At 44.1% G+C, this 115,343-nt stretch carries 98 protein-coding genes and 1 pseudogene (1 of these 99 running past the window's edge); 32 read left to right on the top strand and 67 right to left on the bottom strand.

All coding sequences use genetic code 11. The features are described from left to right. The 8 genes from GVN20_RS00495 to GVN20_RS00460 form a co-directional block, all read left to right on the top strand. A protein-coding gene (locus tag GVN20_RS00495; RefSeq protein WP_166556461.1) for a polysaccharide biosynthesis/export family protein crosses the window boundary here: on the top strand, positions 1–209 show its 3' end. The gene continues 580 nt to the left of window position 1, outside the view; only the last 209 of its 789 coding nucleotides appear in the window; its start codon lies beyond the left edge, outside the window; it ends in the stop codon at positions 207–209. A gap of 11 nt (positions 210–220) precedes the next feature. Further along, on the top strand, positions 221–961 hold the full coding sequence (locus GVN20_RS00490) for a tyrosine-protein phosphatase (protein ID WP_166556460.1): 741 nt from the start codon (positions 221–223) through the stop codon (positions 959–961). A gap of 20 nt (positions 962–981) precedes the next feature. Beyond that, a complete protein-coding gene (locus tag GVN20_RS00485; protein ID WP_166556459.1) occupies positions 982–3,432 on the top strand; it encodes a tyrosine-protein kinase family protein in 2,451 nt (816 codons plus the stop codon). 308 nt (positions 3,433–3,740) lie between these two features. Then, positions 3,741–4,436 carry a tetratricopeptide repeat protein gene (locus GVN20_RS00480; RefSeq protein ID WP_166556458.1) on the top strand — a complete coding sequence of 232 codons (696 nt, stop codon included), beginning with the start codon at positions 3,741–3,743 and terminating at the stop codon, positions 4,434–4,436. Positions 4,437–4,540: 104 nt separating this feature from the next. Next, positions 4,541–5,455, top strand: coding sequence for a PfkB family carbohydrate kinase (locus GVN20_RS00475; protein WP_166556457.1), 915 nt, complete (start codon positions 4,541–4,543; stop codon positions 5,453–5,455). A 67-nt stretch (positions 5,456–5,522) separates the two neighbouring features. Continuing rightward, on the top strand, positions 5,523–6,503 hold the full coding sequence (gene hemB / locus GVN20_RS00470) for a porphobilinogen synthase (RefSeq protein ID WP_166556456.1): 981 nt from the start codon (positions 5,523–5,525) through the stop codon (positions 6,501–6,503). Positions 6,504–6,623: 120 nt separating this feature from the next. Next, the gene (locus tag GVN20_RS00465) at positions 6,624–7,577 is read left to right on the top strand and encodes a fasciclin domain-containing protein (protein ID WP_166556455.1); all 954 of its coding nucleotides are present in this window, start codon (positions 6,624–6,626) and stop codon (positions 7,575–7,577) included. Between the two features lie 61 nt (positions 7,578–7,638). Further along, complete coding sequence (locus GVN20_RS00460; protein ID WP_166556454.1) at positions 7,639–8,139, top strand: DUF3299 domain-containing protein; 501 nt, start codon at positions 7,639–7,641, stop codon at positions 8,137–8,139. A gap of 5 nt (positions 8,140–8,144) precedes the next feature. On the opposite strand, the gene pbpC is transcribed toward GVN20_RS00460, so the two are convergent. Further along, the gene (gene pbpC / locus GVN20_RS00455) at positions 8,145–10,487 is read right to left on the bottom strand and encodes a penicillin-binding protein 1C (RefSeq protein WP_229598933.1); all 2,343 of its coding nucleotides are present in this window, start codon (positions 10,485–10,487) and stop codon (positions 8,145–8,147) included. 20 nt (positions 10,488–10,507) lie between these two features. Further along, positions 10,508–10,810 carry a DUF4286 family protein gene (locus tag GVN20_RS00450; RefSeq protein ID WP_166556453.1) on the bottom strand — a complete coding sequence of 101 codons (303 nt, stop codon included), beginning with the start codon at positions 10,808–10,810 and terminating at the stop codon, positions 10,508–10,510. A gap of 167 nt (positions 10,811–10,977) precedes the next feature. Between GVN20_RS00450 and GVN20_RS00445 the strand changes: the two genes are divergently transcribed. Next, positions 10,978–11,682 (top strand): helix-turn-helix domain-containing protein, encoded by a 705-nt coding sequence (locus GVN20_RS00445; protein ID WP_166557253.1) that lies wholly within the window; start codon positions 10,978–10,980, stop codon positions 11,680–11,682. Positions 11,683–11,908: 226 nt separating this feature from the next. On the opposite strand, the gene GVN20_RS00440 is transcribed toward GVN20_RS00445, so the two are convergent. Further along, complete coding sequence (locus tag GVN20_RS00440) at positions 11,909–13,561, bottom strand: amino acid permease (RefSeq protein ID WP_166556452.1); 1,653 nt, start codon at positions 13,559–13,561, stop codon at positions 11,909–11,911. A gap of 186 nt (positions 13,562–13,747) precedes the next feature. Next, entirely contained in the window at positions 13,748–14,380 is a 633-nt protein-coding gene (locus tag GVN20_RS00435) for a TIGR04282 family arsenosugar biosynthesis glycosyltransferase (RefSeq protein WP_166556451.1), read from the bottom strand. Between the two features lie 78 nt (positions 14,381–14,458). On the opposite strand from GVN20_RS00435, the gene GVN20_RS00430 reads away from it, so the two are divergent. The 3 genes from GVN20_RS00430 to gmd all read left to right on the top strand — a co-directional run bounded on the left by GVN20_RS00430 (position 14,459) and on the right by gmd (position 18,189). Then, positions 14,459–16,411: a DUF3857 domain-containing protein gene (locus GVN20_RS00430; RefSeq protein WP_166556450.1), complete on the top strand. Its 1,953-nt coding sequence runs from the start codon at positions 14,459–14,461 to the stop codon at positions 16,409–16,411. 94 nt (positions 16,412–16,505) lie between these two features. Continuing rightward, a complete protein-coding gene (locus GVN20_RS00425) occupies positions 16,506–17,039 on the top strand; it encodes an SPOR domain-containing protein (RefSeq protein WP_114462394.1) in 534 nt (177 codons plus the stop codon). A 34-nt stretch (positions 17,040–17,073) separates the two neighbouring features. Beyond that, positions 17,074–18,189, top strand: a complete 1,116-nt coding sequence (gene gmd / locus GVN20_RS00420; protein ID WP_166556449.1) for a GDP-mannose 4,6-dehydratase — start codon at positions 17,074–17,076, stop codon at positions 18,187–18,189. Between the two features lie 65 nt (positions 18,190–18,254). Here the strand turns inward: gmd and rlmB are convergent, their stop codons facing one another. From rlmB to gatC, 7 genes are all read right to left on the bottom strand, one after another. After that, positions 18,255–19,058 (bottom strand): 23S rRNA (guanosine(2251)-2'-O)-methyltransferase RlmB, encoded by an 804-nt coding sequence (rlmB, locus tag GVN20_RS00415; RefSeq protein ID WP_206023169.1) that lies wholly within the window; start codon positions 19,056–19,058, stop codon positions 18,255–18,257. A 4-nt stretch (positions 19,059–19,062) separates the two neighbouring features. After that, positions 19,063–20,100, bottom strand: coding sequence for a methyltransferase (locus GVN20_RS00410; RefSeq protein WP_166556448.1), 1,038 nt, complete (start codon positions 20,098–20,100; stop codon positions 19,063–19,065). A gap of 115 nt (positions 20,101–20,215) precedes the next feature. Next, entirely contained in the window at positions 20,216–20,485 is a 270-nt protein-coding gene (gene rpmA, locus GVN20_RS00405; RefSeq protein ID WP_114068013.1) for a 50S ribosomal protein L27, read from the bottom strand. Positions 20,486–20,529: 44 nt separating this feature from the next. Then, entirely contained in the window at positions 20,530–20,841 is a 312-nt protein-coding gene (gene rplU, locus GVN20_RS00400; protein WP_114070322.1) for a 50S ribosomal protein L21, read from the bottom strand. A gap of 116 nt (positions 20,842–20,957) precedes the next feature. Next, positions 20,958–21,773, bottom strand: coding sequence for an Fpg/Nei family DNA glycosylase (locus tag GVN20_RS00395; RefSeq protein WP_166556447.1), 816 nt, complete (start codon positions 21,771–21,773; stop codon positions 20,958–20,960). Positions 21,774–21,897: 124 nt separating this feature from the next. Then, entirely contained in the window at positions 21,898–22,113 is a 216-nt protein-coding gene (locus GVN20_RS00390) for a hypothetical protein (protein WP_166556446.1), read from the bottom strand. 70 nt (positions 22,114–22,183) lie between these two features. Then, a complete protein-coding gene (gene gatC, locus GVN20_RS00385; protein WP_166556445.1) occupies positions 22,184–22,471 on the bottom strand; it encodes an Asp-tRNA(Asn)/Glu-tRNA(Gln) amidotransferase subunit GatC in 288 nt (95 codons plus the stop codon). Positions 22,472–22,591: 120 nt separating this feature from the next. Between gatC and GVN20_RS00380 the strand changes: the two genes are divergently transcribed. From GVN20_RS00380 to GVN20_RS00360, 5 genes are all read left to right on the top strand, one after another. Next, positions 22,592–23,155, top strand: a complete 564-nt coding sequence (locus GVN20_RS00380) for an RNA polymerase sigma factor (protein WP_166556444.1) — start codon at positions 22,592–22,594, stop codon at positions 23,153–23,155. A 32-nt stretch (positions 23,156–23,187) separates the two neighbouring features. After that, a complete protein-coding gene (locus GVN20_RS00375) occupies positions 23,188–23,694 on the top strand; it encodes a hypothetical protein (protein ID WP_166556443.1) in 507 nt (168 codons plus the stop codon). Between the two features lie 11 nt (positions 23,695–23,705). Next, the gene (locus tag GVN20_RS00370; RefSeq protein WP_147277111.1) at positions 23,706–23,924 is read left to right on the top strand and encodes a hypothetical protein; all 219 of its coding nucleotides are present in this window, start codon (positions 23,706–23,708) and stop codon (positions 23,922–23,924) included. Between the two features lie 139 nt (positions 23,925–24,063). Further along, the gene (locus GVN20_RS00365) at positions 24,064–25,530 is read left to right on the top strand and encodes a TonB-dependent receptor (protein WP_166556442.1); all 1,467 of its coding nucleotides are present in this window, start codon (positions 24,064–24,066) and stop codon (positions 25,528–25,530) included. A 37-nt stretch (positions 25,531–25,567) separates the two neighbouring features. Further along, positions 25,568–27,424, top strand: a complete 1,857-nt coding sequence (locus GVN20_RS00360; RefSeq protein WP_166556441.1) for a hypothetical protein — start codon at positions 25,568–25,570, stop codon at positions 27,422–27,424. Positions 27,425–27,432: 8 nt separating this feature from the next. Here the strand turns inward: GVN20_RS00360 and GVN20_RS00355 are convergent, their stop codons facing one another. The 10 genes from GVN20_RS00355 to GVN20_RS00310 form a co-directional block, all read right to left on the bottom strand. Next, on the bottom strand, positions 27,433–28,176 hold the full coding sequence (locus GVN20_RS00355; protein WP_166556440.1) for a glycosyltransferase family 2 protein: 744 nt from the start codon (positions 28,174–28,176) through the stop codon (positions 27,433–27,435). An 84-nt stretch (positions 28,177–28,260) separates the two neighbouring features. Then, complete coding sequence (locus tag GVN20_RS00350; protein ID WP_166556439.1) at positions 28,261–29,076, bottom strand: glycosyltransferase; 816 nt, start codon at positions 29,074–29,076, stop codon at positions 28,261–28,263. Continuing rightward, positions 29,073–30,044, bottom strand: a complete 972-nt coding sequence (locus GVN20_RS00345; protein WP_166556438.1) for a glycosyltransferase family 2 protein — start codon at positions 30,042–30,044, stop codon at positions 29,073–29,075. Before GVN20_RS00345 ends, GVN20_RS00350 begins: the two co-directional genes overlap by 4 nt. Further along, positions 30,041–30,883, bottom strand: coding sequence for a phytanoyl-CoA dioxygenase family protein (locus tag GVN20_RS00340; protein ID WP_166556437.1), 843 nt, complete (start codon positions 30,881–30,883; stop codon positions 30,041–30,043). Before GVN20_RS00340 ends, GVN20_RS00345 begins: the two co-directional genes overlap by 4 nt. Before the next feature lie 108 nt (positions 30,884–30,991). Next, positions 30,992–31,927: a hypothetical protein gene (locus tag GVN20_RS00335; RefSeq protein ID WP_166556436.1), complete on the bottom strand. Its 936-nt coding sequence runs from the start codon at positions 31,925–31,927 to the stop codon at positions 30,992–30,994. Between the two features lie 85 nt (positions 31,928–32,012). After that, a complete protein-coding gene (locus tag GVN20_RS00330) occupies positions 32,013–32,894 on the bottom strand; it encodes a class I SAM-dependent methyltransferase (RefSeq protein ID WP_166556435.1) in 882 nt (293 codons plus the stop codon). 80 nt (positions 32,895–32,974) lie between these two features. Further along, on the bottom strand, positions 32,975–34,579 hold the full coding sequence (locus GVN20_RS00325) for a glycosyltransferase family 39 protein (RefSeq protein ID WP_166556434.1): 1,605 nt from the start codon (positions 34,577–34,579) through the stop codon (positions 32,975–32,977). A 39-nt stretch (positions 34,580–34,618) separates the two neighbouring features. Next, a complete protein-coding gene (locus tag GVN20_RS00320; RefSeq protein WP_166556433.1) occupies positions 34,619–35,560 on the bottom strand; it encodes a glycosyltransferase in 942 nt (313 codons plus the stop codon). 53 nt (positions 35,561–35,613) lie between these two features. Beyond that, entirely contained in the window at positions 35,614–36,687 is a 1,074-nt protein-coding gene (locus GVN20_RS00315; protein WP_166556432.1) for an NAD-dependent epimerase/dehydratase family protein, read from the bottom strand. Positions 36,688–36,848: 161 nt separating this feature from the next. Beyond that, on the bottom strand, positions 36,849–37,883 hold the full coding sequence (locus tag GVN20_RS00310) for a cell wall metabolism sensor histidine kinase WalK (RefSeq protein ID WP_166556431.1): 1,035 nt from the start codon (positions 37,881–37,883) through the stop codon (positions 36,849–36,851). Between the two features lie 120 nt (positions 37,884–38,003). Between GVN20_RS00310 and rpmG the strand changes: the two genes are divergently transcribed. The 3 genes from rpmG to ftsY all read left to right on the top strand — a co-directional run bounded on the left by rpmG (position 38,004) and on the right by ftsY (position 39,555). Beyond that, the gene (gene rpmG / locus GVN20_RS00305) at positions 38,004–38,186 is read left to right on the top strand and encodes a 50S ribosomal protein L33 (protein WP_114068027.1); all 183 of its coding nucleotides are present in this window, start codon (positions 38,004–38,006) and stop codon (positions 38,184–38,186) included. A gap of 84 nt (positions 38,187–38,270) precedes the next feature. Next, positions 38,271–38,423, top strand: coding sequence for a DUF4295 domain-containing protein (locus GVN20_RS00300; RefSeq protein ID WP_013927273.1), 153 nt, complete (start codon positions 38,271–38,273; stop codon positions 38,421–38,423). 175 nt (positions 38,424–38,598) lie between these two features. After that, entirely contained in the window at positions 38,599–39,555 is a 957-nt protein-coding gene (gene ftsY / locus GVN20_RS00295; protein ID WP_166557251.1) for a signal recognition particle-docking protein FtsY, read from the top strand. A gap of 66 nt (positions 39,556–39,621) precedes the next feature. Here ftsY and GVN20_RS00290 read toward each other — a convergent pair whose 3' ends face one another. The 13 genes from GVN20_RS00290 to GVN20_RS00230 all read right to left on the bottom strand — a co-directional run bounded on the left by GVN20_RS00290 (position 39,622) and on the right by GVN20_RS00230 (position 56,631). After that, positions 39,622–40,785, bottom strand: a complete 1,164-nt coding sequence (locus tag GVN20_RS00290; protein WP_166556430.1) for a hypothetical protein — start codon at positions 40,783–40,785, stop codon at positions 39,622–39,624. Between the two features lie 137 nt (positions 40,786–40,922). Further along, positions 40,923–42,383, bottom strand: a complete 1,461-nt coding sequence (locus GVN20_RS00285) for a DUF1501 domain-containing protein (protein ID WP_166556429.1) — start codon at positions 42,381–42,383, stop codon at positions 40,923–40,925. Next, positions 42,380–45,745 carry a DUF1553 domain-containing protein gene (locus GVN20_RS00280; RefSeq protein WP_229598932.1) on the bottom strand — a complete coding sequence of 1,122 codons (3,366 nt, stop codon included), beginning with the start codon at positions 45,743–45,745 and terminating at the stop codon, positions 42,380–42,382. Before GVN20_RS00280 ends, GVN20_RS00285 begins: the two co-directional genes overlap by 4 nt. Positions 45,746–45,855: 110 nt before the next feature. Continuing rightward, the gene (locus GVN20_RS00275; RefSeq protein WP_229598931.1) at positions 45,856–47,028 is read right to left on the bottom strand and encodes a HupE/UreJ family protein; all 1,173 of its coding nucleotides are present in this window, start codon (positions 47,026–47,028) and stop codon (positions 45,856–45,858) included. A 25-nt stretch (positions 47,029–47,053) separates the two neighbouring features. After that, the gene (locus GVN20_RS00270) at positions 47,054–48,451 is read right to left on the bottom strand and encodes a DUF3500 domain-containing protein (RefSeq protein ID WP_166556427.1); all 1,398 of its coding nucleotides are present in this window, start codon (positions 48,449–48,451) and stop codon (positions 47,054–47,056) included. A 117-nt stretch (positions 48,452–48,568) separates the two neighbouring features. After that, on the bottom strand, positions 48,569–49,327 hold the full coding sequence (locus GVN20_RS00265; RefSeq protein ID WP_166556426.1) for a LytTR family DNA-binding domain-containing protein: 759 nt from the start codon (positions 49,325–49,327) through the stop codon (positions 48,569–48,571). A gap of 28 nt (positions 49,328–49,355) precedes the next feature. Further along, positions 49,356–50,345 carry a sensor histidine kinase gene (locus tag GVN20_RS00260; protein WP_206023168.1) on the bottom strand — a complete coding sequence of 330 codons (990 nt, stop codon included), beginning with the start codon at positions 50,343–50,345 and terminating at the stop codon, positions 49,356–49,358. 142 nt (positions 50,346–50,487) lie between these two features. Next, positions 50,488–51,600, bottom strand: coding sequence for a 4-oxalomesaconate tautomerase (locus GVN20_RS00255; protein WP_166556425.1), 1,113 nt, complete (start codon positions 51,598–51,600; stop codon positions 50,488–50,490). Beyond that, positions 51,601–52,365 (bottom strand): NAD(P)-binding domain-containing protein, encoded by a 765-nt coding sequence (locus tag GVN20_RS00250; protein WP_166556424.1) that lies wholly within the window; start codon positions 52,363–52,365, stop codon positions 51,601–51,603. It lies immediately after the preceding gene. 62 nt (positions 52,366–52,427) lie between these two features. After that, the gene (locus GVN20_RS00245; RefSeq protein ID WP_166556423.1) at positions 52,428–53,045 is read right to left on the bottom strand and encodes a 4-carboxy-4-hydroxy-2-oxoadipate aldolase/oxaloacetate decarboxylase; all 618 of its coding nucleotides are present in this window, start codon (positions 53,043–53,045) and stop codon (positions 52,428–52,430) included. A 71-nt stretch (positions 53,046–53,116) separates the two neighbouring features. Next, positions 53,117–54,775, bottom strand: coding sequence for a carboxylesterase/lipase family protein (locus tag GVN20_RS00240; RefSeq protein WP_166556422.1), 1,659 nt, complete (start codon positions 54,773–54,775; stop codon positions 53,117–53,119). A gap of 147 nt (positions 54,776–54,922) precedes the next feature. Beyond that, entirely contained in the window at positions 54,923–55,642 is a 720-nt protein-coding gene (locus tag GVN20_RS00235; protein ID WP_166556421.1) for a PIG-L deacetylase family protein, read from the bottom strand. 23 nt (positions 55,643–55,665) lie between these two features. Beyond that, positions 55,666–56,631, bottom strand: coding sequence for a VOC family protein (locus GVN20_RS00230; protein ID WP_166556420.1), 966 nt, complete (start codon positions 56,629–56,631; stop codon positions 55,666–55,668). Positions 56,632–56,741: 110 nt separating this feature from the next. On the opposite strand from GVN20_RS00230, the gene GVN20_RS00225 reads away from it, so the two are divergent. Beyond that, on the top strand, positions 56,742–57,620 hold the full coding sequence (locus GVN20_RS00225) for an AraC family transcriptional regulator (RefSeq protein WP_166556419.1): 879 nt from the start codon (positions 56,742–56,744) through the stop codon (positions 57,618–57,620). Between the two features lie 312 nt (positions 57,621–57,932). On the opposite strand, the gene GVN20_RS00220 is transcribed toward GVN20_RS00225, so the two are convergent. Together GVN20_RS00220 and GVN20_RS00215 are read right to left on the bottom strand one after the other, a co-directional pair. After that, positions 57,933–58,724 (bottom strand): hypothetical protein, encoded by a 792-nt coding sequence (locus GVN20_RS00220; RefSeq protein ID WP_166556418.1) that lies wholly within the window; start codon positions 58,722–58,724, stop codon positions 57,933–57,935. An 82-nt stretch (positions 58,725–58,806) separates the two neighbouring features. Beyond that, entirely contained in the window at positions 58,807–59,958 is a 1,152-nt protein-coding gene (locus tag GVN20_RS00215; protein WP_166556417.1) for a ribonuclease D, read from the bottom strand. 158 nt (positions 59,959–60,116) lie between these two features. Between GVN20_RS00215 and clpB the strand changes: the two genes are divergently transcribed. Next, the gene (gene clpB, locus GVN20_RS00210) at positions 60,117–62,747 is read left to right on the top strand and encodes an ATP-dependent chaperone ClpB (RefSeq protein WP_166556416.1); all 2,631 of its coding nucleotides are present in this window, start codon (positions 60,117–60,119) and stop codon (positions 62,745–62,747) included. A gap of 57 nt (positions 62,748–62,804) precedes the next feature. Here the strand turns inward: clpB and GVN20_RS00205 are convergent, their stop codons facing one another. Together GVN20_RS00205 and GVN20_RS00200 are read right to left on the bottom strand one after the other, a co-directional pair. Next, positions 62,805–63,455 (bottom strand): Uma2 family endonuclease, encoded by a 651-nt coding sequence (locus GVN20_RS00205; RefSeq protein ID WP_166556415.1) that lies wholly within the window; start codon positions 63,453–63,455, stop codon positions 62,805–62,807. A 99-nt stretch (positions 63,456–63,554) separates the two neighbouring features. Then, the gene (locus GVN20_RS00200) at positions 63,555–64,127 is read right to left on the bottom strand and encodes a hypothetical protein (protein ID WP_166556414.1); all 573 of its coding nucleotides are present in this window, start codon (positions 64,125–64,127) and stop codon (positions 63,555–63,557) included. A 147-nt stretch (positions 64,128–64,274) separates the two neighbouring features. Here GVN20_RS00200 and GVN20_RS00195 point away from each other — a divergent pair, with 147 nt between their 5' ends. Then, entirely contained in the window at positions 64,275–65,459 is a 1,185-nt protein-coding gene (locus GVN20_RS00195) for a VCBS repeat-containing protein (RefSeq protein ID WP_166556413.1), read from the top strand. Between the two features lie 2 nt (positions 65,460–65,461). Here the strand turns inward: GVN20_RS00195 and GVN20_RS00190 are convergent, their stop codons facing one another. The 23 genes from GVN20_RS00190 to GVN20_RS00080 form a co-directional block, all read right to left on the bottom strand. Further along, positions 65,462–66,601, bottom strand: coding sequence for a glycosyltransferase family 4 protein (locus GVN20_RS00190; RefSeq protein ID WP_166556412.1), 1,140 nt, complete (start codon positions 66,599–66,601; stop codon positions 65,462–65,464). Then, positions 66,579–67,583, bottom strand: coding sequence for a hypothetical protein (locus GVN20_RS00185; RefSeq protein WP_166556411.1), 1,005 nt, complete (start codon positions 67,581–67,583; stop codon positions 66,579–66,581). Before GVN20_RS00185 ends, GVN20_RS00190 begins: the two co-directional genes overlap by 23 nt. A gap of 149 nt (positions 67,584–67,732) precedes the next feature. Continuing rightward, on the bottom strand, positions 67,733–69,670 hold the full coding sequence (locus tag GVN20_RS00180; RefSeq protein ID WP_166556410.1) for an immunoglobulin domain-containing protein: 1,938 nt from the start codon (positions 69,668–69,670) through the stop codon (positions 67,733–67,735). A 290-nt stretch (positions 69,671–69,960) separates the two neighbouring features. Then, on the bottom strand, positions 69,961–71,523 hold the full coding sequence (locus GVN20_RS00175) for a hypothetical protein (RefSeq protein ID WP_166556409.1): 1,563 nt from the start codon (positions 71,521–71,523) through the stop codon (positions 69,961–69,963). A 20-nt stretch (positions 71,524–71,543) separates the two neighbouring features. Further along, entirely contained in the window at positions 71,544–72,842 is a 1,299-nt protein-coding gene (locus GVN20_RS00170) for a hypothetical protein (protein WP_166556408.1), read from the bottom strand. Between the two features lie 11 nt (positions 72,843–72,853). Beyond that, a complete protein-coding gene (locus GVN20_RS00165; RefSeq protein WP_166556407.1) occupies positions 72,854–73,570 on the bottom strand; it encodes a glycosyltransferase family 2 protein in 717 nt (238 codons plus the stop codon). A 77-nt stretch (positions 73,571–73,647) separates the two neighbouring features. After that, a complete protein-coding gene (locus GVN20_RS00160; RefSeq protein WP_166556406.1) occupies positions 73,648–74,667 on the bottom strand; it encodes an acyltransferase in 1,020 nt (339 codons plus the stop codon). An 87-nt stretch (positions 74,668–74,754) separates the two neighbouring features. Next, positions 74,755–75,960 carry a glycosyltransferase gene (locus GVN20_RS00155; protein WP_166556405.1) on the bottom strand — a complete coding sequence of 402 codons (1,206 nt, stop codon included), beginning with the start codon at positions 75,958–75,960 and terminating at the stop codon, positions 74,755–74,757. After that, positions 75,957–77,072 carry a glycosyltransferase family 1 protein gene (locus GVN20_RS00150; protein ID WP_166556404.1) on the bottom strand — a complete coding sequence of 372 codons (1,116 nt, stop codon included), beginning with the start codon at positions 77,070–77,072 and terminating at the stop codon, positions 75,957–75,959. The genes GVN20_RS00155 and GVN20_RS00150 overlap by 4 nt, the downstream gene beginning before the upstream one ends. 81 nt (positions 77,073–77,153) lie before the next feature. Continuing rightward, positions 77,154–78,104 carry a hypothetical protein gene (locus GVN20_RS00145; RefSeq protein ID WP_166556403.1) on the bottom strand — a complete coding sequence of 317 codons (951 nt, stop codon included), beginning with the start codon at positions 78,102–78,104 and terminating at the stop codon, positions 77,154–77,156. Then, complete coding sequence (locus GVN20_RS00140; protein ID WP_166556402.1) at positions 78,086–79,057, bottom strand: glycosyl transferase; 972 nt, start codon at positions 79,055–79,057, stop codon at positions 78,086–78,088. Before GVN20_RS00140 ends, GVN20_RS00145 begins: the two co-directional genes overlap by 19 nt. Positions 79,058–79,130: 73 nt before the next feature. Beyond that, a complete protein-coding gene (locus GVN20_RS00135) occupies positions 79,131–81,191 on the bottom strand; it encodes a glycosyltransferase family 39 protein (RefSeq protein ID WP_166556401.1) in 2,061 nt (686 codons plus the stop codon). Next, complete coding sequence (locus GVN20_RS00130; protein ID WP_166556400.1) at positions 81,182–82,366, bottom strand: glycosyltransferase family 4 protein; 1,185 nt, start codon at positions 82,364–82,366, stop codon at positions 81,182–81,184. The genes GVN20_RS00135 and GVN20_RS00130 overlap by 10 nt, the downstream gene beginning before the upstream one ends. Next, complete coding sequence (locus GVN20_RS00125) at positions 82,366–83,469, bottom strand: glycosyltransferase family 4 protein (RefSeq protein WP_166556399.1); 1,104 nt, start codon at positions 83,467–83,469, stop codon at positions 82,366–82,368. Before GVN20_RS00125 ends, GVN20_RS00130 begins: the two co-directional genes overlap by 1 nt. A gap of 3 nt (positions 83,470–83,472) precedes the next feature. Beyond that, complete coding sequence (locus GVN20_RS00120) at positions 83,473–84,465, bottom strand: glycosyltransferase family 2 protein (protein ID WP_166556398.1); 993 nt, start codon at positions 84,463–84,465, stop codon at positions 83,473–83,475. A gap of 109 nt (positions 84,466–84,574) precedes the next feature. Next, on the bottom strand, positions 84,575–85,228 hold the full coding sequence (locus GVN20_RS00115; RefSeq protein WP_166556397.1) for an acetyltransferase: 654 nt from the start codon (positions 85,226–85,228) through the stop codon (positions 84,575–84,577). Between the two features lie 83 nt (positions 85,229–85,311). Beyond that, positions 85,312–86,010, bottom strand: a complete 699-nt coding sequence (locus GVN20_RS00110) for a WbqC family protein (RefSeq protein WP_166556396.1) — start codon at positions 86,008–86,010, stop codon at positions 85,312–85,314. 95 nt (positions 86,011–86,105) lie between these two features. Beyond that, the gene (locus GVN20_RS00105; RefSeq protein WP_166556395.1) at positions 86,106–88,187 is read right to left on the bottom strand and encodes a glycosyltransferase family 39 protein; all 2,082 of its coding nucleotides are present in this window, start codon (positions 88,185–88,187) and stop codon (positions 86,106–86,108) included. A 2-nt stretch (positions 88,188–88,189) separates the two neighbouring features. Then, entirely contained in the window at positions 88,190–89,263 is a 1,074-nt protein-coding gene (locus tag GVN20_RS00100; protein WP_166556394.1) for a DegT/DnrJ/EryC1/StrS aminotransferase family protein, read from the bottom strand. A gap of 21 nt (positions 89,264–89,284) precedes the next feature. Continuing rightward, entirely contained in the window at positions 89,285–90,535 is a 1,251-nt protein-coding gene (locus GVN20_RS00095; RefSeq protein ID WP_166556393.1) for an ABC transporter ATP-binding protein, read from the bottom strand. A 35-nt stretch (positions 90,536–90,570) separates the two neighbouring features. Then, complete coding sequence (locus GVN20_RS00090) at positions 90,571–91,413, bottom strand: ABC transporter permease (RefSeq protein ID WP_166556392.1); 843 nt, start codon at positions 91,411–91,413, stop codon at positions 90,571–90,573. 55 nt (positions 91,414–91,468) lie between these two features. Next, the gene (locus GVN20_RS00085) at positions 91,469–92,548 is read right to left on the bottom strand and encodes a hypothetical protein (RefSeq protein WP_166556391.1); all 1,080 of its coding nucleotides are present in this window, start codon (positions 92,546–92,548) and stop codon (positions 91,469–91,471) included. 43 nt (positions 92,549–92,591) lie between these two features. Continuing rightward, on the bottom strand, positions 92,592–95,075 hold the full coding sequence (locus GVN20_RS00080; protein ID WP_166556390.1) for an SLBB domain-containing protein: 2,484 nt from the start codon (positions 95,073–95,075) through the stop codon (positions 92,592–92,594). A 434-nt stretch (positions 95,076–95,509) separates the two neighbouring features. On the opposite strand from GVN20_RS00080, the gene GVN20_RS00075 reads away from it, so the two are divergent. Next, a complete protein-coding gene (locus GVN20_RS00075) occupies positions 95,510–97,405 on the top strand; it encodes a DNA topoisomerase IV subunit B (protein WP_166556389.1) in 1,896 nt (631 codons plus the stop codon). Positions 97,406–97,471: 66 nt separating this feature from the next. On the opposite strand, the gene gldG is transcribed toward GVN20_RS00075, so the two are convergent. From gldG to GVN20_RS00055, 4 genes are all read right to left on the bottom strand, one after another. After that, positions 97,472–99,106 (bottom strand): gliding motility-associated ABC transporter substrate-binding protein GldG, encoded by a 1,635-nt coding sequence (gene gldG, locus GVN20_RS00070; RefSeq protein WP_166556388.1) that lies wholly within the window; start codon positions 99,104–99,106, stop codon positions 97,472–97,474. A 45-nt stretch (positions 99,107–99,151) separates the two neighbouring features. After that, a complete protein-coding gene (locus GVN20_RS00065) occupies positions 99,152–99,481 on the bottom strand; it encodes a DMT family protein (RefSeq protein WP_166556387.1) in 330 nt (109 codons plus the stop codon). 112 nt (positions 99,482–99,593) lie between these two features. Next, the gene (gene nagB / locus GVN20_RS00060) at positions 99,594–101,540 is read right to left on the bottom strand and encodes a glucosamine-6-phosphate deaminase (protein ID WP_166556386.1); all 1,947 of its coding nucleotides are present in this window, start codon (positions 101,538–101,540) and stop codon (positions 99,594–99,596) included. A gap of 78 nt (positions 101,541–101,618) precedes the next feature. Continuing rightward, positions 101,619–102,368: a copper homeostasis protein CutC gene (locus GVN20_RS00055; RefSeq protein ID WP_166556385.1), complete on the bottom strand. Its 750-nt coding sequence runs from the start codon at positions 102,366–102,368 to the stop codon at positions 101,619–101,621. A gap of 245 nt (positions 102,369–102,613) precedes the next feature. Between GVN20_RS00055 and GVN20_RS00050 the strand changes: the two genes are divergently transcribed. The 8 genes from GVN20_RS00050 to meaB all read left to right on the top strand — a co-directional run bounded on the left by GVN20_RS00050 (position 102,614) and on the right by meaB (position 112,720). Continuing rightward, complete coding sequence (locus tag GVN20_RS00050) at positions 102,614–103,996, top strand: DUF1800 family protein (protein WP_166556384.1); 1,383 nt, start codon at positions 102,614–102,616, stop codon at positions 103,994–103,996. A 24-nt stretch (positions 103,997–104,020) separates the two neighbouring features. Beyond that, the gene (locus GVN20_RS00045) at positions 104,021–105,571 is read left to right on the top strand and encodes a DUF1501 domain-containing protein (protein WP_166556383.1); all 1,551 of its coding nucleotides are present in this window, start codon (positions 104,021–104,023) and stop codon (positions 105,569–105,571) included. A 175-nt stretch (positions 105,572–105,746) separates the two neighbouring features. After that, the gene (locus GVN20_RS00040) at positions 105,747–106,733 is read left to right on the top strand and encodes a toxin-antitoxin system YwqK family antitoxin (RefSeq protein ID WP_206023167.1); all 987 of its coding nucleotides are present in this window, start codon (positions 105,747–105,749) and stop codon (positions 106,731–106,733) included. Between the two features lie 33 nt (positions 106,734–106,766). Then, complete coding sequence (locus GVN20_RS00035; RefSeq protein ID WP_310586798.1) at positions 106,767–109,091, top strand: TonB-dependent receptor; 2,325 nt, start codon at positions 106,767–106,769, stop codon at positions 109,089–109,091. Positions 109,092–109,113: 22 nt separating this feature from the next. Beyond that, positions 109,114–109,683 carry a hypothetical protein gene (locus tag GVN20_RS00030; RefSeq protein WP_166556382.1) on the top strand — a complete coding sequence of 190 codons (570 nt, stop codon included), beginning with the start codon at positions 109,114–109,116 and terminating at the stop codon, positions 109,681–109,683. A 147-nt stretch (positions 109,684–109,830) separates the two neighbouring features. Further along, positions 109,831–110,874, top strand: coding sequence for a tRNA preQ1(34) S-adenosylmethionine ribosyltransferase-isomerase QueA (gene queA, locus GVN20_RS00025; RefSeq protein WP_166556381.1), 1,044 nt, complete (start codon positions 109,831–109,833; stop codon positions 110,872–110,874). A gap of 92 nt (positions 110,875–110,966) precedes the next feature. Further along, complete coding sequence (locus tag GVN20_RS00020; RefSeq protein ID WP_166556380.1) at positions 110,967–111,647, top strand: 2-C-methyl-D-erythritol 4-phosphate cytidylyltransferase; 681 nt, start codon at positions 110,967–110,969, stop codon at positions 111,645–111,647. Positions 111,648–111,736: 89 nt separating this feature from the next. After that, positions 111,737–112,720: a methylmalonyl Co-A mutase-associated GTPase MeaB gene (gene meaB / locus GVN20_RS00015; protein ID WP_166556379.1), complete on the top strand. Its 984-nt coding sequence runs from the start codon at positions 111,737–111,739 to the stop codon at positions 112,718–112,720. 5 nt (positions 112,721–112,725) lie between these two features. Here meaB and GVN20_RS00010 read toward each other — a convergent pair whose 3' ends face one another. Both GVN20_RS00010 and GVN20_RS00005 read right to left on the bottom strand, forming a co-directional pair. Beyond that, the gene (locus tag GVN20_RS00010; RefSeq protein ID WP_166556378.1) at positions 112,726–113,634 is read right to left on the bottom strand and encodes a hypothetical protein; all 909 of its coding nucleotides are present in this window, start codon (positions 113,632–113,634) and stop codon (positions 112,726–112,728) included. Between the two features lie 335 nt (positions 113,635–113,969). Next, a pseudogene (locus GVN20_RS00005) lies at positions 113,970–115,343 on the bottom strand (hypothetical protein); the annotation flags it as partial.

Here is a 115,343-nt window from a genome sequence, read left to right as displayed (position 1 = left end):
AAATCAGTTATGATGTTCGAAATCTGAGCGACCCAGCTGTGGCCAACATCCCGATTTTTGATGGCGACTATGTGTTTATACCCCCATCCAAAAGCAGTTTAAGGGTGATAAAAAACCAAAAATTCTCCAGCATTTTACAACCTATTGCCCTAACTTTAAATGCAATAGCTATATTACTTGGGCTTTACATAACCATCAGCCGAAACTGATTCCACCCTCTATGTTTTCGTTTTTAAAAGGTTCCAAAAGCAAATCTCCGCAGGCCGTATCGCTGGCAGCCATCGAAAGCGATTGGCATTGCCACATTCTGCCCGGAATTGATGATGGCAGTCAAAACGAAGAACAGAGTTTAGAAATGCTGCATTATTATGTACAAATGGGTATCAAAAAAATAGTGGCTACCCCTCATGTACGGGCCGATTTTTATAAAAATACCCACGAGACAATCACAGCCGCTTCTCAAAAAGTACAAAACCTGATTCAAACGCATAACTTGCCGTTGGTTTTAGAAGCGTCGGCGGAGTATTATGCCGATGAAAATTTTTTTGAACTCATCACACACGGTCAATTATTACCTATTGAAAATCAGTACATTTTGTTTGAATTACCCATGCAAAACGCCAGCCTTTGGGGCGTTAAGTTGGCCGAAATGCTTCAGAAAAAGGGTTATACCCCCCTTTTAGCCCATCCTGAACGCTATCGTTATTGGCACAACAAGCCGAAAGAATGGAGTCTTTGGAAAAACAGCGGGGTCTGTTTTCAACTCAATCTATTATCATTGACGGGGTTTTACGGAGCGTCCGAACGGCGGGCCGCCGAGCAATTGCTGGAAGCAGATTACATTGATGCCGTCGGAACGGACGCCCACGGACTACGGCATTTGCAAAAATTAAGTGAATTGACGCAAAATCCTCTCTTTGACAACATACAACAATTACCTTTGCTCAACCGTCTGGGCTAAAAAGTTTTGGTGACGCCTCTATGCAGAATGAGAATAAATCGCGGGATAGATATGTAGAAGTATCCGCAGACATTGACGTAAAACGCATCTTGCGGGTCCTTTGGAGTCGCTGGTACTGGATTTTGGGGGCTCTAACCGTCACCACCGTTAGCTGTATTATCTTTTTACAAGTAGCCAAGCCGCGCTATGTGGCCGAAGTACTTTTGAGATACAATGAAAAACAGACGGAAATAGATGAGCTAAATAAACTCATCCAACCTGACGCAAGTGTTCAGGAATACCTAACCGAAAAATACGTTATCAAATCAGAGGAGGTTATCAATGGCGCCGTAGAGCGCCTCAAATATCCTTTTACGTTTTATAGTGAGTCTACCTTCCTGACCGAAGATGTTTATCCGTTTAAGCCGTTTACGGCCGAAATCGTCTCGTATGAATCAAGTGAATATGAGTACGGCAAGTTTGAAATCCAGCCCAGTGGTATAATTACGTATAAGACAGAATTAAGCGAAGAAATCAGTCGTTTTGACTTAGCCAAAGACACCTTAATTGCGGTCAAAGGCCTGTCGTTTAAAGTCAATTCAGTAGCTACCTTCACCCAAGATTACGGGTTTACTTACAATGATATTTACGCCATGCGCGAACGCATGGACGACCTGATTTACGTAGAAGAAGCTGAGCAAAACATGCCAATTCTGACGATTTCATTTACGTACCACAATCGGAAATTCACGCAGGATTTTTTGCAAAATCTGATTGAATCCTACCAAAAATACAACCTCGAACAAAAGAAGCGCTCTTCCAATCTGACCATTGATTTTATTCGTGAACAAATCAAAATATACTTTGATGCGTTGCGAAAATCATCTTCTGAACTAGAAAAGTACAAACAGGGCCGGTCAGTGCCCAATTTACAGGCGTCGATGTCGGACGTGATGAATCAGATTACGGGTTTCAAAACCCAAAAGAATATGCTCGAAATCCAGAAGTCATACATCAATCTTCTCGAACAAAGCCTTTCTAACCGTTTTGAACCCATCAATATTGGCAACATTGGCCTTGACAACAACAGCGACGGCGTGCTGGTAAGGTTGGTGACTGAACTAAACAAACTGATTTTGGACCGCAAAGGCCTCACCATCGGCAAAAACCTGAGCGTAAACAATCCCGTTGTCAAAGCCACCGACGATGAAATTGAACACCTGCGCGAGCAAATTTTGAGTAACATCAAGCTCCAACGCCAAAAAAACGAAGGTACGCTTAAAATCATCAACGAGAATTTATCGCTGCTCGAAAGCCGCATGAATGCGCTGCCTTCTGTGGAGCGCGAGTTGAGCTACCTTCAAAACGACCGCGACGTCAACGAAAAGATTTACCTTCTTCTTATCAACAAAGAAATCGAAACCTCCATCGTGAAGGCAGGGATGTTACCTTCCTTTACGGTATTAACCAGAACCGACTCCTACAAAGTATACCCGCGATCCGCCCGATTGCTATTATCATCTATCCTGCTTGGCTTGCTTATAGGAATGGGGTCTATCTTTTTGGCGCGCTACCTCAACGGGAAGTTTACTGAGATTCCCAAAATCGGTCAAAACAGCAATGTCAATTTACTGGGTACTATTCACCGCTACGGAGAAAAGGTCCAAAATAACGAAAAAGACCTTTTACACTTCTTAGACAATCGCTCGCTCTTTGCCGAATCGGTCAATAGCGTACGAACCAATCTAAATTTTCTCATCAATAGTGAGGATACGAAAGGAAAAATGATTGTGATTACATCGGAAGTATCGGGCGAAGGAAAATCTTTTGTTACCATTAATCTGGCAACCTCACTGACCAAAGTAGGCAAAAAAGTATTAATTATTGTCTCGGATTTACGTCGCTCAAAACTGCATCGATTCTTCAACAACAACAATAAAGTTGGCCTCAGCACCTTTTTGACAAAAAAAGTGGAAGATTACGCAAAGGTGATTCAACACTCTGTGATTGAAGGCTTAGACTACATCCCTGCAGGGCCCGTGCCTTTTAATCCGACAGAACTCATTCAGAATGACCGCTTCGAAAATATGATTGAAGCCTGCCAAAAAGAATATGACTTTGTACTAATTGACACAGCCCCCATCGGTTTGGTTTCCGATAATATTCCGCTGCTAAGAAAAAGTGATTTGGTCATTTTTATTATTCGTTGGCTGTATTCAAATGAAGAATCGTATTTGCTCGCCGACCAAATTACGGAAGAATTTGACCTCAAATCAGTGGGCGTCATTGTCAACGATTTTTATAGAGATAATCTTTATGCTTCGCTAGCCTCTGCTTCTTATTATGCTTCTAAGGGCTATGGGTACAGTTATAAGTACACGTATGATTACTACGGAAAAACCAACGGCTATTACACCGATGAAGGCGAAAAAGGCAAATCGTTGCTCAAAAGAGCAGCTCAATGGATAAAAAAGCCATTCAGTCGTACCTAAATGTTTATCAAGCCCTATAACCTATAATTCGCATTTGATTCACCTATTTGCCGCCACACAAGTAGTGCTTTACGCACCAGATATTATGCTAGAAATAAGAAAAGGGCGTAATTAGTCCATTTTAGGCCCTTGCGTACGCCAAAATGGCAAGTCAACAATCAAGAGACGAAATAACTTAACATCAAGCGATTAAGAAAATAATTAAAAAAATTAGTGATAAATGGATAGAATTCACGAAAAAAATAAATAGTTCTTTTTGACTTCCAACAGTTTTCCTAATTTTGCAGTCCAATTTGAAATCAATGGTAATGAGCAACAAAGACACAGATTCTGGTTTAGAGTTCTTGGAGAGCCCGGAAGGCTTAGCGGGGGAGTTAACCAAGTTCGAGAAAAACCTCGAAAAAAACCGTAATATCTTTTTTATTGTAGGTGGCGTAATAGTAGCAGCTTTGGCAGGATGGTTGGGCTATCACTGGTATGTGAACAGCCAAGACGAGCAAGCACAGGCGGTGTTATTCAACCCTGTATTTGCCATCGAATCTGATTCTCTCAATAAAGCCCTCAAAGGCAGCGGCGGAAACCCTGGCTTGCTGGCTATCGCTGATGAGTACAGTGTTACGCCTGCGGGAAATCTGGCCAACTTTTATGCGGGAACTGCTCTTCTGAAGCAAGGTAAATTTGACGAAGCCATTGAGCGTCTAAAATCGTTTAGTTCTTCTGATTTGCTGGTACAGGCTCGCGCTTACTCGCTCATCGGCGATGCTTACATGGAAAAAAACAACGCCGAAGAAGCTATCAGCTATTATCAAAAAGCCGTTGATTATAAGCCGAATGCCTATTTTACACCTATGTACATGGTTAAATTAGGTATTGCGTACGAAAAAGCGAAGAAGAATAAGGAGGCCATCGAAGTATATGGCAACCTCATCGAAAAATATCCACAATCGTCCGAAGTTCTTAACGCGAAGAAGTTTAAGGGCTTGCTCGAAAGTGCAGCAGAATAATCATTTCATGATGAAATAAAATTGTAAGGGATAAGACTCACCAGTTTTATCCCTTTTGCTTTTTCAACACACTTTGTCCCACATTTAACACCCCAACATTTCCCATGAGTTTACTTACGGTTGGTTCCGTTGCTTTTGATGCGCTCGAAACTCCTTTTGGCAAAACGGATAAAATTATTGGCGGCGCCGCCACTTATATCACCCTTTCGGCTTCTTATTTTTCAACAAAAAACAATTTAGTCGCCGTTGTAGGAGACGATTTCCCCCAAGAAATGATTGGATTACTCCAAGAACATGGCATTGACACCGAGGGGTTGCAAATCAAACAGGGCGAGAAAACTTTCTTTTGGTCGGGCAAATACCACAACGACATGAACAGCCGCGACACTGTCGAGGTACAACTCAATGTCATGGAAAAATTTGACCCCATTATCCCTGATTCTTACCAAGACTGTCAATACCTCATGCTTGGCAATACCGCCCCCGCCATTCAACAAATGGTGCTGGAGCGTATCACAAAGCGCCCCAAATTGGTCATGCTTGATACCATGAATTTTTGGATGGATATTGCCATGGATGACCTTAAGTCTGTCTTGAAAATGGTAGACGTACTTACCATCAACGACGAAGAAGCCCGTATTCTTTCTGGCGACTACTCGCTGCGCCGCGCGGCCAAAACCGTCATGGCAATGGGGCCTAAAACATTGATTATCAAGAAGGGTGAACACGGTGCACTGTTATTTCAAGGCGACCAAGTGTTTTTTTGCCCTGCACTACCCTTAGAAGATGTATTTGACCCAACGGGCGCAGGCGACACATTTGCGGGTGGTTTTATCGGTTATCTTGCCAGCACTGACGACATCAGTTTTGAAAACATGAAACGTGCCATCGTGTACGGGTCGGCAATGGCCTCTTTTTGCGTTGAAAAATTTGGCTCCGAGCGAATCGTCGGACTGACTCAGGAGGAAATCACGGCTCGTGTGCAGGAATTTGTACAGTTAGCACATTTTCAGATATAAAAAAATCAGTGCTCTCAAGTCTGATGAAAATCGGGCTTGAGAAATTTCATCTTAATCGTTCGATGTTATGAATTATCCCATCATTCGCCGTCCGCGTCGCAATCGACAGTCGGAGGCCATTCGAGCCTTAGTACAGGAGACAGCCGTATCGGTCAATGACCTTATTTACCCTATGTTTATCATGGAGGGTCAGGGCATTAAGAGTGAAGTCAAATCAATGCCGGGTATTTATCGATACTCCCTCGACACGTTGTTGGAAGAACTCAAAGAAGTAACGGATTTGGGTATTAAGTGCATTGATTTGTTTCCTAATTACGCAGAAGACAAAAAAGATACTTTCGCTACTGAAAGTTACCGAGAAGGCACCTTTTATCTGGACGCACTGAAGGCAGTAAAGGATAATTTTCCAGAGTTGGCCTTGATGACCGACGTTGCGATGGACCCATACAGCAGCGACGGGCACGATGGCTTGGTTAAAAATGGAAAAATCCTTAACGACGAAACCCTCGATATTTTAGCAAAAATGGCCGTGGCACAAGCCCGCGCTGGCGCTGATATTCTCGGCCCGAGCGATATGATGGACGGGCGCGTTGGGTATATCCGTCAGGCATTGGATGCAGAAGGTTTTACCGATGTCAGCATTATGTCGTATTCGGTCAAATTTGCCAGTGCTTTTTACGGCCCTTTCCGCGATGCACTCGACTCTGCACCGCGTTTTGGCGACAAGAAAACCTATCAGATGAACCCCGCCAACGTACGCGAAGCCCTCATCGAAGCGGCACTTGATTACGAAGAAGGCGCTGATTTTCTGATGGTTAAACCCGCCTTGGCGTATTTGGATGTTATCAAAACCTTAAATCAAAATTTTGATTTGCCCATTGCTGCCTACAATGTATCTGGTGAGTATGCTATGATTAAAGCCGCGGCCCAAAACGGGTGGTTGGACGGCAATCGCGCCATGCTCGAAACCCTGCTCTCCATTCGTAGAGCGGGAGCCAAAATTATCCTGACGTATTTTGCCAAAGAATTTGCCCTTTTGCAAGCGTAAAGTGCAACAATTTTCGGCTTTTCTAAGCGTTTAGACATGTATTAAGGTTGAAAGGCTACGGTCATTTTAACTTTTTAGCCTTAACTACGTTTATTTTACACCTAATCATTGTTTAGTGTAATGAAAAAACTCATTGGTGTTTTTTTTCTCGCAGGATTTTTAGCAGCAGGCTGTAGTCAGGATGAGCCACAACCCAAAAGCATTTCAGATATCTTACTCGAACAAGACGACCTCGGAATGCTGCGTGCAGCCATCAGCCACGCAGGTTTGCAAGATGCCTTTAAAACTAGCACTGTAACGCTTTTTGCACCGACCGATGAGGGATTTAAAGCGGCAGGATTTGCAGATGCTTCGGCCATTACGGCCTTACCCGCCGAGCAAGTCAGGGCGTTGATTACGAACCATGTCATTACTTCCAATTACCCTTCGACAAGCATGGCGCTTGGCACGCACAATCCCGTTAGCATGATGTCAAAATCCAGACTTTATTTGACATACAACGATGGAATTGCGTACTTGAATCAGGCTCGAGCCAGCAAATTGGATTTGAATGCCACAAACGGAGTCGTTCACGTAATCAACGGCCTTATTCGTATTCCTCAACAGACCGTAGGCCAACTCCTCAAAAATACGCCTGAATTCAGCCTTTTCCGCGCGGCTCTCTTAAAAGCCGTGGCCAGCGAAACTCGTTTGAGAATATTCGCTGATTCTACGGGAGCCAACCCCATCGACCCCTCCTACACGCTATTTGTACCCACAAATCAAGCCATGGAGGCGGCTGGACTCAATTTGGCAAGAATCAATTCAACGGCGGTTTCTTCAGCGGCACTGGCCAATCTAGTCTCGTATCACATTGCATTGAGTCGGTATTTTTCACCGACACTGCCTTCAGGCAGCCTGCCAATGTTTAATGCCGTGTACGTAACCCGTATTGTAAAGTCAGCGACAGGGATAAAAATTGCGGACGAGCTAACCGCTGCCCCCGCCACCACGGCCAATGTTGTCAGAGCAGATATAACGGCTACCAATGGCGTTATTTTTGCCATTGATCATGTTTTATATACTAAACCCTAAATCGGGAACATAATTGCCCTAAAAATTGTATTAAACTTGTTGCCAATCAATCAATAAACGCATGAAAAGTTTAGTCGCTGCCCTAGTCCTGTTTTCGGTTGTCCTCACAGGATTTGTAAAATCTGAACAACCGTCTGAATCGGGTGATAAATTTCGCTATCGGGCACTTACTGGAAATAACCCCGTAAAAATCACATGGGAGACCCTGCGGGATGTTACTTTCAAGAAAAAATGGTACCCTGAGGAGTCGGTTTACATGCTTTACCCAACATTTGGCCCGAATGTCAATAAACTCAATGGTAAAGAAGTACTGTTGACTGGTTATATTTTACCGATTGACGTAGAATCAAACTTATACGCTCTTTCGGCCTTTCCGTTTAGCGCGTGTTTCTTCTGCGGCGGGGCAGGTCCAGAATCTGTGGTTGGCTTGAAGTTCAAGAAAAACGGACGTAAATTCAAAACCGACGAACGGCATACCCTGCGCGGTGTGATGAAACTCAATGCTGATAACATCTATGAATTAAACTATAATCTAGAAGGGGCTGAAATTGCAGAAGAGTAATACTTCTAGCGACTCAGCACTTTTATAAATACGTCCACGTTTCGGCCTTTATCGTCGCTACAGGATATTTTTACCTTACCCACAGGTGGCTTTACAAACAAAGCTGCCTGTGGGTTTGCTTTTTGAATCAATTTATCATTGATGTACCAGTAGACCTCCCGCACGTCATTGCTTGCCTGACAAGCCAACTGTAACTCCTGATTTTCAAGAAAGTATTCACTCCCATCATTCGGACTCGTAATCACGGGGGCACCTACCTCAAATACTCTGGTACATTTAGGATTATGCGGCGGAATTCGTTGAAAAGGAATATGATTTAATTCATTGTACGCAATTAATTCGGGGGCCATATTGGGGTATAATTTTCGCACGTAGCCGCTGTCGGGAAGACACTGAGTGCAGTACGAAATTTCAGCGTTTTTATCGGTCAATACCCATTTCGAATGTTGGCATTTGCGCGTGGGCGAAATGCCCATAATGGCATAATCCAAGACCTGATGCGTGCAAAATTCAGCGGGTAAGTCACCACTTTCGGCGCATACTTTTCGGCGCGTAATATCGGTGGTCGGTTTGAACCATCCCGTGGGCGAATTATAATCGATGGCGTTGAAGACATCAAACAGCAGCGGGGTGGCAATGTTGGCCCCGTTGAGTTCGGGCACGCCCACACCCGAAAAATTTCCCACCCAAACCCCGACAGTATAACGGCGGTTGTAGCCAATGCTCCAAGCGTCTTTTTTACCGTAAGAAGTTCCTGTTTTCCACGCAATACGCGGCAAATGGTAGGTGTTATCAAAATTATTGGGCAAATCAGGTCGGGTAATTTGGGTTAAAATCCCGTTAATCAAATACGCCGATTCGGGAGAAACCAGCACTTCTCCTTTTGATTTTTTAGCATCTGTCGAATAATTTAAACCGTGTATTTTTCCTTCATTGGCAAAACTTGTAAAAAGGCGCGTCAGTTCTTCCAAAGTGACTCCACAACCGCCCAAAATCATGGAAAGCCCCAAGTCTTTAGACTGTTTTTTCACGGTTTGAAAATCTGCTTTTTTCAGATAACCAATCAAAACACTCGGAGTCAGTTCTTTTAACACCTTTACGGCTGGAATATTGAGCGAGTTGGCCAAAGCAAACTCAATCGTCACTTTTCCATTGAACCGGCGGTCAAAGTTTTCTGGCTCAAAACCACCGAAATTGGTCGGCACATCATTGATGGCTGACTTGGGCGTAATCATTCCTTTGTCAAACGCAATAGCGTAGAGCAGGGGCTTTAGGGTACTACCCGGCGAGCGTACCGCCCTGATACCGTCCACCTGCCCCCCGTCGTACGGATTATTAAAATCAGCCGAACCTACGTAGGCTTCTACACGCATGGTTTCATTATTAACCACAATAACCGCCGCATTGTGAATATCCATACTTTGAAGTCGATTGACATAATTTTGGGTCATTTGCTCTACCAGTGCCTGCCGGGTCGGCAAAATGGTGGTTCGGATAATGGGCGTATTTTTATGCTCTTTTTTCAAACGAAATGCCAAATGAGGAGCCAACTTGGGCGCTTCACGACGATAGGCAGTCAGAGGTTCGTTTATGGCATCGTCAATGACTTGTTTATCAAACAAGGCGGCTTTTTCAAATCGACGGAGCCATTTGTTTCGTTCCTGAACAATAAAAGCATTTTTTTGGCCCAATCGCAAACTGGAAGGACGATTGGGAATGATGGTCAACGTTGTGATTTCGGCCAAGCTCAGCAACTGCGGCAGTTTACCAAAATACAATAATGACGCCGATTTCATCCCTTCAATATTGCCACCGTACGGAATCAGATTGAGGTAGAGTTGTAGGATTTCGTCCTTGGAATAGTGCAGTTCCAGCTGTACCGCCCTGAAAAGTTCAATTGTTTTACTCAAATACGTGCGTTGCCGAGGCTCCAACAAACGCACTACCTGCATCGTAATTGTAGAAGCCCCCGAGCTTCGTCGCCCTGTCGCTGTGTTTTTAAGGAAAGCCCGCCCTAAGGCAACGGGGTTAAATCCAGGGTGATAATAAAAATAACGGTCTTCTTTTTGGAGAATAGTTTGTCGAAGTACTGGCGTAATCTCCTCCAACTCCGTATAAAGTCTCCATTTGTCATCATCATTCAGAAATGCGTGCAGAATTGTCCCATCGGAAGCTGCAATAAGCGTTGAGTAGCGCGGCGAAACCTTAAAAGGAATCGCAACATCCAACAGTAAAAAAAGCAAAAAAGGGGTTATCAATAGCCAAAAACGGGAAGAACGAAGCCATTTTTTCAGTACGTTAGAAGATTTTTGGCCACCTTCTTTCATTAACTTGAATGCCTTCCACATCGCTACTGCCCCAATTAAAATTATACTTCCTCCAACAACGTTCGGAAAGAAACGTATCTATTCAGAAAACGTACGTGATGTTTATCCTGAAATTCTTTTGCGTGAAGTTTATCGTAGGTAAAATAATCTTCCATGGTCTGAAAATAGTACTGACACGAAAAGGTCGTTCCTTCGTTGTCTATTTCAGTCAACAGTTTTAATATCTTATTGCCCATCGGCAATCCGGTAGCCATAATTTCGGGGATATGAACGTTTTTCATCCATTGTAGCCATTCCAACTCTAGGGTCTTATCTATGTTTACAGTAACACTGTGAAGAATCATATCAATTATTTTTTTGTTCTCTAATTAGCGCAATATTTAAAAAAATGAGCGATTATTCGTCACAACAAAAAAATAATCTTGATTTCTTTGGCGTTTCAGGAGAAACTGGTAGCTTTATCAACTGCTCAGGCAGTCTAAAGCGTCCCTCCAATTTTAAGACCTGTCCAATGGACTATAAGGCACTCAAAGAATTGGTCAGACAGGGTGAAGGCAAACGGGTAGAGTTTAAACTCAAAACCAATCACCCCGAAAAAATCGTCCGAGAAGTGGTGGCTTTTGCCAATACTGACGGCGGGCGCCTCCTCATCGGCATCGGCGATGACCGCACTATCAAAGGCCTCAAGTACGTCGACGAAGACGAGTACCTTCTGACACGGGCCATCGAAAAATACTGCTCCCCTGGCATCGAATACTCCATTGACCGCATTCCCGTCGGCGAAGAGCGCGACGTGCTGGTGTTTACGGTGTATCCTAGCAAGGGGCGCCCGCACTACGTGTTGCAAGAAGCCGAACACCCACGCGTAAATACGACCTTCGTCCGTAAAAAATACGTTCCTCAAAAAAATACCAATCAGGTCCGTAAGGCCTATGTACGCGTTGCGGATAAGTCTATTCAAGCCAGTTGGGAAATGCGGGAGATTTTACGCCGTAAAAGCGACGACCGCAATGTTCAGTTCAGGTACGGTGAAAAAGAGCGTAAACTTATGCAGCATTTAGACCAACACCAAAGCGTAACGGTCGATGTATTTGCCACCATTGCAAACATTCCCCGAAATTTAGCCTCCAAAACCCTCGTATTGTTGGTTCTCGCCAATGTGCTCGAAGTGCATCCCGACGAAGTGGTTGATCGTTTTACCGTGGCCGGGTTTTAATAAACTAAAAATCCATCACCCTCAGAAAGGATGATGGATTGTATACTACCTAAACCTCTACCATTATATTTTTTTCCGGAAAGCTCCGAAAGTAAAAATACTTGGTTTTACCTCTTATAACTTTGGTACGCCCAAATTTGTTCCATAAAAACAAAAAACACCTCCTTTTGTTACCAAAAACCTCTAATTATTGGTTTTTTAAGGGATATTTATTTTTTGATTTTCGCTACGCAATTTTGCTTTTACGGTATCCATAACCGAAATAAATGACTAGCCCAGCAGCCATCCATGCAAAAAATACAAACCATGAATTGACGGGGATTTCAATCATCAAGTAGCTGCAACAAAGCACTCCCAACACGGGAATCAAGGACCATTTACGCAGAAAACTAAAAACAGAAAAGGCAAAAGAGAGAAATACAAAAATCAAAAACAGGTATTCTTGATGTTGTTCATTGCCAAAATGCGAAAAGCCGCCAAAGATTCTTTCTCGTGTCAAAAAAGCAAATACAATCCATAAAACAGGCACAATAAATTGACCGTTGATGTAAGGTAAACTAAAGGATTTTTTGACCGTACGGCTTTCTCTTGGCAGCACCAAGACTCCACCACACACCAGCACAAACGCAAACAACGTACCGATACTGGTTAAATCGGTCACCAAAGAAGCATCCATAAACAGTGCGGGAATCGCTACCAAAAAACCAGTTATAATCGTTGCAAAAGAGGGCGTACTGTATTTGGGGTGGATTTTACTGAAGGCCTTGGGCAACAGTCCGTCGCGACTCATGCTCATCCAAATACGCGGCTGACCTATCTGAAATACCAACAATACACTCGTAGCCGCCACAACAGCACTAACTGAAACAAAATAACCTACTTTCGGCTGACCAATCTTATCAAATACATAGGCCAATGGGTCGGCTACGCCCTGAAACTCCGAATAATTGACCATGCCCGTAATAACCAACGCAATAACGATATAAATCACAGTACAAATAATCAACGAATAAATCATTCCTCGGGGTAAATCGCGCTGCGGATTAGCGCATTCTTCCGCAGTGGTTGAAATGGCATCAAAACCGATGTAAGCAAAAAACACCGCCGATACGCCTTTTAACACCCCCCCAAATTCGTTGGGAAAGAATGGGGTCCAGTTGTCGGTATTGATAAAAAACACCCCAACTACTACCACTACCAGCAACACAAGGAGCTTTAAACCTACCATTGCGTTGGCACTTTTCTTGCTCTCTTTGATGCCAATGTAAGCCAAAATCGTAACCAAAATAACGATAACAAAAGCGGGTAAATTGAAAATCAACTTTGTATCTCCCAAGGCGGGTGCCGTAGTCCAAGCGAGATTTTCGAGCGACGTACCCGCCGCTTGGGCCGCTTCGTAAAGCTTTAGCGCGGTGGTGGTATCGGTCACCATCCAACGCGGCAAAATAATGCCAACGCCCTGCAAAATATTATCGAAATAGCTACTCCACGATATTGCGACCACGATATTGCCGATGGCATATTCTAAAATCAACGCCCAGCCAATAATCCAAGCGACCACTTCGCCAAAGGTGACGTAAGAATAGGTATAGGCACTTCCTGATACGGGTACTCGGGAGGCAAATTCGGCGTAACACAGGGCCGTAAATCCACAAGTAATGGCCGTAATCACAAATAAGAAAATAACGCCCGGCCCTCCATCATAGGCGGCAGCGCCAATCGTCGAAAAAATCCCTGCTCCGATAACCGCCGCAATTCCCATCGATACCAAATCACGAACCCCAAGGATTTTTGACATCCCGCCGCTAGCATGACTCTCGGCTTCGGCATTTTTTAGAATTTGCTCTAATGATTTTTTTCGAAAAAGGGAATTATTCATTTGAAGTGTTGTTTAGGGTTTAGCTTGCTTATAAAGCGGGTAAAAATAGGAATTATTACGACAAATCTCGCCAAAAACTGATTTTTCGGTGTAGAAGACACTTTTTTAACAATAAAATTAAAAGAGCTAACCGAGAAGATAAAACGGGTTTTTAGCCTACAAAAATATTCATTTATCCAAGCTGATTCACTGACTTTTGGCCGCTACGTAGTCTTCCCACGTATCAATATCTGACAGCGTTTCTAACAAATAATACCTCGCAGAATCAGGGTTATGTGGACTTGTTTGCGCTAAATCGGCGATGGTTTCTTGCAAGAGCGTGGGCTGACTCCATGATTTGTTTTCAAACAAATTTCGATGCAAGTTTTTCATTCCCAATAAGTAATATCCTCCGTCATCGGCAGGGCCAATGACCACCTCATGGGTTTCCAATGCGGCAAATGCCTTTGATAAATGCTCAGGCCGAATGGCCAAACAATCACTTCCTACAATAACGATACGGTCAGCGGTTTTCAATTCCGTTGCAAATGCCGCTTTCATTCGGTCGCCTAAATCACTGCTTTGACATTGTAATTTTTTCTCAAAAAAAGGTTCATTCCACAGGTCATCGTGGTTGATAAAATCCCCGTAGTAAACACAAACCCGTTTTTGGGTAGACCCAACGACCTCACTTACCCATTCCTTCATAACATTTTTGGTATGTTTAAGCAACTCGACGTATACCTCTACGGCTTTTTCATTGCCTACACTAGCCGCCACCCGCGTCTTTACTTTACCTAAAATCGGGTTTTTAACAAAAACAATAACTGAGCAAATCATTCGTTTGGGTTGGATAGTTGAAAGAAAGATAGTAAGATTGATAAAAAAATAGAACAATTGAGCAGTTCATACGCATTTATGAAACATTTCCTTTGGATAGCCCTTATCCTGATCACCGCCACATCATACGCCCAAGACGTTGCCTTTAAGAAAATCATTGCCAATCAAAAAGTTGATCCCACGCTTGCTACCCTCACCGAGTCCGAACAAAGTGAGTCGGGCGTAGTGCTCAAAAATCAACTTTTTATCGAATATACGTTTGATTCGCTGGGGCAGTTTTCCTGCATTCAGGGAATTTATAAGCGGATTCGTATCAATGACTCCAAAGCCATTGAAATGTACAACAAAATCATCCTTCCTGTTCCCAATACCAATGACCTCCTTTATCTGAAAGCCCGAAGTATCAGCAAAAACGGTACCATCAAGGAAGTCGGACTGGAAGCCGTGAAAGAATTGGAAGAACAGGGCCGCGTGTATAAAATTCTGGCCGTTGAAGGCATAGAAGCGGGCGGAGAATTGGAATACATCAGCCTGTTTAGACGTAACAGCACACTTTTTGGCTCCGAAATCCTGCAAAGCGATATTCCCGTTCGTAGTTCTGAGTTAAAAATCATTACGCCTTCTTACCTACAATTTGAGGCCAAAGTATACAATGCACCCGCTGCCATTGGGACAGACACCTTGAATGAAAAACGAACTACCACTGTTTTGGTTAATAATCTAAAACCCATTCACGAAGAAAAATACGCCAACATAAAGGCCAACTTGGTACGAGCCGATTATAAATTATCGTACAACCTCAGCCGAGGCGAAGAACGACTGTATACGTGGCAAAGTGCCGCCGAAACGTTTTTTGACTATTTAAGAACGGGCCTCGAAGAGTCTAAAAAGGCCGTAGATGCTGTATTGGTCAAGGAAAAAATCAAAGGACTTCCGCCAGAAATTGCGATTAAGAAATTTGAAAATTACGCCAAAACCAACATTGCAGTCAAAGAAGAGGAAGATGCCGAAACGGCCTCCGCTATTTTACAAAAACAATACGCATCCAAAGCGGGCATGATGCGCCTGTACATCACGGCCTTGGAGTCGCTCAATATTCCGTACGAGATTGTCGTAGGAACCAGTCGCGCCAGTGCGGTTTTTGACAAAGAATTTGACTCTTGGAGTTTTTTGGATGAATATTTACTCTATTTCCCCACCACAAAAAAGTTTCTTGATCCTGGCAGTCCTATTCTGCGGTACGGCATGATTGACCAATTTATGGAAGGGAACTACGCGCTCTTTATTAAAAAGAAAAAAGCGGGCACCGAAACAATTCCCGAAGGAGAAATTCGGCTCATTCCTTTTTCCACAATCGCCGACAACCACGACGACTTGGCTATGGAGGTATCTTTTTCTCCCGCTATGGATCAGGTTCAGGGGAAAGTAACTCGCCAAATGACGGGGCATCAGGCGGCACAATTGCGCCCCTACTATCATTTTGTAAAAGCCGAAGAAGAGCGCAAAAACCTCACCAATGAAATCATCAAATCGACACTCAAGCCCGATGTAACCTACACCAACGTCCAAATCAAAAACACCAATCTCAACAGCGACGAAGTATTTAAACCGTTTATTTTATCTACCGATATGGTACTTAAAAGCGTTTTGGAACGCGCTGGTAAAAAGTATTTATTTAAAGTAGGCGAGTTGATTGGGCCACAGGTTGAAATGTACAATGAAGGCGCCCGTCAGTTTTCGATTGATATGGGCAATGCTCACTCGTACAAACGTGTGATGAAGATTCGGATTCCAGAAGGTTATAAAGTAAGCGGCTTAGAAAGCCTAAAGCGTTCTATTACCGATGGTAAGGCCGAGCCCATCATGGGTTTTGTGTCTGATTATAAGATGGAAGGAAATTTATTGACCGTCACGATTGATGAGTACTACAAACAGGTTTTACAACCGCTTGAAACGTACGAAATTTTCCAGAAGATTATCAATGCTGCAGCCGATTTCAACAAAGTGACGCTCTTATTAGAGAAAAAATAAAAGAATCATCCAGAATCTATAACTTTGTTTTCTAATCAGACCAGCGCAGTTCTGGGCGATTTTGACCTAAACATTTATTTTTCCATCGCTTCCAATGAACTTGAAATTTTTTGTCTTACTGCTCATTTCGGGGTCTGTTTTCATGGGTTGTGCATCTTCCAAACCTGTACGCTCCACCACCGTTGATGCTTACAGCAATTACGACGAGGATTTGTCTGCAGTAAGGCCAAAATACAAAGAATCAGCCCCTGTCGAAACGGCCAAAAAACCCGAAGTAAAACGGGTTTTGTCGGACCAGCCACTGCACGTAAATCGTAAATTGGATGCCGTAGTGGACACCATCGCTTCCAAAAACCGCGCCATTCGTTTTGCTTCGGGGTATCGTATTCAAATTTATGTAGGTAATACGCGCAAAGAAGCCGACGATGCGCGCTTGTTTACCTATCAAACTTTCCCAGAATTAAACCCCTACTTGGTCTACAGTCAACCCACCTATCGCGTCAGAATCGGCGATTTTATGACGCGTTTGGAAGCAGAACGTTATCTGCAACAGGTACGGAGCCGTTACGAGAGTGCGGTCATTTTAGCTGAAAAGATTGATTTAAAGAAAAGTTTAATGGTAAAATAGCTAAGTTTGCTGTTTCGTTGTTCAATAATTCTATATGAGAAAACGCGCACTAATTACAGGGATTACGGGTCAAGATGGTGCTTATCTGGCCGAATTTTTACTACAAAAGGGATACGAAGTACACGGTATCAAGCGCCGGAGCTCTTTGTTTAATACCCAGCGGATTGACCACCTTTATGCCGACCCGCACGAAACCGACGTTCGTCTTTTTCTTCACTACGGCGACCTCTCTGATTCTACCAATATCATTCGCTTGATTCAGGAAATTCAGCCCGATGAAATCTATAACTTGGGGGCACAGTCGCACGTACGCGTCAGCTTTGAAGAACCCGAATATACCGCACAAGTGGATGGGTTGGGTACTATGCGTATTTTGGAGGCCGTTCGGTTATTGGGTATGACGCAAAAAACGCGTATCTATCAGGCTTCTACCTCTGAGCTATATGGCTTGGTACAAGCCGTTCCGCAGTCAGAAACCACTCCTTTTTACCCACGTTCTCCGTATGCCGTTGCCAAGTTGTACGGATATTGGATAACGGTCAATTACCGTGAAGCTTACAACATGTACGCCGTCAACGGGATTTTATTTAACCACGAATCACCCTTGCGCGGAGAGACGTTTGTGACCCGTAAAATCACCCGTGCCGTAGCGAGGATTGCATTGGGCTTACAAGAAAAAGTATTTTTGGGCAATCTAGACGCGCAACGCGACTGGGGCCACGCCAAAGATTATGTAGAAGCCATGTGGCTGATGCTCCAGCAGGATACGCCCGAGGATTTTGTAATTGCCACTGGAGTTACAACACGCATCCGCGATTTTGTGCGTATGGCGTTTGATGAAGTAGGCATTGAACTTGAGTTTGTGGGCGAAGGCGTTGACGAAAAAGCAATTGTTTCTAAATGTAACAACCCCGATTATCAACTGCCCATTGGAAAAGAAGTAGTAGGAATTGACCCGCGTTATTTCCGTCCTACCGAAGTAGAGTTGCTCATTGGTGACCCAACCAAGGCAAATACAAAATTAGGCTGGATTCCTAAATATGATTTGCCTGCTTTGGTGAAAGAAATGATTGAATCAGATTTAGATATTTTCAAACGTGACCAGATTCTGGAACGCGAAGGGCATCGTCCGTTGAATTATTTTGAATAAAGGAACTGGGCTTTTAGAAAACAGTTCACAGTTAGGAGATTCTCTGGCTGTGAACTGTTTTTATTTTAAACAATCTCTTGCATCCGCTGCCGCGCAGCTTCATAAATCACCATTCCCGCCGCTACCGATACATTCAGCGACGCAACTTTCCCTTTCATCGGAATTTTGATATTCATATTCGACCGGCGAATCAGTTCAGGCGAAACCCCGTCCTCTTCCGAGCCCATGATGATGGCCGTAGGGGTTGTGAAATCAACATTGGTCAAAATCTGAGCGGCTTTTTCGGTACAGGCAATGACCTGCACCCCACTGTCCTGCAAGTACTGTACGGTATCCATCAAATTATTTTCACGACAAACTGGCAAGTGACTCAACGCACCCGAGGAAGTTTTAATAGCATCGCTATTGATTTGAGCCGCCCCACGCATCGGAACGACAATTGCATGAACGCCCATGCACTCTGCCGAACGGGCAATCGCTCCGAAATTGCGCACATCCGTAATTCGGTCTAGCATTAATAACAATGGCACTTCGCCTTTTTCAAAAATGCCTGCCAATATATTATGCAGCGATACATAACGGATAGCTGATACAAAGGCAATAACACCCTGATGATTTTTACGCGTAATCTGGTTCAATTTTTCCATCGGAACGCGCTGAACGGGAATACCCCGCTCAATGGCCATTTCCAGAATGTCGGCAAAACTTTGCTCCCGAAACACGATTATTTTGTCAATTTCCTGTCCTGCCTTTAGTGCTTCAATCACCGGCTGAGTACCGAAAACCAGTTCTTTCTCCCGCGTTTTGTCGACGGGTTTTGTCGTATGAATTGTCCTTTTTTTAGGATATTCGTTTCTTTCAAATGCCATTTTATTAACTTTTTTTAGCAATCACCATCGCCATTCCAGGGATGGTAAAATATCGAATCGTTTTATATATTTTCAATCCTGCGGCCCGTTGCCACGCCTGAATTTCTTGCACCGTCCAATTCCCAGACGTGCTGGTCAGCCCAAAAAATAGGCTGCTTGAACTGCCCACTAATTCGGGCGCACTATCCAACGCAGGACGAATAAATTCATTGACAATAAAAATGCCGTCTTTGCGCAAACTACGCGCTACCCGACCGGTTAGTTCTTGATTTTGCGCCTCCGTAAAATGGTGGGCCACATTTGACAAAAGAACGGCATCGTACTGGTTTTCCCCCAAATCATCCATCAACGCGTTTCCTGCCTGATACGTAATTCGATTCTGAACATCAGCGGGAAGCGATGACTTCTCAATAGCTTCGGGCAAATCCAGAATGACTGCTTCCAGATTAGGCAATTTACGACAGAGAGCAGCGGCATATTGACCGTTGGCCCCGCCAATATCCAGCAAACGCGTGGCTTTTTTGGAAATGGGCACCCTTTTTTCAAACTCCCTTACTTCCGATTTAGCCACCGATTGCATAGCATCCTGATACAGCTGCCATTGTTTTTCGTCAAATACCTCATGCGACTCCATTCCTTGTCCAGTGCGAAGATAATTCCCTAAATTGCTTACCCAATCCCAGGCAACCCGATTGTTATAGACCGCAATGGCATGTACTGAATGTGGACTTTGGGATACGATCCATTTTTGGGCCATTGCTGTTAACCGAAATTGGTCATTTTCAAACGACAAATATTCCATCGACACCAACAATGTCAGCAATTGTGCCGTAGGGCGCGGATGTAAATGACAGGCTTCCGCAATGGTCTCCGATGTATTTTTCCCCTGATAAATGGCGTCAAAAACTCCTGCATCTGCGGCTTCCATCACGGCTTTGGCCATGATAAAATACATCTGAACATGCAACAGCGGAATGGGCACCTGATTGGTTTTCAGGGCTAGCCATTCCAACGGATTTTCGGGAGCGACACGGAGTTGCATATAATACCAGTTGGCAGTAAACAGTTTTCGGTGAGCAGAAAAATTGTTTTTCAGCAAAAAACCCGTCCGAATAAATTCAGACGGGTTTATGCCAAGTTTCTTCTGTAAAAAATGCTTATGCTTCGGCCAGTTCAGGCAATTCAATGTGAACGAATGACTTGTTGTCACGTCCGCGAGAGAATTTCACTGTACCGTTTGCCAATGCAAATAACGTATAGTCACGGCCAACACCTACGTTGCGACCTGGGTGGTATTTAGTACCACGCTGACGCACGATGATGTTACCGGCTGTAGCAGGCTGGCCACCGTAGATTTTAACGCCAAGGCGTTTACTTTCCGATTCACGACCGTTTTTCGAACTACCTACACCTTTCTTGTGTGCCATTTCTTTGGGTATTTTAAAATTTTAAGATGCGATTAATTAAGGAATTAGCCGACGATTGCGTCAATTTTTACTTTCGTTAATGACTGACGGTGACCGTTTTTCTTCACGTAGCCTTTGCGACGCTTTTTCTTGAAAACAATCACTTTTTCACCTTTAAGGTGCTCAACGATTGTGGCTTTTACACTGGCACCGGTTACCGTCGGTGCGCCAATGCTGATGGTTCCTTCGTTATCCACCAACAATACTTTTTCAAATACGAGCGCAGCGTCCACATCTCCTTCCAAACGATTGGTAAAGATTTGTTGGCCCTCTTCAACTTTAAATTGCTGTCCCGCGATTTCTACGATTGCGTACATGTTATTTTCGATTAAAACAGTTTTTTCCAAAAATGGAGTGCAAAAATAGCGGTTTCGAGAAAAATTACCAAGCTATTTCTAAAAAAAATCAGGTCATTACGCACATTTCTCCCGATTTATCTTAAAACCTGACACTCAGGGCAATAATACGTGGTGCGCCCTCCTACTTGCAGGTGTTCAATTCGTACTTTATCGCACGGGCAGCGTTTGTGACGCAGCGCGTCTTCGTAAGGAGATACGTCCCATTCTCGGGAGTGAATCAGAAAATGCTGGGGGAAACGTCCGTAGTTGGCTTCGTGCTCAATGGCCGTTTCGAGTACGTAGCGCGTAGCGCTGAAAATACGTCCGATTTCACTGTCATTCAATTGGTTACTCAGCATTTCAGGGTGAATTTTCGCCTGAAACAATACCTCATCCACAATCCAGTTACCAATGCCCGCCACCGTACTTTGGTCCAGCAAAACGGGTTTGATAAAACTCTTGCGTTTTCTGATGTTGTACGTCAATTCCTCTAAACTTATATCAAGCGCGTCGGGTGCGATTTTCTTCTTTTTAAGATAAGCATCTACACTTTCTACCAATCCGATGCGTTCAAATTTGCGCGGACAGATAAACCCCAAATTGAATCCTGATTTCAAAATGAACACAATCCGCGCATGACGCGGCCGGTCGAGCGACGAATGATAATACTCCAAATCGCCCGTCATGCCAAAGTGCATGTGGAGCGTGGAGCCGCCGTTGGTATAAATAAAGAGATTTTTTCCGACGCGTTTGGTACTGGCAAAGGTCTGGCCAATAAGCGTTTCGGTAAGCGTAGCGTAATCGGTGGTGAGGAGTTTTCGGTCTTCTACATCGATGGCTTCGATGGGCTGGTGAAGACAGGTGGCTTCAAAATAGCGTCGATAGGTTTCAACTTCGGGAAGTTCTGGCATGGCATAACGGTCAATAAGTATTGATAACTATCAAACTCAAATTCCCGCCATTTTGATTAAGATATTCAATTCTTTTTCATCAAGGGAATCCTTTTCACTTTTGTCATAGTCTGAAAGAAGATATTCATGCCTGTTCTTCTTTAAGTTCCCTTAAAAATTCTCGGGCCGATTGGAGTTTCTTTTTCCCCTGCTGATGTTCTTCCACTTTTTCCAATACCAATTTCAGTCCCTCGACCCATTCCAATTGTTCAGGCGTCGGCACAAACTCTTTAACGGTTTTTGTTTTTTCAATTTTTACAAAACTGAAGGCTTTGATTACCTTGATAAAAAACGTATTCACGGTCGGGGACACTCAACGGTATTTGTTTCATAATGACCAGTTTTAGTGTTACGGACTTTCTAATTCCTGTTTATTCAATCACTTTTGGCACCCTGAAATACGTTCCATCTTGTGAGGGGGCATTGTACAGGCCCTGCTCACGGGGCAGGTGATTTCCAACCACATCTTCGCGCATAACATTGATTTCGGAAGAAATATGCGTCAACGGGGCTACATTCTCGGTGTCCAGTTCATTGAGATGCTCCATCCACGAAAGTACATTTTCTAGGCTTTGGAGTAAGGGCGCTTCTTCTTCGGGGGTGATTTCCAAACGTGCCAAGTTGGCAATCTTGTGAAGGGTGGCTTTGTCGATTTGCATTGCTTGATTTTTTTACAAAATTAGGATTTTATCCACAATGTGGGTGGATAAGTGTTAAATTCCACCAAAACCTGCAACCTTTCGTTCTCTTTTGCATTACAGGTTCAAATCGTTTTGCGTTTGAAAACTGCCGCCTCCGACTTTAAAGAATTTGACACAAACGACCCGCAGGTCTTTGGGAAAATTTATGACGTATTCTATCCAAAGATTTTTGGGTATGCCTTTCGGCGCGTCGGAGACTACGATATTGCAAGGGATGTAGCAGCCGAAACGTTTTTGAAAGCCTTTTTGAATGTAAAAAAATACCGGTTTGAGGGACATTCTATTTCGGCGTGGCTGTATAAAATCGCCACCAACGAAATTAATCTCTTTTTCAGAAGTCAAAAATACCGACCAGATTTGTTTGGCCAAATTTCGGAGGAGATGCTTTCTGACCGTGAATTGATGGCAGTTTTTGAAAAAGAAAGGATGGACACCGAACGCCAAATGGAAGAGTATGAAGCTTTTACGGAAGTTCAAAAACACCTAAAAACCCTGCCTGTCAAATACCAGGAAGTGATCGCGCTGAAATACTTTGAAGAAAAAACGCTTTTGGAAATCAGTGCCATTCTGGACAAACCCGAAGGAACTGTAAAGTCCCTATTATCCCGCGGTTTGGAACAATTACGCCAAAAATTTGAGTAACCAGTCAACCGTACAAGCATTGAAAATTGACTATGGAAAATCAGGACGATTTTGAAAAAAGATTACAAAACCTAAAAAAACCTGAAGTAATGACTCAGCATCAAGAGTATTTGAAACTCCCGCTTCTCAACGCCCATAAATCGGCCGCCATGGGTTGGTGGCTGGTGGCTTTACCTTCTTTCTTTTTGGCTTGCGTGGTCATGAAATATGTCTTTAAGGTAGATTTACATTTTATCGATACTGTATTTGCAACTCTTTCTGTCTTCGACCGCGCACACGGATGGTGGTTTTCACCGATGCTTTTCCTGTTTTTCCCCTTGATAGCCGCAGGTATGAATTTACTTTCGCTCTTAAAAATTATCTACGATAAGGAGCGAAATGAAATTTCAATTACCATAAAAGTACGTTTCTGGAATTTATTCCTGATTGTTCTCGGATTTGGCATCGCCTTAACCCTAGGCTTTTATGTAATTACTGAAAATATGATGGAAAAAAACATTCATCGTCTTGACACTCCTCACATAGAAAAAACTAATTAAACGTAAAAATTATGCATTGGTTTGTTCGAAAAGGGCTCTTTTTTAAACCATCTTCCTTGGTTGGCTGGGGGCTATTGACATGCACACTCGCTTATTGTGTATTGGCATTTATCGAAGTTGATAAACACTCACATTCAGTGAGCGATACACTTATCAATTGGCTTTTTAGGGTCATTTTGGTGGGGTTAGTCTATTCCATCATCGCCTATTTTACATCACCCAAAGAGTAGTTTATGTCTGTTTGTACGGTGCGGATTAAGGAGTTTATTGTATTTTTGTAAATACGGAACGGCTACTTACATTTTCAGGCTTTTATCACAAAAAAACTTGGAAACTTTAAACCCACCGGTATCAACAAACGACTTTTTCATGAATAATAAATACGATAAAAACCTCGGTACCAAACAAAAAGCCCTTCGCATCAATTTAGACCGACGTATTTATGGCTCTTTTGCCGAAATCGGCGCTGGACAGGACACGGCGGCCAATTTTTTTAAAGCAGGTGGCGCTTCAGGAACCATCGCTAAGACCATGTCGGCCTATGACATGAAATTCAGTGATGAAATTTACGGCCCTGAGCCAAGTGGCCGCTACGTGGTTGAATCGCGGTTGATGAAAATGATTCAACACGAGTACGACCTTGTGGAGCAACGACTCGCCGAAAAACGCGGTGCCGACAGTTTATTTTTTGCCTTTGCCAATACCGTTGTTGCCCTCAATTACCAAAAAAGCAATGAAGGCCACGGCTGGCTTGGTCTGCGATTTCAGCTTACTCCCCGCGCTCCCTACAACGATGTGGTTATCCACATTAAAATGCTTGATAACGACAGCATTCTGCAACAGCAGGCCTTGGGAATCATCGGCGTCAACCTGATTTATGGCTGTTTTTTTTACCATAAATCACCCGAAACCCTTTTGATTTCTTTGATGGATGACCTCAGCCCTGACCGTATCCAAATCGACATGATTCGCGTTCAGGGTCCTGATTTTCAAAAAGTTGACAATCGGCTCATGAGTCTTTACCTCGTCAAACACGGGTTTACCGAAGTAGCCATGTTTGGCCCTGATGGCCACGTTTTACAACCGTCGGAAGCACTTTACAAGAAAAATATCCTGCTCTTGCGCGGACGCCTGCGGCCCATCACCAATGTACACGTAGATATGCTGCGCAACGGCCTCAAGCAGTTTAAGGCAGAACCCGACGTCGACGAGAAAAAGGTGGTCATGGTGGCCGAACTTACGCTCCACAACCTGCGCGGAGGCGATCAGGACATCAACGAAAAAGACTTTCTGGACCGCGTGGATATTCTGATTTCGTTGGGACAAACCGTGTTGATTTCAAACTACTACGAATATCATCGTTTGGTAGCTTTTCTGGCAAAAACAACCCGCCTCAAAATCGGACTGGTGTTGGGGATTCCTAATTTGGAATACATTTTTGAAGAAAGTTACTACCAAAAACTGCCGGGCGGAATCTTGGAGTCGTTTTCGACTTTATTTAGCCGAAACGTTAAACTCTTTGTTTATCCAACTTTCAAAGATGGAAAACTTTCAACCTGTCAAAACTTTGCGTTGCCCACCAATCTACAACCCCTTTTTAACTTCCTACTTTGCAACGATAAAATCGAAGACATTCGTGATTTCGACGAAGATAATCTCCGAATCTCGACCGACAGTGTGTTAGACCTTATCAAACGCGGCGAACCAGGCTGGGAAGATAAAGTCCCCGTCGAAGTCGCGCAAATGATTAAAGATAAATGTTTGTTTGGATTCCCATGCGTGGTATTTGAACCCAAACAAGCAGCACACATCCATCAGGCAGTGGGAAATTTATAAGAGATTGTCTTAACTTTGCGGGTCAATCGGAAGAGGTATGTATCATAAATTCATTATTAGTTGTTTCGTGGTGACTTGGACGAGTCTGGGGCTGTGGTCAGGGAGTGAAAATATCGGCCAATTGAAGTCCACTCAAAACGCTTTGCGTGCCGATACGATTCGCAAAGACACGCTTAAGCCTACGCTCATTGGCTTGCAGCGTGATACTACTTTCAAGCCAGATACGGTGATTAAAACCGAGGTTCGTATCGGCGACCTCTCCTACCTATCGGTTTGTCCGGGCAGCCCCGTTCTGATTCCTTTTACAACCGCAGGGACTTTTAAAGAAGACAATAAATTCATTGTTCAGATAACCAATGCTTCGGGTAAGTTTGTCAACCTTTCTGAGCCAGCCAAAGAAGGGCCTGTTGCAGTCACTTTGCCCACTAACCGCTCAGGAAGTGTATTGGTTAGAGTTGTATCTACCAATCCTGAAATTATTAGTAAGCCCACACGGTTAACGATTTTGCCCTTGCCTCACGCCCGTATGGAGCTAATAGATGGCAGTACAAATACCAAAATTGGCCCAGGACAAGCTGCCTCCTACCGCGTGATGCTCACGGGCGCTGCTCCTTGGTCGTTTACCGTTTCTGATGGCACTACGGTCACTAATACGTTAGTGAATCCGTTTACGGCGCAAGTGGCTCCCGAGCAAACGAGTTCTTTTAAAGTAACAAGCGTCAATAATACCTGCGGAAGCGGCACCACCTCAGGCGAAGTTGTAGTTCAGGTAAGTCAGGATACGCTCCCCGTTATTGCCCTCAAGGCCATTCCTCGCGTCGGTTTTAGGCTTTGTACCGCCACACCTTTTCAAATTAATTTCAGTGCAACAGGAAAATACGAGGCTGGCAACGGTTTTATCGTTCAATTGAGCGATACGACTGGGCAGAATTTTAAGAATATTTCGGAGTTGATTCCGCAAAGTCCCATCATGGCCAAAACACCCGCAGGCTTAGAGCCAGGGATTTATAAACTGCGCGTTGTTTCGACCTTTCCGACCATCATGAGCGACACCGTCGACGTGGCTATTTCGGCCCCTGCCAAAACCGTTTTACGTCGTGACACGCTTCAAATCGCCGAAGGAGAATCCACCAACTTAACCCTAGATTTCAGCGGTGGTGGACCTTGGTTTGTTTTGCTTTCGGATGGAACCTACCAAAATGACATTCGGACCACCCCCTATACCGTAAAAGTATCACCCCTCAACCCCACAGCATACACAATCACCTCAGCTGGTGGGTTTTGCGGCGTGGGCGATTTGTCGGGGACGGCGTTTGTTAACGTAAAAATACCCCCGCCAACGATTGCCACTGGGAATTTATCAGATAAAACGATTTGTTCGGGCACCGAAATTACGGTTCCTTTCAGTACCACGGGTCGTTTCAACAACGCCAATAAATTCTTGGTACAAATCAAAGATACCAGCGGGCGTTGGGTGTATTTACCTACCATCGGTGGCACAAGCTCACTACGAGCCAAGATTCTACCGCCCTACTTGAAAGACACACTTTCAACACAACAGGTACGGGTTATTTCTACCGACCCACTCATTGAAGGAACCCCAACTACGCTTCAAGTGATGATGCCTAATGCCGCCCAAGCCCTCGTGACGGGCGGAGCTGTGATTCGTCCTGGAGGTGCTGCACGCCTGCGCGTATCGTTCAAAAATGGGCTACCACCTTGGTCCTTTGTGCTTTCTGACGGCACCACCATCAACGGAACCTTTATCAATCCGTATCAACTCACGGTAAATCCCCGCACAACAACCGAGTATAAAGTTGTGATGGTAAACAATACATGCGGCACTGGAACCACTGATACAGTACCAGCGGTTATTCGGGTAGAAACAAACTAAGAAGAAAATTATTTCTGGGTTTTTTTGCGATAATCCCCGCGCGAAAACGTCTTTTCAATGAAGCAGTACATCAAAATAAAGAAATAGCGGCTGCCCATTTCTTTGATTTTCAGCTTTGACTCCCCGTATTTTCGGTTTGTCCAGCTATTGGGAACGATGGCAAATGAGTAGCCTCGTACAATCGTTTTGAGCGGTAGTTCAACCGTTAGGTTAAAGTGAGCCGAAAGAAAGGGTTTCAGTCCTTCCATCGTTTCTCTTTTATAAAGTTTAAAAGCATTGGTTGTATCGTTGTACTTCACCCCCATTATCACCCGAATGATAAAATTTGCCATCCGATTGATAACTTTTTTTACCATTGGATAATCGTACACTTTACCTCCTTTGCCCCAGCGGGTTCCAAACACGGCGTCATAATTCCCCTCCACCATTTTTTTATAAAACTTCACCAAATCTTCGGGGTCGTCCGATAAGTCGGCCATGAAGACCGCCACACAATCGCCCGAAAAACGTTCTAGGCCATAGCGCACCGCATAACCAAACCCATTTGGGCCAGGGTTCGTTTCGTAAACCAACGTAGGAATTTCTTTTGACAAATTTGCCAAAACCTCCAACGTATTGTCTTTAGAGTTATCATTTGTCACCCAAATCTCATGGGGTACAGCATGTTTAGACAAAGCTGCGTAGAGAGTCTGCAACGTTTGCGGTAAAGATTCCTGTTCGTTATAGGCGGGAATGACAACGCTAAGCTTCATTTAGTGGCGGAATGACCGGGCTGCCGGTACGATTAGGTAGTTGTTAAATTAATGACGGTGAAGGCAAAATTGGTTTGTTTTGCTTTAATTTCCAATTTCTTCTATTAACTGGTCGTATTTTCGGAGCGTTTGCTGCACGGTATCATTGTATTTATATGACAGCCATTCATTGACATCGGCAAACATTTGGCGGCGATTACGCAGAAAATAAGCGTTAGTTACAGCATGGACGTTACTTAAACCACCTTGGTGTTTTCGATAGTTACCCATCACTTCTGGAATATACCCGATACCGCCCCGCGCCGCCAATTGAATCACTAACGCCCAATCGCCAGCGGCGGCCCGGTGGTGCCAATCAGCAAACTCTTCTTCCTGAAAAAAATTGCGATACATCAAACTGGCAGTACCTACAAACCAACGGTCTTCCAATAAATCTTCAATCCCCGAAATCAACTTTTGTGTTTTAGGGTTAAATGAATGGCTTTCGGAGCCATCCTCATAAATTACCTCCAAATCGTGGTGGCAAATGGCAAAGTCAGGATGAGCTTCCAAAAAATCAACCTGTTTTTGAAGCTTAAACGGGTCTGTCCAGTAGTCATCTCCTTCGCAAAGCGCCACATATTGACCCCGACAGGCTTTTAGTAAAAAAAGAACGTTGTTGCGTCCTCCAAATTCTTTAGGGTCTTTAGGACCTAAATTTTGGGGATGAAGATAGGCCCGAATTTTATCGGGAAAACGCTGGGCGTATTCTTCAATAATAGCGGGGGCTGAATCCGTAGATGCATCGTCGCCGACGACAATCTCAAACGCAAAGTCGGTTTGCTGCATGAGCGCACCGTCAAGCATCTGAGCAATGTATTTTTCGTGGTTGTAGGTGGGAACACAGACGCTTACTTTCATCGAGATGATTCTTTCAAACGGTGGGGCAACAGCGCAAAAAAGCTATACACCTGCAACAGCCACTTGGGCAAAATATAGTCGCGAATGGTCTCTTTTGTGGTTTCTTTATTGGGTTTTCCTAAGTACAGGTATTTTAACGCCAATCCAGCCCGTTGGAAATACCGTTTTTGGTATTGGCGAGCATCCAACAACATACGATAATAGCGGGCAATGTTTCGTTTGAGCAACGCATCGTATTGATGTCCAAGTTCTTTGTTGATTCCTTCATACATCCGAATACGATTGTATAAAAATCGAGCATCCTGATAATGGTCCCTAAAACTAGCACCGCCTCGGTTCTTACGATATACCGACATAACGCCAGGCACATAGCCGATTGGCCCCTGTTTTGCCAAAATCACGTAGCGTGGAATGTCCCCACTGGTTGATTGCAAAAACCATTCAGGATAGTGCATAAGTCCGTTTTTAAACATCACGGCGGAGGTAGCCATAAACCAAATTTCATCCTCCCCCACGAGGTCTTCCACGGTAATAACGGTTTTTTGATCAGGCGGATTCAATACATGAGACGCGCTTCCATCTTCGTAAGTAATCAATGCATTGTGAAAACAGGCCGAAAAATCGGGATGAGCTTCCATAAAATCCACCTGCTTTTGAAGCTTCAAAGGCTCGGTCCAGTAATCGTCGCCATCCATGGGAGCAATGTAGCGCCCTTTGGCCAATTTGAGGGTTTCTATGGTATTGAAAAGGCCATTTTGACCCAAATTTTTGGAGTGCAAAACAGCCTTTACTTTGTTCGGATATTTGTCCTGATATGCTTGAATCACTTCTTGCGCACCATCTGTTGAGCAATCGTCGCCCACTAAAATTTCAAAATCGAAATCAGTCTGCTGAGCAAGGGCGCTGTCGATGGCCTTACCGATGAAATTCTTTTGGTTGTACGTAAGAATCGTGACACTTACTTTCATTGTACTGCCGGGGCTGGTGAAGACGCAAAAACCGTTTCTAATTGTGCCACTGACGGAAAGTTGGGCGTGACCAATTCGGCTTCTGGTTTGTAAATATAAGCCATTGGGTATCCTCTTTCAATAAAAGTAGGCTCAGCTAAATTATTGAATCGTAGTTGTACCGACCAACGAATGTTGCGGGTAATATTATTTCCTGACTGATGTACCAGAAAAGCCGAGAAAATCAATAAATCTCCTACCTGAAACTCGGTCTGTACAAAATCTTCGTCTTTCAAATCGGCCGTAATTCCTCCCTGATAGCCCGAGGTGCTTGATTCCAACAACCCCGTTTTATGACTGCGAGGAATCACCTGTAAAGCACCTAAATCGGCGCCAGCATCCACCATCGGAAACCAAATAACAGTGCTATCTAGCGAGCCTTGGCCCGTTCTCCAGTCTTGGTGGGCGTCGAGTTTCCAGTGTTTGCTACCATCTTTTGACAAAAAACGACTGTTGAATTGCATAGCTGGACGTGCCCCGATGACGGGTTGCTCAATCCCCACTTCTTTCAGTAAATCGGTAATTTTTTCGCTGACCGCAAAACGGTGAAGCGACAAGCTGTGTTGAACCGTCACTCCTGTATTGCGAAAAGCGGGAAAGTCTTTTTCAAAAAACTCAAACATTGCACTTTCAAACTCATCACGATTGTCAATATCAACCACACGGCCCGTTACACGCTTGATTTGAACGGCAAATATTTCACGAGCCTCACGGTAAATATTTTCTACCACGCTCTTGTCTAAGAAATTACGAAGGAGTAAAAAACCCTCTTGGCGAAACTGTTCTGCTAATGTTGCCATTTTACTTATTTGTTTGGTTTAACACCCAATTCTAACACACAACTCCTTTTGAAAGAATGACATTGGTCAAAAATCAAAAGGTAAAATTACAACAATCGTTCCAATCGTTTAGTCTTCCCATACCGCATACCCAAAACCCGCTGCACCAAAGCCATTACCATTGTAAAGCAAGTACTTCTTGCCATTATGGGTATAGTAATTTGCATAATCAATCATCTGATAATCAAAATCTTCTGGATTTTCAGATTTATGAATACCAACCAAATTATCCTTCCGTTCCCAATGCTCTCCATCAACCGATTCGGCGTATCCGAGGCGATAACTTTGATTACGATCAATACGATAATCGCGGGTGTGACGGTACGAGTAGTACATTTTATAGATTCCGTCTTCTTTAAAAACGCTCGGACGCCCTACCGCGTGTAAAAAATCGTCAAAATCTAGGGTTGGCACATCACTGATTTTCCAGTGAATACCATCGGTCGACGTTGCTGACTGCCCCCGGTAATAAGGCTCTGGATATCCGTGTATGTACTCACATTTGTGTCCCGAAATGTACCACATCCGCCACGTGCCATCGTCTTCACGAATGACTGACGGTTGAGCTGCCCACAGCGGATTCTCAATGCTGCGGTCCATGATAGGTCCTCTAAACATTTTGGTAAAAGAAAGCCCTCCGTCATGACTTACAGCCAACCCCATCGAAAGCCGATAGGAGTTCCAAGTACGGTTCCAGCCAGTGTAATATAGCCAAATATCGCCATTAGGCATATCGACAAACCACGCGGGCATCGCTCCCGTTTCATCGTATTCTCCTGGACCCCCAAGCTCTAGTACCGGGCGGTCGTGGATGTATAATATCTTGGTAGGGTCGTCGTAATCAACATCAATAAAGGTTGGACGTGAATACCCATTATCATCGCGTGAGGAAAAATAAACCCGTAAAAAATCGGGATGCTTATATGCAAACGGTACCTGTGCGTGCGAGCGACTGTGCGCCAACGAGCCATCAGGTTTATAAATTACTCCTTTTTTTTGCCACATAGTTTATCGGTATTTGTCGTGCTGAAAGCGCCTAAAATCTAACTAACAACCGTAGGCACTAGACCCTTTCAGGGTGACAAAACATTTATTTTGAACTTCCTTCTGCACGAATACGCCAGTTGTCAATAAAATCTTTGCCAGGAATCGGCAACTCAACGTCAATTTCAGGCGCTTTGGCAGCTACGGTGTATTCCATCACGTAGAAGCAATTTCCAAAAATGTAATGAAGCTTGAAATTCTCAACGGTCGCTGGCAAATCTTCGTAGGGTATTTCTGCCCGGAAGAGTGGGTTGGCTTTCCAAAGAATCTCGTACGTGGGTTCTTTGCGCAGCCACGGAGCCATGCTTTCATCTCCGATAACCACCTTCCCTCCTACTTTCACCACGCGCGTAAGTTCAGCAAACGCTTTTTTGCGCTCGGAGAAAGTGTTAATACCGCCAAAGTGAAATACCGAGTCAAAGGTTCCGTCGGCAAAAGGCAAATAAGAGCCATTTCCTAGAAAAAAATGAACATCTACGTCTTTTGGTTGCAGTTTTTGCGTAGCCAGACGCAACATATTGGGCGACAAATCTGACAACACCGCCGTTCCACCGGGGCTAATTTGGTCGATAATCAAAGCTGAATCTTTGCCCGTTCCCGCTCCTACTTCCAGCACCGTTTGCCCAGGTTTAAGCCCCATCAAACCAATCATAAACTCACGCGTAGCGGCTTCGTCGGAGTGATTGAGGGTTTCAAACACCCACGATACACCACGGTCATAGCGCTGATAGGCTTGGTCGTACAGATATTGCTCGCGGGCATCGTCTTCAAACAATTCGCGAGGATGAACCATGTCTACAATTCCCGAATCCAATACTGGATAAATAGTGCCATCGGGAGCGGTAAGAGATAAGCCATTGTCGGCTACTTTCAGCGGTTCTCCTGTTTTTGGGGAAACCAGCAATTCGAGGAATTGATTATGTGTCATTATGTATTACTATTCAAAATTCAAAATTAGCGTAACTTTCATAAAGTTAGCGCATAAGTCAGCGGTTAACATTTTCAAATTTATTGTTCGGTATTCCGTATGTAGACGCGTGTACTTTCTACCTCCCCTACGAAACGATAGTTCTTTCTTATAAAATCGTTTAATTCAGCAAACGCCTCATGCGCCTGCGTGGGGCGATCATTGAGCCATAAACTATTTCCAACTGCATCCACAAACACTTTGGGATGGTTTTTTTTCAGGTCATTCAAATAACGTTGGTAATATTTTTGGCGCAATGGGTGCGGATAAATAGACCGTTCGGAGTGATTCTCGGCCGTTCCCTGTGGCATTTGGGTTTCGACGTGGTACCGACACATCCAACCCCAAACCACCAAACGGTCTGTGGGTTGAGCATATTTAAGAATTAGCTTAGAAACAGCACTCACTGGCACTCGATGGTCATTTCCTGAAACATACACATTGAGTGGACTATGCTGAATCGCTTTCAAACCAAAACTCACAAGAAATGGAATCAATACCGCCAAAGCGGCTACTGGCACAAGTGAACCATTTTTTTGGCTCTTATAAATGAATAAGGCTCCTAAAAGCGCCAATGGGTAAATACAGAGATTAAGATAATGGACAAAGTCATTGCCCGTTTTTGTAGCCGCATACAGCGCCGCCATCAACCACAATACAACAAAGGCTCCTAGTTGATTGGAGGCAGAAAGCCGTTTGTCTTTTTGAAAAAAACTAAGCACAATAATCAGTCCTAGACTTCCTAGATATAATAAGAAGTCGGTACTTTTCGCAAAAAAGGAGGGCAATCGAAAAATGGACTCAACCAATGAGCTACCTCCCGCGTAGATGAGGTTTCCGAGCACGTAATAGTCCCACAAATCATCCAACACCCCCAATAGTCCGGCTAATGCAATAATAAAAACGGGCACCGCCAAACCACCCGCGATCAAGACTAACACCGACTTCAAAAAGTGTTTATGTTGATAAAGGCTTATCACCGCCCAAAGGCCTATTACCGCCACCTGCGGCACTACCTGTATCTTAGCAAAAGGGTTCAATCCCAGTACTACTCCCAGCAAAAAAATACCTGCAAAACCGTTTGAGCGAACCGCATGTATTTTTGATATGCTCCACAACGCAACATTCAGCAAAAAAAGCGGCAATTGTTCACTCGAATAGTGTACAAAATCGGGGTCTTGGGTAAACGCAAGAAAAAACAAGGGGGGAAGAAGACTCAACTGGGCCGTGGGTGCATCAAAAAAGTTTTTGACACATTGGTAGAAAAACCACAAACTCCCAATAACCCAGACCAAACCCAACAATCGAATAGCCGTATAATCAAAACCCAGCCCCAAAAAGGCAGGAATCAAAAGCATATAGTTATTGATAGGGCCAATGGTCGTTCCATCCACTGATTCCCAATAAGTTGGATACTGGCTTAGGGTAATGGCATGGGCAATAATTTGACTCTCATCTGGATTGATTTCCTGATTAAAAAGCAGAATCGGCAGACGCATCAATACCACCAAAAAAGCACTAAGAATCAGTAGTAATGTAGAAAAAAAGGAGATATTCTTTCGAAGAAAAAAAAGCAATACGACTCCAGCGGCCAATGCATAGCCCAGTGCAAAATAAACTACAGGGAAATCATCGAAGCTTATCACTTACTGTTTTTTACCAAGTTATGACTCGTATTAATTCGTTTACAATTCTTCCACTTTTTCAATAAAATCACGGTACTGAAGTACGGGGATAAATTGCTGTTGGGTACGGTATTGCAGTACCATAAAAACTAAAAACAATGAAATCAGAAAAGATTGCAACACCACAATCAGCAATGCCGAACTCAGCGTAGACGCCCAGCCGGGAGTAGCATGATCCATCCATTTCAAAAATAATACCACAAAAATAATGAACAGCGCCACCAGGGACATTCCAATGGAAAATATCAATATCCGGACCGCCGCTACATCAATTAAAACCGATACCGTACTTAATCCGTGCAATACCAGCGACACAAAATTCATTTTGCTTTCGCCAGCCAAGCGTTTTCCTCGCTCGGTGGGTATTGCTTCGTACGGAATCCGGGAACGAATGATACCCCCCGGAAAATTATTCCAGATTTCGGATACGCGCACTAAGTTTTGTAGGCGACGCTGGGGGATAAGTGAAAAATTACCAAACGTAATCACTTTTCCAGTCAATTGCCTGAAAATGAACTTATAAATACCATAAAAGAACCTAAAAAGAAAACTTTCCTGCCGCTTAGTCCGCTGCGCAAAAATGACTTTGTCGGGCCATTTTTCAGAAGCCTTTACTAAGGCATTAATATCCTTGGGCGCGTCTTCGCCATCGGCATCCATGACAATGACCTTCTCGCAGGGTAGCTCTTTGGCAATGTAAGACAACCCGATAGTAATGGCCCGCTGATGGCCTAGGTTACGATACAGCCGCACGATTTGGACTTTTTGTCCAGCAAAAGGCGCTATTTTTCCCATTTCCTGACTCGAACAGTCATCCACTATAACCAAAGACGTAGCGGCCAGTGTGTCGGTCGCTACGTCTTGATTAATGCGCTCGATGAGCAGGTTTAGCGCCTCCCAATCGTTGTATTGTGGTATGAGTATGACGTATTTTGGGGTCATTTCTTTCGTTATCAGTTATCTATCGAGCATAAGCTGTAGTTACCCGATAACAATTACGCAGGCATTGCCAAACGAGCAGCAATACCATCGTGAATTTGAACCAATGTCTGCTCAAGGTTATAACTCCAATCCCAACCTGGATAATGACTCTTAAATTTGGTTAAGTCACTCACGTACCAGATATGATCGCCGATGCGGTTGGTTTCTGAATAATGATAGGTCAATTTTTTGCCCGCAATTTGCTCACAAATGGCTATGGCCTCCAACATAGAACAGTTGGCATGACGCCCGCCACCTGCATTATAAGCTTCGCCAGGGCGTGGGTTCTGATAAAAATGCCAGAACATATTTACCAAGTCGTAGCTGTGAATGTTGTCGCGCACTTGCTTTCCTTTGTATCCAAAAATAGTGTAAGGATTGCCCGTAATAGTACACTTCATAAGGTAAGCCAAAAATCCGTGCAATTGCGCTCCTGAGTGGTTCGGGCCCGTCAAACAGCCACCACGGAATACTCCTACTTTCATGCCAAAATAACGGCCATATTCCTGACACATAATATCCGCCGCTACTTTGGAGGCGCCAAAGATAGAGTGCTTGGTATGGTCAAGGCTGTGGTGTTCATCAATCCCGTTTTTGTAATAAACGTGGTCTTCCGAAATTTCCCAGCGGGTTTCCAATTCTACCAATGGTAGATAGTTAGGATTATCTCCGTATACTTTATTGGTAGATGTAAAGATGAACACGGCATCAGGACTATGCAAACGTGTCATTTCGAGCATATTGAGGGTACCTACGGCATTTACCCCAAAGTCAGTAAACGGCTCGCGAGCCGCCCAGTCGTGGCTAGGTTGCGCCGCTGCGTGTACGATAAGCTTAATATCGGTGCCGTATTCTTTAAAAATAGGCTCCAATTGGCTCACTTCCCGAATATCAGCGCTGTAATGTTTATAATTGGCAAAACCCTCTTGCAAACGATTTCGATTCCATTCGGTGTTTCCGTCTTGCCCAAAGAAATATTGACGTAAATTGTTATCTACCCCAATCACGAGGTCAAATTTATCAGCAAAAAAAGCGACAGATTCGCTCCCAATCAATCCGGCCGAACCGGTGACAAGTGCAATGTTCATAGAAGAATCGTCTTTTTGAAGTGTGATTAATATTGGAAAATTTCTATTTTTCTTGAATTAAGGGCGTAAAATAAGTCAAAAAAGTTCAATCAGCCTAATCCGTAAAATAAGTCATACATCTAGAGACCATGTTTATGAATAGGATAAATAGTGTCTTTGAATCAATCCGCTTTGTCTAATTTAAACGTAAACGTGGTTCCTTTATCTATCTTACTCGTAACCGTAATTTTTGAACCGTGAGCGTTAATTATATGCTTTACGATGGCTAATCCCAGGCCAGTTCCTCCTTTTTCTTTTGAGCGACTTTTGTCTACCCGATAAAATCGCTCAAAAATCCGCGACAAATGTTCGGGCGGAATCCCCGGGCCATTGTCACGCACGGTTACGAGAAAATGTTTTTTATCTTCCTCAAAATGTACAATTACCTTGCCATTGTCATTTCCGTATTTAATGGCATTTTCGATGAGGTTTGTCATTACCTGGCTTATCCGCTGCGGGTCTGCTTTTACCCACACATGCAGCATTCGGTCGGGTTTTATTTTAAGAACTGTATTCCGCTGATTGGCCTTGTTTTCGAGCTGCTCGCACACTTCTAGGGTAATTAACCGCAAATCGACGCGGTCTTTGCGCATTCTGATTTCGCCCGTTTCCATTTGTGAAAGCGCCACCAAATCTTTGACCAAGGCATCCAGTCCGTCTAAACTTTTAGCAGCTTTTTGCAGAAATTTATCCCGCACTTTCTCATCATCCATTGCCCCGTCCAATAAGGTATGAATGAACCCCTGGGCGGCAAAAATGGGGGTTTTCAGCTCGTGCGAAACATCGGCCAGAAACTCCCGCCTAAAAACCTCCATTTTCTTCAATTCATCTATTTCCTGCTGTTTGCGGGCCACATAGACAAAAATCTCCTGATTCAGTTTTTTGAGGGGATTGGGGTCACTGACAATGTTTTTACGGGGAAAACTAAAGTCCTTCAATTTAAGGCGCTGAATGGTTTCGTGCATTTTGGTGACTTCGCGGTACACCAAAATCTCAATAGCGTATAAAATCAGAAAAAATGCCCCAAAAAAACCAGCAACTCCCGACACAAAAAGCATGCTCAGGGTGGTGCCGCTGACAAACGAAAGGAAGGCCACTGTGATGCCTGAAATAGCCAAAGCCAACAATAAAGCGGTGATACGCGGGTTGATACGCATAATGAATGATTTTCAGCGCAAAGGTAGATAAATATTTTTGCTGAAATTTTAAGAAATTATTTTGTCTTCTGCTTGACTATCTGTAACTTTGCACTCCGTTTTCAAATTTGACGTAAAGCAATGGCAAAGAAAGGTAACAGAATACAAGTAATTTTGGAATGCACAGCGCAGAAAGAATCGGGCGTTCCAGGGATGTCACGTTACATCACAACTAAGAACCGCAAAAATACTCCAGGACGTATGGAGTTTAAGAAATACAATCCGTATTTGAAAAAAGTAACGGTTCATAAAGAAATTAAATAATTCGTTATTTGTTCATCGTTAATAGTCAACAAGTGCTGTTAACTGACTGACCGTTAACAATTAACAATTTTAACTTATACAACAATGGCAAAGAAAGTAGTTGCAACCCTGAAAAAAGAAGGTGGTAAGACTTACGCCAAAGTGATTCAAGCAATTAAATCACCAAAGACTGGCGCTTACACATTTAAGGAGGTTATCGTTCCTACCGACGAAGTACAGGCTGCGTTGAAAAACTAGTCCGCAACCTCTGTTACCATAACGATATTTGATAAAGTCCCGATAAGGGACTTTTTTTGTTTTTATATTTGTGCGTTTTCTATTTGTGTGTTCTCCAGCAACCCTCCGAATTTATTTATTCTGCCGAGCGTTGTTGGCCGTAAACTATAAACTGCCGCACGGGCCGCTACGTACTATGGGTTTATTTGATTTCTTCTCTAAAGAGAAAAAAGAATCGCTTGATAAAGGACTGGAAAAATCTAAGGAAAGTATCTTTGGAAAAATCAGCCGGGCAATTGTAGGGAAATCTACCGTTGATGAAGACGTACTCGATGAATTGGAAGATATTCTGATCAGTTCTGACGTGGGCGTGGGTACAACGGTCAAGATTATAAAGCGAATTGAAGAGCGCGTAGCGCGCGATAAATACACTGGCACCTCAGAACTTGACAGTATCCTGCGTGACGAAATCGCCACTTTACTGACAGAAAATAAATCGCTGGATTTTAAAGACAGTTTTGAGACCGAAAACTTGCCAAAACCATACGTCATTATGGTCGTAGGTGTAAACGGCGCGGGCAAAACCACCACCATCGGTAAGCTCGCCCATCAATTTACAAAACGCGGCAAAAAAGTAGTTTTAGGCGCGGGAGATACCTTTCGAGCGGCCGCTGTGGACCAACTCAAAACTTGGGGTCAGCGCGCGGGAGTATTGGTCATTGACCACGGCATGAACACCGACCCTGCCGCCGTGGCGCACGATGCCGTAAAAAAAGGCGTGGAAATGAACGCCGATGTAGTCATCATTGACACAGCAGGTCGCCTTCACACCAAAGTCAATTTGATGAACGAGCTGTCAAAAATCAAACGCGTCATGCAGAAGTTGCTGCCCGAAGCACCGCATGAAGTGCTGTTGGTCCTGGATGGAAGTACGGGCCAAAATGCCGTTATTCAGGCCCGTGAGTTTACCAAAGCCACCGACGTAACGGCCTTAGCCATTACCAAACTAGACGGCACGGCCAAAGGTGGCGTAGTAATCGGAATTTCGGACGAGTTCAAAATCCCTGTCAAATACATCGGAGTAGGCGAAAAAATGGATGATTTACAGGTATTTGACCGCGCTCAATTTGTAGATTCGTTGTTTAAAAAATAAGCAATAGCCCGCAAATATAATAGTAAAAACAGAGCAGGCACTCACGGGTGCCTGCTCTGTTTTTTGTTAGAATACGTAGGATAAACGTAGATTGGGTCGAAGGCCGCCGCTTAGGTTTGCGCTCCAGTTTTTATACTCTGAATTGGCCTGGGTACCATAACTGACCAATAGGTCAGCCAACTGGGTTTCCACTAAAAAATGGTTACTGATCAAATAGGCCAACCCTATATTGGGTCGGAGTTCGAAGGTATTAAAGTGAGTAGTTGAAAAATTAGAAGCATCTTTTTGTTCTTGATTATTGCGTATATAGTTGAGCTCAACTTCCCAATAAGGGGTAAGACGCGTAGTAAAAAGATATTTCTTCCTAAAAACACCTACTCGATACATACTTCTTTTAGTGAGAATTTGGGGCGTAGAAGTGACTTCAGAATAATTTTTACTATATCCCATTCTTACTCCAATCATCGTTCTATTCTTGATAAACTTTCCTACCTGCAGAGATATATTCGTCTCACTTTCACCAGTTTGCATTGGATTCGAGGATTGGTTAGAAAGATTATTTCTTAATCGACGCGTATCCACATCAAAACCTGCACCCAAAGTCCATCCCCCTTTATTTAAAATAGACAGCTCTTTGGTCTCAGCCTCAAACGAAGTAGGCTTAATCCAGTAAAGTAATCCCGTAGAAAAACCATAGCTGTTGAGAGGAAAGGTATTGGAGGTAGTTGATAGTTGGATAGCTAAATGTTTATTAAAAAAATAAAGTGCACCGGCTTCAAAAAGAGGTTGAATTGAAAAATTTCGTTCTTTAGAGATCAGCTCCTGTTTACCATCAACGCTTTGCTTAATGTTAAAAAAGCTTCCAGAAATACTAAGCCCCCCTCCTACAAACCCTCGCCAACGCTCTTTCCCAAAAAAATAAAGCCCGCTCGAATTAAGTGAAAGTGAGCCATAAGGGTTAGAAAGTTTTGAATTATTATTTTTCCAGTAGTTCCTACTAAAGGTTTCAGATACTCCGATACGCCATAGAACATCATCTTTAATAAACTTTCCGTAGGAAATTCCCGAGGAAAGTGAAAAGGTACCGGATGTATTAGAAGTATTCTTAGGGTAGATATTTGAAGAATACCCCGTTGAAATATTGCCGGAAATAAAAGAATTTCCTTTTTCGGTTTGGGCAAAGGCCGCAGTAAAAAGTAACAGAAGGCCTAATGTAAAGCTGTGTTTCATGGCGTGTAAGATTAGAGTGGATAGTTCACTCTAACAACGCCCGTTTGAAAAAATTATTGACTCCTAAACGTCTAAAAAAATGTTAAAAAAAGCACAAGAATCACCCCTGTGCTTTTTGACATTTGAGCGTGAGAAAGTTACGCCAAAATAGGTTTCACAACTTTTCCGTGTACATCGGTCAGGCGGTAGCGTCGGCCTTGCGACTTGAACGTAAGCTGCTCATGGTCAATTCCCAACAAGTGCATGACCGTGGCCTGAAAATCATGTACGTGGACTGGGTCACGTACAATATTATAACTAAAATCGTCGGTTTCTCCATGAATGTAGCCCTTTTTCACCCCTGCTCCCGCCATCCAAATGGTAAAGCAACGCGGGTGGTGATCGCGGCCGTAGTTTTCTTTGGTGAGTTTCCCCTGCGAATAAGAGCCTCGACCAAACTCGCCGCCCCAAATAACGAGGGTATCATCCAACAAACCACGCTGTTTCAAGTCCATCACCAACGCTGCCGAAGGTTGGTCGACCGACTTAGCCATGGTTTTAATGTCATTAGGGAGATTGCCGTGTTGGTCCCATCCCTGATGATAGAGCTGAATGAATTTCACGCCTTTCTCGGCCAGTTTTCGCGCCAACAGGCAGTTAGCAGCAAACGTCCCCGCTTTTTTGGCTTCGGGACCGTACATATCAAAAATATAGTCGGGCTCTTTGGATATATCCATTGTTTCGGGTACAGCCGTTTGCATCCGATAGGCCATTTCGTACTGCGCCATGCGGCTGTTGATTTCGGGGTCAAGAATCTGTTTGTATTGTTCCTGATGCATTTTTGCCAAATAATCCAACATCCGTCGGCGGCTCATGCGGTCGATACCTGCAGGATTGTTTAGGTAAAAGACTGGGTCGGGCCCTGAGCGAAACACGACGCCCTGATGCACGGAAGGCAGAAAACCATTTGACCACAATTTAGCATATAATGGCTGATCACCACCGCGCCCTTTGGACAGCAATACCACAAACGAAGGCAGATTCTGGTTGTCTGAACCCAAGCCATAACTTACCCAAGAGCCAAAAGAAGGCCTTCCGCCCTGCTGACTCCCCGTTTGAAAAAACGTAATGGCGGGGTCGTGGTTGATGGCCTCGGTATGCATGGAACGGATAAAAGTGGCCTCATCGGTGACTTTAGAAATATAAGGCAACAACTCACTAACCCACATTTTGCTTTGGCCGTGTTGGGCAAATTTATAATACGATGCCGCCAACGGAAAGCTACTTTGCCCGGCAGTCATGCCCGTGAGGCGTTGGCCTTTCCGAACAGACTCGGGCAGGTCTTTGCCCCACATTTGTTCCAGTTTGGGCTTATAATCAAACAGTTCCAACTGCGAAGGCGCGCCGCTTTGGTGCAGATAAATGACGCGTTTTACCTTAGGAGGAAAATGTGGTTTCCCCAAAGCTCCCCCAGGACCAGTCGCAGCCTGCGCTTGATTTGTTCCCAACAACGACGAAAAAGCCGCCGCCCCTAAGCCAATGCTGGTACGCGACAAAAAATTCCGACGACTGAGTTGGTCGTGGGTATGTTGTTCGAATTCTTCCAGTGCGTTTTTCATCTCTTTATCACAAACTCATCAAAATTCATTACGGTACTCGCCACGATGGTCATGGCTGCCAATTCCTGTTTATTAAGGGACATATCCACGGGATATTCACCTACTTTCAATAGCTCATCTGCGCGCTTAGGGTTTTTCAGAAAATCCTGATATTCTTCATTGTACAACTGCGTCATGGCTGCCAACTCACCCGCTCGCGGCGGACGGGACGTAAGGGCCATAAAAATGCGAGTGACAGCCTGAGATTTACTATCTGCACCTTTGTTTAACAGTAGACTCTGCTGCGCTAATACCCTGGCAGCTTCTACAAACTGGGGGTCGTTAAGCGTGACCAGCGCCTGCAGAGGCGTACTCGTTTTTTGGCGCTTTACACTGCAAAAATGGCGCTCAGAAGCATCGAAATTAAGCATCATTGGCGGTGGAGAGCTACGCTTCCAAATGGTATACATACTTCGTCGATACAGCGTATCACCATGATTCTGAATATATTGTACTGCATTCCGCGTAGCTAACGCCTCCCAAATACCATCGGGTTGGTAAGGGTGCACACTTGGGCCGCCGATGTGAGGACTCAATAAGCCGCTTGCTGCCAAAGCAGCATCCCGCACTTGTTCGGCCGAAATACGGTAACTTGGACCTCGGGCGTATAATAAATTATTGGGGTCTAACTCCAATAATTCAGGTTTAGCCACTGAAGACTGCCGATAGGTGGCCGACATGACAATTTCCTTTTGCAGCAGCTTATAATTCCAGCCGTGCGACGGGCCGCCGTGCGACGGGCCGCCAGAATTTCTGAATTTGACCGCCAAATAATCCAACAACTCGAGGTGTGTGGGTAAATCTCCCTGATTACCAAAATCTTCCGCCGACACCACTAGCCCCTTTCCAAAATACCGTTGCCACATTCGATTCACCATTACGCGCGCAAAAAGCGGATTTCCTTCGTGGGTCAGCCATTGAGCTAACCCTAGGCGGTTGCGTGGTAATTCTTTCGGAATTTTAAAAAATTGGTCAGGCGTATCCGCCGTCACTTCTTGGTCAACGGCGTCGTAGGCTCCTCGTTTCAGAATATGCGCTTTGCGAGGGTATTTGCGTTCGCGCATCACCATCACGTCAATCTCTTTATTGAGCAAATCCGTTTCTTGCGCCAATAATTGCTTGCGCTCAGACAGCAGCTTCTGATTTTCGGTATCTATGTTGGTAACGAAATACTCAAAAAGACCCTCTTTTTGAAAATCGGTTCGCTTCTCGTTTGGAGTTTGAAGGGCAATTTTCACAAAATCTTTTTGGCCAATCACACTGTGAACTTCCAGTGGTGTTAGCTCACGGGCAAAGACCTTGAGTTCATCCACCGCGTAGCCTTTGTAGTTATAATCGTGGCGTTGGCCGATGGAAAAATTAGGTGCGCCGGCTCCCCAATTGGTATGATTTTTCCCCCAAAGCATACTTTCCCGCAGTCCATCCGACATGACCCGACCCGTGGCTCGTTTTCCGTTGATATATACTTTCAGGCCATTGGCTTTGCTTGAACCATCGTAAGTCATGGTAAGATGCGCCCAACGATTGGCTTTGAGCACGTAGTCAGTTTCAAAATCAATGGCATTGTCGGGCCAAACATTGCTCAAACGAAACGCTAGCCGCCCGTCTTCCAAACGCTCACATTCGTAGCCTCGAAAGCCGTTGAACGGCCCTAAATTGCGGTTAAAGAGGGGGCCTTTGAATTTAGGGTCAGTGATACCCACCCACAAACCGACGGTAAAAGGTTGGTTTCGTTCAAAAAAGCCCGAAATGGTCGGCACTTCTTTGTATTGACCCCAACCGTTGATACCGCGCATTTGCATATAGCTCTCTCCCACCAAGCGTACGCCTTTTCCGCGTGGGCTTTTGATTCGGACGGGCAGAAAATCCAAGTCTCCGTTGGTTTCAAAATTGAGGGTATCATTGGCCAAGTTTGTAAATATTGGCCGTCTTTTGTCTTTCTTTTCTCCCGCTGGGCGCACCGTCATGGAGTCAAACGGCACATCAATCATCAAAGCCGTTTTGGGCGCAATTAGCGGTGCTTGTACAGACTTAGCTAACCATTTTTCAAACCGCTGACGAAGGGCCGATGCATTTTGTAACTGCGTTTTTTCAACGATAGAAAGCTTCTCTTTGATAAATCGCAGTTGTCTTTCCGTTGCAGGTTTAGGAAGAGTAATGCTTGGGCTAGGCTCACCGTTGTAGGGGATTTGACCGTATTCATTGTTGTTATTGAAAAACGCAAACAATGAATAGTAATCTTTCTGACTGATAGGGTCGTATTTGTGGTCGTGACAACGCGCGCATTCGACCGTCAGTCCCAAAAACGCCTTTCCGAAGGTATTGGTGCGGTCGGCTACGTATTCTACAAAATATTCTTGTGGTACAATTCCTCCCTCCTGACTCTGCTGATGATTGCGGTTGAAGGCCGTAGCTATCAGATGTTCTTTTTGTGGGTTGGGCAACATATCCCCTGCCAATTGCCAAGTCACAAAGCGGTCAAACGCTAGGTTTCGATTGAAGGCCTTAATGACCCAATCGCGGTAAGGCCACATGGTGCGCAGACCATCGTCCTGATAACCGTGAGTATCGGCATAGCGCGCCACGTCGAGCCAGTCGACGGCTTGGTGCTCACCAAAATGCGGGTTTTTCAATAATTCATTAACGACTTTTTCGTAAGCATTGGGAGACGTATCTTTTACAAAGGCTTCGACTTGTTCGGGCGTTGGGGGCAACCCGATTAAATCCAGATAAACGCGTCGGAGCAGGGTGGTTTTGGGCGCTTCGGGGTTGCCAGTCAGATTTTTATCTTCTAATTTTTTAAGGATAAATCGGTCAATGTCATTTTTGACCCAACCTTCATTTTTAACTTTTGGCAACGCTGGCTTAACAGGAGCTACAAATGACCAGTGCGGTTTATACTCCGCCCCTTGCTCAATCCATTTGATAAGGATGGCTTTCTCTTCTACCGACAGCGTCAGGTGAGAAGCAGGCTCAGGCATCACATATTCAGGGTCTTCTGACAAAATACGATGCACTAAGTCGCTTTTGGCAGGATTGCCCGCCACAATGGCTTTTAGGCCGCTTTCGCATTCTTTGTCGTAGGCAGCGTCGGCAATATCCAAACGCAAATCAGCTTTTTGTTTATTCTTATCAGGACCATGACACGCAAAACAGCGGTCTGACAGAATAGGCTTGACATGTAAGTTATAGTCCAATTTTTCGGGCAAGTTCGCCGCCGCTTTTTCGACGTCCTGCGGTATTTCAATATTGCCACCACAAGCGCCTACCAACGCCATTATTACAATCCCAAAACTCCAATGATAGAAAGCTCTTTTTTCCATTTTTACAATAATGAGAGGGTCCTTAAAACCACTTATTATAAAAAGTTATCACTAAAGTAAAAGTACTTAAAAAAGCGCGAAAAATTTAAAGTGTTATAACCTTACGAAATTTATCCAGCAATCCACGCTGTGATAAAATTAGGCTTTTCCTGTATTCGTTCTATCATCCAAGCCAACGCCATGAGTAGCATCAATACGGCACCCACTTGCCTAAAAATTGCATAATAACGGGTTTTAGAAAGTAAGAGCAAAACAGGAAAAACAAGCAAAATGATAAATAACTGCATGAACTCGATGCCTACATTAAACCCAAAAATACTCAAAATCATTTGTTTGGCAGACAGTTCTAGGTTTGTCAATGTTTGGGCAAAAGCCAAGCCGTGAATTACCCCAAAAGCGCCTGCCATCAGAACCTCCCATTTTGGGTAAATAGGACGCAAAGCATGAAAAGCCGAAACCAAAATCGTAAAGGCAATCAACACTTCAATGGGCTTACTCGGAAAATGGAGCCATTGTACCGAGCCCAGCAGCAATGTGAGCGAATGCCCAATGGTAAAGGCGGTAATAATCTTGAGGAGATGGCCCAAACTCGGCTTCAATCCACTAAACTTACCCCATCGGCGACCATCGGCAGCGAGCATAGCTGGCAACAGTAAGGTAAGTACAAAAAGTATATGGTCGGTACCTTCAGCAATGTGTTCTATGCCTAGTTTCACCATGTTTTGGAAGCCTTTCCAGAGGCTTCCCTGTTGCAAACTAACTTGGAAAGGTGATAGTTTCCCGTTTACAATATCCCATTCAATAACCCCCACTTGTTGGGTAGTGGTATCTTCTCTAACCAGTCCCTGCGCCCAGTCTTGTTTGACATGAATTAAAGCACGATGACTGGCTACTTGGTGCAAAATCACGTCATAATCGAAATAAAAATTCCGAAGGTCATAATTCAGAGGCGGAGTCATTTCAAATGCTACCACCAATTCTTTGTATTGGCCTACAAGTTGGTCTGTACTCTCGATAACCTTCATTTCTCCCAGTTTTAAAGCCCAGGGCTTCCCTTCAAAACTCTTAGGGCGAATGTGCTGTGTCAGATAAATCCGAAGCGAATCGCCTAAGCGCTCTACCAAACGAGATGAATTATCATTGACCCCCATTCCAATCGCAGATTGTAACTCACTCAGTGGAAGCATTATTTCCCCCGAAATGTATTTTTCGTGGATATTGAGTACCACCATAGAGTTGGGCATGGGATGGGCGAACGATGGCAGCGTTTGGAACGCTGCCATCGTTATTACTATCCAAAATCTGATTTTAATTTCCACCATAATCTGCTTTTCTATCTCTCCAAACTGAGTGAGGGTGTACTCCGTTTCTGATGATAATACCGCTTTGCATTGACCATTCAATCCATACGCTTGGGCCATCAATCAAGATGTAATCGCCTTTTTCGGCCATGGTTGTTCCTCCGTAGTAAGATACGTAGGTTTCATCCAATTCAGACTTATACTTTGCCAAAACCGCTGCCGCTGCTTTGTCGTCCAAATCGTCCACGTAAGTTTTGATGGCTGCTAATAACAGGTCTTTTTGAGTACTGGTAAGGTTTCCTGCTTTTACGCCTGATTTAGTAGTGGGAAAACTACCATCTTTTTGAGGCCCTACGATGATATCATTTTGAGCTGCCGCCCGTTTGGCCGTCGTTAATTCCGATGCACTAAGGCTTTTCAAGAAATTGGCAAAGGCAGCCGTTTCCTGCACCAAAGGCTGTACAGTTTTGCTAGTATTGGTCGAAACCCAAGTTGGATAAGGTTCGGTCGAACGAAAAGAAGGCGTTCCGCCCGTCATTTTGCCACCATTGTAGGTATAAATGATGGTACCGTGGTGACCTCCGATTTGCAAACACCACAGTCCTGTTGTGCTTGGCGTGCCAAGGAAGCCGATATAATAATTGCCCGAACCATAACCGCTGTCGCCACCATTGGCTCTGAGATAATCGTCGGCGTCGATAATGCCCGCATATTCTTCGTTGCCCTCATTGGCTCCTGTTCCCGTTGCGGCTTTCAAAAGGTTATAAAATGCCGTCCATTGAGCCGCAGAAAACGTGCTTGAAGCCAAACCTACGCGTCCTTTGTACAACGATTGAGGCAAATTACTCCAGAGTTTTGCCTGAGCTACGGTATAGCTATATTGAGCCGAAGATACCTGACTCGACCCAAGTGTTGCTTTGAAAGCTTCGGCAGCCGCTACAATTTTCGCAATGTCGGTATCTACCGACCAAGCTGTTCCACCCGTTGAAGTACTTGCAGCATTGACCGTCAGCGCTAATGTACACGACTGCCCGCCTAATGAAATCGCAAACGATGCCGTGCCTGCGGCCGACGGTGTACCTGTGATGGCAAAAGTAGCCGAACCCACCCCAGAAGCCAAAGTACCAGCGGCTAAGGTAGCGGTTAGGCCCGTTACACCCGTAGACGCAATGGCGGTTCCCGTGGAGTAGGCGGCACCGTTCCCACCCGTATAGGGTACGGTAGCCGTACCTGTGTAGGCTGCGCTTGCAGTAGCGGTAGCCGAAAACGTAGCCGACGAACAACTCAACGCACTAACTGCGGCAGTGGTGGTTGGCGTAACGCCCGTGTCATCAGTTTTGTTGCAGGCAATGATGAGAAAAGTTGTACTGAGCACAACACCTGCGAGAAAGTTATTTACTTTCATAATAAGGTAGTTTTAATGGTTACTTACAACAGTTATGACGCTCAAAAGTGCTTAGGTGTTGAGCCAATGAGATGTTTTGGAAGTGAATCGGAAAAAACCGCAGGTGAATCGTCGTTTTTAGTGTTCTTCAAACCACTTTTTAAAAAACGTCACTTTTTCTTTGCTTATGATAACCGAAAACGACGCCGCCGGATGTACCTTTACATTGACCCTACTATTGAAATACGATTCGATTTCAACAATACATTTCCTCGAAAGAATATACTGACGATTTGCTCTTATAAAATCAATAGGGTCGAGTTGATTTTCGAGGTCTTCGAGTTTAAAATCCATGATGTATTTTTTACCGTCGTGGAGTTGGCCAAAAACCAAGCCATTATCAATGAAAAAAAAGGCAAATTCGTTGGTTTTGATAGGCAGTAATTTGTCTCGGTATTTTATCAAAAAGCTTTTACGATAATTTTTGGGTACAAACGCCTGTTGTTTGAGGAGTTCTTTGAGGATTTCTTGCTTTACTAACTGCTGGTTTTGGTGTTTTTCTAGTGCAAAACGAAGCGAATCTTCATCAATCGGTTTGAGTAGATAGTCAATACTGTTGAGCTTAAAGGCCCGAATGGCGTATTCGTCAAAAGCGGTAGTGAAAATAATAGGTGTTTGTAGTTGAATCTGCTCATAAATCTCAAATGAAATCCCATCCGCGAGTTGAATGTCCGAGAAAATCAGGTCAGGACTTTCGTTTGACGTAAACCATTTTATACCCTCCTCAACGGTTTCAATAATTGCACTGATTTGGTGCTTTATCCCAAGTTCCTGCAACAGAAATTTTAGTTGACTTGCGGCAGCGAGCTCATCTTCAACAATCACTATTTTTATCATTTACTTCGGGTTGAAAATCTCCAAATTCTTAGGCTATTAATGGCAACACCACCCAGAACGATGTATCATTTTGTTTAATCTCAATTTCACGATTGGTCAACAGCTTAAAACGCTGATTAAGGTTAGCCAAGCCAATGCCTGTCCCTGCCGAATTAGCCTTGATATTGAGCGAGTTACGAACCAAAATCGTTTTGTCATCAAGTTGTAACTCAATGCTAACCTCCAACGGATTGGCTGTGGAGATGATGTTGTGCTTAATGGCATTTTCGATTAATAACTGAAGCGAAAGGGGAGGAATTTGGAATCCTTCCAACGTTTTCACCTTTTTGCTGACGTTCAGATTTTCCCCAAAACGCATTTGGAGCAGAAAAATATAGCTTTCTACCAGCGCTAGTTCTTCTTTTAGGGATACCAACGATTGCTCCTGCATACTCAGTGAATACCGCAACACCTGCGAAAGTTTTTGGAGATAAAGTTGGCTTTTGGCTTTGTCTTCGTTAATCAACCAACTGAGGGTATTGAGCGAGTTGAATAAAAAATGAGGATTGAGTTGGTTTTTAAGCGAAGTGAGTTGCACCAGCAGATTCTCGTGCTTGAGTTGTTCGTTCTCGACTAATATTTCATTTTTCTTCTCCGTTTCAGTCATAAAACGGCTAAAAAAATACGTAATCATCGCCATCAATCCTCCCCGCGTCACTACCGTTGACGCAGTTTTGAGAGGTAGCCCTATGATAAATGTATTTGCCAACGTTAGTACCACACAGTAAACAATTAGCATCAATATCGCCCCGACCCATTGTTTTGTAAGAGAGTCGTTTCGTTTAGTAGCTTGGTAAATCCATCGGATAAAAACCAAGGCGTAGATAAAACTTATAACAACTTGAAGAACAATATCCAACTGTACAATAGGCTTAGACAGTCGAGGTAAGTTCAGAACAATAATGGGAAAATTGACAAACACCGCCACAAACAGCGATACTCCCCACACGAATCGTTTCAAAGCTGTATTTTTAGCCATTGGGTACATTTTGCAAAAACATTTCAAATGTACCAGTTTGCACTACTTAGCCCACAGAAATCAAAGTAAAACGGAAATATTTGCCTCCGAAAAGGGGGGGCACTCTATATAATTGACGAAGCAATTTGCTTTTCAAAACCTTTTAAGGGATAAACACTTCACCCTTACTCAACAACCGGGCCGTACGAATGACACCTGATTTGTGAATAACAATTTGACTATCAACAAATTCATACTCAATATTTACCGTAAATTCACCCGAAGGATGCTCAATACTTAGGGAGGAGTGTCTATCATTTGGCGTATTCAATTTATAACTCATCACCCCTCGTTTATCATTTATCACTGTATCAGGAACCACGCAAGCAGTAGCGACCGAAACCGCCGCCAAAACACCGATAGCTTCGTGAACTACGTGGGGAATGAACATTCGGGTATTAACAACTCCGCCCTTTTCAGGGGGCGACATCAAACACATTTTGGGAATGGTTTGGTCTTTGACATCGCCCAAATTCATCAAATGCCCCGCTTTCAAGCGGATTGCTTCAATTTGTTGTCTGAGAGGCTCATTAGCTTCAAGCACTTCTTTGGTTTCATTGCCTATCAAATCAAAATCACGCGCTCGCATTATCACAATGGGCATACCATTGTCTATGCAAGTAGCTTCTACTCCCTCAATTACATCCTTTGCGTGGCCTGTGGGCAACAAAGCCCCACAGGTTGAGCCTACAGTTTCTAAATAATTACAAATAATAGGGGCGGCTGTGCCCGGTACGCCATCTACTTTGGCATTACCTTGAGTTTCAATTTGACCATTGGGGGTTTGTACTACCACTTCACAAATCCCACCCGTATTGACGATATTAATTCGGGCAGAGGTGACAGGGTGCGTAGCCTCAATCATGCCCGATTCAATAGCAAAAGGCACAATACCCGCCAAAATGTTTCCGCAAGTTTGGGCTGTCGACACTTTGCCTTTGCCCACCACTACCTGTACAAACAGATAGTCTAAATCGGCTGAGCGATATCCCACTTCGGGTGTTATTGATTTGCTGACAATGGCTACTTTGCTGGTCAAAGAAGTGGCTCCGCCTAAGCCGTCAATCTGACGAGGGTCGCCCTCGGTAGTTCCTTCCATCGCGAGTAGAAGACAACGGTTTCGCTCGTTTTTATCGGTGGGCAGGTCTTCAGCTTTAAAGAAAAGCCCTTTGGAGCTTCCGCCCCGAAGCTGCATGAATGGAATGGCCGTTTGCATTTAGTTCATCAGTTTTGCCAAGTTATCTCTCGTAGCACGGGTGACAATCGGGTCCAGATTGCGTTCTTCAAGCATTTCAATCACGGCTTCCATTTCGTGCATTCGGCGCAGGGCGTGGGTTTTGCTTCCTTCCACAAAACGTTCAATCAAGTCGTCGTTTCCGCCAATAATTGAACTGATTTGTTTGCGGATATACTCAGGCATCCCGAACACATCCCCCGCTTCTACGGCCTCACAGATAACCGCCGCCACACCTTTGTAGACAATCGAGCGCAGCAGTTTCATGGTAGCGGCATCGCCTACTTTGCCATTTTCAACGAGCGACAGGTCCAACTTCAACGGTTTCATTTTTTCCAAAAAAGCAATAGCCTCCTCTCCCGCCGCCAAAAATGGGGTTTTGATACCTTTGGGAGGCACAGGTGCCATGATGGCCAAATCAATGAATTGGACACCCGTTGGTTTCAAAATCATATCAATTTTTTTTTTCTTGTCGGGCGAGGATGTATTCATTTCCAGAAAAAACTGCGTGTTTTTAAGGACTGGAAAAATATCCTGTGCCACTTCTTCTGATACCGACGATAGGTTGACGCTGAAAATCACATCGGCGTCTTTAGCGGCTTCGGCATTGCTTGAAGCAAGCATCACAAAAGGGTGTAATTCTCGAACGGGATTGGGGTCGTAGCCCATCACGGTCACGCCCATTTCGGCCAAATCATTGGCAAAACGAGCACCCGCTTCGCCTAAACCCAAAATGGCAATTTTCATAATAATAAGTGATAAATAATGAGTAATGAGCACAACCCGATGAGTTGTTGCTCATCATTGTACTAGTACCCAAACTTCTCATCCCAGCCATATATCTGAAGAGAAGTTCTTCCTTTTCTAAGTTCGACTCTGGTTCTTTCTTCTTTGGCTTCTCTTGCGGCAGCTTTTTCGATGGTTTCTTCCAGTTTATTGAACGGAACGACTACCACTCCATCACGGTCACCCACCACAATATCGCCTGGATGGATCAGTACATCTCCGATTATAATGGGTTCATTGAGTGTTCCATCACCGTGATTTGACGTACCACGAATGCATAACCCTCTTGAAAAAACAGGGAAGCCCAACGCCTCAATATCGTCGGCATCGCGCACGCAGGCATCAATAACTAAGCCGTTGATTGCTTTGGTTTTTGCCCCCAAACTCATCAAATCACCCCAGTAACCAGCTTCATAAAAACCTGAACAATTGGCAATTAAGACATCTCCTGGTTTAGCATACGCATAAGCTCGATGCAGCAAAACATTGTCACGAGGCATGGTCTGAACCGTATAAGCTGGGCCGCAGACTTTCATGCTTGCGGCGATTGGCTTGATGGCCGAAGGCAAATTACCTTTGTTTCCAAGGGCCTCACAAATCGTAGCGGCTGAAAATTTCGAAAGCTCTTTTAGTAATTCCATATTTTACAATGGCTTATCAGTGGTAATTCTAGGAGGTTTTCTGATGCGAAAACCTCCTAGAATTCAAAAAATTACGCCAATGATTTTCGGGCATCGCGGTCGGGGTCGTTTACCAACGCGGAGGTATCGTCCAAAATCATCGTTTCACCATTTTGAGTGGTATATGATTTCCAAGGGGGCAAGCCGCCACCGTTTGGATTTCCTGTTTTGACAAAATTGAGAAATGATTTTGCCATTTTTTCCGATAAAGCCCGAGGCCGTTTTCCGCCGCCCGTATGGGTAAGCATCAAATCGGTGTTATAAAACCAAAAACAAATATCGTCGCAGTGAAAAGCCCGCATTCTGCCGTCAAAAAGAGGCGGTTGCCAGCCAAACCACGCCAAATAGACTGGAGCTTTCCGTTGCGACGTCTTAGCGTCGGCGATGGCAACGGCATTTTTTCGGTTTGAAAGTATCAAAGACCAAATCTCAATGGGACGGGCTTTGGGGAAACTCCGGGCATAAGCATCGGCTATTTCGCCAGATTTTTCCCCGAATCGAGGTTTGAGTCTTTCTTTCACATCGGCCAAGGTCAGTTTCTCCAACGTCGCATCTGTTCGACTTGGGCTTTGCTCATTAAATGTTGAGCAAATAATCACGGGAATGTCGCTTGAGAAATGCGTTGCATCGCTGAAAAACGGGCTATCGTTCAGGTATACTCCGTCGGCTACGGGTGAATAACCTCCCCTTTGCACGTTGAGACGTTTGGCTTCATCAGCCATTTTGACAACGGCTCTGTCGGCGATGTCTATGTATTCGCGCCACGGAATTTGTTGTAACTTTTCTATCTCCCCAGCTTTCAGCCCCGCTTCTTCCATTATTTTCAGTCCTAATTTTTCGGCATATTCTTTATTGACACCCGCCAATGAACCGCCACTCAACACCACCGCCTTATGAAATAATCCTTTAGCTGCTGGCATATTCATCAAGGTTGTAACTTTAGAACCTCCCCCCGACTGGCCGATGATGGTCACATTGCTTGCATCACCCCCAAAATTGGCAATGTTATTTTTGACCCATTCGAGCGCGGCTACCATGTCCAAATTACCCACATTACCCGAGGCAGGATGTCCACCCGCCGCTTTTAGGTGGCTATACCCCAGTGACCCTAGTCGGTGGTTGAGCGAACAAAATACGATATTGCCAAGGCGAGAGATATTTTCGCCGTGATAGCCATCTTGCTCAATGCCATTTCCATTGACAAATCCACCGCCGTGTAGCCAAACAACTACGGGGCGTTTTTGGGTATCTAGGGCAGGTGTCCAGACGTTAATTTTCAAACAATCTTCCGATACGTCGTCGTAGTTCCAGTGATCCACAAACGACGCATAGGTGTTTGCATATCGTTTTTCCATGATTTGCGGGGCCGTATTTCCCCACCAAAGAGCGGGCCGAATTTCTGTCCAAGAGGCAGGTTTTTGAGGCGGCATAAAACGATTTTTGCCCGACGTATCTGCGCCATAAGGTACTCCTAAAAAAGTATGGATACCGCGAAGGATGAAGCCTCTCACTTTGCCATACTCGGTATTGGCAACCGCGATGTTGTCGCCGACAAACAAAACTTGGTCATCTGCGTTGGACTTTGATAATTTGGGCGGCTCGTAGGTATGGGCCGTTGATTGATGCACCACCCCCAAACTAGCGGCCCCAACCCCCAAAGACTGAATGAAATTACGTCTTGATGATTTCATAATTTACCTGATATTAATAGGTTAAAAAAAAGAATAGACAGGACAATAATACCTTAAAATAGTGCACCCTTTGGGGGCTTTTTTTTCAAAATCCTTGAATCAGTCTTTTTAATCTATCAATAGTTCAAAATAGTCGACATTCTGCTTTTAAAAAATGGAAGAAACCACCCTAGGTACCTGGCACTGGTGAGCTTCGGCAAATTTGATGTCTTTCTTTCCCGAAATGCGGCGGGCATGATTGGCGCGACGGGAGGCCAATTCTGCATAGTAGTCTTTCAAATAAGTTTGCGCACCCATACAGCTCATAGCCGCCAATTTTTTGTCCATAACCGACGAAATATCAACGAAAGTATCGGGCACGAAACCACAAAGTTCGGGCTGATGGGGTTCGAACGAATACCAAACGGGTGGGTCAATGTTTTTGAAAGCACTCGGCACACCCGCTCCCGACGACAACAATCTTGCTCGTTGGGTGGCCTGAAAAGCCAACGGATGGTCGGGATTGAAGGGGTCTTTTTCGGAATGGGTCAGAATCACCGTAGGCTCAAAATCGCCGATTATTTTAGTGAGTTGCCTAATACGTTCATCAGAAATCAACATCGGATAATCGCCCCAGTCCAGAAATTGAATGGGCGTTGCGAGAATATCGGCAGCTTTTTGTGCTTGCTCGTGCCGAATGATTTTGACGCTTTCTTCGGTACGGTTGGGATTTTCTTTCCACAATTCACCCGATTCGCCGCGTTCTCCGTACGACATAGCAATGACCAAAGTGTCAGCCCCTTCTTCAATGGCTTTGGCGATGGTGCCAGCCGCTCGCCACACAAAATCGCCCGAATGCGCTCCGATTACCAACAATTTCTTTTTCATAATACTAAATGGGTCATATAAAATCAATCCAATTCCTCTGGCATGGGGGTACCTTTGGTATGAAAACTCGGCACGGTAGCCAAGCCCCACGCCTGCCCTTTTTTTCGCTCTTCCAACGTCCAGACCACGGTTTCGTAATCAGGGTCCACAATCAATCGGGCGGTGGTATTGGCAATTTCTATCCGGTTGCCGCCAGGTTCATATACATACAAAAAAAACGTTTGCTGAATGGTGTGCTTGTGAGGCCCTGTTTCGATAAAAATGCCGTTTTCAAGACAAATATCAGCGGCAATCAATACCTCTTCACGGCTATTGACGGCATAAGTAACGTGATGAAAACGGTCATTCATCCCTAAATAATCTTCGGTCACTGCCAAATCGTAGGATTTGGAATTGACCATAAACCAAACCGCTTTGGGGTTTAAATCCTCCAAATTATCGACGATGGTCTCGGTCAAAATTCCCCCTAAATTTTCCAGTTGGAAATCCCGGAAAGCCCTAACATCCTTGGCAAACAAATTCAGATGGTCAATGCGTCTAACGTTGATGCCTCGGGCAGGAAACTTACTGGCTGTATTTTTCAAGGCCGAAGTATCAGCCGCACCCGATTTATATTTTTCTGTTTCAAAATAGATTTCTGTCAAATGCCCACTTGGCGAATGATATTCATACGCAGGCCCGTGGCCAATATCCCCGTCGTTCCAACCCATGCCATAACCGCTTTTTTGAAGGGACGCCACGCGGCGTTCGAGCGCCTCAGGGCTTTTGGCACGCCACGCAAAGTGCTTCATACCAGCGTGTTTGTGAGCGGTCAGTTTCAGGGTATGATGCTCATAATCGTCGTATGCTCTCAGATAAACCGAATCGCCTTTGACGGCCGAAATAGACATCCCCATAATATCGGTAAAAAAGCGTGTACTAGCCTCCAATTTGGGCGTAAACAGCTCTATGTGCGCAATATGGGCCAAATCCCAAAGGTGATTTTTCATTGATTTTGAGAACAGAAACAAAGTGATTTTTCAGTTTGCAATGTTAGGCAGTGAGGGCCAATGTTTTTGGATATTATTTTTAATATTGCAGATAAAAATCAAACATTTTTATGGGAAACAACAAACCCATTCTCAACTTTGAAGGACTGTATGGAGACCTAAACAGCCGCAATCCGTCAGAATATATTTTCCTCGAACTGATTTCCACCCGCAGCCAAACTTTCGGCTGGGTGATTCAGCCTCACATTCATGCCCATCTTTTTCAGGTATTTATCGTTAACAGCGGGCAGGTTACGTTTCAGGAAAGCACCAGAATTGACACCTACAATGCCCCTTGTATTTTTCTCATACCTCCCACGGCACTGCATGGCTTAACCTATACACCAAACGTATCTGGGCATATTCTGACGATTTCAGAAACCATTATAGAAGATATTTTTCAAACATCCTCGACCATTTGGCAATCATTCCATAAGGTTCATATCATCCATCATTTTGACGAAAAAGAATCTTTTCAAGCCATCACAGAGTTGATTGGTGCCATTGAGGTAGAGTTGTTTGAAGAGCAATCAGAAAGGAGAGCTATGCTTAATGCCTATTTTGCCCAGTTGTTCCTAAAACTACACCGCATGGTTCGGCAAGGAGAAGAGCAAAAAAAAGATAACGTGACGATGAGTCACTTTCGGAGATTCCAGAAGAAAATCAAAGAGGCAAACTACCCGAAAAGTATCCCTGAATTTGCCGCTGAGCTTAACATGACCCCCATTCACCTCAACCGAATCTGTCGCTCGGTGTCAGGCCATTCGGCCATTCAGTTGGTTCATCGCTACCTCATCAGCGAAGCCCAAAAATACCTCACGCACACCTCTTATTCGATTTCGGAAATTGCGTATTTATTGAAGTTTGAGTACCCAAACTACTTTGCCAAACTGTTTAAAAAATACACGGGTGTATCGCCACTCGAATTTCGGGAACAACAGCGAACGTAGCGCCTATCCCCCTCAAGCTCAGGAAGCAATGACTTTTTGGTATTGAGGAATAGGCTACTAAACTCAAACTAATTGATAAATCTGCATGAGACTTTGAAGTTTTTGAGGCACAACCATTAAATTTTCAGCGGTCACTCGGCTGTCTGTACCTCCTATATACAAAAAATCGGGGCTTTGACCTTTTGAAAGTTTTTCGAAATATTCCGGGTCTGTTTGAGTTTTTCGGCAACCCAATGTTCATTATTCTCAAAAATGCGTTGAAATTTACCAATGATAGAATGAGTGTTTAGTGTACGTGCAGTAGATAGTACTCTATTTTGGGGCATAGCTTTTCTCTAACTGAGCATATACTTCCTCAAACTCTCGGCCTTCGGCCACTTGTTGAACCAAAGTGGGAATTTTTTTTTCTCCCACCCCTGCCAGCCACCGCGCCACTTCCATTCCAGATGTCATATAAGCCAGCATTACGTGCCCTTCATGGCCGTTGAAAAAACCCCGCATGGACGCAATTTCGTCCAAATCAAGGGCTACTTGTCCACCCCGTGAAAGATACAAATATTCGTCTTTGTAGTCAACGTACCGCTGGAGGCTGTCGGTTTTGGGCACAAACCGATAATCGACCATCAGCGCCAGGCCTTCATTAAACCACTGCGGAATCTGCCGGGTAGTTTTCCACCAACCTAAACGGCTAAAAAGCTCATCATGGCACATTTCATGGGCTATCACATCGGCATTGAGACCATCCATGTTGAGTACGATATAGGAAGTTCCCCAAGGAGTGCCAATGCTGCACCCCGCCCCTTCACCGCTGTTGCAATAGCGACGGTATTGGTCGGCGCGTTGGCAAAGAATAATCGTTGGATTCCCTACCCGACTCCCCCAAAAAGTCTCAATACGCCTCTGAGCTTCTTGAATAAGGGCATTGGCATGACCTTGAACCCGCGGCGAAAGCTCTGGACTGACGTACAGCCGTTCGGCAGAAAGGCTAAAATCCGAATATTGAACGGCAAAACAACGAAATACATGCGGAAACAGGACGAAGTAACTCACGACGAAGGCAACACTTCCCATCAAAATCCACAAAAAAAGGCGACGTAAGGGCATTAGTCCAATTCTACGTTCATTTTTGCCAGAGAGGCGGCTACTTATTACAACCAAATATACCAGTTTCTCCAGTCAAAATCAGCTACTCAAACGCCGAAATATCTATATTCAACGTCTGTGCCGCTTCTCTGATAATGCTTTGTTGAAATACGGGATTTATTTCTGAGAGCTTCATTTCCCCCCCAATCAAAATGCCGATGGTTTCATTGCTCAACACATACGGTGCAAAATGCGCCCCGTAGCTTTCTTCAATCCAGCGTTTGATGGGCAAAAATACGTGTTCACGCAAGCGATTGTAGCGGGTCGATTTGCGTTGCCATTCCGCAATTTCCTGTCCAGTGGGTACCCGTTTTTGGGTAGACAGTAACTGTGCTTTTGCTGAAGCTTCGGCTTGCGCCAAAACTGCTCTAAATTCCTCAGCAAAGGCTTCGTTCTGAATGCGGTAATGAATGCCTTTCAAGTTCATCCAGTCATTCAAGACAACCGGATGCTCCATGACTTGATAGACAATTTTTTCGGAAAAGACTTGGTAATGAGGCTTATTGATACGTTTGGCTTGTTCATCCCGAAACCGATAGAGTTCATTCAGAATGTATTGTTGAAACGGCGTAAAATCACGCTGTTCTTTTGGACTCAAAAAGGTTTCTTTAGATTTGGGAGAATAGTCTTTTTGCTCCACCACCCGCATCATTTGCTCAAACCATTCCCACCGATTTTGCACTTGCAAACGCTCAGCAGTTAGTTTACGCAAGGCTGGTAAATGGATAACGTCGTTTGCGGCGTATTCTAGTTGCATCGGCAACAGCGGGCGTTTAAGCCAGTTACTTTGCTGTTTTGTTTTGCTCGATTCGACCCCTAGCAGCTCATACAGCACACTACTAAGCCCGATTTTCTCCAAACTCAGCATTTTGGCAGCCACACTGGTATCGAAGATATTGCGGGGCGAACAGCCGTGCAAATGAAGCAAACGTAAATCTTCGCCGCAATCATGAAAAATCTTTTCGGACGTTTCGCTCTCCAAAACCCGCCAAAGGGAAGTTAAATCAGCGACGGCAAATGGGTCAATCAAATAGCAAGTATCAGGAGTAGCAATTTGAATAAGACAAAGCGTAAAACCGTAGGCATAATGGTTGTGATCAAACTCGGTATCAATAGCAAACGCCTCCAAACCGCTTAGATGCTCAACCACTTTTTCAAACGCCTCTTGGGTCTGAATAATTAAAGGTATTGACATAGCGTCAAAAATAGCAAAAACAACGTCATTTTGTCTACATTTCCATTCAAAAAACAAAAAAAATATGCCAAAATTGCCGCTTTTCAAGACAGGCATACTCCTTGTACAGAAGGTGTTATCTAAATCACAATCACTAAAATATTAACAGAAAAGCCGCCATGAATTTTAATCAATATACCATCAAAGCGCAGGAGGTAATCCAGCGTGCGGTACAGATTGCCCAAGGAAACCAACAGCAAGCGGTAGAAACAGGACACGTTTTGCAGGCCATTTTAGAAGATGACCCCAATACTTCACAGTTTTTGATGAAAAAACTGAACGTATCCCCTCAGCTGCTGCAAACCAAAATCCAAGCCACCGTAAACGCCTACCCAAAAGTGGCGGGAACGGCCGCTACTGAATACATAAGCAATGACTTAAATGCCGCTTTTCAAAAAGCCCAAACCTATCTGAAAGAATTTCAGGATGAATTTGTCAGCGTTGAAATGCTTTTTCTCGGGTTGGCTACGGGCAAAGACGCCACCGCCCGGCTCATGCAGGAGGTTGGCTTTAAGGAAAAAGGTCTGTTGGCCGCGATTAAAGAACTAAGAGGAAAAAATAACCCTGTGAAAGACCAAAATGCCGAAGCTAAATATCGCTCTCTGGAGCGGTACAGCAAAAATTTGAATGAATTGGCCCGTGCTGGAAAAATTGACCCCGTCATTGGCCGCGACGACGAAATTCGTCGGGTATTACAGATTTTGGCGCGTCGTACCAAAAACAACCCCATGCTACTCGGTGAACCCGGGGTGGGTAAAACCGCCATTGTGGAGGGCCTCGCCCAACGTATTGTGCAAGGCGACGTGCCCGAACAGTTGAAGACCAAAGAAATTGTGTCCCTTGACATGGGTCTGCTCATAGCAGGGGCCAAGTATAAAGGTGAGTTTGAAGAGCGCCTGAAAGCGGTGATTAAAGAAGTAACCGATTCGGAAGGTGAAGTAATTTTGTTCATTGATGAAATCCACACGCTCATCGGGGCGGGGGCTGGAGGTGAGGGCGCCATGGATGCGGCCAATCTACTCAAACCAGCCCTCGCGCGGGGCGAACTTCATACCATTGGGGCTACCACCATCAAAGAGTACCAAAAGTACATCGAGAAAGATAAGGCCCTCGAACGCCGTTTTCAGGTCGTAACCGTCGACGAGCCCGACGAAGCCGACGCTATCAGTATCTTGCGCGGTATCAAAGACAAATACGAACTTCACCACGGAGTACGGATTCAGGACGATGCCGTCATTGCAGCCGTAGAGCTGTCGAGCCGCTATATTTCTGACCGTTTTCTGCCCGACAAAGCCATCGACCTCATGGACGAAGCCGCCGCCAAGCTACGTTTGGAGATGGATTCGGTCCCCGAAGAACTCGACGACCTCAACCGCCGCATCATGCAGTTGGAGATTGAGCGAGAAGCTATTCGTCGCGAAAACGACAAGGACAAAGAAACCCGCCTCAACAAAGAAATTGCCGATTTGAGTGAAGACCGAAACGCCCTCAAAGCACAGTGGGAACTGGAAAAAGGCAAAATCAGCGAAGTGCGTACGCTTAAAGAGCAACTAGACCAACTTCGTCTGGAAGCCGAACAAGCCGAGCGCACTGGCGATTACGGAAAAGTAGCCGAACTTCGCTATGGCAAAATTCCTGAAATTGAGAAAAAATTGGCAGGGGATATTGACGACAACCATTCCAACCACCAATTGCTCAATGAAGAAGTAACGCCCGAGCACATTGCAGAAGTAGTCGCTAAATGGACGGGTATCCCGGTAAGCAAAATGCTGCAAAGTGAGCGCGACAAATTGCTAAATTTGGAAACAGAACTTCAAAAACGGGTAGCTGGGCAGGAAGAAGCCATCGAAGCCGTTGCTGATGCTGTTCGCCGCTCACGGGCGGGATTGCAAGACCCCAAACGCCCCATTGGTAGCTTTTTGTTCTTGGGACCAACAGGGGTAGGAAAAACCGAGCTGGCCAAAACCCTCGCCAATTACCTATTCAACGACGACAACGCCATGGTGCGTATCGACATGAGCGAGTACCAGGAGCGCCACTCGGTCAGCCGTTTGGTGGGAGCGCCTCCCGGCTACGTAGGCTACGACGAAGGCGGTCAGTTGACCGAGGCCGTCAGACGCAAGCCGTACAGCGTGATTTTGCTGGATGAAATCGAAAAAGCCCACCCTGATGTATGGAACATCATGTTGCAGGTATTGGACGACGGCCGCCTGACCGATAACAAAGGACGGATGGCCAACTTCAAGAACACCATCATCATTATGACCTCCAACATCGGCAGCGACATCATTATGGAGAAATTCAAAGAAGCAGGCAACAAAACCGACAAAGGCTGGAAACTGTACTTCAAAGAAGAAGCCAAAAACGATGTGTTGAGCCTGTTGAAACAAACCGTTCGGCCTGAGTTTCTGAACCGTATCGACGAAATCGTACTCTTTGACCCACTGAGCCACGACAACCTCAAACAGATTGTACGGATTCAGTTCAACCATATCAAAGGTCTACTTGCCGAGCAGGGTATCACCCTCGATGCCACCGACGATGCGCTGCTCAAGCTCTCGGAAGAAGGCTACGAGCCCGCCTTTGGTGCCCGACCGCTGAAACGAGTCCTTCAGCGCCGTATCCTGAACGAGTTATCGAAACAGATTCTGAGCGGCAAAATCACCAAAGATTCCGTCATCATGATGGAACTCGGCGGAAACGGAGAAGTCGTTTTTGAGAATATCACGGAAGCGAAAATAGAACTATAAGTTGCACTTGATTTAATAACAAAAACACCCCGCTGAAATTTCGGCGGGGTGTTTTTGTTAACTCTCAAACTGAATATCTTTATAAATCTCCGCCAAGGTAAGTGACTGCCCCATGATGGAGAACGAATCCTCTAAGCGGGTATAATCGCGAAGCTCCCAATGATGAACGCCTTTGCGCTCATAGACTGTCACAAACGGCTGATATTGACTCACAAAAATGGCGTATTGCAACGAATCAATTTTCTTGTAAGCCAACAATTTATCTCCAAAATCGTGAGAAATGGTGCTTTTTGAAGTTACTTCTACCACCAACACGGGGTTCGTAATGGTACTAGTCGACTTTTTACCAGAAGGCAATGTCACAAATTCAGGCTTCCCCTGTACTACTGAAACATCGGCGTTAAAATCCGTTGGGGAGAGCACATCGGCAATGTGAATTTTGATATTGCTGCCTATTACTGAAAATCCCTTTAAGTTTTCCAAAAGTATCGTCAATAAGTAACCAATACGTATTACTAATTTTTCGTGGTAATAACTCGCATTTCCCATAATAACAATCTCATTGTTGAAGTACTCCATCGTAAACTGACACTTTTCGACCCATTCGAGGTATTCCTCAAATGAGGCAGGAATGTGCAGCATTACGTCATCCCCAAGAGCTTCCAATTCGGCGAGTGTTGTCGGTATTTTTTGGGTTTCTATCCTCATTCATTCATATTGTTTGTTAAAGATACCGAATTTTCATTGGCAAAAAAAATCCCGCCGAAGTTCGGCAGGATTCTTAAAACAAACCTAAATAAGCGCGAATTACAACTTATTATCGGCCTTCAAATACGTTTTATTGCCGTTTGAATTGATGTAATACTGACCGCCTTTGGGTCCCTGATAGATTGTACGGCCTTTGTCATCTTTACCAATGGTTTTGTCAGCACCCGCTACTTTTTTGCGGGTTCCGTTGTCGGCTTCTTTACCGTCGTCGTCTTTCGGCGTTACTTTGGTTTTGGTAGAAGTCGTTTTTTTGTCGGCTTTATCTTCTTTTTTATCCGCCTTGCGGTCTGCTACTTCAGTTTCTTTTTTATCTACTTTCTTGTCGGCCTTATCGACTTTTTTGTCCTCTTTTTTATCGGCTTTGTCTTTGGGGTCAGATTTTTTACCCTTGCTCGACTTACCTTCCTTCTTATCGTCGCCAGTTTCTTTTTTGTCGGCTTTGTCTTTCGGCTCCGATTTTTTTCCTTTGCTTGACTTGGTCTCCTTCTTATCGTCGCCAGTTTCTTTCTTGGCCTTTTTCTCTTTTTTAGGTTTTGTGTCGTCTTGGGCAACAGTATCAATAGCAATACCGAAGCAAGCCAACGTAATCAACAGGACAAACAGGTTTTTCATTTTGATAAAGGATTAAGTTAAATTATTGGTTTGATTCAAAAGTATTGTAAATTTTCAAAATTTACAGGAAAGATTCTGCTTTTCTGTTCCTTTTAAAATATTAGACGATTGTACCATTAGGCCAGTCACTTTCACTAAATCCAAACAATGATGAAAAAGTCTTTTTTATTCCTTTGCGGATTAACTTCCTTTTCGGTTTTTGCCCAAACAACCACGCCCAACTTTAAGATACAAGTAGTTGATAATCAAATCAATATTGGCTATGGGCTGGCCGTTGGCGATGTGGACGGCGACAAACGACTGGATATTTTATTGGCCGACCAAAAAGACATCGTTTGGTATAAAAATGAAGGCACTAAAAACGGAGCATCCTGGAAGCGACACGTGATGGTTTCGAACGTAACTCCCAAAGACAACGTTTGCATCGCAGCCCGCGACATCGACGGCGATGGAAAGGTAGAAGTAGCGATTGGTGCCATGTGGAACCCCGCCGAGACAAACGATATAACAAAATCAGGCGCGGTTTTTTACCTGATTCGACCGCAAGACCCTACCCAGCGCTGGGAACCCGTGCCGCTTCACCACGAAATCACGACGCACCGGATGCGCTGGGCACAGGTAAGTAAAAATAAATACCAGTTAATAGTGGTCCCATTGCACGGTTTAGGCAATACCAACGGAGAAGGCAAAGGCGTAAAGGTGCTGGCGTATGACGTCCCCAAAAACCCAAAACAACCGTGGCCGTATCAGTTAATGGATTCAACCTTACACATCACGCATAATTTTGAAATTTGGGAAGACGCCGATGCCACCAAGGTACTGATTGGCAGCAAAGAAGGCGGCAAAGTGGTTTCGTACCAAAAAAATCAATGGAAACCCACTGGACAATGGATTGGCGAAGGTTTGGGAGTGGGTGAAGTACGCCGAGGATATTTACCCAACAAAGACCCTTTTGTAGCGGCGGTAGCTCCTTGGCATGGCAACCAATTAGTAGTTTTGAACCCCAAAACCAACGCTAAAAAAGTCCTGACCGACCGCCTGAGTCAAGGACACGCGCTGGCCTGCGGAGATTTTCTAGGCTTGGGCTACTCACAAATAGCGGTGGGTTGGCGCAATCCCAACCCCGACAAAAAGGTAGGCGTACGCTTGTTTTTACCAAAAGATGCCGCTGGTGAAAACTGGGAAGAATTTGTATTGGATGAAAGTGTGATGATGGCCTGCGAGGACCTTTTGGCCACTGATTTGGATGGTGACGGCGATTTAGACATCATTGCCGCGGGCCGCGCCACCCTCAATGTGCTAATTTATTGGAATCAACGAATCAACAAATAGCTCTACTTTTGAAGATTGACAATGCCTTGAAGCATTTCATGGGCTACTTTTTCGGGGGCAAAAGGTGCTACAATCTGTCGGGAAGCGTTGCCCATACGTGATAATAATGCCGCATTCTGAACAAAATAACGCATTTTGGCTACTAAATCCTGTTTTTGGCGCGGGTCGAAGGTAAAGCCGTTCTGACCCGTACGAACCAAATCTTCCACGCAGCCAGAAGGTGCTGAAACCAATACCGGCAAGCCACAAATCATCGCTTCGTTGACCACCAATCCCCACGGCTCCGAATCGCTGGGTAACACCAACACATCCGCTAAAGCCAAATATTCGGCCACTTCGTACCAAGGAACCCCAGCTTCAAAACAAATATTTTTTATCTTTTGAGCTTGCTGTTGTAGCATTGATTTTTGGTCTCCTTCCCCCAACAAAACTAAACCCCAATCGGTGGTTTCGGCACTGATTTCGGCAAATGCTTCCAGCAGTATCGTTAAATTTTTGGGTGGAATCAGCCGACCTACAAAAATGAAATTATAAGTGGCCCAGCCTCGTCGGTGTTTTTGTTTTTCACGTTCGGGAGTTGCTTTTTGATAATGTTCTAAAATCACGTCATTGTCGACCACCGCAGCTTTTCGAGTCAGAATTTGGGAAGGCTTTACCCCCAATTTTTCCAAATACGCCGCCGATGATTGTCCGAAACAAAAAAAACCGTTTGCCTGCTTCAACAAAAATTGCTTAAAACGCTCCTTGGCTCCCATCCGTACGTGGTCGCGCACGTTGGACTCATTAGAAATGATGACTTTAATACCAGTCAGTTTAGCATAAAACAGTAAAACCCACTGCGCAGGGTCGTACCAGCCCGTCAGATTCAACACATCGGGACGATAACTGCGGATTTTTTTCAACAGTGCTTTGGTTCGCGGCCATAGTTTGACTTGGTCGAGCGACGTATTAAAAAGCACCTCGTAGTTGTAGTCGTACCGAAAGGCTTCGGCATTGCCCATGTTGGCGCGGCTTTTTTCGGAAAGGGCAATTTGAGCGACGTGAATTTCTACACCGTACTGCGGAGAAAGTCGGTGTAATTCGCTAAACAATTTGGACTTATAATGTGCCCAAAGCTGGTTATGGACGATGAGTACTCGCATAGCGGGCAAAATAAGCGTCAAGGTATTGTTTCAATAGCGGGTATAAATGTTTGGCCATGTAGGCCTGTCCTTTGGCGTTATAATGAATGCTATCAAAGTCAGGATTTCGAAACAGGTCGTTGGTCAACGGAAACCCGCTTCGGTGCAATTTCAACTCATCAATCACTGGAATGCGGTTTTTTCGGGCAAACGCCAATATCTCTTCCCCTTGGCTATCGTAGCGATTTTGAGCTATTTCGGGCAATTCAGGGTGCAAATAAATACAAAAAGGAATATGCATTACTTTAGCAGTATCTGCCAGATGCTGAAAACCAGGATTGAATACCGTTCCGAATTTATGAATCACATCATTGGGGGCGTGTTGCGCGGCTGGCGAGAAAAACTCCTTCAAAGGCACTTCTACGTAGTGATACACAAACAACGTATAAATATAACGGTGCCAAAACTCGTAAAGCGCCACCGTGTATTGTTTATCAGGGTAATTGGGATTCACCCCCACTAATTTATGATGGCTCATGTTGTCGTAGGCATCGTGGCTACTGGTGACTAGGCACATCACATCGGCGCTAAAAAATCCTTTCTTTTTCAAAAAAGCAAACACATTATCTGGCCCCCAAGACCCCGCCGACACATTCAGTACGCGCACGGGCTGATGATAGTGTTGCGTAAATTGTTTTTCGAGAATGGTCGAGGCCAAATCGTCGTGGTCGGTTGGGTTTCCGCCATTGATGACCGAATCACCAACCAGCAAAACAACCGTCGTATCGGTAGGATTGATGGGGTCGCTGCGCATCGAAAACGCATTGGTACGCACTACATTTCTAAAACGAAAACGGTATTGATCAGGGGCAAAAACGTATTCAAAATCGGGGTCCTCTACATACAGCGGAGCATTGCAAAATCCAAACACAAAGCGTAATAATAACTCAGCAGTTGAAAGCAAAACCAGTAATAAAACGAGTATTTTACGCCATCTTTCCATTTTTATTCTTCCTAATTTCAGGATTTTTCTTCTTCTATCTTGTCTACAAACCTACGAATCAATCGGTAGTCAAAAAAATAAGAGTGCGACAAAATTGTCGTCACTCTCATTTCATTAATGGTTATTATTGAGGAATCCATCTTTTTGGTTCAACTGCCCCCTCCGCAACCTTTCAAAACCAAACCGATAAAATTTGCCACTCTGCTCGCGGGAGCAACCCAAAGGGTACTTTCATCGCCATCCAGCGCATTTATAAAATTCCCACCCCTTCCCAATGGAGTACCCGTCAGTTTTTTACTTCCATGATAAAATTCTATTTCAGCCAGATCTCCATTTCCATTTTCGCCTGCCACAAATCGTATTTGAGGATAAACAGACCCATTATTAATCTTAAACTCCTGCCAAGTACCGTTTCCATTTTGAGAAATCGTATACAAACTATCCCAAGTCACCCCATCAAAAGAACCTTGAATCTGCGCCCCAACCAAGTAGTTTTGACAACAATCGTCCCTAAATTTAAGTCGTATTCTATTCACCGCGCAGAGTTCTTCTTCTCCGCACTCCGCCACGCTAAGGGTCGTAACGGCCTGACTGTTACACCCTGCTTTGGTGGCAGTCAGTGTATAGGTATAGTTCCCTTTTTCTGCTGGTACGTTCACACTTACAAAATTCCCGCTGCTATTGACTCCCTTGCCGCTCCAGTTGTAGGCCACCCCAGCACAGTTGCCTCCCGTACAATTTGCCGAGAGCGTAACCTTTGAACCGCAGGTTGGGTTGGGGTTATCTGCATGGATACCCAACGTAAAATTGCAGGTATTGGGCGAGCACTGCGGCAGTACATCGTCATTCAATACGATATTTTTGGGCTGCGAATACGCCGATAAATTATACCCAGAATTATTAAGGATACTTAGCAACGAGTACGTCGTAGTACTTGTCGCATTGATAGGCGACATAGGAGTAGTTAGTAGTTGTTGAATTTCTGAGCTTTGCGTTGCAGGAGCAAAATCATTAATTGAGTTGGGGGACCCGATGACCAACGTTACAAATTTAGCCCCGTGTTCGTACGATTGTTTTAGAAAATTAATTTTATCAGTTGTGGTTCCTTGCGGGAACATCTCATTCATAATCCATTTATTGGGGACATTGGTTCGTAACAAATCCATCGAAAACCGGTGATTATAGAACATATCATCATTGACTTTGACCCCATCAAATCGACAATTCAACTTTTGAAAGCCTATTGTTCCCCGATTTTTTGAAGCTCCGTCAAAAACCGACCCCATATCCAACACAAACTTTATATTTGAGTCAACGGCTTTGACCGCGTTCCCCATTTGGTCGACAAATTCTTTCAATTTTAAATGCCTGAACATATACCAACGCCTTCCCGCCTCATCATTTTGGTTGATGGGGGGTTGGGCTGCCGTTCCGTACTGCGCTAAATGCCAGTTACTAAACGCATTTTTCATGTGCGACGAATAGTCAAAAAGAGACCCGTGCGGGTATTCCCCTTCCTGATTTGACGTTATAGAGACGCTTATAAACAACAACTTACCTTGCTCCTGAAGGTATTTGTAGCGTTGAGTCACTTCCGTCACAAAAGCTTTGGCTTTTTCTACCGAAGGCTGATGGGCCAGACTGAACAATTTATCATTGTAGCCGTCGGTGTACACATTTCCGGCCGCGTCCCGCATTTCATTTGCTTCTCCTCCCCAGATAAACCCCGACCGGTTTATGCCGTAGGCATTATTGGCACCCAAATGGATCCGTAGCGCAATCTTATCCATTCCTTGTTCGAGCGCCTTTGCAATAACGTTATCTACGGGCCGCCATTCCGATGCAATATTTGGGTTGGAAAGACACTGAAATGAAGGGCATTTGGTGATATCCCACCGTACAGTTATGTACACCGAATTGCACCCTATCGACTTTGCCCCTGGAACCATATCAGCATAGTGCTCATACTGATTATCTTCTTGGATATTAAGGACTAACATGGCCAAGTAACGTTTATTGTCTTGCCCGTGCCCTGCAAAACTCAAGGAGAATAAAAAAATCTGCAGGTAAATAAGTGCTTTTTTCATGCTTCCAGTTCTTTTCAAAAATGAGTAAAAATTCTTACGAAGTCTCAAAGAGGGTAAGCATGCAGGTAGAAATCGCAGTACAGGATTCTTCTTAAATTAACGATAATGGGAGCACTATGTTATCTAAGGAAGGTTTCTACAATTCAGTTTTTTGCTTTACTGGGTCATCTAATACTACCGAAGCAAAAATAATAGAGCCCTCTGTATATCATGTTTAAAACAATGATGACCTATTTTACGCCCACCAATACGAATTTTATTAAGCACAAATCGACATACATAAACGCAAATTATATTCCTTCATAGATTTTAAATTTTTTAGTTTGCCTCACCAATCTAAACCGATAAGCTGGAAACTGATTTTCTAACGTGGGATTGGTCGGAATTTGTTGATAGGCTTCGTGCACAAACGCGTATATTTTACCCGCTTTCCCGTCGTATTTTTCGGCCAAAAAACCACACCCTTTGGCAAATTTGAGATCAATACTCCCCACCAATTTCCGCGCCTTTTGCGCATCTACGTTGAGGGAACCCGAGGTAAAATAGAGGATATTTTCTGGTTTGTCAACGGCATGGATAAACGCCAAATCCTGCTCGTCGGCATGTCTCAATGCAAAACCTGAGCTTCCCGTCGCTGATTCATTGCGAATTTCAACTTTTTTGAGGATAAACGTAGAAAGCCCATAACCACTGTTCAAAATAATTAATATTCCAAGTACCCATTTAGCAGAAACCTGCGACCGACGCGACGCCCGCAACAACAACGGCAAAAACAAATAAGCCACCACTTTGGTATGGCGATATTCTACCGAAATTTCAGCGCCTTTGTTGTAGAGTAACAAAAATATGCCACAATAAACCAGATAAAAACCTAAAAACAGCCAGCGGGCTTCGTCATGTCCGGATTGTTTCATTACCCATATTAAGCCCAGAAAACTAACCGCCATCAGGGAATAATATAGGCTGTGCCCCCATTCAGGAAAATCCGTGCGGTTCAGTAACTGAGGGTATATTTCGGCAATACTGAACCAGTGCGTAAGTGGATAGGTAAGGGTTTCAAACGACGTCCACGAAATGTTAAACGGTTGGTTGGTACTCGTGATGGGGCTCGTTCCGAGGTTGATAAATCCCAACTGAGTAAGGGCCAAATAAAAAACCATGCACAATCCCATGGCCAAAGCCGTCCAAAAAGCAGGTATAAAGAGTTTTTTTTGCTTTCTAAAATCATTCAAGAAAGCAATGCCCGCACAACCACACAAGGCAGCTAAGCCGATGGTATAAGCCGTTTTTAAGAAGAAAGAGAGCAATGACAAAACCAACAGCCCACTAAAGAGGACAAAAGGTTGGCGTCGATATTTTAATAAACACCAAATAGTCCAAGGCTGACTTCCAAAAAGGAGCAATTCACCCCCAGTATAATTGAGAAAGTTGATGGTAAATAACCGAGAAGTAGCAATAAAAAATAGCCCGAGCGCAATGGTTGTTTTATCAAATTCCAACCACTGATATACAAAATACCAACCCATTAACCCCGCTACCGAAAAAGCCAGCGTTATCCACAAACTTGCCATTCCAGGCGAAATATTCAGCAATTCGCTCAGCGCCCCTGGCACCATATACTGACCAGGGCTCCACCACGTCAAAAACAAGGATTGATTTTGAGCAATATTTTCAGGAGACGGTATTAAAAGTGTATTGAATTGGCCCGTACTCAGCATATCATTCCAAACAGCTAGACCAAAACCCGGATCTTCTCCCAACACCAAGGGAACGTAATACCCAGCCATTGTCATCAACAACAATACCCCGATTACTAAAGAACGACGCGTAAGTATTTTCTCAATCAAAGCCATGAAACAATCTTAAACTTAACTTATGCGGGTTGAGGTTGTAAGGTACTTTTGGCTTTTTGTGTTGAATAAACGCCAAAAAAACGGATAAACATTACATACACCAACCACATACTGAGATCCTGTGGGCGTGCTCCCGAGAACAGAGCAATAAGAACAATGATTGAAAAATAAGCCAGAAATAAAGACAAATCGTTGGCAGGCCTGAAAAATTGCTGAAGGGCCGTAAAACCCATTACCACAAAGAAACTATTAAACAGAATAAAACCCAATATACCCTGATTTACAAGCGCTTCGATGGCGGGCACATCAAAAAACTGGGCTTTGTAGCCTTCCCCAAATAGGATAGTCCCGAGAGAGCCTTCTCCCAGAAAAACCTCAAAAACGTATTTAAAACTATACACCCTGTTGACCGAAGAGTGGTCAATTGATGCCGTTTTTTGGTCTACTTCAACGCCAGTAACGGTATAAATAACACTCCCGAAGCGCGACATAAAAGTGTTAAAATACACCCCTAGCGCATACGACGCAAACTGAAACTGCGAAAGTAAAAACGCGACAATTCCGTACACTACGGCGGCAATAGCCAACACACGCGGCTTAAATATAGAGACCACCATACCGCGACCGTGCAACGTAACATAAATGAGAATCATGACACCTAAGCCAATCAAACTCATGTTGGTCCGGGCCAGAATTAAGACTCCAACGGAAAAAATAGCAATTAAGAAATAACAGATTTTGAAAATCCAGTTTTTGGTACGTCCTGCCACCAACAATGCCGAAAGAATAGAACACAACGCATTATTTGCATAGGCGTGGGGGTTACTATTTTGGGTATTGGCCGCAAATTTAATGGCTGCACGCTCCCCAAACGTCCAGTGAGGGTCTTTCGTCAAACTGTATAGAAGGCCAATACTCGCTACTAGTGTATAAAAGACCATGACTTTCAGCACAATATTTGCCTTATCATTGGGATAATACATGGACGCAAAAAGAAACACAACGGGTATGATGTAAGTCAATGTTTCTCGTAGTCTTTCTGGCGAACCCGCCGGACTAGGGTAATATTTCCAATACACCCATCCCAACACCAAAAAGCTAAACCAACAAACAAAAAGCGTTTGGTTAGGCAAAAATACAGTTCGGAAAATATTCAGAGGCATTAGCAATGCCAACCCAACTGCCCAATACAATATAGTAAACGTACTTCCCTGAGGTCCAATACCGAAACCATCCCGAACGATAAAAACAATCGGATATGCGTTCCAAAGCATGTTAATCCCAAGCGCCTGGCGATAGTATTTTAATTCCTCCCACATTGTTCCGTCACTTATTTGAATAATCCATATCTAAAAATGCAGTAAATAGCCCGAAAGCCATCCTTCCAGTTGATTTTCTTGCCTTCTGCATAGGTTCGGCCATAATACGAAACGCCCACTTCGTAGATTCGTATGTTGGGTATTTTCGAAATTTTGGCGGTTACTTCTGGCTCAAAACCAAACCGTTTCTCGTTTAATTCAAGCCCCTGAATCAAGTCAATTCTGAAAAGCTTGTAGCAGGTTTCCATGTCCGTCAAATTCAAATTGCTGAACATATTGCTCAAGAACGTCAGAATTTTGTTTCCGATTGAATGCCAGAAAAATAAAATTCGGTGCGCTTTACCACCCATAAAACGTGAACCATATACCACGTCGGCGTGGCCATCTACGATGGGTTGTAATAAAATATTAAATTCTTTGGGGTCATATTCTAAGTCAGCATCCTGAATAACGACATAATTGCCCTGTGCCTTGCGAATCCCCGTATGTAAGGCGGCACCCTTTCCTTGATTTACTTCATGCTTAAAATAAGAAACCTCCACGCTGGGATTCATTGCCTTGAAGGCAAAAATTTGTGCTTCTGTCTCATCTTTTGAGCAATCGTTTACCACGATAATCTCTTTCTCAAAACCACCAATCAACTCCACAGAGGCAACTGCATTCAAAACGGTTTGAATCGTTTTTTCTTCGTTATAAGCGGGAATTACAATGCTAAGTTTTAAACTCACGATTAATTATTTTAAATATTTTTGCACTGATTTAATAGTGTCTTCTACTCATTCTCAAGATACAGTCAGTCAACCTTCTATGAGCGATAACGTAGTCGTAAATAGTTCAACGCTGGTTTTTCGACCAGATACGTAATCCCCACCGCTAGTACCAAAGCCCCCATCAACGCCACAAGGGCCGCTGGGATAAATTGCCAGCCTAGTTTGTCGCGCAGTAAAGTTACAACTCCATTCATAAAATAATGGTGAATTACGTAAAGGCTGTACGAAATTGTTCCCAAAAACCGCGTAATACGGTTATTAATCCACTCCAAACGTTGGCTTACGAACAAAAAGAAACTCCCAAAATAAAGCGTACTAACGGCAATATATTCGGGCCAGCTTAAAAACAAATTGCTCCGCCCCGTTTTTTCAAATAAGAATAACGTAAGGATATAAGCCAGCACAATGCCCCCAACACGCTGCAATCGGTAACCTTCAGTATAAATTTTATAGTAAAGAATACCCGCCCAAAAAAGTTGAAAATGATTAATCAACGGAAAGCTTTCACGAATAGAAGTATACAAAGAAGGATACGAAACACTGACCCACCCATGAACAATCGCCTGAATAACGACCAACGCAAACCCGTACCACTCAAGGTTTTTAACTTTGTTGAACAAAAATGCCAACAGCATCAGTCCATAAAAAAGCATCTCAACAATCAGCGTCCAGTAGGATTCGTCCAAGTCTCTCACTCCAAAATAATGCTGAAACATGGTCATATTGGCCAAGTAATCGCCCCAAGAGATGTCACTGTAGCCCCAATATTTTCCGATGAGCATCCAACCAGCAGTCAATGTAACGGCGACCCAATACACTGGATACAGTCTCGAAAAACGGGCAAACACAAAATCTACGGCCCGGGTGGTTTTATTGAGCGTCATGTAAATCACAAAACCGCTGATAATAAAAAATAAATCAACTCCGGTCACGCCCCATGAAAAATGGACTGGAGCTTCGGCCTGATGTAACGTAAGATGGAAAAGAACAACCGCCAACGCTGCAATGCCCCTAAATGTATCTAATGTAGCTAACCGCTGTTTCTTATTAGACATAATTGATTACAGGTACAATTCACTTTGCGTTACAAAGTTGATTTTTTTACTTTGTATTTCAAAGTGAAATTTAATTTTCTCAAAAAACTACTCTTTCGAAAACAGCAACTTTTGACAAAATACCTCCGAACGGTAGTCCTGAAGGTATTTATTTCCATCAATTACGGGATTCTTTTGTGATAAATAAGTACTCATGGCATCGGCAATGGCTTCAGCCCGGTGAGGAGCCACCGTTATACCCAGTTGATATTGGCTGACCAATACGCCCATTACCCCAAGTTTAGAGGCAATCAGCGGCTTACTGTATTTAGCCGCCAAGCCCAGAATATTGCTGGAACTGAAAAAATTGATGTAAGGGACCAAGACAATATCTGCAATTTTAAAGACTTCATTGGTAGCAGCAGGGGCAAAAAAGTGAAAATGCTTGATAAACAACACCTCTGGGTATTTTTTTTCGGCCTCATTAATAGCCGCAAAAAGCGTAGTATCGTAGCCTTTTTCAGGCTCTCCACAAATCAAAATACTCAGTTGGCTACGCTCTTGGTGAGTCAATCGCTGCAATGCCGCCAGAATGGTAGGGACGTTTTTGCGGGCTGATAAATGTCCGTATATCAAGAAAATTCGGCGGCCCTCCGCTACGCCGTACTTTCTTTTTAAGTCTACTACCGATGTAGTGGTGATTTGCGCCACGTCAATCGGGTCTGGCAAATGCTCAAATCGCGGGCCAAAACGTACGTTATATTCTTCTACGCCCTGTTTATCGTTCAGAAAGAAAATACGTTCTAGCTGTGGATTGCGCAGCATCCATCGCATTTGCCATCCTTTCCGCCACCCTCGCCATTCCCGGCGCAATTTGTCGGTCAGGGTTGAGTCATCTTCATAATATTTGCGAAAAGGTAAAAATAACAGCCCCGAAAACTTCACGCCCATATTACTTATCGAAGTCCTTCCCAGCTCATATTGAAAGGCATCAATGTGCATAAAAATCAGCCGCTCAACCTTATATTTATGAATCAAATCGGTCAGGTAGCGCATTTCGGCCGCCGCCCTTCGCAATACACTTGTCAGGGCTAAAAAAGAGGATAATTGTTCTGAATCTATGTAGTGAAACTGCACTAGCAATTCATCCGCACGGAATCGGTCACGAGCCCCTTCGTGCAAAACAAACACAAACTGGCTCCGAACTTCTTCAGGCATTTTTTTTAAATATTCTACCAAAAACTGCAAGTAATCTAAATGATGCCCGCTGATGTCTCGGTCGTAAATAAGGGTGCGTACTGGGAGTTGCATCATGCGTTTACCAATTCTTTGTATACTTCTAGCGTTTGTTTAGCCGTTGTTTCTGCCTTAAAAAGCGGCACTCGCTCATAGCCACGTTGGCGCATTTGCCCTTGAAGCGTTTGACTATAAACCACCTTTTCGACGGCGTCTTTGATAGAATCTTTATTTTCAGCTTCAAAATAAACGCCAGCTTCGTCCGCGATTTCATCAAAAGAAGTTCCCGCAGTCACCGCCACTGGGCAGCCACAACTCATTGCTTCCAAAACGGGTAAACCGAAACCTTCCATCAACGACGGAAACACAAATAACAGCGCCCGCTCGTACAACTGAACCAGCGTAGTATCATCAAAAATAGGGTGATAAAGTACTTGCTTCTCCACTCCCGCTTCGTTTATTGAGCGAATTTCTTCGTTCGAAAATTTTCCACCACCCGCACAAACCAGATGCAAATCTTTGTCTTTGAGCAGAATAGGCGCCATAGAAGCCAAAAAAGTATCGAAGTTTTTGTAATAATCTCGTTTACCGACAAACAAAACATAACGCTCAGGCAGCGTTAGTGTTTTTTGTCCGATAAGCGCGGGTTTATCAAGATAATTACCCAAAGGAACCACTTTTATTTTGGTTTCATCGACGTCAAAATACTCCAAAATACCCCGTTTGGTAGCTTCTGAAACCGAAATAACGATGTCGGCGCGCTTCAGTAATTGTTGTTTCAAATCCGAAAGGCCTTCGCCCAATACTGGAAACATTTTTCCGTATTTTTCACTCAATACATCATGAAAAGTCAGCACCATTGGCTTTTTCCCTACCTTATCCAAAAAGTAAGAATGATAGTAAGTAGGATGAAAAATATCGAAATTTCCCAGACTCAGCTTTGTAGAACTATATAGGCGATTGAGCCGTGAAAATAATTGATTGACGCGGGGATTATTGGCAAATTGCTGATAACGAACAGGATGTGAGTAGTTTACATCCCGAAGGTATTCATTATTTGAAAATTTTAATGCAAGTTCGAATTCAATGTCCGAGCATCCCGCAAACGCATTCATCAGCTCATAAAAATACCGGGAAATACCGCCATACTGGGTGCCGGTAAAGGTCTGGTGGTCATAAAGAACTTTCATGCAGCACTCATTAAAGATAATAAATCGGCCGCTATTTGCGGTTATTTCCCGCAAAAGTACAAAAAAACTCTATCTGAATGGTTATTTACTTATTTTATGGTAAATCGGAAAATAAGTAATCGTATCCACAATTGTTCTCAGCGTATCCTTTAACCCTTTTCTGAAGGCAGAATCTGGCGAATGAAGTGATTTTCGTAATGAAAATACGGGCGGTATAACAGCTGTATATTGCTTAAGCCTTTCTTTATACCCGCTCAGCAACTTAGTTGCCCCCGAGTCTTTTATCATTTTTTTTACCTCTGTTCCTTCTTCCAGACATTCTTTAAAATTGAAAAACAACAAGGGTTCACTTAGATTAACAACCCATTTATTGTCTTTGAAAGTGAGCACGCGTTCGTGTAAATTTTGCATACCTACATTCCAACCAATATTCTTATAAATGCAGTTGTTCTCGAAAAGTATGGGGACATAATTCAACCAAAGTTGGTCATGATTCATGCCATTGCATAGGTCCAGATAGGCTCTGTCGGTGAGTCGCTGCTGCCACCACTCCAAGAAATGAAACGTATTTTGGCTTTTACGTACGGCAAAAAAACCGTTGTCGTACATTCCCGTATTGAGAAACATTTTCTCGTCTCCGTAGGTCGATTTCCCAAACTTGCGGGTCAACCGGGGCGTCAGAACAATATCATAAGTGGTTGATTTTTGGAGAATATCGTCAAAACCACCGAAAATGAACGTGGTGGGGTCAAAATAAATGACGTTTTCAATGCCGTTTTGTTGCAAGAAATAACGCGCAAAAAAAGGCTTTGCCGCGGCCAAAAGCGCGGGTTTATCGTATCGTTGGTGCATTTCAGGAATCACCTCAAACGGTAATTCTCGAAATTGAACCACATCCAACTCACCCGCCGCCACCTCTCCTACCATCCCCACCTTAAAAGTCAATTCCTTCGGAAGGCTATCAGCCAACGCCTGCGCAAAGGGGTAATGTTCTGCCGTACAAACGGTAAATATTAAAGTCTTGCCAGCCATTTTTCAAACGGTTTTTTCAATAATGCCCTTATGCGTTGGTACTTGTACAGCGGCTCGGACTTGATATAATAGCACGGAAACTGCCGATAATACGCATTATGATTACGTAATAATTCGTCGCGATAATAGTCAAACAACGGGTTTAAATCGGGTCGTTTTTCAAAGGTAAATCGGTTTTGGTATTTGGAAATAACAGACGGTTTAGCAGGGTCGTAGCCGCTGTAATGAAAAAATACGACTGGCTGTCCGTTTACAAAATGTCCTTTTTCTTCGTTTGTAAATGTACGTTCGTGGAGATTCCAGTAGGCTGCATTCCAACCCGGGTGCTTTTCTACATGCACATTGTTCCAAAACACGGGCGCAAAGTTGACCCAATGTTGGTCCACAAAAAGGCCGTTACAGAGGTCTATTTTGCACTCGTCAAATAGTTTCTCTTCCCACCACTTAACAAAATCCAAGGCCTCGGGACTTTTATGAAGAGCAATAAATCCTAGATTATAAACACCCGTATTGAGGTGATGTAACTCATTGGGCGTAAGTTGGTCTTCGATAGGCGTAGCCAAATGAGGCGTTAAGACAAAGTCATTTTTTTCGAGCAATGCTTCCAACTCAGCGAGCGGCTGATAAACGATAATATCAGGGTCAAAATAAATGACGTTTTTTACCTGAGGAACTTTACCGAAAAAATACCTAAAAAAATAAGGTTTAACGGCCGTATTTAGTTCTGTAATGTTATAGTGCTCACACATTTCATCCAGCCCGTCGATGCCAATACGGTGCAGTTCGAGCAGTTCAAATTCGGGGAGTTTATCTACTGGAACATTGGCTGTATCCAAACGGTCTACCAGCCCAATAACAAAGCGAATATGCGGATTGGTACGCTTTAAAGAATCTCCAAGCGTACGGGCTTGGGCCAGATAATTGATAGAGCAAAGCGTAAAAGCTAAAGTCATTCTTCCTGTGATATACGTTACGGTTCCTGTTCGTCTTTCGGCTTAGTAATGAGTGACGGCCGAAAGGGTAGAGTTAGTAGTTGTACAATTGAACCGATGGTTTCTTTAATTTGACCAACACCAATGAACCCGTTCGATAAATGGCCTCAATTTGTGTTTTGGGCAGGTACCTGTCAACGAATTTTTCATTGTCACTCAATACATAATCGTACGCAAATATCTGACGCGCATTGGGCAATGCCAAATAATCTTTTTCAAAAACAATGTATCTCATTTGCCAATCTTCTGACATCTGAGGCCGAAGAATGCTCCAGTAGCGGTAAAAGCCTACGCTTTGCTCCAACAACATTCCTACCCCTTTTGAGCTAGGCTCAATGCGTTTGGCAAGCTCCTTAAAATCGTAATAGGTATTGGGATAATCATGGTCGCAGATAAAAAAGTAATGCGCCCGTTCGTATTTAAAAATATGCTCGCTCTCCAGTTTATAATAATCCAACGCGTTCAGTTTTGTCACAATTTGTTGCCTTTGTGCATAGGGTAAATCCTGCTTTAAAGGATAACAAGGCTCGGGTTTTGCGAAATTATAATAGCTTCCCAGTGCTTCGCGGTACTGATTTTCATTGGCACCAACCGGCACGCAGAGGTGGCGTGGAATGTATCCTAACCAATATTTTGACGCATATCTAATCGGGAAAAGAGGCTTATTAAAGTTGTCAACGATATAGGGTATTGCGGTCAAAACGAAGAAGTATCCCACAAGAATCCGCCCTCTAGCAGGCCAATTGGCCAATAAAAGCCCGACCAGTAGGGTTCCCTGCGCAAATACTGGCATGTGGGTTCTTGAGCTCCAAAATTGAAATTTAGCCGAACTGCAAAAAATAACAAAACCGACCACCGCACAAACTAATATCCCCTTAAATACACCCTGTTTTTTCTGAAAAAGTAGCCAAACTCCGGCGATATAAATTGTAATCAACAGCAAAAGATTTCCCGACATATCTTCCTGAATCACAAATTGCGTCCGGTAGTTATCCAACGATAATTGTGGATTGTTGATATCCTCTCCAATCAGGGCATGAAATTTCGCCATCACGGCATCTATTTTGGCATTGTAACCCGCGCTGGGAAGGCCTAAATGCAATCCAATATTTTTGGCGACATTGCTCAGCGTACAGGTGAAGCAGTATTTCTCAACGGCAATGTTTTCAACAAACAAAGAACTACCAATCTTGGGGCTTAAAATTGACCCGAACAAGGCGTAATTTCGACTAAAAAAAGGGCCAAAAACCAATAATAACGTTGTTAATGCAATTCCAAACGTTGAGACAGCGGTTTTGAATCCTTTTTTTCGAAGTACTTGAATCCCAATCCAAAGGCAGTACGGAAACGCATAAAAGAAAACAGGGTATTTAGTAAACCCGCCCAACGCCAAACAGACACTCATCCACCAAACATCCTCCCATCTGAATTCTTGCAGCAGTTTTATCCCAAAATACATGAAACAAGTAAAGAAGAACACCGCTACGTAATCATTTTGGGTCGTAGAAGCCTCTAAAATGCCGATGGGTAAGGTAAGCTGTAAAATACTGACTAAGACTTGTACACCAGGTTTAAGCCCCAACTGTTTGGCAATTGCCCCCACACTGGCGACCGTACCAAGCATCGCCCCCCATTGCACCACATTGACGAAATAATCGTGACCGCTCAGCGCCAAAACATGAAGCAGCAAATATTCCGACATCACATTGTGATACAACTGCTGAACATGAATCGTCGGGAAGTGATTTACGTTGTGGTTTTGTAACCAATACACCACCCGCGTTAGATGATAATTGTTGGAGTCCACATTGTTGGGCGGCGCATAAATGGCCAAAAATAATAATGGCAGAACAATGAGCACACTACAAAAAATCAGCATAATGTACTCACTGACAGAAAGTTGGCCAAACGCCCGCTCCCCTAAAATAACATGCGATCGGTTTCTCCAGAATAGATAAAGTCCCACGCCCAGCATCACTAGCCAAAATAAGTACAGGAAGAAGGGTGTCAGTATATTAAACGCAGAAAGCAGCTCGGTCGAAACATAGACCAAAGCTCCTACACTCACCAAAAACTTGATAAACTTTACTCGCATAGGCCTTGAATAATATGCACCACTTTTTCTACGCTTTCGTCGGTAGGGTGCCGTTCTAGGACTTTGCGTTTGGCATTTTGTCCCATTTTTAAGCGCAAGGCATCATTTTCAACCAGTTCGATGATTCGATTGCTCATTGCGACACTGTCTAGATACGAAACTACAAAACCCGCATCCTCTTCGACCAACTCGGGCGCACCACCCGCTTTTTCAAAACACACAATCGGTTTTTCGGCCAAAGCAGCCTCCAAGACCACCAACGGGTACGGGTCTTCGCGAGAGGTAAGCGCAAAAACGTCAAATTGGCTTAAATAATGGAACACATCCGAGGTAAGTCCAACGTGGATAATACGTTCTGACAATCCCATTCTTTCGGCGTCGAAGCGTTGAACTTCGTACAGTTCAGACTCAACGGGCATTCCCACCCACACAAAATAAACGGGTTTATTACCAAAATGCGTGATGACCTGCTGCGCCACCATCATAAAAATATCATTGCCTTTACGCCACTCGGCATGGCCACAGCCGCCAACCAAAACAGCCTCGGCTGGCAATCCCATTTTTTGACGGATGTTTACTTTTTTTGCTTCTGCAATATTCTTAAGAATCAGTGGAGTATCTATAATTTGAAACGTACTGATTTGATTTTCAGGGTACAAATATGTTTTCTGAAAATAAGCCGCCACCGCTCGCGAAACCACAATCAGGTGATTGGTACGGCTCATGAGGTAAGCCATGTCCTGCGGGTCGCTGTATTTTTTGATTGACATTTCCAGCTCATGCGCAAAGAGGACAGTAGGCGCCGAAATAAAATCCAACTGCCGATACGCCGCTGCCGCGCCGATAGTATTGGCAAAAATAAGCCCAAAATCTTGCGCCCTAAACAGCTCTTTAAAGCGCCGCCAGCGGCGTTTCAACACTTTCTGTTTTACCCAATTATCCAACGAAAACAAAGAAAGGAGTTTTTCCACCAAAGGATTGAAGTGAACATCCCCCAATCGAGGTAAACGCGTAGTGGAAACCAACGACCTAAATTCCTCTTCCAACGGCCCGTCGCTGCAAAGCAGCAGATGCATGGGCAAATTATGCTGTTTGAGTTGCCGCAACAACTGTAACAATACAATCTGTCCGCCAGCACGATTGGCATCGTGGCTTATGAAGAGGATTTTTTTCATTAAAATTTCGTCAATAGTTTTTGCCAATTATCCAATTGACGATTTACATCAAACGTTAATGCTCGTTCGCGAAGCACATTTTTATCAATAACAATAGAACCATTCATGATTTTTTGCATGATGTCGGCCAGTTTGGGAATATCAAACGCGGGAGCTACCTCGCCCATTCCGGGCTGTACAAACTCACTGATTCCGCCCGAATTAAAGCCTACCACTGGTTTTTGTAAATAAGCCGATTCAATCATCACCAACGGGAAAGGGTCCTCGCGAGAGGTAAGCACAAAACCGTCACAGATGTTGAGATAATCATAATAGTCTTGTCCACCTTTGGCCCCTAAAGCAATAAAATTTAGACCTTCTCTTTTTACCCGTTCTTCCAAATAATACGAAACCCCGTACTCGCTGCCACTTCCCAGCCACACCAGATACGCATTTTTTGGGAGGTGTTGTAGCAAATCGGGCACCATATCGTAGCCCTTACGCATACACATCGTACCCGACATCAACCACACGAAAGCATCTGCTGGCAATCCTAGTTCCTGTCGTAAACGAGCCCGGTCTTTTTGAAGATTTATTTTTTGGGTATCAATAAATGAGTGTAGGAGATGGAGATTGGGAGCGCCCATTTTTTGAAGTTGGTCCACCACAATTTGTGAGCATCCGAGCGTAGTTTGCGCATAGGTAAGCATTTCTGCAAAAGAATCGGCCCGGAGCGTGTCAAATGTTTCTAGCAATTCATGCACGTGTACCACATAGGGCACCTTCAATTTACGCGCCAACCGCGCAAACTGCGGCATCGTAATTGTATTAAAATACCATACATCTGGCTTAAACTCTTGGTGAATTCGCTTGATATAACTCTCTTCTGGCGTCAATCCAAACACCCGATGATAGACCGCCTCTACCGAATAATAAGGTAAACCACGGTGGAATTTATGAATATAGGTAGCGTCGGCTGGGGAGTTCTTGGCAAACAGCTCTCCCGCCTGACGCGTATAAACTGCTGTTTTTATATCGCTTCCTGCCAGATGCTTAATCAGATACCAAAGTACCATCTCCGAACCTGTCCGCGCGCCGGTAGGGGTAAAAAATAAAATTTTCATGCGTTAGACATGGCTCTTTGGATCGAGCTTATAAAAATAAGGCTTGTTACGAATGATTTTCCAAAAATAGGTAGAAAACAGCCAAACTTTACGTGTGAAGTCTTTTTGTTGCTCCAATTCACCAAATGGATTCCGAAATTTACTCGCATTAAGGGCTATTTTCCACCCAAAATAGACGGGAATCATCAAATAATAGTTGAGCATAAGACCCAAAAAACGCCCAATGCCGAATTCTTTTCTTACCCAAACCAAATTTGAAAGTTGAATTTGGGGATAAAAACGATTGATAATGGTAATCAACACTTCTTTCCTTTTGGGATTACTTCCCCACTCATGGTGGATGTAGCCGCAATCTTCAAACACTTTCAGCTTTCCGACACGCCCCAGTCGGCAGTTCCACTCCACATCTTCACCGTACAAAAAGAAGTCTTCATCCAATAATCCCGCTTTGTCGACCGCTTCTCGTTTGGCCAACAAAAAGGCCGCAGGAATCCAATCCACTTGGTCAGGGTCGTCGTAATGGGTTTCGGGGATTAATTTTTCGAGCAATGTTTTAAAAATTTGCCCAGGCGGCAACACGTACAGTGTCCGCTTAAATACGGCTAAACTGCGGTAAAAAGGGCGAGGGGTACGGTCCGAAAAAAGCTGAACACCTCCGCAAGCAACGGTCTCTGGTTGCGCATCTAAGCGCTGCACACAACGCGTAATAGTATCTTCAATAAGCTCAGTATCAGAATTAAGCAACAAGTAATAACGTCCTTTTGAGGCCCGAATCCCCGCGTTATTGGCCCTCGAAAATCCCGCATTATAACCCATATTGAGCCATTGAACGCCGCTAAATTCACGCGTTATGATTTCCCCCGCACCGTCTTGCGAGTCATTGTCGACCACGATAATTTCAAAGCTAACTCCTTTGGTATGCTCATAAATTGAGCGGATACAATCGGTGGTTAATTTGAGGGTTTTATAATGAATGATGATAATCGAAACGTCCATTCAAAAAACATTTATCATTTATCAGCGAACCTTTATCATTGAATATCAGTCATTTTTGGCAGTTTGGAAGCCCTCAATGCTGGATGATAATTGTTAAATGATTAATGAATTAATATACTTTATAACTTGGAGTGGGTCTTTTTTCAGCAGGGCTACCCATATACACCCCCCAAGCTTCCGTATTTTTTGTAATAGAAGCAGACATTGCCACGAGTGTACCTTCGGCAATGACTGTATAGTCGCGAATCGTGGCATTGACCCCAAAAAAAGAATACGATTCTACTACGCAGTGGCCCGAAAGCACCACATGCGACGTAAAAAATACGTGGTCTTTAATGACTCCGTGGTGGCCAATGTGGTTGCCGCTCCATAGTACGCAGTTATTGCCGATTGTGGTGAAAGGCTGAATGGTATTATCCTCTAAAATGAAGCAGTTCTCGCCAATTTCATTGCCAAATAACGTGGCTTTTGAACTAATATAACTGATAAACTCGTAGCCTTTGGCTTTGGCATCGAGGTATACTTTTTCGCGGTTTTTATTCATTTTGCGACCCGTCATAGGTGCAAAAAACTTAAACTCCGACGGCGGGAAGAGGGTTTCTACTTCTTCAAAAGCAACAACGGGTAACCCCCAAAACGTGGCTTCCTTTAAATATTCCCGATTGACCGTAAAAGCGACTACCTCGTGGTCGGAGTCGTGGGTTAAATAAAAATGCGCCAGTTCCGCCGTGTCAAGCACTCCAAAAATTACAACTTTAGCCATTTTTTTATCCTTAATTGTCTTTGGTTAAGCATTATGCGTCCTGAAATTCTATTTGCAATTAACGTTTAACCAATGACTTTCTTCTAAACTAATTCATATTCGTTTAAAAAACCCTGAATTGTGGTCACGTCATTGAACATCATAATATCCACAATCGATAGCCAAGGCACAAATTCATTTTTGAATTGAGGGTACACAATAGGCTTTGCTTTGATAAAGTTTAACCGAATGAAATTTTGCTCAAACACGGTTTTATCGTACAACTCCATACCCCCAATGGGATTAATGTAATGCACCGCTTTCTCTTGCTTACAAATATCCAAAATTCGTTCTTGCGCCTTCAGATGGGTATTTTGATAGATACTAGAACTCGGCACAATCTCGGTTTGAATATCGAGATAATCAACCAAAATCCGAAAACCATCGGCAATCCAGTCGCTCAGTTTTTCGGCATCTAAGTTGATAATTTTTTCGGTGACTGCAAAAGCCGTTGAATAAAAGGGCGCCTTTTTATAGGCTTGTTCAAGCGTTTTGAGCAGCTTTCCCCGCCATTTGGGGTCATTGCTCAGGTAAATTTCGTTGATAAGCTTATTTTGGCTGGCCTCTTTGAGGGGAATCGTAAACAAATACTCCTGACCATTTACCAATATCCGATTCCGGTTAATCCAACCTTTATTAATGTAATTGACATCATCATACAACACAAACTTATCGACACCATTCAGCAGTTGCAGGTACCCAATATAAGGCAAAAAATAGGGTTGCATAATGGCAAGGCGCATAATATGAGAGATGTTAAGTTTATAATCGATACTAAAAAAAACCGTTCGTATAAATTATACGAACGTTCAGAAAAAGGATATTTATCGAGCCAACGCTATTTCAGCTTTCGTAAATAATAATCTTCTCCCTTCACAATCATTCCCTTCATTGTCGTATCCGTTCCTAATCTAATATCCGTTGGGAGAGGCTTAAAAAGGTCAATGGTATCGCTTTTGGCATACATCAAATAGTCGGTTCCTGGCGGAATAGGCCGCAGAGGTTGTTCAAAAGGCCGAATCGGAATCAATCGCCGGGTAAGGTGTTTTCCGTAGAGCGGGTACTCAAAATCATCATTGATGGTTCCCAACGCCACGGTGGCGGAGTCTGGCACCAACTCATCAAATTTTAAGTAAGCCTGCGTAATATCGGGCCGCGCAAACGTCATCATCGGAATACGATCCATTTTAAAGGCTGACTTTCTGCCCAAGGCATCAAAAGGCAAACAGCGGAAATTGAGAAATACCGCCAACAGCGCCGAAATACAGGCTACAACGGTCACAACACCCACGTATGTTTTCAACGCTACCGAATACCCTGATTTTTCGAGGCTGTATTTATGGGTAAAGAGTAACGTTAAGAATAATACCCCAAAAACACCCGTTTCCTGAAAATAACGCCCTTTCCAAGGGTCGTAGGGGGCAGAATAAGACAATGCCGCAAAATGAAGTAATAACGCAACGGCCAAAAACCAGTGAGCTGGCGAACGGAGGATGCCAAACAACGCCAAAAACAACAATGGAAACACCAAGGCAAAACCGAAGATTCCCCAATAAGGGTTACCATTAAAAAACTCAAACCGGCGTTCAAAAGAAAAAGGAACAATAGAAAACTCCGTAGTTTCGTCCAGCCGCATCCGCAGTTTATCTTCTAACCAAACCAACGGAATACGCATCCCACGATTAATATCCTGCCCTATTTTTACATTACGCAGCCCGTCCAGATTGACAAAATCATAGGCATATCTAACCACATTGCGCGAGCCTTGCTCAAACAGGTTTCGGTAGCCTCCATTGGAAGTGGCGCGTTCGATAGACTGGTGTTTGAGTGAAGTTGGTGGCCCGATGGGATGCCCGAATACTTGTATATTTTTAACGTAACCCGTTGGCAATGTCCACAGGCAAAAGCAAACTACAATCGCAATTCCCAGTTTAAAAATAGCGGACCAATTGATATTCAGTGTTACATTTTCTTTCTTTTGACCTTTTCCCTTTTGCAAAAACACCGTATAAATCATCACCACAAAAACTGAGGGCAGAAGTAGCGTAAACGTCACTTTATGACCATAAACGACTCCAAAACTCAACGCTGCCAGATACAAATAGCGGTTTTCGTAGGTTACGCGGTACGTAAACAAAAAATAAAGTAAGCAGCTCAAGTAAGCCGCTAGTACAATGTCGGTTTCGGTCGTAACGGCCTGCATCAAAAAATCTAAAAACAACGCAAATGCTAATGCACAGAAAAAACTTGCATTGAGGCGGTTTTTGGTGATTCGCTGGGCAATCCCAAAAACAGCAACGAGCGTAATCCAGTACGAAAGATGATGGATAAGTTTAAAGGCATTTTCAAATTTTCCCGTAATCAAATACGAATAAATCTGAATAGTACACACGCTTTTGGGATAGGTATCAATGTTCCAATTAGTGCCTCCAAAATGCGCCATGGTACCGCGTTGAATGTACTGAATGACCCGGTTCAAGTGACCTGTCATGCTATCCCATTCATTAGGGACGGTAAAAAGCACTAAAAGTAAATTCGTAATTCCGATAATGGCTACCGAAAGAATCATGATTCCAAACAGGAATCTCAAATATAAAGTCCCACTAACATACCAACGCTGGGCGGCGTGCCAACGGCTTACCACCATTTTAAGGGGTAAAAAAGCTGTTGTTTGGGGGGCTATTTTGCTAAAAACAGCTCTTAGAATCGTAGGAGGAATAAAAACCGCAATCGCCCACGCCCACGTATTACCTGTCAGATCGAGCGCTGAGAGGCAATATCCAGTGATAATAATGCTGCCTGCAAAAAGGAGAAATGATGTAATCAACCATTCTATCAAAGATGGACGACAAATACCGGCAGACGTGCGTCCGATGTATCCTAAAAAAACACCGAAACTTAGTAAGCTAATCAGCACCATACTTACAAAATTTGGTTAATCAATTCCGAAATGCGCCTCACGTCTTCGTGGGGCAGTTCGGCGTGCAGAGGTAAACAAAGCACCCGTAAAGAAATATCTTCAGAAACAGGGCAGGATTCCGCATCCTTCAAAAAGGGCAATTTATTGAGAGAAGGATAAAAATAACGACGCGGAGTAATTGCGTTTTTGACCAGAAAATCACGCACTTCCAACGTTTTACTTTCTGATTCAAAAACCACCGGATAATAGGCATAATTACGCCCTAGTCCTTCTACCCATTTAGGGGCTTCAAGGTGATTCCAATCGAGTAGCTCAGTATATAAATCACAAACCGCTTTACGAGCGGCAATCAACTGCGGCACAAGCGGCAGGTTGCAAAGCCCCATGGCGGCATGAACTTCAGAGTTTTTACCGTTGATTCCGACAAAATAATAATCATCACCTCGATGGCCGAAAGCACGCAATAGGTGTAATTTGTCGTGCCATTTGGCATCATTTGCAATAATTGCTCCCCCTTCTACCGTATGAAAAAGCTTGGTAGCGTGGAAGCTACACGTAGAAAAATCGCCGTAAGAAAGCAAAGAACGCCCATTTAAAGTAGCCCCGAATGCATGAGCACCGTCATAGATAACAATGAGGTTATGCTTCTTTGCAATTTTTTCAATCGCTTCTACATCACAGGCATTACCATAGACGTGAGTCGCCAGAATAGCCCGCGTGCGTTCCGTAATGGCAGCTTCAATCAAGTCGGGATTGAGACAATAGGTCTGGGAGTCAATATCGACAAATACAGGCGTGGAGTTTTCCCACAATATCACATTGGTGGTTGCAACGTACGAAAAAGGCGTCGTAATAATCTCTCCTGGCTCATCCAGTAGTTTGAGCGCCATTTGAAGTACAATAGTCCCATTGCCACAAAAATACAGATGGTCTACATTCAAGTATTCTTTAAGCCCCTGTTCCAATTCCTGCGCCAAAGGCCCATTATTAGTAAGCAGGGCCTTGTCCCAAATTTTTCTTAAATAAGAAACATATTGATCAAAATCGGGAAGGTATGTTTTAGTAACGTTAATCATTCGCTTCGGCAAGCCGACCGTTTAGACCAGTACTTCTGACTGAGAAATTTGAAAATTTAATTGAGGACGCACATACCCCGGCCATTTGCCGTACCAAGTAACACCCTCTCGGTGGTCCTCCACCTCAAAAGCCAGTGCATCGGGCAACTGAAATAATACAGTAGATGTATCTTTTACGACCATGATTGAAATCACGTACGAGCCATCATTCAGGAAGTTACCCGGAATCTCCAGCGTAGCAGCCACCAATCCTTTTTCAAAAGATTGGGAGGTAGTTCCTACATTAAATATACATTCTCCCGTAAAGGCATATAAGTGCAGACTTAAATTTAAATCGGCACGCTCGGCCATATTCCAAAATTCAATGTGAACCCGGACCGGTGTTGTTACATCTATATAATGTTTACCTCCCTGATACTCAGGATCAATACGGACCGTCCGAAAACGTACTTCGTCGCTACCGGGGGCTTCCTCGGGGGTTTCCCAAAAATGCTCCAAGTTCGTTTTGGCCACATGGCTAAGGTAATTATTGACGACGTGCGTGGTATCTCCCTGCATTTTTAGGCGACCGTGCTCAAAATAGAAAGCACGATTGCAAAGAGATTGCACGGCGGCAAGGTTATGACTTACGAATAGAATCGTCCGGCCGCTTTCAGATACATCGCGCATTTTGCCGAGACATTTCTTCTGAAAATCAGCATCGCCTACTGCAAGCACTTCGTCGATTATGAGGATTTCAGGACTGAGATGAGCCGAAATGGCAAAGCCTAGTCGTACATACATCCCTGAGGAATACCGTTTTACGGGAGTATCCAAAAATTTCTCAACTCCTGCAAACTCCACAATACTCTCAAACGCACTCTTAATTTCCTGACGTTTCATCCCGAGAATAGCGCCATTGAGAAAGATATTTTCCCGTCCCGTTAACTCAGGGTGAAAACCTGTTCCGACTTCCAGTAAACTCGCAACACGTCCTTTTATCGTTACTTTTCCGCCCGTAGGCTCAGTGATTTTACTGAGGATTTTCAACAAAGTAGATTTACCCGCGCCATTATGGCCGATAATTCCTACCCTGTCACCTTGCTCAACGGTGAAATTCACATCGCGAAGCGCCCAAAACTCTTCTTTTTCTACCTCATCCTGTTCACCTTTACCAAAAAAATGCTTGAATTTCTCCGAAAAAGTATCGCGTAACGTCGAACTTTTACGCATCGCTTTTTGGTGATCGATGATGTATTTTTTGCTTATATCTTCTGCTACAATTACCTGCATTGAGCGCCCCAAAGTTTATATAGGTTCAAAAGTAATCAAATGTAGTCAACAAATGAATTTTCTTCCTTACGAAAATAGTAAACGGAAATTAGCAACATTACCGATATAACTCCCACCGTGCTGTACAAACTACTTACCTTGAAAAAGGAACCATCTCCTAGCAACGACCACTTAAATCCGTTGATGATACTCACCATCGGGTTGAGATAATACAAATCGTACCACCATGCATCTTGGCTGGCTTCCACTAAAGACGCACTGTACGCAATCGGACAGGCATAGAACCCAATCTGCACTAAGAAAGGAATGAGTTGGGCAATATCGCGGAAGCGAACATTCAAGACCGAGAAAAATAGCCCAAATGATAAGGAGGTCAATAAGGCCAATAACACAAATAACGGAAGGAAAATAATCTCCAAACCAGGTAAGTGATTTTTCCAGAGAGCAATGATGAAGTATAAACCCAGCGATACGGCAAAGTCTATAAACCCAACCAAAACCGAACTTAACGGCATAATCAGTCGGGGAAAATACGTTTTGGTCACCAAGTTGGAGTTCAGCAAAATGCTGTGGCTGATTTGGGTAAATGTATTGGCAAAAAACGTCCAAATCGTAATACCTGCCAGTACCATCAAGGGATAAGGGACACCCGCGTCTCCCTCAAATTTACCCACCATTTCAAAAACAAAAACCATTACCGCCATCGTAGCCAAGGGCCGTAAAACGGCCCAAGCGGCTCCAATAGCGGTTTGTTTGTACCGAACCGACAAATCCCGCCGGGCAAGAATCCACAGCAATTCTCGGTTTTTCCACAAATCTTTCCAATAGTTTTTGGCGCCGTGACCAGCCTCAATCACTACTTCATTTATATATGCCATCTGTAGTTATTGTACGAATTAAGAGTTAGTACCTTCAAAATAAGGAAACACCAACTCACTTTTTCTTCATGTCTTTCAGTGCCTCCGAGTACGTCTGCTTGGCTAATACAAAAATGACAGCAACAATGAAGCCAAGAATTGCCCCAAATTTAGTATTCTCTCGGGTAAAAAGCTTTGTTTCTAGCGGCAAAACCACCGGTTCAATAATCGTAAACAAAGGAGACTCTTTCACGATTGACATTTGGAGACTCTCCAAGCTTCTAGAAGCTTCCAAATACAATGCTGTAACAAAAGAAGTACTTCGGGTGAGTCTTCCCTCGGCTACTTTAGCGGTAGGAGCCACGGCTTCTATATTGATAGCGGTCGTTTTGGCAAGTTGGCTTTCGGTTCGGTTGAGTACTCGTCCCAAAGAGTCTACCCGAGCTCTCATTATTCCCATCATTTCCCGGGATTTCCGGGTCTGGGTTTCTTGGTATACCCTTTCTACCGTTGAAAGCAAAAGTTCGATAAATACTTTGGATACACCCTCATTTTCCATAGAAACGGTTAGCTCATAAAATGCTGTTTTTATATTAGGCTGCCCAATGGTGATTTCACGATCCCGAATTTTGTGCAGTACACCATCAAATACTTGTCTTTCTAGCCTCGACATTGAGTCGCGCTTGGTGTGCTCAATACGTACAGGCAACCACTCTTTCAAGAAATCACCCCAATCATCTTGACGGATAAAAGTAGAGTCAAGATAATAATTGACAAAGAGCTCTTTTTTACCGTTACTCAGTGTTATGGGGGTTAATAAGGCCCTTTCCAACACAGGGCGCGTTTTGATGACATAGAAAAGATTTTCTCCCGTAAACAAGCCTGCGTCACCACGCCCTCCGCCCATGCCACCGAGCAAACTTCCTAAGCCTCCTAAATCTTGGGTTGCACCAGCTCCAGTTACGTTAAAGATGATTTCGGAAACGTATTGTACTCTTTTGTTTTTCTCCGAATCGACGTAATAACCTATTGCGGTACCAACTCCGACCAAAATCAGGATAAGCCACCAGTTTTTCAGAATTAAATCTTTGGCCTGAATTATTTTCTGAAATATAAGTTTCGGACTAAGTGTTACTTGTTCTTGTTGTTGTTCCATGATGCTTTTAAACCTGAATAGCTTCTATTTTTTTACATCTTATTTATTGATTCCCCAAAAATCTAAAAGCTATTACGGTCGTAATTAAGGTCATTAATGTTGAAGATATACCAATAACCGATTGAATAGCACGTTGCGCTTCAACCAAATCAGACTGAGTTCTTTGTGGAACGTGTATCTCTGAGCCTGGTTCAACTTTAGGGTAAATATTAAAGAAAAGGAATTTACGCGTTCTGTCAACAGAGCCATTCGGGTAAATCACGTATGACTTTCTTTTTAAGGAAGTACGTGTAAACCCTCCTCCCTGCGATATATAGTCCATAAATGAACTACCACTACGAAACTTAACGGTGGTAGGAAATAATAACTCACCCTGTAAGCGCACCGTTTCTAGTCGCTTTGGAATGTCTATTATATCACCGTCTTGTAAAATAATGTCTTCTCTCCCACCAGGGTTTTGCAAAATTCGTCTCAAATCAATTCCAATGGCTTCTTCCTTATTTTTATCAATTTCGCCCCCTACAAATTGGCCTTTCTTTGCATCATCCGAAATCTCCGCCACGGCCTTATTGCGTTGTTCTAATTCTTCATCTGTCAGGGTTACTTTCCGTAACAGCGTAGCTCCGTTCACATACGCCTGAGCGGTTAAGCCACCAGCCCGCACGAGCAAATCCGACAATTTCTCGTCTTTACTCTTGATACCGTGCAGTCCAGGATTTACCACTTCGCCCTGAACCGTAACAAAAGTTTGGGGTTGGTAGTTAGAAGCAGCTCTTACCAAAATCTCGTCATAGGGCTCGAGCATAAAGCGACTGTCGTTTCCGTCAATCGTCAAATCCCGGTTTACATCGAAGGTGAAAATATCTGCAATTTGTGCTGAAGCAGATTGTACATTCACATCCCGACGGCGACGCACAACCTCTACCTGCGAATTTGCCGCTGATTCTTTAAACCCGCCCGCTCTGATGATGGCGTCTTCTAAAGTTAAATTTGCGGTGTAAGGCAAACCTACGGCTGGGCCTTGATTTACTTCTCCTCTAATGTTGATAAAAGCCGCTTCCCGTAATTCAAATTTGGAAGGAATAATCACTTGGTCTTCCCGTCTTAGCAGCAAGTCATCGGTTTTGCCGTTAATCATATCGGCTAAATTGATAGAAATATTCTCTACCGATAGGTCATCTCTGGTACGAATAATATTAACCCGTCCCGTAAATGCCTCTCCTGTTAGGCCTTCGGCGCTTTTAATTAATTCAAGCAACGATTTGTTTTGATCCAATGAGTACTGACCTGGACGAAAAACCGCACCGTTGATCACAACCATATTTTCAAAACGAGCAAGCAGCATCTCTGCGCTTATTTCATCGCCGTTCTTGGGAATATACTTGTCAAATTCGCTGATTTTTACATCAATTATTTTGCGCTCTTTGGTGGTTAGTCCCAACACTTTTAAGCGATCCGTATAGGCATTGTCGGAAAATCCACCAGCATATTCCAGCACCTTACTAATGGTTTCGGTCGGAAGCAATTCATAAATACCAGGGCGTTTTACATTCCCTTTTATTTCAACGCGTTTGGTATAAACACCCACCTGAATAACGTCATTGTCCTGAAGGCGAATGTCGCTGTTTAATGTGCCGTTCATTAATAATTCGTACAAATCAAGGGTGGCAATGGTCTTATTTCTACGAACCACTTGAATCTGACGAAACGAACCAAGTTCATTAGGGCCACCAGTCAAATAAAGGGCATTAAGTGCCGATGACAAAGAAGATACATTGTACGTTCCTGGCGTAGCTACCTCGCCCAAAACAGTTACCCGAATGGTCCGGATTCTGCTTAAACGAATTTGAAGATATGTACTTGCACTGGTATTGCCAGGAGTACCCAAATTGTTGTAGTAAGGGGCCAATCGAGTAATCAACTCTTTCTGAGCTTGTTCAATAGTACGGCCACTCAACTGAACCGTTCCGACGGGTTTGATAAACGCAAATCCATCTGAGTTTACTACCATTTCAATTTGTGATTGAGAGTACCCATAAATATAGGCGGTCAGCTCATCACCTGGCCCAATGGTATAATCACGAGGGGTTGCAATGTTTTCAGAAGGAGCAAAATCTACTTTAGGATTGTTAAAAAGCTGCGTACCAAATATTTTACGGCGCAATTTAACCAATTGTGCCTGCCGATACGCTTCTTCTGGATCTAATGCTACCGTATCCGCTTTTGTTTTTGTTTCCGTCGGATTCACGGGAGCGTTCGGGTCTTTAGCCTGCTCTGCCTTTTTAGACATCGCATTGTTGATTGCACTTTGTTGAGCAGCGGTCGGGGTATTGCCAGCATTGGTTGCCGAAGGTTGTCCTTGTGCTGCTGCGGGAGCTCCCGCCCCTGCCGAACCGCTTGAAGTTGAGCCTGCCCCTGCGGGAGTTTGAGCGTTTATGCTCACAATGGCGAGAACACTTACCAGGCAAACGTTGAAAATGGTGCGCCGAGCGCTTGATAGAGATAAACTTCCAAAAAACTTCTTCATGCAAATTATGTTCAAAACAAAATTCTTAGATTCTGATTAACAATATCTTAACGTATTCGCTAAGCCGTTCGATATGTAAGAACGAATCCGGCCGACAAAGTAACGTAACTTTTTGTGTTTTTTAAACTTTTTTCTTTTTTACGGCCATTTTCGCGGCTTATTGTATAATTTTTCCGATATTTTCATTTTCGTAATTGATGTATTTTTCTTTTTTTAGATTATTAACAATCAACGTATTAAGAAATGGAAATGTACTGTAAAAAGAACTTTGTTTTACAAAGTAAGTTAAACTTCCTTAAACCTCCCAAATATTTAGCCATAATTATTTTATGAACACTGTTTTTCACATTTTAAACGTTGTATTTCGTACATTTAAAATCGTAATTTGTAACCGCAGCGCTTCCGAAGAGCGTCCTTAATCTATAATTAAAGTAATGGCAGAAGAAGTAAAGTACGACGAAAGCAGTATTAGGTCTCTTGACTGGAAGGAGCATATTCGGCTCCGTCCAGGAATGTACATTGGAAAACTCGGAGATGGTTCCGCCGCAGATGATGGTATATACGTGCTGGTCAAAGAAATCATCGACAACTCCATTGACGAGCACACCATGGGCTACGGAAAAGCAATAGAAATAAAAATCATGGACCACCGCGTCGAGGTTCGTGATTATGGTCGGGGCATTCCTTTGGGAAAATTAGTTGATTGTGTTTCTAAAATCAATACTGGGGGCAAATACGATTCAGGAGCCTTTCAAAAATCGGTCGGGCTTAACGGCGTAGGTACCAAAGCAGTAAATGCCCTTTCCAGTTATTTCAAAGTTCAGTCGTTTCGGGAGGGGAAAACCCGGTGGGTAGAATTTCGCAAGGGGGAAATAACGGCCGAATCCACCGAAGAAGCAACGAACCAACGCAATGGCACGCACATGATTTTTGAACCTGATAATACCATTTTCAAAAATTACCACTACATCCCCCAGTTTCTGGAAAACCTGATTTGGAATTACTGCTACTTAAACGCTGGGCTAACCATTAATTTTAACGGGCAAAAGTTTTTTTCCCAAAATGGGCTATTAGACCTTTTGCGGAACAAAACCGACGAAGACGCTATTCGGTATCCCATCATTCATCTGAGAGGCAATGATATTGAGATTGCTCTTACGCATGGCAACCAATACGGAGAAGAATATTATTCCTTCGTCAATGGTCAATACACCACGCAAGGGGGCACACACTTAGCAGCTTTTCGCCAATCGCTGGTCGATACTGTCCGCGAGCACTTTAACAAAGATTATGCAGTTGAAGATGTGCGGGCGTCCATCATCGCGGCCGTCAGTGTGCGGGTACAGGAGCCCGTCTTCGAATCACAAACCAAAACCAAACTGGGCTCTAATAATATTTCTCCTGATTCCAACAGCCCAACCATTCGTACGTTTGTCAATGATTTTCTGAAAGCGAAATTGGACAACTTTCTGCACATGAACCCCTCAGTACGGGAAGCCATGAAAAAGCGAATTGAGCAATCGGAGCGGGAACGTAAGGAATTGGCGGGAATTAAAAAACTGGCTAACGACCGCGCCAAAAAGGCCAATTTACACAACAAAAAGCTCCGGGATTGCCGCAATCACCTTCCCGATGCCAAATCGGAAGACCGCTACGAAACCACCCTTTTTATTACCGAAGGCGACTCGGCCAGCGGCTCGATTACCAAGTCACGAAACGTACAAACCCAAGCTGTATTCAGCTTGCGTGGAAAGCCGCTCAACTGCTTCGGAATGACGAAAAAAGTGGTGTATGAAAACGAGGAGTTTAACCTACTCCAACACGCCCTCGACATTGAAGACGGTCTCGACAACTTACGCTACAACCGCATTGTAATTGCCACCGATGCCGACGTAGACGGGATGCACATTCGTTTGCTAATGTTGACATTCTTCCTGCAATTTTTCCCCGATTTGGTACGTAATGGCCACGTGTATATTTTGCAAACACCTTTGTTTCGAGTACGCAATCCGCGCAATCATAAAGAAACGATTTATTGCTACAGCGATGAGGAGCGGCAGAAAGCCATCAAAAAACTCGGCGGTGGCAAAAAAGTAGAGATTACACGATTTAAAGGCCTGGGTGAGATTTCTCCCGATGAATTTGGTCGGTTTATCGGAGAAAATATGCGTATTGAGCCCGTTATTTTGGACAAAGAAGCTACCATCCCCAAATTACTGAGTTATTACATGGGCAAAAACACCCCTGACCGTCAGCGATTTATCATTGACAACCTGCGGATAGAAAAAGATATTTTGGAAGAGGCTCCCATAATAGCAGAGGTAGCATAAATTCGCTCAACATTAAAAAAGGCCCAGAAATATTGTTTCTGGGCCTTTTTTAATGTCTTTATACGTTTATCCAGTGGCATATTTGCGCTTACGAATCCATTGCCAAGCTCCCCCCAAAAGTCCGATTAATACCAATGGAGCCAATAGATTAAGCAATTGCCATTGGGTTCGCTCTTCCTTCAACCTGATTTTATCCAACGGACGCAACGTTACCTGTTTATTTCGCGCCGTAATCAATCCTTCAGAATCCATCAGGTAATCAATGGCGTACAAAACAAAATCTTTGTTGGCAAAAGTTTTTCCCGACAAACGGTCATACCCCAGCGGAAAAGGTGCATCTCGGGCGTAATCAATGTCATTGACCAACATATCGCCGTCAGAAACGACCAATATTTTGGCGGGTTTTCCCTGTCCTACAAAAGAACTCATGCGCGGGTCGTTGGGAAGAATACGGTTGTTGTAAAGCGATGAAAAAGCCCCCTCCAAGAGCAGAGCCACATTTTTTACACCTGCATTATATTCTCTCGGGTCTGGTTGTTGACGTGCTTCATTATAGGCCACCAACGCAGGCGCTTTCAGAAGCTTAGTGTATTGGGAAGTAAGCAAAAGCGGTGTTTTGACAATGCCAGGCGCATCGACGGTATCGATACTACTAGGAAAACGCGTGTAAATGGCATCTAAATTTCGGACAATCGGGTGTTTGCCAAAATTATTAATCAACGGAAAAAACCGCCACGGTAGGGGTTTAATCTGAGGTTTGTCGCCCATGTTGCCCACATTGAGCGGAAGTAAGGCACAGCTAAGGTCTTTGATAAGATTTTGATTGATGCGGCATCCGTATTTAAACAGTAAATCATCCAAATTCAGCGCCGAGGGCTGGGCGAATGTACCTTCCAAACTGACACTGTCGACCCGCGCCCCGTCGGCAAAAATCACTAATTTTCCGCCCCGCATCACAAATTGGTCGAGTCGGTATTTTTCATCTTCCGTAAAGGGCAAATCGGGTTTGGGAATGATAAGCAAATCGCCTTTCTCCCAAGAGTCCGGATTCTGAACGTCGAAGTACAAATCATAGTTTTGTTGGAGTGTAGCCAACAAATCTGAAAAACGCGGCGGGGGTACTTTGGTATGCCCCACCAAAATACCAATTCGTTTGTGTTCCTTGAGCGTCAGTCGACGAATAGCCGACGCCAGTTCAAACTCCACTCCTTCATACGACTGATTCAGCCGTTCTTCGGGAGAAGCAGTTTGATTTCCTTTCAACAATTGGACGGGATATTCTTTGCCTTCATAAACCAGCATGGCTCCTGGAAATACCAGTCGCTCGGTGCGTTTTCCGTCTTCATTGGCAAACAAATTGGTTGGAATAAGCCCTTTCTGTGTGAGCTCTTCCTGTAATTTGGGATCGTTGGGTTCAATAAAACGATAGGCGATATTGGCGCCTGCATAATCCGAAAACGACTCAAGGGTTTCCTCAACCGCGCGTTCGAGGCGTTCAAATCCAGCGGGAAAATCGCCCGTCAAATAAACTTTTACCACCACCTGACCGTCTAGATTTTGGAGCAATCGTTTGGTGGCATCCGAGATAGAATACCGTTTTTCTTCCGTCAAATCCCACCGAAAAAACACAAAAGAAGCCAAGACATTCAGCCCGATAAGTGCAATCAGAAAAACCGCGATTTTTACAATTCGTTGTTTCATTCAAAAACGAATAAGCAATTGATAATTAATTATTTGAAAAAGAAGTTACCATTTTTTGAAAATAAAAAAGACGGCCAGAACTATGAAGCCGAAGCCTACTAAATAATTCCACCGCACTTCTTCTTTGAGGTAAATAACGGCAAAACCCACAAAGACGGTTAAGCTGACTACCTCCTGAATGGTTTTGAGTTCAAAAGCATTGAATTCATAAGACCCGATCCGGTTGGCAGGAACTGCAATACAATATTCAAAAAACGCAATGAGCCAACTAATCAAAATTACTTTCCAGAGAGAGGTGTCTTTGTATTTTAAATGCCAATACCAAGCCGTGGTCATAAATAGGTTTGATAAAAACAGCAATAATGTGGTACGCATAACAAAGCTATAGGTAATGATTTTAGGACAAAGATACCATAAACAAAAAGCGTTAGCTGATTTTCTGACCAACTAACGCTTTTGTCTATGTAAAATTTTATAAAGTCACTTTCTAAAAATGCCAACGCACAAATGCTTCCATGGCTTCATACTCCGCTAAGCCCAGTTGGTCGTAGAGAAGTGCTGTTCCGCTATTACGCTCTTCGGCACGCTGCCAAAATTCACGAGAGTCCTCTCCCTGAAACACTACGCCGTCTTTCTGCGATTGGTGTTTGAAAATTCCGTAGCGTTTTTTTACAACCTGATCGGGGCTCATGGGAACGGCCATTTCGATTTCGTGAATATCCCACTCCGCCCAGGCACCGCGATACAGCCACACCCAGCAGTCTTTCATAAAGTTTTTGTGCTTGAGTTGCTTAAGCGCCGCCTCGATAGCATCCCAGCACACTTTGTGCGTACCGTGCGGGTCGGCAAAATCGCCAGCTGCGTAGATTTGGTGCGGTTTCACTTCTTCAATCAAATCGGCAATAATCTTAACATCTGCTTCACTAATGCCTTTTTTCTGAATTGTCCCTGTTTCGTAGAAAGGCATGTCAAGGAAGTGAAAATGTTCGGTTCCCACAAAACGGCAGGTAGCTTTGGCTTCTCCGCGACGAATCAGCCCTTTTACATATCGAACTTCAGAGGTGTCAATCTCGCTGTCTTTTTTCTGCTTCAAAAATGCCTTGGCATCGTTAAATATCTGCATTGCTGCCTGACTTTCAATCCCAAACTTGTGGTTGTAGTCTACCACAAAATCAATGAAGCGAAACGCCTCATCATCGGCTACGGCAATATTTCCCGAGGTTTGATAGGCTACGTGCACTTCATGACCCTGATCAACCAAGCGCTGGAAAGTACCTCCCATCGAAATAATATCATCGTCGGGGTGCGGGCTGAAAATAATAACCCGTTTTTTGGCAGGAAGCGCCCGTTCAGGACGGTGGGTATCATCGGCATTGGGCTTGCCGCCTGGCCATCCCGTAATGGTATGTTGTAATTGGTTGAAAACGTTGATGTTGATATCATAGGCTGAACCATGAGCGGCCAGCATATCGCTCATCCCGTTGTCGTTGTAATCTTTAGTGGTAAGCTTCAGGATAGGCTTTTGCAGCGTAAACGACAAATGAGTTACGGCCTTCTTAATCATAGAGTTATCCCACTCTACGGTATCCACCAACCACGGCGTTTTTACGCGAGTCAGGTCGTTGGCGGCTCTTTCATCCACAAAGAAGGCCACATTTGGATGTGCCTGTAAATACGACGCTGGCACCAATTCTGTTACTGGCCCTTCAACTGCGGCCTTAATCATGGGCGCTTTGCGTTCACCCCATGCCAACAACACCACTCTTTTGGCATTGATGATGGACGCTACCCCCATGGTAATGGCTTTTTTGGGCACTTGGTGTAGCCCACCAAATTCCATGGCTGCTGCCGCACGGGTCGAGTGGTCGAGCGTCATCAAACGGGTACGGGAATTGATTAATGAACCTGGCTCATTAAAACCGATGTGCCCATTTCCTCCAATCCCAAGCAACTGAAAATCAATACCTCCCATGGCGTTGATTTTGTTATCATAACGATGGGCAAAATCGGCAATCATCGCTGCTGGAACGGTACCATCGGGGATGAAATAATTCTCTTGCGGAATATCCACGTGGTCAAAAAGCTGCTCCCGCATGAAGCGAACATAACTGTGAATCGAATCCGGCTGCATGGGATAATACTCGTCTAAGTTGAACGAAATTACGTTCTTAAAACTTAGCCCTTCTTCCCGGTGCATTTTGATGAGTTGCGCATAAACCGTTTTGGGCGACGAGCCCGTTGCCAGCCCTAACACGCAAGGTTTACCTTCTTTTTGTTTGCTCCGAATCAAATCAGCAATCTCTTTTGCCACCGCCGCAGATGCGTCTTTGGCATTAGCGTATATCTGCGTTGGAATCTTTTCGTAGGTAATGGCTTGACCTACAATACCGCTATTAGCGGTTTGGGCTTGAATCATTAAAGGTTCAGTAATCATGATCAAGAAAAAATGTGATTTTTGCGTCCAAAGGTAGCTACTTGTAAGATAATTAGCGAGTTAAATTAATAAAAAATTTTAAAAATTAACTTTTTCTTCACTTAACCGCTCAATTAGCCTCTTAACATTTGCCTCGTTTGTATAAATAATTTCGTGTTCATCCGCTGGTAAAACAGATGCCATACTTACCCCTTGTTTATGATAAGTCATTGCTCCTTGTCTTACAGCTTTTCCCGTTAAATGTAAGGCGTTTGCACCTGTCTTAGCTAAAAGCACGGCATTGTCAGCATTTACGCCACACCCCGCCATTATTTCTATTCTTCCGCTTGCTCTCTCTACTAGCTGACTGATTAGCTTCTTGCCTTCTATCGCTGTATTTTGTTGACCCGAGGTCAATATACGCTCAGCCCCCGCTTCAATAATCGCCTCCAATGCCTCCAAAGGATCGGAAGCTACATCAAAGGCCCGGTGGAAAGTTACGCCCATGGGCTTAGCCAAGGCAACCAATGCTTTTGTCTGTTCAATATCAACTCGTCCGTCGGGATTCAATAATCCAAACACTACACCGTCAGCACCTCTTTTTTTGGCGGCCAAAATATCCAGTCGCATTACTTCAAGCTCTTCTTCATCATAGCAAAAATCTCCTCCGCGCGGACGAATCATGACATAGAGTTGGATGGAAAGCACAGACCGAGCCCGTTGAATCAACCCATAACTTGGCGTGGTTCCGCCCTCATATAAGCCTCCACATAACTCTACCCGGTGCGCACCCGCTTGTTGGGCATTTAAACAAGATTCTATCGAAAAAGCACAAACTTCAACCTGCATAATCAAACAATTAAATTCAAAAATGAGAACAAGTCCAAAATTAAAACAACAACTCGACTCTTTTGAGGTCTAAACAAAGATATTAAATACCCCGCCTGTTTGGAATATTTATTAGCATCTCTCCCCATTTTATACATATTCCTGAAAATCAACAAAGTAATGTATTAGTTTTTTAAACCTTTTTTGTCCAATTTTGTCAATACATTTTACCAATACCATCTACTTGAACGTCAAAAACTACTTTTATGCCTGTTTGGGATATATCAAACGCTAAACATCTGCTTTCGCGGTGTTTATTTGGCTATTCTCGCAAAGATTTGGAGCAAGCGTTATCTTACCCAACGCTTGAGGAGTTTGTGGAGAAATCTCTTTTAGCTTCGCTTCCACTCCCCCCTCCTCCAGGTGATTGGGTCAACGAAAACCCCGTCGCCAACAATGGCACGGCCGACGGTGACCGTTATCGAAGTATGACCTACTGGTGGTATAACCAACAACTGGGAGAAAGACTGAACATGCGGGAAAAAATGGTATTGTTTTGGCATAATCATTTTGTTTCTGAGCGTGACAAAGTCAATTTTCCACAGCACATGTACCGACAAAATACGCTTTTTAGGCGCAGTGCATGGGGAAATTTCCGGCAACTGACCAAAGAAGTCACCATTGACCCCGCCATGCTAATTTATTTGGACGGCCGATTGAGCAGCGGCAACACGCCCAACGAAAACTACGCTCGTGAGTTGATGGAGTTGTTTACTTTGGGAATTGGAAATTATACCGAAACCGACGTCAAGCAAGCTGCTTTGGCACTTACGGGCTGGCAAGTAAACGGTTTAAATGCCACCTTTAACCCCAACCGTTTTTCGAACACTACGAAGACTTTTTTGGGCAAAACAGGCAATTTCGCCTATGGTGATATTGTCGACATCATTTTGGAAAAACCTCAAGCGGCCGAGTTTATATGCCAGAAACTTTACAAAGAATTCATCTTTTATAAGCCCAACGAAAGTTTTGTGAAGCAAATGGCCGATGTTTTTCGTAAAAACAGCTACGAAATTCGTCCAGTCCTATCTTTCATGCTTACCAGCGACGAGTTTTATAAAACCGATTACAAAGGTGCCAAAATCAAAAGCCCCATGGAGACGACCATTGGTATTTTAAAAGCTTTTGACATGACGCCCGCGCAAATGAACCCTACCGCCGACTGGGCATATGTATATACACAATCACAGGCGCTACAACAGCAACTCTTTTTCCCGCCGAGTGTGCAGGGATGGGTGGGCCAACGCGACTGGATTAACTCCACAACGTTTGTTGTAAGAGGCGGATTTTCTGACAACGTGGTCAATATGATGGGTAATGCGCGAGCGGTTCAATTCAAAAACATAAGTGCGCCCGTTGATTACGCCCGGTCATACAAAACCTCCGAAGATGCCGTAAAATTTGTGGACGATGTTGTGACGCTCTTCTTACAGTTTCCACTTAGTGCGCAGAAAAAAGAGGCACTCGTAAGAACACTCCTCGGCGGTACTATTTTGGCCAATTGGTCTACCAGCACGCCAGGCGCTGATGTTCAACTCAAAGTTTTTTTTAAGGCTGTAATGCGGCTCCCTGAGTTTCAACTTGCCTAGTTTTTTATCCATAACGAAAAGAATATGAACCGTAAAGAGTTTATACAACAACTGAGTCTTATTTCGGGAGGAGTGGCGTTTGGGATGGGAAATATTCCAGTAAAGGCCTTTGCTCACAATCCTTTTGCGCTTAATCTGGAGGCCACGAATGGCAAAATCTTTGTGCTGGTTCAACTATCTGGCGGCAACGACGGCCTCAATACGGTGGTGCCTTATGAGAATCCGCTTTATTATAACAAGCGCGCAAATATTGCCATAAAAAAAGAAAGCGTACTCCCGCTTACCAGCCAAATGGGGCTAAACCCCGCCATGAGCGCGTTGAAAGCGCTGTACGACAATGGAAAAATGAGCATCGTTCAAAATGTGGGGTATCCAAGCCCTAACCGTTCTCATTTTCGTTCTACCGATATTTGGCTAACCGCGTCTGATGCCAACGAAGTATTGGATGAAGGTTGGGTGGGGCGGTATCTGGCCCAACTTTATCCAGGTTTCCCAATCCAAATTCCAGACCAGCCCATGGCTATTCAGCTAGGCGCGGTAGAATCACTCCTGATTCAGTCTGATTTAGGATCTACGGGGGTCGTTTTTAATGACCCTAACAATTTTTATAATTTGGTAAAAGGCACCAGTGTTGACACAGACCCAATACCCAACACACTTGCGGGCGAAGAGCTAAAATTTATGCGACAGGTGGCTTCCCAATCCGTTGCTTACTCCGACATTATCAAGAAAAAGTGGGATAATGCTACCAAAAACGTTACGTCATTTCCCAGCACTAATTTGGGGACACAGTTAAAAATTGTGGGAGAACTCATTTCGGGAGGACTACAAACACCTTTTTATTTAACAACTATCGGGGGCTTTGATACGCACGCCAATCAGGTAGTGGCCAACGCAACCACCACGGGAACCCACGCCAACCTGCTCAAAACCGTATCTGAGGCAGTCGCGGCCTTTCAAAAAGACATGACTAAAAGAGGCTTAGGCGACAAAGTCGTCGTCATGACCTTCTCCGAATTTGGCCGAAGAGTAACCCAAAACGGAACCATGGGAACCGACCACGGCTCAGCGGCCCCTTTATTCGTGGTCGGCAATTCAGTATTGGGTGGATTGATTGGAAAAAATCCTGTTTTAAGTGACGTAGACAGCAACGGGGATATTAAATACGAATTTGACTTCCGTCAAGTTTACACCAGTGTATTGCAAGACTACCTCGGGGTAGAGCGCGCCATGGCAACGACCATTATGGGCAATAAGGAATTTAAAACGGTGCCTATTTTCAAACCTGTACCCGATACCACGCTGGCGACCAATCCTGACTTTAATTTAGAACAAAACTTTCCCAATCCATTTAGCGACTTGACTAGAATCACCTATACTATCAACAAACAGATGTATATAAAGCTGGCGCTGTACGATTTGATGGGAAGAGAAATAGAGGTGTTGCGCGAAGGAACGGCACAAAATGGAAGTTATACCATTCCCATAAACGGCCTCCATTGGACACCCGGCTATTATCTGTGTATGTTAAGATGCGATGCAGGTCAAAAAGTAATTCGATTGGTAAAAATGTAACCTCTCCATCCTTTTCACCGATAACCAGCATCAAAATTCTTGCTTTAACTCTCTCTTTTTCATTACATTTATCCTCCTTATACCAAATTATAAAATCGAGCGTTAAAAGTTTGGTATAATTTTGGAGGTTGAATATCATCATCTTAAAGAGAAATTGCAGCAGTTAGCTTATACTATGAAAAATTACTTACCAGCAGCGGTTTTTGCCACCCTGCTGTTTTCTTTCCAGCTTTCTAATGGGCAGTCAACGTCTGAAAAAACCGATAAGCGAACCCAAAAGTTACAGGAGAGAAAAGCTAAAGCCGATAGCTTACTTCAAAAAGCAGGACTTTCAACCGCTGCCCCGAGCGTTGGGGCAACTGTGGGTGGAAAAGCTGTAAAACCCGCCGACGCCGTGGGCTTTTTCACGGAAACGATTCCTGATTTAGGCCTTAAAATCAAAGAATACCGGAAAGCAGAAAAAGCTAAACGCAAGAAAAAGAAGAAATTTCATACCGATTATGAGGGGTTGTCTATTGTTCGCATGACTTCCTCGACTGGAAGCGGTGACCGAATCACCCAGATTGAATTTCACGTATTGAAAGAAACCCGTCCACCGCGCCAATATGATGGAGTTGACGTATTTTGGTACGATTCTCGCAACCGAATCATCTCAAAAGCTGCCATCAAGGACAAAGAATCGGCTCTTATTCTTCACGGTCCTTACAAACGCTATGCCTCAGGAGCCTTGGTAGAGGAAGGCAATTATTACATCGGTACCAAAGACGGACGTTGGGAAACCTACGACGCCAACTACCGCTTACTGGACAAAACAAAATGGTCACGCGGGTTCCCTGCCGAATCAGTTATCAGTTATTATGACTCTGCCCACACCAAAGTCCTTGAAGTGATTCCTATTCATTACGGAAAAAGAAAGGGGGATTATCTCAAATATTACGACGGCGGTCAATTAATGGTAAAAGGTCAATACGACAATGACCTTCCGATTGGTACTTGGAATGAATACTACCAATACCGACGCCAACGCAAGAAAGTGACACGTTATCCCCGCTATTGGTACGAAGACGGCGAAGGAATTTTAATCAGTGAATGGGATGACAAGGGAAAACTTATCTACGAACGTCCCAAAGACCAAACGCCCGCCGAAGAATCTGAAAATTAATATTTGCAACAAAGTTGCATTTAATATACTTTTGTGAAAAATTCACAAAGGGTGGTTCGTCTGTTCATTATATTATTCTTCATTGGTTTGTTTGACTTCAACACAGTATACGCCCAAAATACGGCGAACTGCGATTGTTTCGTCAAAGGCGTGGTAAAAGACCGTGAGACCAACCTCCCCATTGTCGGTGCCGTACTAACCATCAAAAACACCTCCAAAGTAACCACTACTGATACCGAAGGTCATTACAAATTTGACCGATTGTGTCAGGGCAGTTACGTACTGGAATGTAAAATCATTGGCTACAAAACCACCCGCACCACCATTGCGCTCCAACACAGCGCGGAAGAAAACCTCAATCTCAGCGAAGACGAAGTGCACTTGCAGGACGTAGAAATCGTAGCACGGCGCGTCACTTCGCTAACGCAACCTTCTGGTTCGTTACAAAATCAATCTTTGGAACAAACCCGCGGCCAAACCTTGGCCGAAGCTCTGCAAAAAATGGTGGGTGTTACTATGTTACAAACGGGAGCTTCCATTGCCAAACCCGTTATCCACGGACTACACAGTAATCGGATTTTAATCATAAATAACGGAATACGGCAAGAAGGGCAACAATGGGGCTCCGAACATGCGCCCGAAATTGACCCCTTCATTGCCAAACGCCTAACCGTTGTGAAAGGAGCTGCGGGGGTTCGGTACGGTTCGGATGCCATCGGTGGGGTTATTTTGGTAGAGCCAGCAGAACTGCCTTACACAATTGGCTCAATACGAGGTGAGTTGAATACGGTGGGATTTACAAATGGACGTACAGGGGTTGTATCAGGAACATTTGAAGGCGGGCTCAAGAAATGGAAAGGGTTTGGCTGGCGTCTGCAAGGAACCCTCAAAAATGGCGGCAATATTCGAACGCCCGATTATTTTTTGGCCAATACGGGTGTTCGTGAACAGAATTTTTCGGCAGCGGTGGGTTACCGTTCTGTCAAACTCGGTGCGGAGGTGTTTTATAGTCAATTCCACACCAATTTAGGAATCTTTTCAGGCTCGCACATCGGAAGCACCTCTGATTTACTCAGCGTCATTCAGAACGGAGAGCCCTTCATCAAAGCGGATTTTAACCGCGCCATTGAGCGTCCGAATCAGCTCGTTGACCATGATTTGTTAAAGATAAAAGCCTACCGACAGTTTTCAGGGAATCGTCTTTCGCTGACCCTAGGCCGACAGCACAACCAACGCGCCGAATACGACCTGCACGGGCCGCAGGCAGCCCTAAAGCCCGCGCTGCTGTTTAGGATTACAACCTTAACTGGTGATATAGTTTTGGAACATAAGCCCATGGCCAAAGAAATCACAGGTCAAATCGGATTCAGCGGTTTGCACCAATACAACTTTACCGATGGCCGCCCCTTAATCCCTGATTTTGAGCAATCCAACGCGGGTGCATTTGTGATTGAGCGCTGGATTCGGCAAAAATGGGAATGGGAAGCTGGTCTACGATATGATATGCGTTGGCTTCAAGTGTATCGTTTTATTGGGCAAACATTAGACCAACGAAACCATCAATTCAACAGTTGGTCGGGTACCGTTGGGGGCGTATTTAATGCCAGTTCCTACCTCTCTGTAAGGGCAAATTTTGGCACTGGCTGGCGCCCGCCGAGCGTCAACGAACTGTACAGCAAAGGAGTACACCACGGCGCAGCTGCCTATGAAGAAGGCAACGAAAGCCTGCGCCCCGAAACCGCCTATAATTTGATGGGAAACGTGGAATATACTTCCGAACGTTTTCGCGCTGAAATAGGCCTTTACTACAATTCCATTCAAAACTTTATCTACCTAAAACCGCAATCGGAACCCATTCTGACCATTCGTGGAGCTTTTCCATATTTTAAATACGTTCAAACAAACGCAACATTTTCAGGTGCCGACGTCACCACCGAATGGAATATTACTCCCCGCTGGGAACACACCGCAAAAATTTCGTACCTGAGGGCTTACGACCAAGCCGCCAACGATTATTTGGTGGCCATCCCCGCCAATCGCATTGAAAACGGCTTGCGTTACAAAATAGGGACAGTGATTCACTCTCATGATTCGTTCGTTTCCATTGGGCATTTATGGGTCGATCAACAAAAGCGCGTTCCGCCCAATAGCGATTTTATGCCGCCGCCATCCGCCTACCATTTATGGTCAATCCAAGTAGGCGGCGACATAATTTTGACCGAAAAACAAAAAATAACGTGGGGCATTACGGGACAAAACCTGTTTGATACCGCCTACCGCGACTATCTTAACCGATTCCGGTATTATTCACTGGAACAGGGCCGCAACTTTTCGATGCGTTTAAAATGGATTTTTTAATTTTTAACTATAACATATTCCCATGAAACCTACACATTTATTATTAACTCTTACGCTAGCATTGACCATTACTGCGGTAATTTGGAGTTGTGGAACGAAAGAAGCTCCCGCCCCAGAAGACGAAAACGAGTTAATTACGACCGTACGCCTGACTTTCACCGAAGCCGGAACAACGACTCCCCAAAAATTTGAATGGAAAGATTTGGACGGTGACGGCGGCAATGCTCCAACAACCTCACGGATTACCTTAAAAGCAAGCCGCAGCTACAAAGTAGATGTTGAATTTTTGGATGAAAGCAAAACACCGACTGATAACATAACCGACGAAGTACGGGAAGAAGGTGATGAACATTTGGTCGTATTAACACCCACGCCTTCGTCGCTGTTTACCTACACGGCAAGTGACAAAGACAGCCGTAATTTTCCAATTGGATTGTCTGGGACCGTTACCACTGGAAGCACCAATCAAGGTACACTTCGCGTTCAGTTGCGCCACCAGCCCCCCGTAAATGGACAACCCGTTAAAAATGGTACCGTTGCCCCTGGAAGTGACGATGTAAATATCACCTTTGATGTAGTAGTAGCTCCTTAATAAGTCCTTTGGTTATAACACACCCCAAATAGGGCTGGATCCTGACCATGCACTAAAAAAAAAGACGAAACTAGCTGATAATAGCCAATTTATTACTACTTTTGCGGTCTTATTTTTTTTTACGGTGTCTTTTAGCCAAAAAGATATATGAAACTTTCCGAGTTTAAGTTTGACCTTCCTCAGAGCTTAATTGCTCTCTATCCTGCAGACCGCGGCGAGTCCCGTCTAATGGTGGTAAATCGTCAGACCAAAAAGATTGAACACAAAAAGTTCTCCGAAATTATAGACTACTTCGAAGAAGGCGACGTAATGGTCGTCAACGATACCAAAGTTTTTCCGGCACGCTTATACGGTCAAAAGGAAAAAACAGGTGCGAAAATTGAAGTTTTTTTACTTCGTGAGCTCAACCGTGAAATGCGGCTTTGGGATGTACTGGTAGATCCTGCCCGTAAAATTCGAGTAGGAAATAAATTGTACTTTGGCGATAGCGACTTGGTTGCGGAAGTCATTGACAACACCACCTCTCGTGGGCGTACCATTCGATTCCTGTATGACGGAAATCACGACGAGTTGATGCGCGCCATCGACGAGTTGGGAGAAACTCCCCTTCCTCGTGACATTAAGCGCAAGGTGGAAGATGCTGACCGTGAGCGCTATCAAACCATCTTCGCTCAACACGTGGGTGCGGTAGCTGCCCCAACGGCGGGAATGCACTTTACGAAAGTGATTCAACGGCGCATGGAAATCAAAGGCATCAACTTTACCCCCATCACGTTACACGTAGGGGTAGGCACATTCCGTCAAGTTGACGTTGAAGATTTGACCAAACACAAAACCGATTCCGAAAATTTTGCCATCACCGAGGCTTCGGCCAACGTAATCAACGAAGCGCTCGACAAAGGCAAACGTGTTTGTGCCATCGGGACAACTTCGCTCAAAGCACTTGAATCATCGGTATCGGCCAACAATCGCGTAAAACCTTTTGAAGGATGGACGGACAAATTTATTTTCCCGCCTTACGACTTCAAAATTTCCAACGCATTGCTGACCAACCTGCATTTACCTGAATCCATCTTGTTGATGATGACTTGCGCTTTTGGTGGCCATGACCTTGTCATGGAGGCTTATGAAGAAGCAATGAAGGAAAAATACAAGTTCTTTAGCTATGGCGATGCCATGCTTATTATTTAAGTTAAGTTCATAATTGGTCGTTAGTAAATAGTCCATAGTTACGTTTTTGTATTAATACTGACGGCTAACGACTGTTTACTAACGATTTTTTTATGACCAAATTTGCCATCATCGTCGCCGGCGGAAACGGCACTCGCATGGGGAGTAAAACGCCCAAACAATTCATGCTAGTAAGGGGTAAACCTATTTTAATGCATACCATTGAAAAGTTTATCGCTTACGATTTTTCGCTGCAAATTCTGCTAGTTCTTCCCGCCAATGAGATGAAAGCGTGGTACGCGCTTTGCGACAAACACGGATTTTATCCCGCCATTGTCACCGTAGCTGGTGGAAACACCCGATTTCAATCGGTCAAAAACGGCTTAAAAAAAATAAGTGCCAAAGAAGGCTTGGTTGCAGTCCACGACGGAGTCCGGCCCTTTGTTTCTCCAAGTATCATTGCCCAAAGTTTTGAAGTTGCCGCGCAAAAAGGCACGGCAATTACGGCGGTCTCCCCCAAAGATTCCATTCGTTTTGTCGACGCCGACGGCGCCAATCATTCCGTTGACCGGGCCGCCTATCGTTTGGTACAAACTCCCCAAACTTTCCGTTTAGACTGGATGCGCCTCGCTTTTGATACCCCTGAGCAACCGTCTTTTACTGATTGTGCCAGCGTTTTGGAACAAGCGGGGCACCCCATTACCCTCATTGAAGGCGGTTACGAAAACATCAAAATAACCACTCCTGAAGATTTACTGTGGGCAGAGGCATTTGCCGCCCAGCCAGGAGAATAACATTGATAAATCGGTAAGCTAAGGCGCAAAATTTTATATTTATCTTCAGGTTTATAGGCAGTATTTACCACTAACCAATCTCTACGCTGTTGCAAGCTCGTCTCTCCGTTGATGCGTACGTCGAAGGTATATTATCAGGCAATCGGCTGATACTTAGCAGAGCTATTACATTGATTGAGAGCCAGCTACCTTCCGACAGAATTTTAGCGCAGCGGGTTCTGGAACAAATATTACCCCATACAGGCTCCGCCATTCGGGTCGGAATCACGGGGGTGCCTGGGGTTGGAAAAAGTACATTTATCGAAGCATTCGGCAAAACATTGACCGCTGACGGCAAAAAAACGGCGGTATTGGCCATTGACCCAACCAGTCAACGCTCCAAAGGCAGTATCATGGGCGATAAAACGCGTATGGAAGAACTCGCCCACGACCCAAAGGCGTACATTCGCCCTTCACCTTCAGGCGGCTCATTGGGTGGCGTAGCCAACAAAACCCGTGAAACTCTGCTGCTTTGTGAAGCGGCAGGATTTGACATTATACTGGTGGAAACTATGGGAGTAGGGCAATCCGAAACCGTCGTAAAAGGAATGGTTGATTTCTTCCTTTTATTGATGCTTGCGGGGGCAGGGGATGAACTCCAAGGCATCAAAAAGGGAATTATGGAAATGGCCGATGCTGTGGTAATTACCAAAGCCGACGGCAACAACCAATCCGCTGCCCAACGAGCAGTGATAGAATACCAAAATGCATTTCATCTATTTCCTCCCAATGAAAATGGCTGGTTTCCGCCCGTAATGACCTGTTCGGCACTGGAAAAGCGAGGTTTATATGAAATATGGAATCAAATTCTTCAATTTGATTCACAATCCAAAGCCTCTGGATTCCACGTTAAAAATCGCCGACAACAAAATCTGGAATGGATGCACAGCCTCATACGCCAGACGTTGGAAGAGCAGTTTTACAGTCATAAAGAAGTCACCCAACAACTTCACGAAGTTGAGCTAATGGTACAAAACGAAAAGTGGCTGCCCATCAGAGCCGCCACTTTTTTGATGGACATTTTTCGTTCTTAAATCTTTTATTTTATTATCCTGAGTGTCAACGGGATACACTTAGTAGGAGGGCACTCTGGAAGGGTGACTTGCAATACCGACACCTTCGCTTGACTTTTTCCAGCGGCCGCCGACCCAGAACCACAATTGCCTGTCACGGTCAAAATTTGATAGATTGTTTCGCTAGCGGGTGATACCGACACCGTTTTGACTGGCTCTGCCTGGGTTAATTGAATGGGGGCTTGCCCAGTAATTGTAACCGTAGCGGGAAAGACCCCATTTTGTGAGGAGAGCGTCAGAACCGCCACTCCACCCGCATTGATGGTGGTATCTTTTGCAATCGCAACTACTGGAAGCGAACATTGATTCGTAATGTTGGTAAATGTCCCGTTTATTTCTGAGGTCAGCGTCCGAGTCGGATCCTCAACCGTTGGGGAGGCATAAGCACGGGTTATTACAGTATTGGGCAGTGAACTGGACGCACCCTTTGGCAGAAAAAACAAGTCATAGCATTTAGAAGTATTTGTTCCAGTCAACGCAAATTTGACGTCAGCAACTGAAATCCAAGAATTCCCCACGGTAGTTCCACTCCCTTGCTCTCCTCTGTACAAAATATTCAGCGTAAATACAGAGGTGTCTACCCCAACATCTGTCAATGAAGTTATACTAAAGTAATCTCCTGAAGAAAAGTTATTTCGACTTTTAATAGACGGATTTGCGAGCTGAGCACTTTTATAGAAAATTCTCAAATTGGCATTTCCCATTACAAATGCACTGTCGGGCGCCTGAATTTCTACGCTGACAATGGCACTATCGCAAGCGATTACTTTGGGGACAAGCCGCAACTTAAAACTTGTCTGGGCAAACGCTCCCGTTGCGTAAAAGAGTACTATCCCAACTAAAATTAGCCCACGGCCAATGACTGGACTTTTCATGATAATATGTATTTATAACTATCTAATTTCATTAAGACTCTATGATGGGCAATTACATATCATTTATTTTTTGTAATTGTTTAGGTACCCTATAGAAAATTAAAAGCCTAACAGACAAAAAGTTAATATTTTTATCCTTGAGCAGTTTCCTGAAAAACACTGCATTTTTGGAATTTCATAAGGTTTGCGCTGACTGAAAATTATACTTTTCTAATTGAATTATGGCAGTTAAATTGTACTTTTTAAATAAAAAGAGTACCTAAACAGTTACTATTTTTTTATTTTCTTGTAACATGGATTTTACACTTATCATTGGGTGAGCAATAAACGTGCCATTAATAGAAATTTATGCCGGAAAACCGACCATTATTTAAACGCCATAGCGTATTGTCATTAGCATCAGGAGCACCGTCCATGTTAAAATCTGTTGTTAGATAACGGCCTACTTTTCCATTATCTACTCGCCATTTACTAGTATCGTTTGCGTCAATTTGTGAAAGTGAATTTTTAGTACAGTCAGCGGCATACAACACGAAGAATCCCGGCGAAAGTTGCTTTTGTCCATTGGCAGGTGAGCCAACGGGGATGTAGGATTGCTGCGTTGAAAAGTTGTAGTTAATACTTTTATTAACTACAGGAACGGCTTGATGAGAAATAGCCCCTATATGGTTGCGATGATCAACTACAACAAAATACGATTGATTTGTCGACAATACAGGGCAAAGGCTTATCAATGAAACGCTGCCATTGGAAAGCAACAAAGCAGCGGTACGAAAAACGGTTGTGAGAGGATCTAGGGCAACAGTACGCAAAGAAATCAAAACCCAATCGACCGTATTAGGAGGATAAGAAATTGCGGTCTCCGAACCCGAATAATTCCACGGTGCTCCTGAATACGGCTGCCCAGCAGGGGTTGGGACACCAAGTGAACTAATGGGTGTCTGCCCCGGCAAAAGTCCTTGCTGATTGAGTTTGTTTGTCATAGTCAGGCTTCCTGCATAAGGTCCTTCCAAAAATAATGTCAAATTTAAGCAAACAGTAGTTTGTGAAGAATCAACGACATTAATGACCTCAACCTGAATCGTAGCCCGATTGCTTTCACAATTGTTCACTGTCTGAGTGACATAATATTCAGTCATTCCAACATCAACGGTGGATGGAGTTGGCGCAACCGTACTTCCAACACCCCCAGAAGCAGCCAAATACCATTTTAGATTTGTGCCAACTGCGCTTAAAGCAGACGCTGTTTGGCCTTGTGAGTAATCTATCGGTGTGGTAACCTCTGGAGGGGAGGGAGTGGCCGTTACAACCACATCTATCTTGGTACGAGTGCTTTCGCAGCCGTTGACCGTTTGAGTTACCCAATAACTCAACGTTTCACTGTTGGCCGTGGAAGGCGTGGGCGCAGTACTGCTGCCAACACCCCCAGAAGCAGCCAAATACCATTTTAGATTTGTGCCAACTGCGCTTAAAGCAGACGCTGTTTGGCCTTGACAGTAACTTATCGGTGTGACTACTCCTGGGGAAGTGGGAGTGGCCGTTACAACCACATCTATCTTGGTACGAGTGCTTTCGCAGCCGTTGACCGTTTGAGTTACCCAATAACTCAACGTTTCACTGTTGGCCGTGGAGGGCGTGGGCGCAGTACTGCTGCCAACACCCCCAGAAGCAGCCAAATACCATTTTAGATTTGTGCCAACTGCGCTTAA

This window comes from Runella sp. CRIBMP, assembly GCF_009905605.1.
Taxonomy (GTDB): Bacteria; Bacteroidota; Bacteroidia; order Cytophagales; family Spirosomataceae; genus Runella.
The sequence above is the reverse complement of the archived record's forward strand: the minus strand, read 5'-3'. Positions and strand labels throughout refer to the sequence as shown.

Coding starts and splice junctions, on each gene's coding strand:
- GVN20_RS00490 (WP_166556460.1), top strand. CDS start 221: ATGTTTTCGTTTTTAAAAGGTTCCAAAAGCAAATCTCCGCAGGCCGTA.
- GVN20_RS00485 (WP_166556459.1), top strand. CDS start 982: ATGCAGAATGAGAATAAATCGCGGGATAGATATGTAGAAGTATCCGCA.
- GVN20_RS00480 (WP_166556458.1), top strand. CDS start 3,741: ATGAGCAACAAAGACACAGATTCTGGTTTAGAGTTCTTGGAGAGCCCG.
- GVN20_RS00475 (WP_166556457.1), top strand. CDS start 4,541: ATGAGTTTACTTACGGTTGGTTCCGTTGCTTTTGATGCGCTCGAAACT.
- hemB (WP_166556456.1), top strand. CDS start 5,523: ATGAATTATCCCATCATTCGCCGTCCGCGTCGCAATCGACAGTCGGAG.
- GVN20_RS00465 (WP_166556455.1), top strand. CDS start 6,624: ATGAAAAAACTCATTGGTGTTTTTTTTCTCGCAGGATTTTTAGCAGCA.
- GVN20_RS00460 (WP_166556454.1), top strand. CDS start 7,639: ATGAAAAGTTTAGTCGCTGCCCTAGTCCTGTTTTCGGTTGTCCTCACA.
- pbpC (WP_229598933.1), bottom strand. CDS start 10,487: ATGTGGAAGGCATTCAAGTTAATGAAAGAAGGTGGCCAAAAATCTTCT.
- GVN20_RS00450 (WP_166556453.1), bottom strand. CDS start 10,810: ATGATTCTTCACAGTGTTACTGTAAACATAGATAAGACCCTAGAGTTG.
- GVN20_RS00445 (WP_166557253.1), top strand. CDS start 10,978: ATGGACTATAAGGCACTCAAAGAATTGGTCAGACAGGGTGAAGGCAAA.
- GVN20_RS00440 (WP_166556452.1), bottom strand. CDS start 13,561: ATGAATAATTCCCTTTTTCGAAAAAAATCATTAGAGCAAATTCTAAAA.
- GVN20_RS00435 (WP_166556451.1), bottom strand. CDS start 14,380: ATGATTTGCTCAGTTATTGTTTTTGTTAAAAACCCGATTTTAGGTAAA.
- GVN20_RS00430 (WP_166556450.1), top strand. CDS start 14,459: ATGAAACATTTCCTTTGGATAGCCCTTATCCTGATCACCGCCACATCA.
- GVN20_RS00425 (WP_114462394.1), top strand. CDS start 16,506: ATGAACTTGAAATTTTTTGTCTTACTGCTCATTTCGGGGTCTGTTTTC.
- gmd (WP_166556449.1), top strand. CDS start 17,074: ATGAGAAAACGCGCACTAATTACAGGGATTACGGGTCAAGATGGTGCT.
- rlmB (WP_206023169.1), bottom strand. CDS start 19,058: ATGGCATTTGAAAGAAACGAATATCCTAAAAAAAGGACAATTCATACG.
- GVN20_RS00410 (WP_166556448.1), bottom strand. CDS start 20,100: ATGCAACTCCGTGTCGCTCCCGAAAATCCGTTGGAATGGCTAGCCCTG.
- rpmA (WP_114068013.1), bottom strand. CDS start 20,485: ATGGCACACAAGAAAGGTGTAGGTAGTTCGAAAAACGGTCGTGAATCG.
- rplU (WP_114070322.1), bottom strand. CDS start 20,841: ATGTACGCAATCGTAGAAATCGCGGGACAGCAATTTAAAGTTGAAGAG.
- GVN20_RS00395 (WP_166556447.1), bottom strand. CDS start 21,773: ATGCCAGAACTTCCCGAAGTTGAAACCTATCGACGCTATTTTGAAGCC.
- gatC (WP_166556445.1), bottom strand. CDS start 22,471: ATGCAAATCGACAAAGCCACCCTTCACAAGATTGCCAACTTGGCACGT.
- GVN20_RS00375 (WP_166556443.1), top strand. CDS start 23,188: ATGGAAAATCAGGACGATTTTGAAAAAAGATTACAAAACCTAAAAAAA.
- GVN20_RS00370 (WP_147277111.1), top strand. CDS start 23,706: ATGCATTGGTTTGTTCGAAAAGGGCTCTTTTTTAAACCATCTTCCTTG.
- GVN20_RS00365 (WP_166556442.1), top strand. CDS start 24,064: ATGAATAATAAATACGATAAAAACCTCGGTACCAAACAAAAAGCCCTT.
- GVN20_RS00360 (WP_166556441.1), top strand. CDS start 25,568: ATGTATCATAAATTCATTATTAGTTGTTTCGTGGTGACTTGGACGAGT.
- GVN20_RS00355 (WP_166556440.1), bottom strand. CDS start 28,176: ATGAAGCTTAGCGTTGTCATTCCCGCCTATAACGAACAGGAATCTTTA.
- GVN20_RS00350 (WP_166556439.1), bottom strand. CDS start 29,076: ATGAAAGTAAGCGTCTGTGTTCCCACCTACAACCACGAAAAATACATT.
- GVN20_RS00345 (WP_166556438.1), bottom strand. CDS start 30,044: ATGAAAGTAAGTGTCACGATTCTTACGTACAACCAAAAGAATTTCATC.
- GVN20_RS00340 (WP_166556437.1), bottom strand. CDS start 30,883: ATGGCAACATTAGCAGAACAGTTTCGCCAAGAGGGTTTTTTACTCCTT.
- GVN20_RS00335 (WP_166556436.1), bottom strand. CDS start 31,927: ATGTGGCAAAAAAAAGGAGTAATTTATAAACCTGATGGCTCGTTGGCG.
- GVN20_RS00330 (WP_166556435.1), bottom strand. CDS start 32,894: ATGACACATAATCAATTCCTCGAATTGCTGGTTTCCCCAAAAACAGGA.
- GVN20_RS00320 (WP_166556433.1), bottom strand. CDS start 35,560: ATGACCCCAAAATACGTCATACTCATACCACAATACAACGATTGGGAG.
- GVN20_RS00315 (WP_166556432.1), bottom strand. CDS start 36,687: ATGAACATTGCACTTGTCACCGGTTCGGCCGGATTGATTGGGAGCGAA.
- GVN20_RS00310 (WP_166556431.1), bottom strand. CDS start 37,883: ATGCGTATCAACCCGCGTATCACCGCTTTATTGTTGGCTTTGGCTATT.
- rpmG (WP_114068027.1), top strand. CDS start 38,004: ATGGCAAAGAAAGGTAACAGAATACAAGTAATTTTGGAATGCACAGCG.
- GVN20_RS00300 (WP_013927273.1), top strand. CDS start 38,271: ATGGCAAAGAAAGTAGTTGCAACCCTGAAAAAAGAAGGTGGTAAGACT.
- ftsY (WP_166557251.1), top strand. CDS start 38,599: ATGGGTTTATTTGATTTCTTCTCTAAAGAGAAAAAAGAATCGCTTGAT.
- GVN20_RS00290 (WP_166556430.1), bottom strand. CDS start 40,785: ATGAAACACAGCTTTACATTAGGCCTTCTGTTACTTTTTACTGCGGCC.
- GVN20_RS00285 (WP_166556429.1), bottom strand. CDS start 42,383: ATGAAAAACGCACTGGAAGAATTCGAACAACATACCCACGACCAACTC.
- GVN20_RS00280 (WP_229598932.1), bottom strand. CDS start 45,745: ATGGAAAAAAGAGCTTTCTATCATTGGAGTTTTGGGATTGTAATAATG.
- GVN20_RS00275 (WP_229598931.1), bottom strand. CDS start 47,028: ATGGCAGCGTTCCAAACGCTGCCATCGTTCGCCCATCCCATGCCCAAC.
- GVN20_RS00270 (WP_166556427.1), bottom strand. CDS start 48,451: ATGAAAGTAAATAACTTTCTCGCAGGTGTTGTGCTCAGTACAACTTTT.
- GVN20_RS00265 (WP_166556426.1), bottom strand. CDS start 49,327: ATGATAAAAATAGTGATTGTTGAAGATGAGCTCGCTGCCGCAAGTCAA.
- GVN20_RS00260 (WP_206023168.1), bottom strand. CDS start 50,345: ATGGCTAAAAATACAGCTTTGAAACGATTCGTGTGGGGAGTATCGCTG.
- GVN20_RS00255 (WP_166556425.1), bottom strand. CDS start 51,600: ATGCAAACGGCCATTCCATTCATGCAGCTTCGGGGCGGAAGCTCCAAA.
- GVN20_RS00250 (WP_166556424.1), bottom strand. CDS start 52,365: ATGAAAATTGCCATTTTGGGTTTAGGCGAAGCGGGTGCTCGTTTTGCC.
- GVN20_RS00245 (WP_166556423.1), bottom strand. CDS start 53,045: ATGGAATTACTAAAAGAGCTTTCGAAATTTTCAGCCGCTACGATTTGT.
- GVN20_RS00240 (WP_166556422.1), bottom strand. CDS start 54,775: ATGAAATCATCAAGACGTAATTTCATTCAGTCTTTGGGGGTTGGGGCC.
- GVN20_RS00235 (WP_166556421.1), bottom strand. CDS start 55,642: ATGAAAAAGAAATTGTTGGTAATCGGAGCGCATTCGGGCGATTTTGTG.
- GVN20_RS00230 (WP_166556420.1), bottom strand. CDS start 56,631: ATGAAAAATCACCTTTGGGATTTGGCCCATATTGCGCACATAGAGCTG.
- GVN20_RS00225 (WP_166556419.1), top strand. CDS start 56,742: ATGGGAAACAACAAACCCATTCTCAACTTTGAAGGACTGTATGGAGAC.
- GVN20_RS00220 (WP_166556418.1), bottom strand. CDS start 58,724: ATGCCCTTACGTCGCCTTTTTTTGTGGATTTTGATGGGAAGTGTTGCC.
- GVN20_RS00215 (WP_166556417.1), bottom strand. CDS start 59,958: ATGTCAATACCTTTAATTATTCAGACCCAAGAGGCGTTTGAAAAAGTG.
- clpB (WP_166556416.1), top strand. CDS start 60,117: ATGAATTTTAATCAATATACCATCAAAGCGCAGGAGGTAATCCAGCGT.
- GVN20_RS00205 (WP_166556415.1), bottom strand. CDS start 63,455: ATGAGGATAGAAACCCAAAAAATACCGACAACACTCGCCGAATTGGAA.
- GVN20_RS00200 (WP_166556414.1), bottom strand. CDS start 64,127: ATGAAAAACCTGTTTGTCCTGTTGATTACGTTGGCTTGCTTCGGTATT.
- GVN20_RS00195 (WP_166556413.1), top strand. CDS start 64,275: ATGATGAAAAAGTCTTTTTTATTCCTTTGCGGATTAACTTCCTTTTCG.
- GVN20_RS00190 (WP_166556412.1), bottom strand. CDS start 66,601: ATGCGAGTACTCATCGTCCATAACCAGCTTTGGGCACATTATAAGTCC.
- GVN20_RS00185 (WP_166556411.1), bottom strand. CDS start 67,583: ATGGAAAGATGGCGTAAAATACTCGTTTTATTACTGGTTTTGCTTTCA.
- GVN20_RS00180 (WP_166556410.1), bottom strand. CDS start 69,670: ATGAAAAAAGCACTTATTTACCTGCAGATTTTTTTATTCTCCTTGAGT.
- GVN20_RS00175 (WP_166556409.1), bottom strand. CDS start 71,523: ATGGCTTTGATTGAGAAAATACTTACGCGTCGTTCTTTAGTAATCGGG.
- GVN20_RS00170 (WP_166556408.1), bottom strand. CDS start 72,842: ATGTGGGAGGAATTAAAATACTATCGCCAGGCGCTTGGGATTAACATG.
- GVN20_RS00160 (WP_166556406.1), bottom strand. CDS start 74,667: ATGTCTAATAAGAAACAGCGGTTAGCTACATTAGATACATTTAGGGGC.
- GVN20_RS00155 (WP_166556405.1), bottom strand. CDS start 75,960: ATGATGCAACTCCCAGTACGCACCCTTATTTACGACCGAGACATCAGC.
- GVN20_RS00150 (WP_166556404.1), bottom strand. CDS start 77,072: ATGAAAGTTCTTTATGACCACCAGACCTTTACCGGCACCCAGTATGGC.
- GVN20_RS00145 (WP_166556403.1), bottom strand. CDS start 78,104: ATGGCTGGCAAGACTTTAATATTTACCGTTTGTACGGCAGAACATTAC.
- GVN20_RS00140 (WP_166556402.1), bottom strand. CDS start 79,057: ATGACTTTAGCTTTTACGCTTTGCTCTATCAATTATCTGGCCCAAGCC.
- GVN20_RS00135 (WP_166556401.1), bottom strand. CDS start 81,191: ATGCGAGTAAAGTTTATCAAGTTTTTGGTGAGTGTAGGAGCTTTGGTC.
- GVN20_RS00130 (WP_166556400.1), bottom strand. CDS start 82,366: ATGAAAAAAATCCTCTTCATAAGCCACGATGCCAATCGTGCTGGCGGA.
- GVN20_RS00125 (WP_166556399.1), bottom strand. CDS start 83,469: ATGAAAATTTTATTTTTTACCCCTACCGGCGCGCGGACAGGTTCGGAG.
- GVN20_RS00120 (WP_166556398.1), bottom strand. CDS start 84,465: ATGGACGTTTCGATTATCATCATTCATTATAAAACCCTCAAATTAACC.
- GVN20_RS00115 (WP_166556397.1), bottom strand. CDS start 85,228: ATGGCTAAAGTTGTAATTTTTGGAGTGCTTGACACGGCGGAACTGGCG.
- GVN20_RS00110 (WP_166556396.1), bottom strand. CDS start 86,010: ATGCGCCTTGCCATTATGCAACCCTATTTTTTGCCTTATATTGGGTAC.
- GVN20_RS00105 (WP_166556395.1), bottom strand. CDS start 88,187: ATGGTGCTGATTAGCTTACTAAGTTTCGGTGTTTTTTTAGGATACATC.
- GVN20_RS00100 (WP_166556394.1), bottom strand. CDS start 89,263: ATGATTAACGTTACTAAAACATACCTTCCCGATTTTGATCAATATGTT.
- GVN20_RS00095 (WP_166556393.1), bottom strand. CDS start 90,535: ATGCAGGTAATTGTAGCAGAAGATATAAGCAAAAAATACATCATCGAT.
- GVN20_RS00090 (WP_166556392.1), bottom strand. CDS start 91,413: ATGGCATATATAAATGAAGTAGTGATTGAGGCTGGTCACGGCGCCAAA.
- GVN20_RS00085 (WP_166556391.1), bottom strand. CDS start 92,548: ATGGAACAACAACAAGAACAAGTAACACTTAGTCCGAAACTTATATTT.
- GVN20_RS00080 (WP_166556390.1), bottom strand. CDS start 95,075: ATGAAGAAGTTTTTTGGAAGTTTATCTCTATCAAGCGCTCGGCGCACC.
- GVN20_RS00075 (WP_166556389.1), top strand. CDS start 95,510: ATGGCAGAAGAAGTAAAGTACGACGAAAGCAGTATTAGGTCTCTTGAC.
- gldG (WP_166556388.1), bottom strand. CDS start 99,106: ATGAAACAACGAATTGTAAAAATCGCGGTTTTTCTGATTGCACTTATC.
- GVN20_RS00065 (WP_166556387.1), bottom strand. CDS start 99,481: ATGCGTACCACATTATTGCTGTTTTTATCAAACCTATTTATGACCACG.
- nagB (WP_166556386.1), bottom strand. CDS start 101,540: ATGATTACTGAACCTTTAATGATTCAAGCCCAAACCGCTAATAGCGGT.
- GVN20_RS00055 (WP_166556385.1), bottom strand. CDS start 102,368: ATGCAGGTTGAAGTTTGTGCTTTTTCGATAGAATCTTGTTTAAATGCC.
- GVN20_RS00050 (WP_166556384.1), top strand. CDS start 102,614: ATGCCTGTTTGGGATATATCAAACGCTAAACATCTGCTTTCGCGGTGT.
- GVN20_RS00045 (WP_166556383.1), top strand. CDS start 104,021: ATGAACCGTAAAGAGTTTATACAACAACTGAGTCTTATTTCGGGAGGA.
- GVN20_RS00040 (WP_206023167.1), top strand. CDS start 105,747: ATGAAAAATTACTTACCAGCAGCGGTTTTTGCCACCCTGCTGTTTTCT.
- GVN20_RS00030 (WP_166556382.1), top strand. CDS start 109,114: ATGAAACCTACACATTTATTATTAACTCTTACGCTAGCATTGACCATT.
- queA (WP_166556381.1), top strand. CDS start 109,831: ATGAAACTTTCCGAGTTTAAGTTTGACCTTCCTCAGAGCTTAATTGCT.
- GVN20_RS00020 (WP_166556380.1), top strand. CDS start 110,967: ATGACCAAATTTGCCATCATCGTCGCCGGCGGAAACGGCACTCGCATG.
- GVN20_RS00010 (WP_166556378.1), bottom strand. CDS start 113,634: ATGAAAAGTCCAGTCATTGGCCGTGGGCTAATTTTAGTTGGGATAGTA.